The organism is Pseudomonas carassii (genome assembly GCF_036324045.1).
In the GTDB taxonomy this organism is placed as follows: Bacteria; Pseudomonadota; Gammaproteobacteria; order Pseudomonadales; family Pseudomonadaceae; genus Aquipseudomonas; species Aquipseudomonas peradeniyensis.
Genome location: NZ_JAZDCT010000014.1, coordinates 1 through 112077 on the forward strand (window position 1 = coordinate 1; position 112077 = coordinate 112077).

Here is a 112077-nt window from a genome sequence, read left to right on the forward strand (position 1 = left end):
GGACCAAAAAATCCTCGCTCCATTCATCCGGCCCCTACGCTTCGCTCCGGGGTTCCCTCGCTCCGTTCTTGCTCCCGGGAGGACCGCGCTGAACGCCCCATCCTGGGGCGCAGCGCTTGACGGGCATCCATGCCCGTCACCTCCCTTCGCAAGAACTCCGCTCGGCCTCCTGAAGTCGCAATTGGTGCTGCCTGATCTACCGCGCGCTTAGAAGCAAAAGCAAACAGCAACAACAAGAGCGAACAACAAGAGCGAACAACAAGAGCGAACAACAAGAGCGAACAACAAGAGCGAACAACAAGAGCGAACAACAAGAGCAAGTTACTCGTATCTCACTCGTCGGTCTCTCCGGGACTTTCATGAATTGTTAACGATCTTTTCACGCTGCCCCCTTTAGCGTCGCCTGCCAACCATTCCGGCAGGCAACCGCTCTCTGAGGCATACGTGTCCCGTACAACTCCCCCCGCCCGCAAATCCATCGACTGGCCCGGTCTCGGCTGGCTCCTGCTGTTCTTCTGGTACTTCTCCGGCATCACCCAGGCTCTACTGCTGTTCAGCGGCACCACCGGCTTCGCCGGCTTCCGCGACGCCCTGTTCCTCAGCAGCTTGTGGCTGGCACCGGTCCTGCTGCTACCACGCCTGACTCGCCCCCTCGCCGCCCTGATCGGGCTGGTGTTGTGGGCCAGCTCGCTGGTCGGCCTGAGCTATTTCGGCATCTACCGCCAGGAGTTCTCGCAAAGCGTCATCTTCGTGATGTTCGAGTCCAACACCGCCGAGGCCGGGGAATACTTCAGCCAATACTTCAGCGTCTGGCTATGCCTGGGGTTGCTGCTCTACAGCGCGATCGCCGTGCTGCTGTGGCGGCGCATCCGCCCGGTCACCCTGCCGTTGTACAGCCGCCTGCCGGTGGTCGCCGTGCTACTGACAGCAACCCTGGGTTACCCGTTCTACAAGCAGATGGTCTCCCAACAACGCAGCTTCGCCGACGCCCGGGAAAAGGTCGAACAGCGCATGGCGGCCGCGGTGCCTTGGCAACTGGTGGTCGGCTACCGGCAATACCGCCAGCAACTGGACAACATGCAGGCCCTGCTGGAGCAGAACGCCGCCCTGCCGCCACTAAAGAACCTCAAGGACAACAGCGGCGACGCGCCGCGCACCCTGGTGCTGGTACTGGGTGAGTCCACCACCCGCGAACACATGCACCTGTACGGCTACAACCGCGACACCACGCCGAACCTCGACGCCCTGGCCGCCCGCGACAAGGGCCTCACCGTGTTCCGCAACGTCGTCTCGCCACGCCCGTACACCATCGAAGTGATGCAGCAGATCCTCACCTTCGGCGATCAACAACACCCTGACCGTTTCCTCACCGATCCGTCGCTGATCAACCTGATGAAACAGGCCGGCTACAAGACCTTCTGGATCACCAACCAGCAGACGATGACCAAGCGCAACACCATGCTCACCTCCTTCTCACAGCAGACGGATGTGCCGGTCTACCTGAACAACCAGCGCAACCAGAACGCCAGCCAGTACGACAGCGTGGTGCTGGAGCCTTTCGAAAGGGCCCTGCAGGATCCGGCCGACAAGAAGCTGATCATCGTTCATCTGCTCGGCACGCACATGGATTACCGCTACCGCTATCCGGCCGGCTTCGACCACTTCAAAGACAACACCGGCGCGCCAGCGGCGCTGTCCCCCGACCAGCTACGGACCTACAACTTCTATGACAACGCCGTGCGCTACAACGATTTCGTCGTGTCCGACCTGATCAAGCGCTATTCGGCCAGCACACCGAACGGCTTTCTGTTGTACCTCTCCGACCATGGCGAGGATGTCTACAGCTCCGGCAATCATGATCGCCTCGGCCGCAATGAGGCCGACCCGACCCGACCGATGTACACCATCCCCTTCCTGCTCTGGACCTCGCCCAGCTGGCAGGCGGAGCACCCGCGCGACCTGCAGTCGATGGTCAACCGCCCCTATAGCAGTGCACACCTGATCCACACCCTGTCCGACCTGGCGGGCCTTAGCTACGACCGCTACGAGCCGGCCAAGAGCCTGGTCAACGGAGCGTTCACCGCCAGCCCACGCTGGATCGGCGACCCGTACGCGAAAAACGGTCTGCACGAGTTCGACAACCTGCCCGGCACCCGAGTGAAGCAGGAGCAGCGGACCGCCAGCAGCGGCACGGTTCGCCCTGACGAAGGCTGACAGCCCGCGACAAGGCTGCCCCTCATACCAATCCCTCCACTTGAAGGGACACGCCCCCAAAACCGATATCTGGTCTCTCAGATATCGGTTTTTTGTTGCATCAATGATGAATAAATTTCCGCCATATTGTTTCGTACATTTCATGACAAATACAAAACGACAATATTCCACTCCAGAATGACGTCACTGCATCTCAGCAAATACGGGAAACTCAGATGAATGCGTGCGAATACCCGCTTTGGCGCATGAACAAAACGACGAAATTAAACATTCCAAAATGGAATGATGTAGCAACTAATTGTCGTTTGTTGAGAACGCCTTTCAACGCCAATACTGATTTCAATCAATGCAATCGCGAGCGCCGCGGCACTGGAGAAGCCGCCGGCCGACCGGCGCCCAAACCGCGCCCGTCACCTGCAAATGGAAGTGGTCAGATCACAACAAAAACAACAACTCACCCGAATGCAGATCCAATAGGTTGCCCATGACCCATTCGAACAACAACGCAAGTTTGACTGCCGCAACCCCGCCTTCCGGACACCTCAAACGCACGCTCACCAGCCGCCACCTGAACATGATCGCCATCGGCGGCTCCATCGGCACCGGCCTGTTCGTCTCCTCCGGCGCCACCATCGCCCAGTCCGGCCCCGGCGGCGCGCTGCTGGCCTTCGCGGTGATCGGTCTGATGGTCTACTTCTTGATGACCAGCCTCGGCGAAATGGCCGCGTGCATGCCGGTCAGCGGTTCGTTCTCCACCTATGCCTCACGCTACGTGGAAGAAAGTTTTGGTTTCGCCCTGGGCTGGAACTACTGGTACTCCTGGGCCGTGACCATCGCCGTGGACCTGGTGGCCGTGCAGATCATCATGCTCTACTGGTTCCCGGACACGCCCGGGGTGATCTGGAGCGCGGCCTTCCTGGTACTGCTGTTCGCCCTCAACGTCGCCTCGGTACGCTTCTTCGGCGAGGCGGAGTTCTGGTTCGCCCTGATCAAGGTCATCACCATCATCATCTTCATCGCCGTGGGCGTGCTGATGCTCATGGGCATCCTCGAAGGCGGCCAGGACGGCGGCGCCCACCTCTGGCAGATCGGCGACGCCCCCATCGCCGGCGGCCTGCCGGCGCTGATCGGCGTGGCGATGATCGTCGGCTTCTCGTTCCAGGGCACCGAGTTCGTCGGCATCGCCGCCGGCGAAACCGAAAACCCGGGACGCAATATTCCCAAGGCCGTACGCCAGATCTTCTGGCGCATCCTGCTGTTCTACGTGCTGACCATCGTCGTGATCGGCCTGCTGATCCCCTACACCGACCCACGACTGCTCAAGGACGGCCTGTCGGACGTCACCATCAGCCCGTTCACCCTGATCTTCGCCAAGGCCGACATGCTCGCCGCCGCCGCCGTGATGAACGCGGTGATCCTGACCTCGGTGCTGTCTGCCGGCAACTCGGGCATGTACGCCTCGTCGCGCATGCTTTACAGCTTGGCGCTGGAGCGCAAGGCGCCGGCCATCTTCGCCCGGGTAACCCGCAGCGGCACGCCGGTCTGGGCGCTGCTGGCCACCGCCGCAGTCGCCGGCCTGTGCCTGCTGAGCTTCCTGTTCAGCCCCGGCAAGCTCTACCTGTGGCTGCTCAACACCTCCGGCATGCTCGGCTTCATCGCCTGGCTGGGCATCGCGATCAGCCATTATCGCTTCCGTCGCGGCTACCTGTTCCATGGCAACGACCTGGGGAAACTGCCGTATGTGTCGAAGTACTTTCCGTTCGGCCCGCTGTTCGCCTTCGGCCTGTGCATGGTGGTGATGCTCGGGCAGAACTACCAGGCGTTCATCGGCGGACAGATCGACTGGATCGGCGCCTTCGCCACCTACGTCGGCCTGGTGCTGTTCGTGGTGGTCTGGTTCGGCCACAAGCTGGTCACGGGCTCCAGGGTAGTGCGCTACAGGGAAATGGACTTCTCCAGCATCGAGATCCGCAAGGCCGAACGCAGCAAGGCAGAGCCCGCAGGCGATGCGCTCGCGTCCAGCCAGCAGCCCGCCTGATCACTCCATTGGCGGACCCGCCCCGGTCCGCCCATCACTGCTCCGGGACCCTGATGAACAGCACCTTCGACTCCTACTACGAAGCCACCGCCAGCAGAACCTTCTACCCCGCCCAGAGCGGACGCACCGACACCCGCGTGTGCATCCTCGGTGGCGGCCTGGCCGGCCTGTCGACCGCGATAGGGCTGGCCGAGCGCGGGGTGAGCGATGTGACGATCCTTGAATCACATCGTGTCGGCCATGGCGCCTCGGGACGCAACGGCGGCTTCGTTTTTGGCGGCTACAGCCTCGGCAACGCCGACCTGCTGTCGACCTTGGGCGCCAACGAGGCACGCAAGCTGTATCGACTGACCCTCGATGCCGTCGACCTGATCCGCGAACGCACCCGCCGCTACGCCATCGACTGCGACCTGGTCGACCAGGGCGTGATCCTCGCCAACTGGTTCAACGACCCGTCGCGCCTTGAGAAACCGCGTCAGTTGATGAAGCAGGCCTATGGCGTCGACTGGGAATACATCGCCCCTGGCGAGCTGAAGGAACAGCTCAGGACAGAGCGCTATTACGGCGGGTTGCTGGAGCGCAACGCATTCCACTTCCATCCGCTCAAGTACGTCTGCGGCATTGCCCAGGCCGCCACCCAGGCCGGGGTGACGATCTTTGAGCAGTCGCCGGTGACCGGCATCGAGAAGAAGGCCGGGGGCTACATCGTGCGCACCGGCCAGGGTGAAGTCCATGCCGAGGAGGTGGTGTTCAGCGCCGGGGGCTATGCCCGCGGCGTCTACGTCCCGATCGAACGCGCCGTGCTGCCGATCGCCACCTACGTGGTGACCACCCCACCACTGGGCGATCGACTGTCGGATGCCATCAACTGCCAGTCGGCCATCTACGACACACGCTTCGCCTTCGATTATTACCGCCCGCTGAAAGACACCCGGATCCTCTGGGGCGGACGTATCTCCATCCTCGATCGCGGGCCGCAGGCCATCGCCAAGCTGCTCAAGGCCGACCTGGTATGCGTCTACCCGCAACTCGAGGACGTGGAACTGGAATACTCCTGGGGCGGCCTGATGAGCTACGGACGCCACCAGATGGCACAGATCGGCCAGGACGACAACGGCATCTGGCACGCGGTCGGTTTCGGCGGCCACGGCATGGCACCGACCACGGTCGCCGGCGAAGTGCTGGCGGACGCCATCGCCCGTCGCCTGCCGATCCCGAGCGGCTTCAGCCAGTTCGGCCTCGACCGCACCTTCGGCCTGGCCGGACTGGTGGCCGCGCAGGCCACCTACACCGCCTACCAGGCGCGCGATGCCTTCGATGCGCGGCGGCTGAACCGCTGACAGTGGGTCTGGCCACTTTTCGACAGGCATGAAAAAGCCCGCCATAAAGGCGGGCTCTTTCGTACAGCATATGGTGGGTCGTGTAGGATTCGAACCTACGACCAATTGGTTAAAAGCCAACTGCTCTACCAACTGAGCTAACGACCCGTTGGATGGCGCGTATATTACTGATTTCTCAGAGGAAATCAACACCCCATCGCAAAATTTTTCAAAAATACCGGGTGGGGTCCTCTACGCCGGCCGCCTTGAAGCCGTCGGCCCGCAGGCGGCAGCTGTCGCACTTGCCGCAGGCACGTCCGTCGTCGTCGGCCTGGTAGCAGGAAACGGTCAGGCTGTAGTCCACGCCACGGGCAATGCCCGCCTGGACGATCTGCGCCTTGCTCAGGTTCTGCAACGGCGCCTGGATGCGGAAGCCCTGCCCTTCCACGCCGGCCTTGGTGGCCAGGTTGGCCATGCGCTCGAAGGCTTCGACGAATTCCGGGCGGCAGTCCGGATAACCGGAGTAGTCCACGGCGTTGACACCAATGAAGATGTCACGGGCTTCGAGCACCTCCGCCCAGCCTAGGGCCAGGGACAGGAACACGGTGTTGCGAGCCGGCACGTAGGTGACCGGAATCCCCTCGCTCGGCGCCTCGGGCACATCGATGCTGCTGTCGGTCAGGGCCGAGCCACCGATGCCGTCGAGGTTCAGGCCGATCACCTTGTGTTCGACCACGCCCAGGTCACGGGCCACCCGCGCCGCGGCGTTGAGCTCGGCGCGATGGCGCTGGCCGTAGTCGAAACTCATGGTGTAGCACTGGTAGCCGTCGGCCTTGGCCATGGCCACCACGGTGGCCGAGTCCAGGCCACCGGACAGCAGGATTACCGCGCGTTTGTCAGTCATGTCTTGCTCCTCAACGTCCGGGTTCGTCGTTCCACAGCAGCTTGTGCAGCTGCAGCTGGAAACGCACGGGCAGGTTGTCGGCGACTATCCAGTCGGCCAGGTCGGTGGCGCTCACCTGATGGTGGCTGGGCGAGAACAGTACCTCTCCGGCACGCTCGGCCAGGTTGTACTGAATCAGCTTGGAAACCGCCCAATCGTAGTCCTCGCGGGAACAGATGACGAACTTGACCTGGTCATTGCCGGTCAGCAGCTCGATGTTCTCGTAGCGATTGCGATGGGATTCTTCCGAGCCCGGGGTCTTGAGGTCGACCACACGGCTGACCCGGGTGTCGACACCACTGATGTCGAGGGCGCCGCTGGTTTCCAGCGACACGTCATAACCGGCATCGCACAGGCGCTGCAGCAACGGCAGCGCGTTGGGCTGGGCAAGTGGCTCGCCACCAGTCACACAGACGTAGCGCGGCTTGAAGCCGGCGACCTGCTCGAGGATCGAGTCGAGCGTGCGAATGGTGCCGCCACTGAAGGCGTAGGCACTGTCGCAGTACTGGCAGCGCAGGGGGCAACCGGTCAGGCGCACGAAAACCGTGGGCAGCCCGGCCGTTCGCGTTTCACCCTGCAACGAGTAAAACACTTCGGTGATGCGTAATGTGTCTTGCATGATCGCCACGGGCGTGACAGCTAAACAGGCTGTCCGCCTCCGTCAGGCACTGTCGCGGACTCGACATGGCGTTATCCGCGGCAGCGTGTTTACGAAAAAAGGGCCGTGATTCTAACGAAAAAACCCGCGACAGGCGCGGGTTTCTTCATCAACGGGTCGCTCAGAGCTTTTGCAGGTCGCGCTGGGCCAGTTGTGCGGCGGAAGTGCCGGGGTACTGGGTGATGACCTGCTGCAGGATGCCCTTGACCTTGTCGGTGTGGCCCATACGGCGCTCGACATCGGCCAGCTTGTACAGCGAATCTGGCACCTTGCTGTGTTTCGGGTACTTCTGACCGACTTCGGCGAACGCCTGGCTGGCGCCTTGCAGGTCGCCCTTGGCCAGGTTGACCTCGCCAAGCCAGTACTGGGCATTGCCGGCGTACTGGCTGTTGGGGTACTTGCGCAGGAAGGCGTTGAAGGCCTGGCTGGCCTTGTCGAAGTCCTTCTGCTTGATCAGGTCGAAAGCGGCGTCGTAATACAGCTTCTCTTTCGCCGGATCACCCGGCTCGCTGCTGGCGGCCGGTGGCTGCGCGGCGCTGGCGCCGGCGCCCGTGGCTGCGTTGTTCGCGCCACCGGTGGAGGAATTGTCTGGAGTCGCGGCAGGCGCGGCACCGCTGCTGATGCGGCGGTCGAGATCCTGGTAGCGCTCGAGGTTTTCCTGCTTCATGCGCGACACATCGTTCTGCAACTCTTCGATGATGCCTTGCTGGCGGGAAATCTGGTCCTGCATCTGCTGCAGCTGCATGAACAGCTGGCCATTTGCAGAAGCAGGGGCCGAAGCCCCTGCTCCGGCATAGGCGCCGCTCGTGCCATAACCCGCGGGTGGATAGCCACCCGCGTTGTCATCTACTACGGGAACCGCAGCCCACGCCGAAAGGGGCAGGCTGAGTGCGAGGACGGTTACAGCACGACGGCACATACGCATAAGAACTTACTTACGCAGTTCTACGCGACGGTTCTGAGCCCAGGACTGCTCGTCGTTGCCGGTGGCAACTGGACGCTCTTCGCCGTAGGAAACCAGTTCCAGCTGAGCAGGGGAAACGCCCTGCAGAACCAGGTAGCGCTGAACGGCCTTGGCACGACGCTCACCCAGAGCCATGTTGTACTCGCGGGTGCCGCGCTCGTCGGTGTTGCCTTCCAGAACAACGCGGTTGCCGTTGGACTTCAGGTCCTTGGCGTGAACGTCCAGGGAGCGCATGGCTTCTGGCTTCAGGTCCGAGCTGTCGTATTCGAAGTAGAAGGTGGTGATTGCGCGCAGGGCGGCTTCTTCGCTCAGGGAGCCGTCGACAGCGCCAGTGTTGGCACCGTAGCCAGCGTTCGGATCAACAGCGCCTTCACCAGCGTTGTCACCGCCTTTCGAGGAGCAACCTACAGCTACAGCCATGGCCAGAGCCAGCGCAGCGAATTTACCAAACTTCAGCATTTCCATCGTGAAACTCCTAATGAAACCCCAGTGTGTTAAGCAAAACGTGTTACGCCGCAATCAGTTCAGGTAAGGGGACCAGGACGGTTCTCTGACTTCGCCTTGAGCGGTAGGAAGTGGGAGCCTCACGCGGCCGTTAAGCGACACGAGCATCAAGACTCCCCGGCCCTGCTGGCGGGTGGCGTAGATTAGCATGGTGCCGTTTGGCGCAACAGTGGGAGACTCATCAAGACTGGTCTCGGAGAGAATCTTTACACTTCCGCGTTGCAGGTCCTGAGCGGCCACCTTGAAGTTCGTGAAGCCCTGCTGGCGATGGATCATCACCAGGGTCTTTTCGTCCGCCGACAGTTTCGGGTTGGCGTTGTAGTTACCCACGAATGTCACACGCTCTGCGCCACCACCACCGACCGACTGCTTGTAGATCTGCGGCTTGCCGCCACGGTCGGAGGTGAAGTACAGGGTGTTGCCATCCTTGCCCCAGAACGGCTCGGTGTTGATACCCGGGCCTGCGGTTACGCGGGTGATCTGGCGCGAGGCCACATTCATCACGTAGATGTCCGGGTTGCCGTCCTTGGACAGCACGAACGCCAGGCGGGTGCCGTCAGGCGACCAGGCCGGAGCGCCGTTCAGGCCCTCGAAGTTGGTGATCTGCTCGCGGCGACCGGTGTCGATGTGCTGGATGAAGATGCGCGGGCGCTTCTGCTCGAACGAAACATAGGCGATGCGCTTGCCATCCGGCGCGAAACGCGGCGACAGGATCGGTTCACGCGACTGCAACAGGGTCACTGCACGGGCACCGTCGTAGTCCGAACGCTGCAGGGTGTAGCGGGTGTTGTTGGTCGAGAAACGCTCGGCGGTCACGTACAGCATGCGGGTCGAGAACGCACCCTTGATGCCGGTGAGTTTCTCGAACGACTGGTCGGCGATGTAGTGGGCCATGTCGCGCAGCTGGTCGACGCCGCCGGCAACGCTGCCGGTCAGCACTTGCTGCTCGGTGGCGACGTTGAACAGCGCGTAGCTCACCTGCAGGCGGCCACCGGACGGAACGATGCTGCCGACCATCACGTACTGGGCGCCCAGGGCTTTCCAGTCACGGAAGATCACTTCGCTGGCCTGGGTCGGCAGGCTGATCATGTTCTGCCGCGGGATCGGCCCGTAGTAGCCGGAGTTGCGCAGGTCGTTGCTGATGATGTCAGCCATGTCTTCGGGCAGCACGCTGCCGCCCTGCACGCCGAACGGCACTACTGCAATGGGAGTGGCCCGGTCGCTACCGCTGGTGACCAGGATGTTCTTCTCTTCTGCCATGGCCATGCCTGCCACGCAGCAGAGCAAGACCAGGAGTCCTCTCAGACGTTTAATCACAACGCTAGATCCTCAGGTGTAAATGTCATCTTGAATGAACGATACGGATTGAAATCGCTCGGCTTCAAGCCCTGCATCTCGGTCAACCGACCAATGTTCTTCACCGCGGCCACGGCCGAGCTGTCGAACGGACCGTCGCCACTGGACTTGGCCACACTCACGTTGGTGATGGTGCCGTCCGGCAGCATGTTGATCTGCAGAACTACCGTCATGCCCTTGCGCGCAGATGGCGGGCGCGCCCAACCTTCGGCCGCGCGCATACGGATCAGGTCGTCGAAGTCGCCGGCCACCTGGTCACCCTGCTCGTCGGCCAGCGCCTGCTGCCGCTCGGTGGTATCGGACAACAGCTCGGCGAGCGCCTGGGCCTTCTTGTCTTCCGCCGCCTTGCGGGCCGCTTCCTGTGCCTTTTTCTTCTGGGCGTCTGCCGCGGCCTTTTTCTTGGCCTCTTCAGCTGCCTTCTTCTTCGCGTCCTCGGCCGCCGCTTTCTTCTTGGCGTCCTCGGCTGCTTTTTTCTTCGCGTCTTCGGCGGCTTTCTTCTTCGCCTCTTCCGCGGCTTGTTTCTTGGCTTCTTCCTCGGCCTGTTTCTTGGCCTCTTCCTCAGCCTTCTTCTTGGCGATGTCGGCCTGTTGCTTTTCAGCGGCCTTCTTCGCCTCCTCGGCTTTCTTGGCTTCGGCGGCCTTCTTCTGCTCGGTGGCCTTGGCGGCCTCCTCAGCCTTCTTCGCCTCGGCGGCTTCGCGAGCCTCCTCGGCCTTTTGAGCGGCGTCGGCTTTCTTTTGTTCCGCGGCCTTCACGGCCTCCTGCTCGACCTTCTTCTGCTCCAGCTGCTCGACCTCGGTCTGGCGCGAAGCGGTCTTCTTCGCCTCCCCGGCAATCTTCTGATTGGTCTGGGTGGTCGCCTGGCTCTTGGACTTGAGCTGGTAGAGCGTGGCCTGGACGATGGGCTTGGACGGCGGCAGCTCGGGGGTCATGGCAAAGCTGACGAACAGCATGCCGAACACCAGCACATGCAGGCCAATGGCCCAGACACTGGGCCAGAAGTAGCTTTCCGAGGCGGATGGCTCTCGCTGCTGCATCAGGGCGCCTCGGTAATCAGGCCAACGTTACCGACACCGGCCTTCTGCAACCCGCCCATGGCGCCCATGACCGCGCCGTAGTCGACGGCCTTGTCGCCACGGATGAAGACCTGGGTCTGCTTGCCCTGGTCACGGCCGGCGGCGATGATCTTGGTCACCGCACCGGTCATTTCCGGCAAGGTCATGGCCTTGTCCATCTGCTTGTCGGTGTCGACTTCGCTGCCAAGGTTCCAGTAGTAGGTCTTGTCGGCCTTGATCGAGATGGTCAGGACCTGGACGTTGTTGTCCTGCGGCAGGGCTTCACTGGAAACCTTGGGCAGGTCCACCTTCACGCCCTGGTTGAGCATGGGGGCGGTCACCATGAAGATGACCAGCAGCACCAGCATCACGTCGATGTAGGGCACCACGTTCATCTCGGCGACCGGCTTGCGTTTGTGGCGAACTCGGGCCATGGGTTTCTACCTGATCACTCTTCGCTGGTGTGTACTTTGCGGTGCAGGATCGCCTGGAACTCGTCGGCGAAGGTGTAGTAGCGGCCAATCAGCACTTCACTGCGCGCGGCAAAACGGTTGTAGGCGATAACGGCCGGGATCGCGGCGAACAGGCCGATCGCGGTGGCGATCAGGGCCTCGGCGATACCGGGAGCCACGGTGGCCAGGGTCGCCTGTTGGGCGCTGGCCAGGCCGCGGAACGAGTTCATGATGCCCCACACGGTACCGAACAGGCCGATGTACGGGCTGGTGGAACCGACGGTGGCCAGGAACGGCAGGCTCTGCTCGAGCTTTTCTTCCTCGCGGGAAATGGCTACGCGCATGGCACGACCGACACCTTCCATGACCGCGTCCGGGTCGACACCCGGCTGCTGGCGCAGGCGCGAGAACTCCTTGAAGCCGGCACGGAAGACCTGCTCGACACCCGAGTCCGGGTCAGGGTTGCTGCCTGCCTGACGGTACAGCTTGGACAGGTCGATGCCCGACCAGAAGCGCTCTTCGAAAGCGTCCAGTGCACGACGACCGGCGCGCAGCATGGTGCTGCGCTGGAAGATCATGATCCAAGAGGTCACCGAGGCTGCCACGAGGGTCAGCATTACCAGCTGAACCACGACACTGGCATTGGCGACCAGGCTCCACATGGAGGTATGGTCGACGACGTTTGCTTCCACGCTTATTCTCCTGCGTTCGATTGAGTACCCGCGCCGTCCGCCAGGAATGCGTCGCGCAGTTCTGGGGGAATGGCCCGGGGTTTGAAAGTGTCGGCGCGCACGGCGGCCACCAGGAACTGCCCCTCGCAGAGCAGCACTTCATCCTGTGTTCGCCACACCTGCTGCACGAAGCGCAGGCTGGCACGATTCAATTCAAGCACTTGCGCGGTCACCCGCAGCTCATCGTCCAGGCGGGCCGGCGCGTGATAGCGCGCCTCGCTGGAATGGACCACGAACAACAGGTTGTCCTGCGCCAGCTGGGCCTGGGAGAACCCCAGGTGCCGCAGCCGCTCGGTGCGGGCGCGCTCCATGAACTTGAGGTAGTTGACGTAATACACCACGCCACCGGCGTCGGTATCCTCGTAATAGACGCGACAGCGGTGTGCGAACGGTTCCAGCCCATTTTGCGCGCGCATACTCTAGTGGTTACTCCTGAACTTGCCAATCCGCCCCGGCAACTGTTTTTGCATCGATAATGTCGTATTGCCAGCGAGCCTGTGGCATGCCAGCGGTAGGACCACGGAAATCCCGATTCGATCTGTCATTCGTCGTCCTGGGCGGCATATTCACCACCTTCACAGAAACGCCCGGGGATATTCAGGCCGAAATGCAGGTAGGCGTGCCGGGTCACCACGCGGCCCCGCGGGGTGCGCATGATGTAGCCCTGCTGAATCAGATAGGGTTCGAGCACGTCCTCGATGGTGTGACGCTCCTCGCCGATCGCCGCGGCAATGTTGTCGAGCCCCACCGGACCGCCGTCGAACTTCTCGATCATGGTCAGCAGCAGACGCCGGTCGGAGTGATCGAAGCCACGTTCGTCGACATCCAGCAGGTTCAGCGCCATGTCCGCGACGGCCTTGGTGATCTCGCCCTTGCCACGCACCTCGGCAAAGTCGCGCACCCGCCGCAGCAGGCGATTGGCGATCCGCGGCGTGCCCCGCGCCCGACGGGCGATCTCGAAGGCGCCCTTGTCGTCCATCGGCAGCCCGAGAATACCGGCCGAACGGCTGACGATGGTGGCCAGGTCCTTGTTGCTGTAGAACTCCAGGCGCTGGACGATGCCGAAACGGTCGCGCAGCGGGTTGGTCAGCATGCCGGCGCGGGTGGTGGCGCCGACCAGGGTGAACGGCGGCAGGTCGAGCTTGATCGAGCGCGCGGCCGGGCCTTCGCCGATCATGATGTCCAGCTGGAAGTCTTCCATCGCCGGATAGAGCACCTCCTCGACCACTGGTGACAACCGGTGGATCTCGTCGATGAACAGCACGTCATGGGGCTCGAGGTTGGTCAGCATCGCCGCGAGGTCGCCCGGGCGCTCGAGAATCGGGCCCGAGGTACTCTTGACCGACACGCCCATCTCCTGGGCAATGATGTTGGCCAGGGTAGTCTTGCCCAGGCCCGGCGGGCCGAAGATCAGGGTATGGTCGAGGGACTCGTTGCGCCCGCGCGCGGCCTGGATGAACAACGCCATCTGCTCGCGCACCACCGGCTGGCCGATGTACTCGTCCAAGCGCAGCGGGCGGATCGCGCGGTCCTGGACTTCTTCGCGGTCGCGGCCACTGGCGGCGATCAGGCGGTCGGTCTCGATCACTTGGTAATCATCCCTTTAAGGCTGCGACGGATCAGCTCCTCGCTGCTCAGGCCCGCCTTGTCCTTGATCGCGGCAATCGCCTTGCTCGCTTCCTGTGGCTTGTAGCCCAGGGAGACCAGGGCACTGACCGCGTCGGCCTCGGCCGAGGACTCACTGGCCACCGGCAGCGGGCCGTCGGAGACCAGGGTGAACATCGCCGGGGAGGTTTCCCAGGCCTTGAAGCGGTCCTTGAGCTCGACCAGCAGGCGCTCGGCGGTTTTCTTGCCGACGCCGGGCACGCGTACCAGGACCGAGGCGTCCTGGGCCTGCACGCAGCGCACCAGCTCGTCCACTTCCAGCCCTGACATCAGCGCCAGCGCCAACTTTGGCCCCACGCCGTTCAGGCGGATCAGCTCGCGGAACAGCTCGCGCTCGCGCTTTTCGGCGAAGCCATAGAGCAGGTGGGCGTCTTCGCGCACCACCAGGTGGGTGTGCACGGTCACTGGCTCGCCGACCTTGGGCAGGCGATACAGGGTGGTCATCGGCACTTCCAGCTCATAGCCCACGCCGTTGACGTCGATAATCAGGTGCGGCGGCTGTTTTTCCGCCAGGGTGCCACGCAAACGTCCAATCACGTTCCGATCCTTCCTCTCGGGCGCCGGTCGAAAACCGGTCCACCCTATCAGCAAATGCGCCGGGAGCGCGCGTCACCCGGACAAAATGTGTATCAGCGCATGAAGCGGTTACAGACGCAAGCGTCCGCCGCGCCGCCGCGCCGTCGCCAGCCCGTGGGGAATCAGGCTGGAACGGGTATGGGCATGGCACAGGGCGATTGCCAGGGCGTCAGAGGCGTCGATCTGCGGCTTCTGGGTCAGCTTGAGCAGGTGCATGACCATCATCATCACCTGCTCTTTATTGGCCCCGCCGGTGCCGGCCACGGCCTGCTTGACCTGGCTGGCGCTGTACTCGGCGATCTCCAGGCCCGCTTCGGCCGCGGCAACGATGGCCGCGCCCCGGGCCTGGCCCAGCTTGAGCGCCGAATCGGCGTTGCGCGCCATGAACACGCGCTCGATGCCCATGGTCACCGGGCCATGCTCGCGGATGATCTCGCTCACCCCGCGAAAGACGATCTGCAGACGCTCGGGCAGCTCACCTCCACCGGTGCGAATACAGCCCGACGCCACGTACTCGCAGCCACGGGCGGTCTGGCGGACCACACCGAAGCCGGTGATGCGCGAGCCGGGGTCGATACCAAGAATCAGGGTCATAACGTGTGCAGTCAGTCGTGGATGCGTAAGGTTTTTCTGGATGAAATCGCGGGGCAAGCCTACTCCCACGCCAGCATTTGCCGGCCTCGTGGGAGCGGGCTTGCCCCGCGATTACGCCAGTACAGGCGCACGGATAGCCGAAAGCTTATCAGCCCAGCGTTTCCATGATCTCATCCGAGATCTGCGCATTGGAGTAGACGTTCTGCACGTCGTCCAGGTCCTCGAGCATGTCGATCAGCTTGAGCACCTTCTCCGCGCCGTCCTTGTCCAGCTCGGCGCTGGTGGTCGGCTGCATCACGATCTCGGCGTCCGAGGCCTTGAAGCCGGCCTCTTCGAGCGCATTGCGCACGGCGTAGAAGCTGTTGAACGAGGTGAACACCTCGAAGGAGCCGTCGTCGTTGGCCACCACGTCGTCGGCGTCGGCCTCCATCGCGGCTTCCATCAGCGCGTCCTCGTCGACCTTCAGTTCAGCAGCGAAGCTGATCTGCCCCTTGCGCTCGAACAGGTAGGCCACCGAGCCGTCGGTGCCCAGGTTGCCACCGCACTTGGTGAAGGCATGGCGCACGGCTGCGGCGGTACGGTTGCGGTTGTCGGTCATGGCCTCGACCATGATCGCCACGCCGCCCGGGCCGTAGCCCTCGTAGCTCAGCTCTTCGACGTTGTCGCTTTCGTTGGTGCCGGCACCACGGGCCACGGCGCGATCGATGATGTCGCGGCTCATGTTGGCACCCAGGGCCTTGTCCAGCGCCAGACGCAGGCGCGGGTTGGAGGCCGGGTCAGGGCCGCCCTGCTTGGCCGCGACGGTCAGTTCGCGGATCCACTTGGTGAAGACCTTGCCTCTCTTGGCATCCTGGCGCTCTTTGCGGTGCTTGATGTTCGCCCACTTGGAATGACCAGCCATAACGACTCCGAATCCTTGAAACAGAAACAGGTTCCGCCCCGAAGGGCGGAACGTGAAGAATCCTGCGCGTCAAGCGCGGGGGCACCCCGTTACCGGGGCGCCCCGGTCGATCACTCGACCTTGGTCTGCTCGCGCAGACGGATGTGCAGCTCACGCAGGGCCTTGGCGTCGACCAGGCCTGGGGCCTGGGTCATGACGCACGCGGCGCTCTGAGTTTTCGGGAAGGCGATCACTTCACGGATCGACTGGGCGCCGGTCATCAGCATGACCAGGCGGTCCAGGCCGAAGGCCAGGCCACCGTGAGGCGGCGCGCCGAACTTCAGGGCGTCGAGCAGGAAGCCAAACTTCTCTTCCTGTTCCGCCGCTTCGATACCGAGCAGACGGAAGACAGCCTGTTGCATCTCTTTGCGGTGGATACGGATCGATCCGCCACCCAGCTCGGTGCCGTTCAGGACCATGTCGTAGGCACGCGACAGCGCGGTGGCCGGGTTGGCCTCCAGCTCTTCGGGGGTGCACTTCGGCGCGGTGAACGGGTGGTGCAGCGCGGTGAAGCTGCCGTCTTCGTTCTCTTCGAACATCGGGAAGTCGACGACCCACATCGGCGCCCACTCGCAGGTCAGCAGCTCGAAGTCGTGGCCCAGGCGGATACGCAGCGCGCCCAGGGCCTCGCTGACGATCTTGAACTTGTCGGCACCGAAGAACACGATGTCGCCATCAACGGCACCCACGCGATCGAGGATGTTGTTGAGGTTGGCCTCGGGAATGTTCTTGACGATCGGCGACTGCAGACCCTCGACACCCTTGGCGCGCTCGTTGACCTTGATGTAGGCCAGGCCCTTGGCACCGTAGATGCCGACGAACTTGGTGTACTCGTCGATCTTGCTGCGCGGCATGCTGGCGCCGCCCGGCAGGCGCAGGGCGGTAACGCGGCACTTCGGATCGTTGGCGGGACCGGCGAAGACCTTGAAGTCGACATCCTTCAGCTGGTCGGCGACGTCGACCAGTTCCAGCGGAATACGCAGGTCCGGCTTGTCGGAACCGTAGCGGCGCATGGCTTCTTCGAAGGTCATGTGCGGGAATTCACCGAACTCGAGGTCCAGCACTTCCTTGAACAGCTTGCGGATCATGCTTTCGGTCAGGCCCATGATCTCGGATTCGTCGAGGAAGCTGGTCTCGATGTCGATCTGGGTGAATTCCGGCTGGCGGTCGGCGCGCAGGTCTTCGTCACGGAAGCACTTGGCGATCTGGTAGTAGCGGTCGAAGCCGGCGACCATCAGCAGTTGCTTGAACAGCTGCGGCGACTGCGGCAGGGCGAAGAAGCTGCCGGCGTGGGTACGGCTCGGCACCAGGTAGTCGCGCGCGCCTTCAGGGGTGGCGCGGGTCAGGATCGGCGTTTCGACGTCGAGGAAGCCGTTTTCGTCGAGGAAACGACGGATGCTGCTGGTGATGCGCGAACGCAGGCGCAGCTTGTCGGCCATTTCCGGACGGCGCAGGTCGATGAAGCGATAGCGCAGGCGGGTTTCCTCGCCGACGTCGGAGTATTCGTTCAGCGGGAACGGCGGGGTTTCCGCTTCGTTGAGCACGTTCAGCTGGTAGCCAAGGATCTCGATGGCGCCGGACGCCATGTTGGCGTTCACCGCGCCTTCAGGGCGCTTGCGTACCTTGCCGGTGATCTGCACGACATATTCGCTGCGCACGCGGTCGGCGGCGGCGAAGGTTTCGGCGCGATCCGGGTCGAATACGACCTGGGCCATGCCTTCGCGGTCACGGATGTCGAGGAAAATCACCCCGCCGTGGTCGCGGCGACGATGGACCCAGCCGCAAAGGGTGACTTCCTGGCCGTCCAGGGACTCGTTCAGTTGGCCGCAATAATGGCTGCGCATCATGATCGTGGTTTCGCTTCTCGTGATTCGTGTGTTCGGTGGAGGTCTTGGCCGCCCAAGGGGCTAATACTGCAAGACCTGGCGGATGCAATTCAACTCAGTCGGCCTTGTCGCCGCCTGCCAGATTCTTTTTTGCCCCGGTCTTGAAGTCGGTCTCGTACCAGCCGTTGCCACTCAGGCGAAAGCCGGGGACCGACAGCAGCTTCTTCAATGCCGGCGCCTGGCACGCCGGGCAATCGGTCAGCGGCGCGGCACTGATCTTCTGCAACACCTCCATTTGGTGTTCGCAGGATGCACATTGATAGTCATACAGGGGCATGGGTGTCTCTCGTCAACCACATCGCACGCTGCCCAAGGCAGCAAAGAGCGGGATTATATATGGTAAAGGAGAGCAGTGCAGCCCGGCGATCAGTGCGCGTCTCGCGCTTCCTGCAGCCAGGCGACGCAGATCACCCTGACCAGGCCGCTGAAATTCTTCACCCCGCCATGGCGCAGGTGCACCTCACGATCCACATAGGACAACACGGCGCTCACCGAACAGCGGTTGGCCTGAGCAATACGCTCCAGGATGCGCCAATACACCACCTCCAGGCGCAGGCAGGTGGCAAAGCCGTTGAGCCGCACCGAGCGCGACACGGGCCCGGCCTGGGCCATGTCGAAATCCCGCCTGAACGGGTCGAGACGCGGATTACCTCCCCCCTGCCTTGCATTACCGTCGATACCACGTACCGGATCGCCCATCGCACCGCTCCATCGTCACGAGACCACACACCCGTTCGTCGGTCGAACGAGTCCAGGACCGTCATGAAGCGCCACCGATCAGGCCGATAGCAGCGGCAAACCCTTCCCCACAAACGCCCGGGCCCGATACCGCCAGTGGTATCGGGCCCGGTTTCATTGAGCAGAACGACAAGCAACCGGCAATCAGTTCCCGTCGAGCAGGACCCGCAACATCCACGCCGTTTTCTCGTGGACCTGCATGCGCTGGGTCAGCAGGTCGGCGGTCGGCTCGTCACTGACCTTGTCCACCACCGGGAAGATGCTGCGGGCGGTGCGCACCACCGCCTCCTGTCCCTGCACCAGCTGGCGGATCATTTCCTCGGCGGGCGGCACGCCCTCCTCTTCCTTGATCGAGGAGTGGCGGGCATAGAAGGCATAGGAGCCCGGCGCCGGGAAGCCCAGGGCGCGAATGCGCTCGGCGATCGAGTCGACCGCCAGGGCCAGTTCGTTGTATTGCTCCTCGAACATCAGGTGCAGGGTGCGGAACGACGGACCGGTGACGTTCCAATGGAAGTTATGGGTTTTCAGATACAGCACATAGGTATCCGACAACAGGCGGGACAACCCATCGACGATGGACTTGCGATCTTCTTCACTGATACCGATATCGATTGCCATGAAGCTCCCCTTTCCATAAGGCTTGATCATCAAGCGGGCAGCAAACACTCTAACAAGAGTTGCCGCCCGGCGCATGCGGCACAGGGCCGCCCGCGCCAGCCGGTTTGAGAAGCCTGCGTCTTTGCTGTTAAATAGGCAGTGTGCCACCCGTGCGGATTGTCAATGCCGGGTGCATAGGCTGGCCCGCCACGTTTTCGCGCCTACTCGTTCACGCGCACCGTGCGACCAGCTCATCCTGTGATCGGCCTTATCAATGTGAGCCAAACCAATGTTCAAGATCGTCCATCTGGTGACGGGCCTGGCAGCGTTGCTGCTATCGCTCATACCTAGCCTGAAAGCTGACGCAACACCCTTCCTGCAACAACCCGAGGCCGTCTACCTGGCGTTGCTCGGACTCATCAACCTGGTCATCGCCCCGGTACTGCCGCAGTACTACAAAGGCCTGCGCCAGCAACTGCAACACGCTGCCAGCCTGCTGCTGGTGCTGGCCGTGGTGCTGCAGACCGTGACCCTGCTGGCCCGTCCGGAGCTGGGCAACCTGCCAGCCCTGGCCTGCGCTGTCCTGGCCAGCGCCCTGCACCTGATTGCCGGCTTCGTTCGCGGCACGCGAAAGGCCCGCTCCAGCCAAGGCACCTCGCATGACGTCGGCAATCGCGATACCGGCACCGTGAAGTGGTTCAACACGTCCAAGGGCTTCGGTTTCATCTCCCGCGACTCCGGTGACGATATCTTCGTGCACTTTCGCGCCATCCGCGGCGAGGGCCACCGGGTGCTGGTCGAAGGCCAGCGCGTGGAGTTCTCGGTGATGCACCGCGACAAGGGCCTGCAGGCCGAAGACGTGGTCGCCGTCGCGCGCCGCTGACCCTTTGCCGCCGCCGTACTCAATAATGAGGCGGCGGCGCTTCCTCTCCCCCGCCGCCCTGCTGGCCGGCCATCTCCTCGTAGCGCTTGATCAGCTCCGCCATCTGCAATTGCAAGCGCTCGATCGCCCGGCTCTGCTCGACAATCACATCATTGAGCGCCTGCAAGCTGTCATCCTGGAACGCCTGGCGGGTCTCCAGCTCGATCATGCGCATTTCCAGCTCCTGCGACATCCTCAAGCCTCCTTGAAGCTTTCACCCAGCAGCGCGCGCACTTGCTGGCGAATACCATCGACCTGCTCCTGGGTGTAGCCGATGGCCGGTACCTTGCCCCAGACCGGGGCAGGCCAGGCGGCATCGCCCTGGCGACGCACGATCACATGCATGTGCAACTGGCTGACCACATTGCCCAACGCCGCGACATTCATCTTGTCGGCGGCAAAGGCATCCTTCAGCACTTCGGCCAGGGCGGTGGTCTCGACCCACAGCTGCTGCTGGTCCGCCTCATCGAGCTCGAACACTTCGGTGATATCGGCGCGACGCGGCACCAGGATGAACCAAGGGTAGTTGGCATCCTTGCTCAGCAGCAGGCGGCACAGCGGCAGGTCGCCCAGTACCAGGGAATCCTCCTGCAGACGCGAATCAAGGGTGAACACGACAAACCTCCTCACTAGCGATACAGCCCTTCCAATCGGCCGGGCACAGGCGCGCAAGGATACTCCGCTTCGACATTTGCCACACCCGCCGACGTCGACGCGAGCCGCTTGTAGCACGCGAATGACAACACCGATGCCCCGCTTCGGTAACACTGCGCTACTTTTCGCACCAAAATGATGCCGTTCGTCAGGCCTTCGCCACACATCCTTCACATAAAACAGCCAGGATAAACAATCGACGGTAACACCTTGACTTGGAAGGCAGCTTCACACGCAAACGCAAGGGAGGATCGCACCCCGCCGACGAACTGGTCGCGGCCCGTGTTTGCGGAGGTTTCCCAACCCCTTTCAAGGCAAATGTGAAAATTTCATCAAGCGTTCGTGATTTTGAGCACGCTTGTTGCATTCGCTTCACGCCAAGTCGGCACGACCCCTGCATTGCAGGGTGAACGCGACAAATAACAACAGCGGCATCGGATAAACCAGGGAGTTTCACAAGCCGTACTTTGTATTTATACAAATATGACGGTTTCGAGACAGCGCTGGAGTTGTACGCCCTTATATGACAGGCGTGATTTGCGACATGGAGACAACCAACAGCGACATGGCCATAAAGTTACCGAAAGGTTGTTTCTGCCCATATCGCCAAGAATAGTCCGCGTGATATACATTTTCGCCGACATAACAAGAAAGAGCCGGCCCCATAACTAAAATACCCGGGTGCGGCGGTACTCTTCCTAAAAACCAAAGGAGCAAATCACGATGCGCGTGATGAAGTGGAGCATGATCGCCCTGGCCGTAGCGGCAGGGACTTCGCAGCTGGCTATCGCCTCTTCGCAGGACGAGTCCAAGGGCTTCGTCGAAGACAGCAAGCTGAATGTTAAGACCCGGATGCTGTATTTCAGCCGTGACTTCCGTAATGCCCCGGCTGGCGACCAGAGCCGTGCAGAAGAAACAGGCCTGGGCTTCCATGGCACCTTCGAGTCCGGCTTCACCCAAGGCACCGTCGGCGTCGGCGTCGACGCCATCGGCCTGCTGGGCGTCAAGGTTGACAGCGGCAAGGGCCGCGCCGGCACCGGCCTGTTCCCTACCGGCTCTGACGGCCGCTCGGAAGACGATTACTCCAAGGGCTACGGCGCGGTCAAATTCCGTATTTCCGACACCGTCCTGAAATATGGCGGCCAGTACACCGCCATGCCGGTCTTTGCCACCGACGACAGCCGACTGCTGCCTGAAGTTGCCGAAGGCTTCTTGCTGACCAGCAAGGAAATCAAGGGCCTGGAACTGAACGCCGGTCACTTCACCCGTCTCGATGCACAGGCGGCAAGCTATAAGGACAGCATCGGTGGTCTCAACGATGCGCGTGAGAAGCGCCCTGGTCTGACCGAAGCGAACGTCTTCGGTGGCACCTACGCCATCACCGACAGCCTGAGCACCACCCTGTACTACTCCCGCGTCGAAGACCACTTCCGCAAGTGGTACGGCAACGTCAATTGGGCGCTGCCGATCAGCGACAAGCAAGGCCTGGTGTTCGACTTCAACATCTATGACACCAAGTCCATCGGTGAAAACCGCACCGGCGCCTTCGTCAAGAAAGCGGATGGCACCAACGAGCTCGACAACATCGCCGCCAGCCTCTCGGCCGCTTACAACATCGGCGCGCACACCTTCACCCTGGCCTACCAGAAAGTCAGCGGCGACGGTGACTATGCCTATGGCGTCGACGGTGGCGGTACCGTGTTCCTGGCCAACTCCATCGCCCGTTCCGACTTCAACGCCGAAGACGAGAAGTCCTGGCAGGCCCGTTACGACCTGAACTTCGCCGAGTACGGGATCCCTGGCCTGACCTTCATGACCCGTTACGCTCGCGGCACCGGCGCCACCACCCGCACCACCGACGACGGCAAGGAATGGGAACGCGACATCGACGTCAAGTACGTCCTGCAAAGCGGCCCGGCCAAGGACCTGAGCCTGCGCGTGCGTCAAGCTACCTACCGCTCCGCGGACGGCGTGTACTACGGCTCCAACTCCATCGACGAACTGCGCCTGATCGTCGAGTACCCGCTGAGCATCCTGTAAACCCAGGTTTGCGACGCCCCAAGATGAAGAAGCCCGGCGATCGCCGGGCTTTTTCGTGGCTGACAGAAAAGCCTGACTGCTGCATTCTGTACGCTTTCGTTTCGCCCCCGTACAATGCGGGGTCATTTCACATTCAGGCAATCGACACGGCCCACCATGCGCACCAGTCAATATTTGCTCGCCACCCAGAAAGAAACCCCGGCCGATGCAGTGGTCATCAGCCACCAGCTCATGCTGCGCGCCGGCATGATCCGCAAACTGGCCTCCGGTCTGTACACCTGGCTGCCGATGGGCCTGCGGGTAATGCGCAAGGTCGAAGCCGTGGTCCGCGAAGAAATGAACGCCGCCGGTGCCCTCGAAGTGCTGATGCCGAGTATCCAGCCGGCTGAACTGTGGCAGGAATCCGGCCGCTGGGAGCAGTACGGCCCCGAGCTGCTGCGTCTGAAGGACCGCCACCAGCGCGACTTCTGCGTCGGCCCGACCCATGAAGAGGTCATCACCGACCTGGCGCGCAACGAGCTGTCCAGCTACAAGCAGCTGCCGCTGAACATGTACCAGATCCAGACCAAGTTCCGTGACGAGATCCGTCCGCGCTTCGGCCTGATGCGCGGCCGCGAGTTCATCATGAAGGACGCCTACTCCTTCCATGCCGACCAGGCTTCCCTGCAGGAAACCTACGACCGCATGCACCTGGCGTACTCCAACATCTTCACCCGCCTGGGCCTGGATTTCCGTCCGGTGCAGGCCGACACCGGCTCCATCGGTGGCAGCTACTCCCACGAATTCCATGTGCTCGCCTCCTCCGGCGAGGACGACGTGATCTTCAGCGACACCTCCGACTACGCCGCCAACATCGAGAAGGCCGAGGCCATCCCGCGTGAAACCGTGCGCCCGGCCCCGACCGAAGAGCTGCGCCTGGTCGACACCCCGAACGCCAAGACCATCGCCGAACTGGTGGAAAACTTCGGCCTGGCGATCGAGAAGACCGTCAAGACCCTGATCGTCCACGGCGCCGAGGAAGGCAAGCTGGTCGCCCTGATCGTCCGTGGCGACCATGAGCTCAACGAGATCAAGGCCGCCAAGCTGGAGCAGGTCGCCGACCCGCTGGTGATGGCTTCCGACGCCGAGCTGCGCGCCGCCATCGGTGCCGGCGCGGGCTCGCTCGGCCCGCTGAACCTGCCGCTGGAGTGCATCATCGACCGCTCGGTCGCCCTGATGAGCGACTTCGGCATCGGCGCCAACATCGACGACAAGCACTACTTCGGCGTCAACTGGGAGCGCGACCTGCCGGTTCCACAGGTCGCCGACCTGCGCAACGTGGTCGAGGGCGATCCGAGCCCGGACGGCCAAGGCACCCTGGTGATCAAGCGCGGCATCGAAGTCGGCCACATCTTCCAGCTCGGCACCAAGTACAGCGAGGCGCTCAAGTGCCAGGTGCTGGGTGAGAACGGCAAGCCTGTGGTGCTGTCCATGGGCTGCTACGGCATCGGCGTGTCCCGCGTGGTCGCTGCCGCCATCGAGCAGAGCTATGACGAAAAAGGCATCATCTGGAACGACGCCCTGGCACCGTTCCAGATCGCCCTGGTGCCGCTGCGCTACGAGACCGATGTGGTCCGTGAAGCCACCGACAAGCTGTATGCCGAACTGACCGCCGCCGGCTTCGAAGTGCTGCTGGACGACCGTGACAAGAAAACCAGCCCCGGCATCAAGTTCGCCGACATGGAGCTGATCGGCATTCCGCACCGCATCGTCGTCAGCGACCGCGGCCTTGCCGACGGCAACCTGGAATACAAGCACCGCACCGAATCGGAGGCCCAGGCACTGCCGCTCGCGGACGTGCTGACCTTCCTGCAGGCCCGCATCCGCCGCTGATAACCCGTTACGCGAGTGATCATGTCCAAGCGAAGTACCTACACCCTGGGGGGCGCCGCACTGTGCGGTGCCCTGCTCCTCAGCGGCTGCGCCAACCAGATGTCCCAGCGCAGCGACCACGAGGAGCGCGTCGAGCGCAAGCTGCTCGAGCACAGTCTGCAGATCGATGTCGGCGAGCCGAAGGTGATGGAGCTTCCGCAACGACGAGTGCGCGTCCATGAGCTCAAGCGCTTCGAGGTCACCGAGTTCGAGGTGACCCGCCGCTACGACCGCTACACCCCTTATCAACCCTGGCGGGAGCTCTACGAGATCCCGCTGGGCGCGGTGGCGGTGGTGGCCGGTATCGGTGCCAACGTGGTCAACGTGTTCGCCCTGGGCAACCTGCCGGACAGCATCACCCACGACTGGCTCAGCTATGGCGTGGCGGGCGTCAACCCGTTCATGAACGTGCCGTCCAACGGTCGCGCCCAGCAGAACCTGGCCGGCATCGACGAGGTCGAGAAAGGCAAGCGCGAGGAGTCCATCAGCCTGCCGTGGAACGAGCGCCTGGTCGAGGTCAAAGCCGGCAAGATGACCCACGAGCTGACCACCGACAAGAACGGTGTGCTGCGCCTGAACCTGCTCGACAGCCCGTTCTCCGAGCAGAACCTCAACCACATCGGCACCCTGCACCTGCAGGTGGTCGACGAGGACAACCAGGTGCGTGGCGACGCCAGCCTGCTGGTCAGCGGCAACCTGCGCGGCAAGTTGCTCGAGGCCCATGAGCTGATCTTCGACGATCTGGAGGACGATGATGTCGGTCAGTGGGTGCATCGGGTCAAGCGCCTGTCGGAGCTGGGGCTGGAAGAAGAAGCCAGTGAACTGGAACAGAGCCTGATCGAGCTGACCCGCAACGATCCGGAGCTGCAACAGGAGTTCCTGCAGACGCTGACCAAGGCCACCGGGCGCCTGGTGGCCGATCCGGGCGTGCAGTAACACGAAAAGGGGCTGCCTTGCCCCGCGATGGGCCGCAAAGCGGCCCCTCTTCATTTATCCTCGAACAACTCCAACTGCTCATGCGCCCCGCGCAGATCGCGCAGCCTCACCCCAACGCCCAGCAACCGCACCGGCTTGCCACCCCGGGCAAACGCCTGACTGAGCAACTGCCGGTAACTCTCCAGATCCCTACCCGCTCCCGCCTGCTCCAGGGTGGTCTGGCTGAAGTCATGGAACTTGACCTTGACGAAGGGCTTGTCGGGCCGATAGCTGCTGTCCATGCGCGCGATCCGCTCGCTCAGGCTGGCCAACAACTCCGGCAGCTTTTCCAGGCAACTATTCAGGTCGGGCAGGTCATGGTCGTAGGTATTCTCGACGCTGACCGACTGCCGCCGGCTGTCGTTCTGCACCGCCCGCTCGTCGATCCCCCGCGCCAGCCCCCACAGCCGCTCGCCAAAACTGCCAAACTCGCGAACCAGCGCCAGCCGCGACCAGTCGCGCAGCGACAGGCAGGTATCGATCCCCAGCCGCGAGAGCTTGTCCGCCGTCACCTTGCCGACTCCGTGCAAGCGCGCCACCGGCAGGTTCGCAACAAATTCCTCCACCTGGTCCGGAGTGATGACGAACAGGCCGTTGGGCTTGCGCCAGTCACTGGCAATCTTGGCCAGGAACTTGTTCGGCGCCACCCCGGCGGAAACCGTGATGTGCAGCTGCTGGGCCACTCGACGGCGAATATCCTCGGCAATGCGCGTGGCACTGCCGGCAAACCACTGGCTGTCGCTGACATCCAGATAGGCCTCGTCCAGCGACAAGGGCTCGATCAACTCGGTGTAGTCGCGAAAGATCGTATGGATCTCCCGCGACGCCTCGCGGTAGGCCTCGAAGCGCGGCTTGACGATCTCAAGGTCCGGACACAGCTTCAGGGCATGCCCGGACGCCATCGCCGAACGAACCCCGTAGGCACGCGCCTCATAGTTGCAGGTGGCGATCACCCCGCGCTGCCCCGGCTGCCCGCCCACCGCCATGGGGCGACCGACCAGGCGCGGGTCGTCACGCATCTCGATGGCGGCGTAGAAACAGTCACAATCAATGTGGATGATCTTGCGCAGGGACATGGACGACAGCCACTACTGTAAATTCATACAGATAGTATCCCATGCCCCCGCCCCGAAACAGCCTGCGCGGGATGATCGGTCTGCAAGCCCCGTCGCGACTGAGCCGCAGGCCGATCTCGGACGCTAAGGGTTTGAACAAAAAAGGATTTTCTTGAATTAATGCTTGACACCCGAAAGGAAATCCGTAGAATTCGATCTCACAGGCGCGGGATGGAGCAGCCTGGTAGCTCGTCGGGCTCATAACCCGAAGGTCGTCGGTTCAAATCCGGCTCCCGCAACCATATTCAAGAAAAGGCCACTGTTTCGACAGTGGCCTTTTTTATTGCATTTCGATTTTCTATTATTAAAAAACCACGAAAAATCAAGCAGTAACGCTTGACAGCAAACTAGAAATCGGTAGAATTCGGATCCACAGGCGCGGGATGGAGCAGCCTGGTAGCTCGTCGGGCTCATAACCCGAAGGTCGTCGGTTCAAATCCGGCTCCCGCAACCAGATTCAAAAAAAGGCCACTGTTTCGACAGTGGCCTTTTTTATTGTCTGTTGATCAGCCAAGCGACGTTGTACTTAACGTACGCACTTGACAACTCACGACCAATCCGTATAATGCGCCCCTCTGACGCGGGATGGAGCAGCCTGGTAGCTCGTCGGGCTCATAACCCGAAGGTCGTCGGTTCAAATCCGGCTCCCGCAACCATATTCGTCAGAACAAGCCCCGCCTGTCGCAAGACAGTGCGGGGTTTGTTGCATTCAGGCCCCGTATAAAAGCCAATTGCCCCTTCCCCGCTACCTGCCTCCCTTGCCGCGCCCCTGCGGCTGAATGAACTATCTTTAACTATCCTGAAACAGATAAAGACGCCGGCCCGGAGTAATATTCGGATACGTTTTCCAAAGGGACTTTCACTTGGCCGTACCTCGCCTTCACCTCGCGCAGACCGCACGAGGCACCCCATGACCGCCCCCACTCCCGAAACCCAGGCACCGCTGACGGCGGCCTTGCCCACGGCTGCCCAGCGCCTGCCCTGGCTGGAGCGCCTGAGCAAGTACCGCCAACCGCTGGGGCTGGCAGTGACCTTGGTGCTGTTCGCCATGGGCCTGATCGCCTGTCGCCACCTGCTGAGCGAACTGGACATCTATGCCCTGCACGATGCCATGCTCAGCGTGCCGGCCAATGCACTGCTCGGCGCGGTCCTGGCCACCGTGGTCGGTTTCGTCATCCTGCTGGGCTATGAATGGTCGGCCAGCCGCTACGCGGCCGTGCAACTGCCGCCCCGCACCCTGGTGCTGGGCGGCTTCAGTGCCTTCGCCATCGGCAACGCCATTGGCCTGTCGATGCTGTCTGGCGGTTCAGTACGCTATCGCCTCTACGCGCGCCAAGGCCTGGGCGCAGCGGAAGTCGCGCGCATGACGGTCTTTGCCAGTCTCTCGCTGGGCTGCGCCCTCCCGCCCCTTGCGGCACTGGCCACCCTGAGCGATCTGCCGGCGGCGGCAACCGCACTGCGCCTGCCAGCACCGCTGCTGGGCGGTATCGCAGTCGCCGTGCTGGTGGTGGCCGCCGCCCTGGTGATGGGCCTGTATCGTCGTCGCCTGCCCGAACAACCACTGGCCGACAGTCTGCTGGTGCAGTTCGGCCGCCGCACCCTGCGCCTGCCGGGCGCCCGACTGACCGCGCTGCAACTGCTGATCACCGCCCTGGATGTCGCCGCCGCCGCCACCGTGCTCTACCTGCTGCTGCCAGAAGCACCGCCGTTCGGCGCCTTCGTGCTGGTCTACCTGCTCGCCCTCGCCGCTGGCGTGCTCAGCCATGTGCCGGGCGGCGTCGGCGTGTTCGAGGCGATCCTGCTGGCGGCCTTCGCCAACCAGCTGGGGGCCGCGCCGCTGGCCGCCGCGCTGCTGCTGTACCGACTGATCTACGTGGTCCTGCCGCTGCTGGTGGCCTGTGTGCTGTTGCTGGCCAACGAAGCTCGCCGCCTGATGGTCACCCAGCAGGCGATCCGCGCCGCATCGGGCTTGGCCGCACCGGTGCTGGCGATCCTGGTGTTCCTGTCCGGCGTGGTGCTGCTGTTCTCCGGCGCCACCCCGGAAATCGACAGCCGCCTGGAACACATGGGCTTCCTGATCCCGCACCGCCTGATCGATGCCTCGCACTTCGGCGCCAGCCTAATCGGCGTGCTCTGCCTGCTGCTCGCCCAGGGCCTGCGCCGTCGCCTGTCGGCCGCCTGGCTGCTGACCACGGTGCTGCTGCTGGTGGGCGCGGTCTTGTCGTTGCTCAAGGGCTTCGACTGGGAAGAAGCCAGCCTGATGTGCTTCACCGCCGCCCTGCTGGCGCTGTTCCGCCGCTCGTTCTACCGTCCCAGCCGCCTGTTGGAGCTGCCGTTCTCGCCGGTGTACCTGGTGGCCAGCGCCTGCGTGGTCGGCGCCTCGGTGTGGTTGCTGCTGTTCGCCTACCAGGACGTGCCCTACACCCACAAGCTGTGGTGGCAGTTCACCCTCGACGCCGACGCGCCGCGCGGCCTGCGCGCCGCCCTCGGCAGCGCCGTGCTGCTGGTGATCGTCGCCCTGACCTGGCTGCTGCGTACCGCCCGCCCGGTCATCCACCTGCCTACCGACGACGAGTTGCAACGCGCCAACCGCATCCTGCTGGCCTCCGACCAGCCCGACGGCGGCCTGGCCCTGACCGGCGACAAGGCACTGCTGTTCCACCCCAACGACAACGCCTTCCTCATGTACGCCCGCCGCGGCCGCAGCCTGGTGGCCCTGTACGATCCGATCGGCCCTGCCCAGGAGCGCGCCGAGATGATCTGGCAGTTCCGCGACCTGTGCGACCTGCACCATGCCCGCCCGGTGTTCTACCAGGTGCGGGCGGAGAACCTGCCGTTCTACATGGACATCGGCCTGACCGCGATCAAGCTCGGCGAAGAGGCCCGGGTCGACCTGCGGCGCTTCGACATCGAAGCCAAGGGCAAGGAGATGAAGGACCTGCGCTACACCTGGAACCGGGGCGGACGCGACGGCCTGAGCCTGGAGATCCATGAACCCGGCCAGGCGCCGCTGGCCGAACTCAAGGAAATCTCCGACGCCTGGCTCGGCGGCAAGAACGTGCGCGAGAAAGGCTTCTCCCTCGGCCGCTTCAGCCCCGAATACCTGCAGCATTTCCGCATCGCGCTGATCCGCTTCCAGGGTCGCCCGGTGGCCTTCGCCAACCTGCTGGAGACCCACAGCAATGAACTGGCCAGCCTCGACCTGATGCGCGCGCACCCGGAAGCGCCGAAGCTGACCATGGAATTCATGATGGTCGGCCTGATCCTGCACTACAAGAGCCATGACTATGGCCGTTTCAGCCTGGGGATGGTCCCCCTCTCCGGCTTGCAGCCGCGCCGTGGCGCCCCCTTGACCCAGCGCCTGGGCTCGATGGTGTTCCAGCGCGGCGAGCAGCTCTACAACTTCCAGGGCCTGCGGCGCTTCAAGGACAAGTTCCAGCCGGACTGGGAACCCCGCTACATGGCCGTGCCGGCCGGGCTCGACCCGCTGGTGGCACTGGCTGACACCGCTGCCCTGATCGCTGGCGGCCTGACTGGATTGGTGAAACGTTGATGATCCGACGCTATTGGTTGTACGTACTGATTCCCCTGCTGCTGGCCGTGCTGGCCGGCGGCGCGGCCTTCTGGCTGTGGACCCGGCCGGCGCCCGAGGCGCGCCTGGAGCACCTCACCCTCGACGACGGCAGCGCCCTGACCCGCGCCACCCCCGGCGTGCATGCCAAGGCCCGGGTGGCCATCGGCGTGCCCCAGGACCAGGCCCTGACCGACAAGCAATTGCTCGACCTGAGCCAGGCTGGCGAAGCCCAATTGGTGCAGGTGATCCTGCCGCCCGCCGACTGCGCCAAGCAGCAGGCGGCAATGGACCAGGCCCTCACCCGCCTGGCCGACAAGCCGACCCTGGTCGCCGGCATCGGCCCGGGCGCGGCCCAGGCCTGGCGCTGGCTGGCCGCGCAGGGCGACGACAAGGCCCGGGCCATCTCGGTGGACTTCACCCTCGAGCAACCCGGCTGCCAGGCCGCCCTGCCCAAGTCCGCCGCCCACGGCCACTGGAACGTGGCCTGGAACGACAACCCGGATGACGCCAGCGCCGCCTTCGTGCGCGACCAGGCCAACGCCGAGACCAGCATCGCCGACTACGACATTCACCTGCCCCAGGTGCTCAAGGCCCAGCTGACCCAGGCCCTGGTCGGCCACGACGGCAATGCCCTGGCGATCCCGGTGGTGGAAGTTCCGGCCGGGCAGACCACCGACACCGTGACCCTGTTCCTGTCCGGCGACGGCGGCTGGCGCGACCTGGACCGCGACGTGGCCGGCGAGATGGCCAAGCTCGGCTACCCGGTGGTGGGCATCGACACCCTGCGCTACTACTGGCAGCACAAGACCCCGGAACAGAGCGCCGCCGACCTGTCCGAACTGATGCAGCACTACCGCCAGAAATGGGGCACCAAGCGCTTCGTGCTGACCGGTTACTCGTTCGGCGCCGACGTGCTGCCGGCCATCTACAACCGCCTCTCCGAGGAAGACCAGAAGCGCATCGACGCGGTGATCCTGCTGGCCTTCGCCCGCAGCGGCAGCTTCGAGATCGAGGTGGAGGGCTGGCTGGGCAAGGAAGGCCAGGAGGCCCCGACCGGGCCTGAGATGGCCAGGTTGCCGGCAGCGAAGGTGGTATGCATCTACGGCGTGGAAGAGACCGACGAAAGCGGCTGCACCGACAAGACGGCCGTGGGCGAACGCATGAAGCTGCCGGGCGGCCATCACTTCGACGAGAACTACCCGGCGCTGGCCAAGCGCCTGATCGGTGAGATCGAGACCCGCCAGGGAAAGGCCAACGTCGCTGAGAAATGATGGGGAAAGGGGCCGCTTTGCGGCCCATCGCGGGGCAAGCCCGCTCCTACAGGGCCTGTGTAATCCTTGTGGGAGCTGGCTTGCCCCGCGATGTTTGCGCCATCAGATCTCGACCTGCGTCCCCAGCTCGATCACCCGATTGAGCGGCAGGTTGAAGAACCGCAGGTTGCCGTTGGCGTTCTTCAACAGGAACGCGAACAGGTTCCCGCGCCAGCGCGACATGCCCTCGAGGCGTGAGGCAATCACCGTTTCCCGGCTGAGGAAATAGGTGGTGCGCATCGGGCTGAAGTCCAGCTCATCCAGATGGCACAGCTTCAGCGCCGCCGGCACGTCCGGCTCGTCCATGAATCCGAAGTGCAGCAGCACCCGGAAGAACCCGTCGCCATAGGCTTCCACCTCGAACCGCTCCTGCTCCGGCACCCGTGGACGGTCCTCGCTGACCACCGTCAGCAGCACCACCTGGCTGTGCAGTACCTGGTTGTGCAGCATGTTGTGCAACAGCGCATGGGGCACGGCATCGGGCCGGGCGGTGAGGAACACCGCGGTGCCCTCGACCCGGTGCGGCGGCTGCACGCGGATGCTGCCGATGAACACCGGCAACGGCAAACCGCCCTCGTCGATGCGATCTACCAGGATCTGCTTGCCGCGCTTCCAGGTGCTCATCAGCACAAACAACACAATCCCCGCCAGCACCGGGAAGGCACCGCCCTGGACGATCTTCGGCACGTTGGCGGCGAAGAACAGCCCGTCGACGAACAGGAAGCCCACCAACAGCGGGACCGCCAGCACCGGTGGCCACTTCCACAGCAGCAGCATGACCGCCGAGACCAGGATGGTGGTCATCAGCATGGTACCGGTCACCGCCACGCCATAGGCCGCAGCGAGGGCGCCGGACGACTCGAAGCCGATCACCAGCAGCACCACGCCGACCATCAGCGTCCAGTTCACCGCGCCGATGTAGATTTGCCCCTGCTCGTCGCTGGAGGTGTGCTGGATCTGCATGCGCGGCACGTAGCCCAGCTGGATGGCCTGGCGGGTCAGGGAGAAGGCACCCGAGATCACCGCCTGGGAAGCAATCACCGTGGCCATGGTTGCCAGGCCGACCAGCGGCAGCAGCGCCCAACTCGGCGCCAGCAAGTAGAACGGATTGCGCGCGGCCTCGGGGTTCTGCAGCAGTATCGCGCCCTGGCCGAAGTAGTTGAGCACCAGCGCCGGCAGCACCAGGGCGAACCAGGCGCGGGCGATGGGCTTGCGGCCGAAGTGGCCCATGTCGGCGTACAGGGCCTCGGCACCGGTCAACGCAAGCACCACGGCGCCGAGAATGGCCACGCCCATGCCCGGATGAACGATGAAGAAATTCAGCGCCCAGGCCGGGTTGAAGGCCTTGAGCACTTCCGGGCTCTGCGAGATACCGTGTAACCCCAGCGCCCCCAGCACCACGAACCAGGTGACCATGATCGGGCCGAACAGCTTGCCGATCTTCTCGGTACCGTGCTTCTGCACCAGGAACAGCGCCACCAGCACCACAAGCGAGATCGGCACCACCCAGTGGTCGATGCCTTCGAAGGCCAGGCCCATGCCCTCCACCGCCGACAACACCGACACCGCCGGGGTGATCATGCTGTCGCCGTAAAACAGCGAGGCACCGACCAGACCACAGCCGACCATCAGTGCCCGCAGTTTCGGGTATTCAGCCGTGGCGCGCCGCGCCAGCGCGGTGAGCGCCATGGTCCCGCCCTCGCCCTGGTTGTCGGCGCGCAGGATGAACATCACGTACTTGAACGATACCACCCAGAGCAGCGACCAGAGGATCAACGACAGGATGCCCAGCACCCCGTCGTGATTGACCTGCACGCCGTAACCACCGGTGAAGACCTCTTTGAGGGTGTACAGCGGGCTGGTGCCGATATCGCCATAAACCACCCCAACAGCTGCCACGAGCAGCCCCAGCGACTTCGCCGCCCCCTGCTTGCCCTCGTGCCCGCCTTCGGCGTGACTGCTTGCCTGAACCATCGACCACTCCCGCAGAAGGCCAACTAGACCGGTTGAATTCCTACCCGCGCCGGGCCATCCCGGATGCCCCGGCGCAACGGCGCGAAGCATAGCGCAGCGTTCGTCGTATTTCTGCTGGTAAAGCGACCTTGTGCTCGCTAGAATTGCGCACTTTTTGATCAGAGGCGCCAAAAAGCGCCCGTCAAGATCGCCCGCGATTCCAGCCGGGCGAACTGTATTCAATACCGAGGTTAGTCATGTCCACCACGCCCGCCACCCCCAAGGTAGGTTTCGTAAGCCTGGGTTGCCCAAAAGCCCTGGTCGATTCCGAGCGCATCCTCACCCAACTGCGCATGGAAGGCTATGAAGTCGTGCCTACCTACGATGGCGCCGACGTAGTGGTGGTCAACACCTGCGGCTTCATCGACAGCGCCAAGGCCGAGTCGCTGGAAGTGATCGGCGAGGCGATCAAGGAGAACGGGAAGGTCATTGTCACCGGCTGCATGGGCGTCGAGGAAGGCAATATCCGCGACGTGCACCCCAGCGTGCTGTCGGTCAGTGGTCCGCAGCAGTACGAGCAGGTGGTCAACGCCGTGCACGAGGTGGTGCCGCCACGCCAGGACCACAACCCGCTGATCGACCTGGTGCCGCCGCAAGGCATCAAGCTGACCCCGCGCCACTACGCCTACCTGAAGATTTCCGAAGGCTGCAACCACAGCTGCAGCTTCTGCATCATCCCGTCGATGCGCGGCAAGCTGGTCAGCCGTCCGGTCGGTGAAGTGCTGAGCGAGGCCGAGCGCCTGGTCAAGGCCGGCGTCAAGGAGATCCTGGTGATCTCCCAGGACACCAGTGCCTACGGCGTCGATGTCAAGTACAAGACCGACTTCTGGAACGGCCGCCCGGTCAAGACCCGCATGCTCGAGCTGTGCGAGGCACTGAGCAGCCTGGGCGCCTGGGTGCGCCTGCACTATGTCTACCCGTACCCGAACGTCGACGACGTGATCCCGCTGATGGCCGCCGGCAAGATCCTGCCGTACCTGGACATTCCGTTCCAGCACGCCAGCCCCAAGGTGCTCAAGTCGATGAAGCGCCCGGCCTTCGAAGACCGCACCCTGGCGCGCATCAAGAGCTGGCGCGAGCAGTGCCCTGAGCTGGTGATCCGTTCGACCTTCATCGTCGGCTTCCCCGGCGAGACCGAAGAGGACTTCCAGTACCTGCTCGACTGGCTGACCGAAGCCCAGCTCGACCGCGTCGGCTGCTTCCAGTACTCGCCGGTCGAAGGCGCCCCGGCCAATGACCTGGGCCTGGATGAAGTGCCGGACAACGTCAAGCAGGAACGCTGGGACCGCTTCATGGCCCACCAGCAGGCGATCAGCGCCGCGCGCCTGCAACAGCGTATCGGCAAGGAAATCGAAGTACTGATCGACGAGGTCGAGGAACAAGGCTCGGTCGGACGCAGCTTCTTCGACGCGCCGGAAATCGACGGCAACGTGTTCATCGACGGCGACCACGGCTTCAAGCCGGGCGACAAGGTCCGTTGCCGCATCGTCGATGCCGACGAGTACGACATGTGGGCCGAGCCCGTCTGAGCGATGATCGCCTGAAGATACCCCGCCCACTGGCGGGGTATTTTTTTGCATCTATGTTTTCCTCAATGGCCCCGAGGATTACAGGATGTCGCCCACCGTCACGCTGCAAACGCCCCACCTGAGCGACTACCCAGAACTGGTGCGGGTGTGGGAGGCGTCGGTGCGCGCCACCCACGACTTCCTGCCCGACGGCTACATCGTGCTGCTGCGCGAGCATGTACTGCGCAAGTACCTCGACGCCGTAATGCTGGTCTGCTGCAAGGACGCCAGGCGGCGCATCCTCGGTTTCGCCGGCGTGGCCAACGGCCGTGTCGACATGCTTTTCGTCGCGCCGGAGCACCGTGGCCAGGGTATCGGCCAACGCCTGCTGCGGCATGCGGTAAGCGAGCTCAACGCCGAACGCCTGGACGTCAACGAGCAGAACCCCCAGGCCCTGGGCTTCTATCTGCACGAGGGTTTCGAGGTGTACGGGCGCTCTGAAACCGACGGCCTGGGGCAGCCCTATCCCCTGCTGCACATGAGGCTAGTTCGTACAACGTCCTAGGACATGAGCCAAGGAAACCAACACTCAGCTCCGAAATGGCGGAAATGACATCGATTTGCAGCCGCTGCCCCGCGCAGGCAGGTACAATGAAAGCTTTCCCTGCCGCGTGATGCCCGTGTCCATGTCCGAACCCATTCGTCTCTCCAAACGCCTCATCGAACAGCTTGGCTGCTCCCGCCGAGAGGCCGAACTGTACATCGAGGGAGGCTGGGTCACGGTCGACGGCGAGGTGGTCGAGCAGCCACAGTTCAAGGTCGCCGGGCAACGCGTCGAACTGCTCCCGGGTGCCCGCGCCGAAACGCTGGAGCCGGTGACCCTGCTACTCAACCAGCAGGCCGGGCAGGACACCGCCAGCGCCCAGGCGGGCATGAACATGGCCAGCCTCAGCGAAGCGCACCGCGAAGGCGTGCGCCCGCTGCACGGGCATTTCGCCCGCCAGGCCTGCGTCGCCCCACTGCTGCCTGGCGCCAGCGGCCTGCAACTGTTCACCCAGGACTGGCGGGTGACCCGCAAGCTCGATGCCGACCTGCGCCGCATGGAGCAGGAATACATTGTGCAGGTCAGCGGTCAAGCCAAGCCAGGCGCCCTCGAGCGCCTGGCCCGCGGCGTGGAGCGCAAGGGCGTCGAACTACCGAAGGCCAAGGCCAGCTGGCAGAACGAACAGCACCTGCGCATGGTCCTGAAAAACCCGCAACCCGGGCTGATCGAACAGCTGTGCGAGACCGCCGGCCTCAAGGTCCTGGCGATGCGCCGCATTCGCCTGGGTGGCGTGTCGATGGGCAAGCTGCCAGTGGGCCAGTGGCGCTATGTAGCCGCCACCGAACGTTTCTAGGGTCGGTACGAAATGTGTCTGCGCGAAGGCCAGACAAGGCGAAACGGGGGGAGGAAGCGCAGTGTACTGGAGTACATGAGCATTCCGAGCCCCGTTTCAACGCAGTATGGGCGAGTGCAGATACATTTCGTACAGAGCCTAGCATTACCGCCGCGCAATGACTGACACGGCAACAGAACAGGATTCGCTGCAATGAACCACAACGATGTACTGCGCAGCCTGCGCTACATGCTCAAGGCCAACGACCAGAAGCTGGCCGAGATCATCAAGCTCTCGGGCCTGGAAGTTTCCGCCGAGGCCATCGCCGGCTACGTCAAGAAGGAAGAGGAACCCGGCTTCGTGCGCTGCCCTGAGAAAGTCATGGCGCACTTCCTCGACGGCCTGGTGATCCACCGTCGCGGCCGCGACGACAGCCGCCCAGCGCAGCCGATCGAAGTGCCGGTGACCAACAACACCGTGCTCAAGAAGCTGCGGGTGGCCTTCGAGCTGAAGGAAGACGACCTGCACACGGTGCTCAATTCGGTCAACTTCCCGGTGTCCAAGCCCGAACTGAGCGCGCTGTTCCGCAAGGTCGGCCACGACAACTACCGCCCCTGCGGCGACCAGTTGCTGCGCAACTTCCTCAAGGGCCTGACCCTGCGCGTGCGCGGCTGAGCCGTGATGCAGCATACCGTCTCGCCGATCGGCATCGTCCGCTCCTGCTTCAAGGAGAAGTTCGCCATCCCGCGCCAGCCCCAGCTGGCGCCAGCCGCCCGTGGCGTGCTGGAGCTGCTGCCGCCCTTTGACCAGGGCGATGCCGTCGAAGGCCTGCAACAGGTCAGCCATGTGTGGCTGCTGTTCCTGTTCCATCAGGCACTGGAAGACAAGCCACGCCTGAAGGTGCGGCCACCGCGCCTGGGCGGCAACAAGAGCATGGGGGTGTTCGCCACCCGGGCCACCCACCGGCCCAATGGCATCGGTCAGTCGGTGGTGCGCCTGGAAGGCGTCGAGCCGGGGCGTCTGCTGCTGTCTGGGATCGACCTGCTGGACGGTACGCCAGTGCTGGATATCAAGCCTTACGTGCCCTATGCTGACAGCATTGTCGGCGCGAGCAACCTGATGGCCAATGATGCACCAGAGCCGATTGCCGTCGACTGGAGCGAAAGCGCCCTGCCCCAGGCCCGCGACCATGCACTGCGCCTGAATCAGCCACTGGTGGAGCTGATCGAACAGTGTCTTGCGCAGGACCCGCGACCGGCCTACCAGGTGCCGCCTGCGGAGCGGATCTATGGGGTGAAGTTCTGGGATGTGCAGGTACGCTGGCATTATCCCCAGCCGAATCGGATCCGGGTGCTGGAGGTGACACCGGAGTGATTCGGTGTCGTTGCGGGCCCCGCGATAGGACCCACACGGTGAACCTGTTTTGCGAGCATAAAAAAACGCAGACCCAGGTCTGCGTTTTTCATCAGCGCGGCTCGCCTTACTTCTCGACGAACGCACGCTCGATCAGGTAATCACCCGGCTCACGCATGCGCGGGGAGATCTTCAGGCCGAAGCTGTCCAGCACTTCGCTGGTCTCGTCGAGCATGCTCGGGCTGCCGCAGATCATCGCGCGATCGTCCTGCGGGTTGATCGGTGGCAGGCCGATGTCGGTGAACAGCTTGCCGCTGCGCATCAGGTCGGTCAGGCGACCCTGATTCTCGAACGGCTCGCGAGTCACGGTCGGGTAGTAGATCAGCTTGTCGCGCACCGCGTCACCGAAGAACTCGTTCTGCGGCAGGTGCTCGGTAATGAATTCGCGGTAGGCCACTTCGTTGACGTAGCGCACGCCGTGGACCAGGATCACCTTCTCGAAGCGCTCGTAGGTCTCCGGGTCCTGGATGACGCTCATGAACGGCGCCAGACCAGTGCCGGTGCTCAGCAGGTAGAGGTGCTTGCCTGGGTTCAGGTCATCGAGCACCAGGGTACCGGTAGGCTTCTTGCTGATGATGATCTCGTCGCCTTCCTTCAGGTGCTGCAGCTGCGAGGTCAGCGGGCCGTCCGGCACCTTGATGCTGAAGAACTCCAGGTGCTCTTCCCAGTTCGGCGAGGCGATGGAGTAGGCGCGCATGAGCGGACGGCCGCTGTCCTGTTGCAGGCCGATCATCACGAACTGACCGTTCTCGAAGCGCAGGCCCGGGTCACGGGTGCACTTGAAGCTGAACAGGGTGTCGTTCCAGTGGTGCACACTGAGGACACGTTCGTGGTTCATGTTGCTCATCGATGGGGCTCCTGAAGGAAAACGCGGCGCGCGCAAGACGCGCAGTTGCGCGATAGTTTAGGGGCAGCGACAATATCTGTTAACTGAATTATCAAGATATGTGTTATCGGTTATATAGATATGCGATTCACACTCCGTCAGCTCCAGGTCTTCGTCGCCGTCGCCCAGCACCAGAGCGTGTCCCGGGCCGCTGGCGTGCTGGCCTTGTCGCAATCGGCCGCCAGCACCTCGATCACCGAACTGGAACGCCAATCCAGCTGCCAGTTGTTCGACCGCGCCGGCAAGCGCCTGAGCCTCAATGCCCTGGGCCATCAACTGCTGCCCCAGGCCGTGGCCCTGCTCGACCAGGCCAAGGAGATCGAGGACCTGCTCAACGGCAAGTCGGGGTTCGGCTCGCTGGCCGTCGGCGCCACGCTGACCATCGGCAACTACCTGGCCACCCTGCTGATCGGCAGCTTCATGCAGGTGCACCCGGAAAGCCAGGTCAAGCTGCATGTGCAGAACACCGCGCATATCGTGCAACAGGTCGCCCACTATGAAATTGACCTGGGTCTAATCGAAGGTGACTGCAACCACCCCGATCTCGAGGTGCAGCCCTGGGTGGAGGACGAACTGGTGGTGTTCTGCGCGCCCCAGCATCCTCTGGCCAAGGTCGGCCATGCCGGTATCGAGCAGTTGTCCCATGAAGCCTGGATCCTGCGCGAGCAGGGCTCGGGCACGCGCCTGACCTTCGACCAGGCCATGCGCCATCACCGCGCCAACCTCAACATCCGCCTGGAGCTGGAACACACCGAGGCGATCAAGCGCGCGGTGGAGTCGGGCCTTGGCATCGGCTGCATTTCGCGTCTGGCCCTGCGTGACGCCTTCCGCCGCGGCAGCCTGGTGCCGGTGGAAACCCCGACCCTGGACCTGGCGCGGCAGTTCTACTTCATCTGGCACAAGCAGAAGTACCAGACTTCGGCCATGCGCGAGTTCCTCGAGCTGTGCCGCAGCTTCACCGCCGGCGTTCGGCGCAGCGACGAGATCGTGCTGCCACCGATCGCCTGAAGGCTCAACCGAGCAGGATCACGCCCCAGACCACCGCGACCATGCTCATGGCCACCAACTGCGCGGCGCTGCCCATGTCCTTGGCGTTCTTCGACAGCGGGTGGCGATCGAGGGAGATGCGATCGATGGCCGCCTCCACCGCCGAATTGAGCAATTCGACGATCAGCCCCAGCAGGCACACGGCAATGAGGATTGCCCGTTCACCGCGGCTGACCGGCAGCCAGAAGGCCAGCGGCACCAGCACCACGTTGAGCAGCACCAGTTGACGGAAGGCCGCCTCGCCCTTGAAGGCGGTGCGCAGGCCGTCCAGCGAATAGCCGGCGGCGTTGACGATACGTTTGAGGCCGGTCTGGCCTTTGAATGGCGACATGTGTGTCCGTCACTTCACCGGAGAAAGGCCCGCAGGCTAGTCCAGTCGGAGTCAAAAAAGCGTGAATGCACGGGTACTTAGCTGGCAGAAACCGATTCAAGTTGTTGCAGCAGCAACGCCGCCTGGGTCCGAGTGCGCACCCCCAGCTTGCGGAAGATCGCCGTCACGTGGGCCTTGATGGTCGCCTCGGAAACATTCAGCTCATAGGCGATCTGCTTGTTCAGCAGCCCTTCGCAGACCATGGTCAGCACGCGGAACTGCTGCGGTGTGAGGCTGGCCAGGCCTTCGCTGGCGGCCTTGGCCTCGGCCGACACATCGACCTTGTCGAACGCCTGCGGCGGCCACCAGACATCACCGTCGAGCACGTTGCGCACTGCTTCCTGGATCTTGCTCAGTTCGCTGGACTTGGGAATAAAGCCGCTGGCGCCGAATTCGCGGGACTTGACCACGACGGCTGCCTCTTCCTGGGCCGAGACCATCACCACCGGGATCTGCGGGTACTGGCCGCGCAGCAGGACCAGGCCAGAGAATCCGTAGGCACCGGGCATGTTCAGGTCCAGCAGGACCAGGTCCCAGTCGGCTTTCTCGGTGAGGCTGGTTTCCAGTTCGGCGATGCTCGCCACCTCGACCAGGCGCACGTCCGGGCCCAGGCCGAGGGTAACGGCCTGGCGCAGTGCGCTGCGAAACAGCGGGTGGTCATCGGCAATCAGGATTTCGTATGTGGCCATCGATCTAAGGATCCTGTTCTGTGCCAGGCGCAGGGGATACGGGAGACGCCTGGCGGGCAACTCATGGCGCGAACGGCAGGGCCGCCGGCCGGGATGGCACGGCGAAGTCCGGGGTAACAGCAGCTTCGTCGTGCCCGAAGCGGCGCCAAGGATGCCGAGCACGCTCCGGGTGGTCAAGCCAATTGCCCGGTCGAACCCGCCTACCCTGGCTGCCAGCCCCGACAGTATGAACCAATCCGTCGCGCCTGCCCCTTGGACTATAGGAAGGTATGCAAACGCTGGTGGACCTCGTCCTGCTCGTCCAGCGGCAGGCGTCGCTTGCCGCTCAGGTAGTGCAGGCTGAAGACGTCCAGGTAGGCGTCCAGGGCCTGCGAGGCCTGTCCGTCGCCGGCCAGCTCCAGGCACATGGCGGCCACTTCGGCGGTGCAGAAGTGATCATCGCGCTTGGAACGGCGCAGGCGGTAGCGCGACATCTGCTCGGGTTGCAGGCTCAGCACCGGGAAACGGTCGAGGTAAGGGCTCTTGCGGAACATCTTGCGCGCCTCGGTCCAGGTGGCGTCGAGCAGGATGAACAACGGGCGCTTGCCCGGCTCGCGCACGACTTCGCTGACCACCCGCTCTTCCTTGACGAACTCGCCAGGAAATACGATGTAGGGCTGCCAACGGGGATCGTCCAGCAGCGCCAGCAGCCCCTCGTCCACCGACGTGCGCAACCAGCCGAAGGCCGAGGTGTCCTCGATCACGTCGGCGATCAGCCAGCCGGTGTTGGTCGGTTTCAGTGGCTCGGTATCATGCATCAGCAGGCACATGCCGGACTCGGCCGGCACCCGGGGTTTCCAGGCGCACAGGCAGTGCGTGGCGATCACCCGGCAATCCGGGCAGCGCTCGGCGCGCGAGCCTCGGGCGACAAAGGGTTTGATGCTGCGCGCCAGGCGCTCGGCGCGCAAGCGCGCTACCGCGTGACTCATGGCAGCAGGCCTTGGCAGGGAAGTGGGAGGGGCACGGCGACAACTCGATGAAAACAAGGCGCCCAGTCTACCAGAGCCCACGTCATTTGCCGTGCAGCCAGCGGCACCGCTCCTTTATAATCGCAGGTTCTGGCGGCCTGGAAACCCTGCGCTTTCATGGAACGCCGCCCGCCGGCGCTGGTCAAAGCGCCAGTCATCGAACCAGGAGAGATCCATGCTGCGTCTTATCGTCCCGACCCTGAGCCTGCTGCTCGCCCTGCCCCTGGCCGCCCAGGCTGCGTCCAAGCAGGAGTACGAGCTGAACCAGATGCTGCAGAAGGTCGCCAAGGAAAGCAGCGTAGGCACCCCGCGGGCCATCAACGAAGACATCCTCGACCAGGGCTACACCGTCGAAGGCAAGGTACTGGTCAACCACCTGAGCGTGCGCCAGGAGCATGCCCAGCGCATGCAGGCCAATCCCGCGCAGGTTCGCAGCCAGCTGGGTGACAGCGTGTGCCGCAACAACGGCTACCGCCAGCTGATGTCCAAGGGCGCCGTGATGGTCTACCGCTTCACCGTCTACAAGACCAACCAGCCAGTCATGGACCAGGCCTTCGACGCCGCCAGCTGCGCGGCCGGCAACAAGAAGAAGTGATTCAGGCCAGCTGATCGCTGTTTCTGGCGCGCCGCTGCTCATCATCGGCGCGCAATTCGGCCAGCAGGGCCTGCAGGTAACGCGAATGCGCCTCGGCCCCCCTGCAGCCGGCGCAGGCACTCCCCCTCAAGGCTCAAGTGATGAGCCTTGGCCTCGTACTCGAGCAACTGCAACAGTTGCCCATCCACCTCGATCACCAGCCGGTGCATACCGCCACCTCGCTGTATCGCCTTACTGCCCCCAGTTAACCAAAGCCCTGTCATCACTGGCTTTCGCCTGACCGGCGGTAGTGCGCGCCTGTGGCGGCACGAAGCCGCGCCAGCGTCTAGATTGATAACGAGTACCCATAACAACGACAACGCGATGGAATTGCCACTGCAACATGGCCTTGAAGGCCTACTGCAACGCTCGGGGGGCACACTCGAGCCACAGCAGCCAGCGACACACGCAGTGTCGCGGCCGGGACACGCCATCGACCCGGTCAGAGGTTTTGCTGCAGAAGGAGACGTTGAATGCCTTACCAATCGAACGAGCTGCTGTTCAACCATTTCAGGGACAACGGCATCGACCTGAGCAAGATCGACGAACAACTGCAACTGGTCGCGCCGAACAGTCCCAACCTGCCGCTGTACCGCGACATGCTGCTGACCGTGCTGCGCATGGCCCACGACGATCGCAACCGCTGGAACGCCAAGATCACCCTGCAGGCCCTGCGCGAGCTCGACCACTCCTTCCGCACCCTCGAGCACTACAAGGGGCGGCGTAAGGTCACCGTATTCGGTTCGGCGCGCACGCCGCTGGAACACCCCATGTACGCCCTGGCCCGGGAACTGGGCGCAACGCTGGCGCGCTCGGACCTGATGGTCATCACCGGCGCCGGGGGTGGCATCATGGCCGCCGCCCATGAAGGGGCCGGCACCGACCACAGCCTGGGCTTCAACATCACCCTGCCGTTCGAACAGCACGCCAATGCCACGGTCAACGGCACCGACAAGCTGCTGCCGTTCCATTTCTTCTTCATCCGCAAGCTGTTCTTCGTCAAGGAAGCCGACGCGCTGGTGCTCTGCCCTGGGGGCTTCGGCACCCTCGACGAGGCACTGGAGGTACTGACGCTGATCCAGACCGGCAAGAGCCCGTTGGTGCCGGTGGTGCTGCTCGACTCGCCCGGCGGCAGTTTCTGGCAGGACGCCCTGGGCTTCATCAGCCGCCAGCTCGAAGAGAACCGCTATATCCTGCCCAGCGACCTCAAGCTGGTACGCCTGGTGCACAGCGCCGACGAGGCGGTCGAGGAGATCAACCAGTTCTACAGCAACTACCACTCCAGCCGCTGGCTGAAGAGCCAGTTCGTGATCCGCATGCACCACCCCTTGAGCGAGGCGGCCCTGCATGATGTGGAGGAAGGCTTCGCCGACCTGCGCCTGAGCGGCAGGTATCACCAGCAACCGGACAGCGGCGCCGAACACGAGGAAGGCAATTTCAGCCACCTGACACGCCTGACGTTCGCCTTCAACGGCCGCGACCAGGGCCGCCTGCGCGAACTGGTGGACTTCATCAACCTGCCGGAGAACTGGGCCAAACCCCAGCCGATGCACACCACCCAGCGCGCCCGGGAAGCGCTGCGGGTCAGCTGAACGCAAAATGCCCTGTACGGCTGACACGCATGGGCGTCAGCCGTACAGGGCATCAATAATCGTCGAGGTCGCGACCGCTGAGCAGCCGGCCGATCATGTCCATGGGGAAACCACGGTAGGCGAGAAAGCGCGTCTGCTGCGCCCGGCTGCGTGGGTCTTGCGGGCGTTGCCCGGCGAACTTGCGCTGCCAGACATCGCGCAGTTGCGTCGCCCAGTCCACTTCACTGTCGCGCAGGGCCTGGTCGATATCGCCGCGGTTCAAGCCGCGTTGGCCAAGCTCCTCGCGGATTCGCGCGGGGCCGTAGCCGGCACTGGACCGGTAGCGGATGAAACTTTCCAGATAGCGGGCCTCACTGAGCAGCCCTTCTTCGGCCAGCCGATCGAGCGCAGGTTCGATCAGCTCGTCCGGTGCGCCACGCTGACGCAGCTTGCGCGTCAGCTCGACGCGACCATGCTCGCGGCGTGCGAGCAGGTCCATGGCTGTCCGCCGAACGGCGACGGGGGTGTCGAGTACGACGGACATGGGGCCAATCAATAACCGGCGTCGGCGTCAGCCAGGTCGTCGGCATCGGCTTCGGCTGCACCGGCCTTGGCGGCAGCTGCAGCAGCGGCGGCGGCACCAGCGGTCAGCAGCTTGTCGCGAATCTGCTTCTCGATCTCGCTGCCAATGGCCGGGTTCTCTTGCAGGTACTTGGCGGCGTTGGCCTTGCCTTGACCGATCTTGTTGCCCTGGTAGCTGTACCAGGCACCGGATTTTTCCACCAGGCCTTGGGACACACCCAGGTCGATGATTTCGCCGTTGCGGTAGATACCCTTGCCGTAGAGGATCTGGAACTCGGCCTGACGGAACGGTGGCGAAACCTTGTTCTTGACGATCTTGACGCGGGTTTCGCTGCCGACCACTTCGTCGCCTTCCTTGACCGCGCCGGTACGGCGGATGTCCAGGCGCACCGAGGCGTAGAACTTCAGGGCGTTACCACCGGTGGTGGTTTCCGGGCTGCCGAACATCACGCCGATCTTCATGCGGATCTGGTTGATGAAGATAACCAGGCAGTTGGCGTTCTTGATGTTACCGGTGATCTTGCGCAGGGCCTGGGACATCAGGCGGGCCTGCAGGCCGACGTGCATGTCGCCCATCTCGCCTTCGATCTCGGCCTTCGGCACCAGGGCGGCCACGGAGTCGACGATGATCACGTCGACGGCGTTGGAGCGCACCAGCATGTCGGTGATTTCCAGGGCCTGTTCGCCGGTGTCCGGCTGCGAGACCAGCAGGTCGTCGACGTTGACGCCCAGCTTGCCGGCGTATTCAGGGTCGAGGGCGTGCTCGGCGTCGACGAAGGCGCAGGTGGCGCCGTTCTTCTGGGCTTCGGCGATGACCGACAGGGTCAGCGTGGTTTTACCCGAGGATTCCGGGCCGTAGATCTCGACGATACGGCCTTTCGGCAGGCCGCCGATGCCCAGGGCGATGTCCAGGCCCAGGGAACCGGTGGAAATGGCAGGGATGGCCTGGCGCTCGTGGTCGCCCATGCGCATGACCGCGCCCTTGCCAAATTGGCGTTCGATTTGACCCAGGGCCGCAGCCAAGGCGCGCTTCTTGTTGTCGTCCATTGAAATCCTCACGTGTTCGACGTGGCCCTGACGGCCGGAATAACTGTATAAGTAGCCAGTATTATTCCACAGCGATTCGTTTCCGCAAACCCCCGTCGGGCGATTTACTCCGCGCCAAGCTGTAACAAGCCGTCTAACGCGGCGATCACCGTCTGTCGGCGCACCGCTTCGCGGTCACCGTCGAAGTGCCGGCGCTCGCTGCTCACGTGGGTTCCATCGGCCCAGGCCAGCCACACCGTGCCCACCGGCTTGGCCGGCGAGCCGCCGTCGGGACCGGCCACGCCGCTGACCGCCACCGCGAAGCGCGCGCCGCTGGCAGCCTGGGCGCCCCGCACCATGGCCTCGACCACCTCCTGGCTGACCGCCCCCACCTGGGCGAACAACGCCTCGGGGACGCCCAACTGGCGGGTTTTCTGGGCATTGGAATAGGTGACATAGCCGGCCTCGAACCAGGCCGAGCTGCCGGGGATGCGGGTGATCGCCTCGGCGATGCCGCCGCCGGTGCAGGACTCGGCGGTGCTCACCTGGGCATTGAAGCGCCGCAGGTGTTCGCCCAGGCGGGTGGAGAGTACGGTGATCGGGTCCATGACGGGCTCCTTCGAGGAATGGGCTCTACCCTAACATCCTGGAGACTTGTCCAGGCATCGTGCCAGCCATCCGGCCGGGTAATGGACAAAAAGCAGGTAGCTGACAAACAGCAGGTATTCCAATGCCATCAGCATGGTCGCGGCAAAGAACGCAAACAGCGCCGGGTTCACACCGACCCAGCTGAACTTACTGCGGTGATGGGCAAAGTCCACGTAGGTGAAGTAGTTGTAATGGACCATGAACCCAATGAGTGCGGTCCAACCGAGGTACAGCAACAGGTAGCGATGCCAGGCAAGAACGGGCAAGTACGCCGGTAACCCGGAAGCGGGTTGCAGCAGGATCACGGCAAGCCCGGCGGCAAACAGGGGGGCGGCAACCGCGATGTAATTGGCGATGGCCATGGATTCAAGCGGGAAATTCGATGACCAGAGGCCGACACGTCCCAGCAGGTGCTGTTCCAGAAACGGCTCGAGCAGGGTCGGAAACGGGCCTTGCGCCTGGGTTGGCAACCACAGAGCAATGACGAAGATTGGCAACACGCTCACCAGTATGAGCAGCCATTGGCAGAGGTTGAGCAGTCCAGCAGTTTTAGTGGCTTTCATGACGTTCTGTTCATTACGTGCGGTAAACCAGGGAGTGCAACGCACTCCCTGGCAAAAAGCGTCAGGCGCCCACGGCGTCCAGCACCCAGTTGTTGATCTGGTCTACCTTCTCTGGATCGAAGTAGGAGCTTGCCAGACCAACCAGAACACCACCGACGATCAGCGCCGCGCTGCCAGCCAGCGTCACACCCAGCAAACCGAGGGTGATGCCCAACATGGCACCGGCCGCACTGCCGGCGATCTTGCCGACCACAGCGCTTTCCATCTCCAGCAGGAAGGGCTTCCACTCCCCCGTCTGGAATCCGGTGGCCGCAGCGTCCACCAGTCCCTGGGCCTGGATGACCCCGCCGGTGACTCCGAAAGCCTTGCCCAGGCGCGTCATGTTATCGCCCAGGGTCGCCTTGTCCAGTGCACGCAAGGCTTGAGAAACCGCCGCGGCATCTTTGGCGTTGAGCTTCCAGCCGGGGTTGCTCGACATCTTCTCGAAGGTCTTCAGGGCATCCTGGTAGCTGCGTACGCGCTTGCCCGAGATATCCTTCTGAAGGTCCCGTGCCGCCTGTGACACACGCTCGCCGTAACGACTGGAAATTTCCTTGCCTATGTCGCTGGCGTAGGTGGCTGCATCCTTGTAGAACTCCTTTTCCCGGGCATCACGGAGGGCCTTCTCCTGGGCATCAAGTTTCTCGCGCAACTGCTCCTGTGCCTTCAGGTCGACATACAAGGCCAGGGCTGCGGTGTAGAGGGAAAGCTCGACATCCAATGCCGCCGGCACGTCGTACTCGTCCAGCTTGCGCAATTCGTCGATTAGTTCCTTGATATCGCGGTCATCGAAACGACCACCCTGCTCCGTGGCCAATCGCCCGCGGTTGAATGCAATCTGCTGGTCTCGCGCGGCCATCATCGACTTGATGATCCCAATGGAGCGCTCGGCTTTCTTCGAGTCCGGCAGCGCCGCAGTGCTACCCGCGGCGGCTTCGGCCGCAGCCAACTCGGCATTGAGGCTGGCCGGCAGGTTGCGCTCCTTTCTGAGGTAGCTGTCACTCAGTTCATTACGCATCTCGACGATCTGATAGGGCAACATGCCCCACATATCGACGCCCAGGTCATAGTAGGCATCTGGACTTGGCCAGCCCTGCCCCTCCAGTACCGCTTCCAGTACTGCACCGTTCATCAACGCGGCAACGTTGAGCGCATGCTGGGAGGGTTCACCATTGACACCCAAAGGAATAGTGATGCCCCCCGTTGAACTTCCACCGCGTCCCCCTCCACCTGAAGAACCCGAAGGGGGAATGCCACGGTCCACGATGATGTTCTTTTCGCCCATTCTCTACTCCTTGAATTGGCTTGCTTGAAAAATGGCCGGCCCCACGAAAGTGAGGCCGGCCATGAAATGAAAGATAAGAAATGCAGATCAGCGCGACAGTGCACGCACATAGGCCTGGCACGCCCGCAGGGCGATCAGTCCACGGTCGCCGTCGTCGGTGATGGCGACAATTCGTCGAGCATGCGCCGGGTCAAGTCGGGCGCGTACGGGGCCATGATCCACGCCGCTGGCGCCGGCGGCGGCAGGCACTGGGGCACAGGCGGTGTCGCGCTCGACCAGGACCGACAGGCGCAGATCGGCAGTAGCAAGGCGGTCACGCAGGCGAGCCTGAGTCTGTTGGGCATCGGTCAGCTCCTGGAAATGCTTCGTTTCACTGTCGTGCAGGCGTTGTTCGAGACCCTGGCGCTGATCGCGTTCGGCGAGCAGCAGGCCGTGCAGCGCCTCGGCCTGGTCCAGGCGCTGCTGCACCAGCGCCTGTTCCTGCTCGGCCAGTTGACGGCCAAGGCGCCAGCCCTGCAGTTGCCAAGCCAGCGCCGCGGACAACGCCATCAACCCAAGGCACAGCGCCAGTTGCAGGCGGCTCAGCACAGCACCTCCCGCGCCCGCGTCCACAGTTCGAGGCGCTCCGACAAGCCGTTCAGGCCGCCGTTGATATGCCGGGTGATGCGGTTGAACTCGCCCTGGTCGGCCAGGGCGTTGAGCCCGCGCGAGTGCCAGAACCAGGCCGCCGATTCGCAGGCCCAGCGCGGCTGCTCGAGCATCTGCGGTTGCGCCAGCAGGCGTTCGTCGCCGAACAGCGCACGGCTGCAGGCTTGGTAGTTGTTGCGCCCGGTCACCTGGATCAGGCCACGGCCACAATAGCGTTGGCCGTCGCCGTCGGCTTCGGGGGTGTTACCCAGGCGCAGGGCCAGGGTGCCGGTGTCGTAGCGGGCCAGGTAGCGTTCGTTGCCCAGTTCCTTGACGTAGCGCAGCTGGCCGGATTCATGGCCGACCTGGGCCAGGAACGCGGCAATGCGTTTGGGGTGGTCGATTTCCCAGTTGGCCATGGCCGTGTTCAACGCCGGCAGGAAAGCGGCGGCGCGCTGGCCGGCGAGCGGGTAGATCTGCTTGAGTTGCTGTTCGGTGAGCGGCATCGGTGCATTCTCCATTGCGGTCTGATCGAAAGGCGGCCGGTGCCGCCTGTGGCTCGCTCATGGGCGATGGCTCGAAGCGCTTGGCTTTCACAGGGGTCAAGGTGTGGCGTGCGCCGTACCTGATCTGGAGCTCTGAAACAGGGTGATGCGGCCGGCTGACAGCGACTATAGGGAGCGCCACCGCCGGCAGGCATCGGGAAACCCTCACCGCCCTGTCTCAGGCCTTGAGCGAACCCGTCCGCCGAGGTGCGGAACCCTTGGCCTTGGCCTTGCCCTGACGACCGCCGTTGCACTGCACGGTGGTGCGCCAGCCGCTGCTGGTGAACACCTGCTCGACCGACTCGATCAGGTAGTGGCCATCCAGCCCGGCCAGGAAGCCCTGGACATCGATGGCGCGCTCGGCGAACAGGTCGGTGCGCCCGGGCATGTCCAGGCGCACGCTGGCGGTGTCGCGGTTGAAGCTGGCCAAGCGGGCGCGGGCAGCCTGTTCCGCCGCCGCGCGGTTGGGATACAGGTGGCGGTCGGTGTAGACCGGCTGCAAGCCGTCCGGAGCATCGCCATTGACCAGTTCCACCGCCTGCAGACGCCCGCTGTTGCTGTCCTGGTGGCGGGTCCTGACGGCCTTGTGGGTACTCTTGTCAGCCAGACGGAACTGCCACTGGCTGACGTCGCTTCGGGCAATGCCCACCACATCCAGGGGCTTGCCGCTGGCGCTCTGGCCGCCCTGGCGCGGCAGCACCAGCAACTGGCCGTTGGCGAGCTTGGCGGTACAGTCGTGCAGGCGTGCCAGGCGGGTGATGAAGTTGAAGTCCGACTCGCTGTACTGGTCGATCCGCGGCACCTGCACGGCTACCGGGCACACGGCCTGCCAGCCATTGCGGGCGCCGATCTCGGCGACGATGCGCTGCAACGTCGCATTCTCCCAACTGCCACTGCGGGTGGTCTTGCCGCTGCCGCGCAGGTCGCTGGCCTTGCCGCGGATCACCAGGGTGTCCGGCGGGCCGGACAGCTCGACCTCATCCACGGTGTAGCGGCCCAAGCGGTTCAGCGGCTGCCCGGCGTAACCCAGGTGCACCTCGAGCACTGCGCCCCTGGCTGGCAAGGCCAGGGCGCCGTCGCGGGCATCGAGGCGCAGTTCGAACTCGTCGGACTCCATACCTGGTTTATCAGTGGTGCGTAACAGCAACAGGCGGTCGTTAAGCAGCGTGGTGATGTCATGGCCGTCCGCGATGATGCGAAATTGAGGTTGCATGGTTGGGGCTCCGCTGTATTGGTGTAGCGAGGACGGCGTGAGAGCGGGCTTGCCCCGCGACGGCGCCATCGCGGGGCAAGCCCGCGCCCACGGTACTGGGGCGAGTGGTCAATCCCACAGTTGCAGGCTGGTGCTGGTCGTCATCGGCAGTTCCGGCAACAGGATCCTCACCCCGGCACGAAACGGCTGCGCCTCGTCCGCCAGGCCCTGGTTGGCATCCAGCACGGCCTCGACCGTGCCGGCCAGATGGCCGTAATAGTGCTGGCAGAGGGTATCGAGCAGGTCGCCCTCAGACGTTGTGCAGGTCTTGGCCATAGCTCACGAACTCCAGTGAAAACCCTTGTTTGCGCGGAATACCGCCGGCCAGCAGGACGCTCTGCTCCTCCTCGATGCTGGTCAGGCACCAGGTGCCGAGCACCTCGCCGTAGCCGGTGGTTAACGACAGCGGCAGCAGCTGGCGGCCGATGCTGCGCAGCGTCTGCAACTGGCCGAGCCCGCCCTTGAACCCGGGGAAGATCGCGCCACGGATGTTGATGCTCTCCTCGCCCAGGCTGACCGCCTGCTGGGCGCTCTCGCGGCTCAGGCGCTCCTGCCCGGCCCAGCGAAAGCGCGTCTGCCGGCGCAGTTGGTCGAAGGCGGCGGTATCGAGGTTGAAGTAGTACGGCGCCGCGCCCGCCTTGAGCGGTTGCAGCACCAGCAAGTGCGGGAACGGCTTGACCGCTTCGGCGGCCGGCGTCGCGTCGGGCGCGAAGCCCAGCGTCGACAGCACGCCATTGACGGTCGAGCGCACCTCCCCCACCACACGGCGAATCGCCGCACCGGCCTTGACGGCGTGAGCGGCGAAGCCGTCGATGCGATCACGCACCTGACGCACCACCGCCACCGCCTGGTCGTACTTGGCCACCACCTTGGCCACCCGCGCCTGGGCATTGGTGATCGCGCGCATGGTGCGCTGGAGCTTGGCACCAATGATCGGGCCAACCACCGGCAAACCTTCCAGCTCACCCACCGCGCCCTGTATATGGACGATCGCGTCGTTCATCGGATCGAGCATGGCGTCGGCACGCCGACGCCCTGCCTCTCCCGCCTTGACCAGGGCGTGCAGCGTGGCTTGCAGCTGCTCCAGATAGGTCATGGATCCTCCTTAAAGTGCGATATGTGGGGTGTCGGCCAACTGCGCGGAACGGGCCTGACGCATGAGTTCCTCGAGCTGACGACGGGCGATGGCCTCCAGTTGCGCAAGCGTCCCCGGGTCGTCGAGGCTATTGGTGACACTGACGGGCATGTTCGAGGTGAACGTGAACTGCTGGTTGTAGACGGGTGTCGGCGGTGTGGCCGCAGGTGTCGATGCAACGGCGGGCGGCCCCTGTGCAGGTGTCGCCTGACTGCTTATCGAGCGCACCACATCACCGGGTACGGCCTTCTGTTCGAGCGTGTCCTTGGGCGCAGCGGACGTAGCCCCACCGGCCTTGGCTGCAGCATCCCCTTTGACCGGCTGATCCTTGCCGCCAAACCAGGTCTTGCCCAGCCAACCGCCGAGCTGATCGCCCACCATCCCACCCAGTGCGGCACCGAAGGTGGTGCCGACCACCGGCACGACAGAGCCGATGGCCCCGCCGACCAGCGTCCCGACCAACCCACCGACGGCACTGCCGTAGCCTTCGGATTTCTCGCCATCGGGCTTGTCGCTGATGAAGGTTTCCAGCCCTTGCCGAGTCGCTTTCAGCACCGCAGGCTTGGCCAGGACCTTCATCGCCGCGCCAACGCCCCTGGGTTCCGGTGCTGAGGCTGCATCGGGTGTAGGTTGAGCAGTTGGGGAAGCTTGCGCGCCCTCCTTGGCAGGTTCGCTTGCCGCGGCAATCTTGTTGCTTGCGGACATCGCGCCCCCCGGATCCCCCTCGGCAGCAGGCGTTGCGGATGACTCCACGTTTCCGGCGGCCGGTTTGGCAACCTCCTTGTCACCACCGAACCAGGTTTTACCGACCCAGCCACCGACCGCCTCACCCACCATACCGCCGACGGTGGAGCCGACGACAGTCCCCAGGCCCGGTACGACCGAGCCCAAGGCACCGCCAACCAGCGTACCGACCAGACCACCTACAGCATTGCCGTAGCCTTCGGCCTTCTCGCTATCGGACTTGTCACTGGTGAATGTTTCCAGGCCTTTGCCCACGGCGCCAAGCACCGCTGGTTTGCCGAGCGATTTAACGGCACCGCCCATCTTGGCGAGTACTCCCTTGGGAGCGTCGGCTGCCGGCGGGGAAGGCGTGGCTGGCGTGGAAGCAGGTGCTGCTGGTGGCTTATCCGCCACGGCCTTCAGCAAACCGTTAGCGGATGCTTGCATGGGTGCAGCTACTAGAGGGACCTGTGCACCAGACCCGGTTGCATCGCCCAGAGCCAGCAGACGTTGGCCCGCAAGTGTAGCTCCGGCCCCGAGCTCGCCAAGGGCGCTGCCCAAGGCCGGTAGCGTGCCTGCGTCAACCTGTGCCTCGAACAGGCTGACCGAGGGCCCGGCCAACTGGAGCGGCGATGCAGCCGTGGCAGAATTATCCGCAGACGCCTCGGGCTTGCTGCCCTTGTCGTCACTGCTGTCGGTGAAGAAGTCGTACAGCCCCTCGCCAGCGCGACCGCCAAGCTTCTCGCCCAGGTAGGCACCAAACAGGCTGCCGTACTCCTCACCACGCTTGCCGCCGCTCGCACCGCCCTTCGCCGCCCCAAGGGCCGCGCCAAGGAGGTTGCCGGCCAGCTCGCCGATGGCAGCACCGACACCCTTGGACTTCGCCCGGCCATCCTCACCGGTCACCATTGCCTCGGTGCCCTTCAGCAGCGCTGTAGCAGCGCCCATCTGGGTCTTGCTATTGACCGCCTTGACGGCCCGCTGCCGCTCTTCGGGAGACAGACGGCGACTGGCCTTGTATGCCGCAATCCCCCCTGCGGCAAGCCCGCCCATACTTGCCATGACGATTTTTGTTTTCTCGCCGGCAGTACGGGACGTGGAGGTAGGTTTGGCCGGTGTCATCGGCTTGACCGGCGTCTCAGACGTTGTCTTGCCGTTCGCCGCAGGCAGCAGCAAGGGTGGGTGCCAGACGTTGCGAACGGGCAACGGTTTGAGTCGCGGCAACCCCGCGATCACCTGCCCGAGGCGAACGTAAGCCTGCTGTAGATCAGCGACACGATCGCCTTCATCACGCAAGCGCTCGACCTGCGTGTCATGACTTCCTGCCTGTTCACCGGCCAGCCTCCTGCCGACCTGCCCCACCTTGTCCAGCTCCAACCCCAGACGGATCACCTCTGCGATGAGCCGTCCCAGGCGGGTGCCATCCGCCTCCTTGCGCAAGTGTCCGATGCGTTGACGGAGCTTATCGAACGCGGCGCCCAACGGCCTGTCGGCGCTGACGCCGAGCCCGAGGGTAAACACCTGTGTGTTCGCCATGGGTTCCTCCTTGTCATTCCGCCAGCCACCAGACCATGTCGCTGTACGACATGGTCATGATTTCGCTGGCGGAAAAGTTCAGCTCCTTGGCCAGCCGCCTGGCGGCGGCCTTCTGCCGGGCAGGGTCAAAGCTCGTCGTCCTGCACCAGGCGAAAATAGCCAGTCTGCAGACGGCTGTAGTCCTTCAGGGCCAGGCCTTCCAAGTCCTTGACGCCGACTTCGGCGAGCGAGGCGAACAGGTTCAGTTCGCGCTGCTCGTCGTCAGCCACGCCGCCGGCCTGGGCGTTGCGGATGTCACGCACGGTCGGTGCGCGCAGCGACAGGCTGTCGACCTGCACGCCGTTGGCCTCGCTGGGGCGCGACAGGCGCACGGTCACGCGCTCGGCGTCGACGGTCAGCCATTGCTGCAGTTTCTTTGCTTGAGCCATCGAGTGTTCTCCTTAAAGACCCAGGGCGGCGCGCTGGGCGGCCAGTTGGTCGACGCCGTCGATCACCCGCTTCATGCCCAGGGCGTCGATTTCGTAGACCAGGCGGCCATCGACTTCGAGCTTGTAGTAGGTGACGGCGACACTGTGCTTGATCTCGGCCTTGTCACCGGACTTCCAGTCACCCATGTCGATCTCTTTCAGCGAACCGCGCAGGGTGACGATGACCGGGTTGATCTTGCCCTTGAGGCCCTTGAAGGCGCCGCGGAAGGTGCCGTTGAAGGCGGTGCCGTCGGCCAGGCCGAAGAACTTCAGCGACTCGCGGCGCACGCCGGTGGTGGTGAAGGCCGCTTCCTGCTTCTCCATGCCCTGGTCCATCTCGACCGGCATGTCCATGCCACCGGGGCGGTGCTCTTCCATCTTCAGGGTGAGCTTGGGCAGGGTCAGGCTGGGCACGTCGCCCTGGAAGCTGACGCCATCGACGAACAGGTTCAGGTTGGCCAGTGTTTCGGGAATCATTGCCATGTGGATGCGCTCCTTAAGCGGCGGAATCGAGGACTTCGGTCAGCCACTGGTTGGTGACTTCGACGCGGAAATTGGGGTTTTCGGCAGGCGGCACATCGGTGAAGCGGATGTTCCAGTACACCTTGCCCTGCTCCAGCTGGCTGGCAGTGTTCAGCTCCGGATCGGCGAAGACCTCGAAGTTGATGATCGCGCCCTGGTTCTTCAGGTCGCGCATGAAGGCCTGCAGGCCCTCGGTGACGTCCTTGACGTAGGTGGCGGTGATGGAGCGGTCGACGGCCCATTTGTGGCCGTAGAGGATCGCGTCCATGACGATGTCCATGGTCCGCACGCGGGTGACGAAGGCCCATTTCGGGTCGCTCGACAGGGTGCGGTTGCCCCACAGGCGGAAGCCGTCGTCGCGGATGATGGTGGCGATGTTGGCGTTGTTCAGCAGGTTGGCGCGGCAGGTGTCGTCGCCATCGAGGAACTCCACGGCACGGGTGGTACCGGTAATGCCAACGAACTCCTTGTTCGAAGGCGAAGCCCAGAAGCCGTACTCGCGGTCTGTGAAGGCGAACAGGCCGGCGACCCAGGCCGAACCCGGCGCGTCGACGGTGGCCTCTTCGGCGTTGTCCCAGTAGCGTACGCCCGGGTCGACCAGGAAGGCGCGCTTGGCGCCGAAGTTCTTGGCGTAGGCGATGGCCGCTTCATCGGTGGTGTTGGGGCCGTCGATGATGGCGATGGCGCGCAGCTTGTCGGCCAGGGCCACCAGGGCGGTGCCGACGGCCTGGGTGGCGCTGTGCTTGGGGGTGACCAGCAGGCGTGGCTGGGCGTTGAAGCGGCTCTTGCCGTCGAGCAGCGCCTGCAGGCCGGTACGCTTGCCGTCGGCCAGCACGTTGCCGATGATCGCCGAGGTCTGCTCGGCGGCGTCTTCGAGCTTGGCCACGCCGCAGGCGACGATGACCGCCTTGGCGCGACTGTAGATGGCGCGGCAGGCCTTGGTGATCGCCGCATCCTGGCCAAACGCCGCGACCGCTTCGCGCTCGCTGGTGATCAGGATCAGGTCATTGGCCTTGGCGGTGACGCCCGGGCCTTCGGTGAAAGTGTCGACCAGGCCGATGATCGAGGACGATGGCAGTGCGATGCTGCGGGCGCCGGTGTCGACGTTAGTTACGGTGACGCCGTGGAAGAATCCACTCATGTAAGTCTCCAGATACGAAAAGGCCCCGCAGAGCGAGGCCATTGATACAGCGGTTAAGAAAACGCCCCGTCAGTACGAGGCGTCATGGAATGATGCTGGCCATTAAGGCTGGCGTCGGCGGCCGGTGCTCAACCGACGGGAAGTCGCTACCCTGGGGCCAGTCCCGCAATGCCCGACGATAAGCCTGCAGTTCTATGTACTGATCGGTAGTCAGCGTGGTCACCACGCCTTCCTCCAACTCGTCACGGTGTCGCGATACAACACCATCCGTGGCGGCTAGCCGCTCATCACGCCACTGTCGTTCAATAGTGCCCAGCACTCCAAGATCCGGAGGGGGCGGGTCACTCAGAATAGGAGAGCCGTTCATATCCGAAATAATCCGACGACCACCACTTTGTCCAGCCAGCAATGTGTTATGTATTTGATCGCTCACTTTACGTGCGTCAGAAGGAATGAAACTATTGACGTTATCGTCATAGAAAAAGCCAGTCGCTGGGCTGAAAAACGTTGTCATACACGACCTCTCACTTTCCAAAAGAACGACGACGACCCTACAAATAAGTTACGCACCGTAATACTGCCCGGTGTACTATTTCTGGCTTGAAGAACGGGGGAAACTCCGACGTTTTCACCGCCGCTGAAGTTCGCAAATGTGAGTTCTATACAGGTTGGTACCGCCAGCATTGCTACGGGAAGCGTGATCACCGTGTCCGAACCCGAGGGCGCTCCGACGTATACCCCCCACTGCTCAATTGCTCCGTTTGGAAGCTTCTGATACCCGACAGTACCATTGAGCGAGGCCCCAAAGCCGGAGCTTGAACCAAGCAAGGCGCTACCACCAACCAACATCCAACCGCCGAGAGTGGCGATTACCTCAAGCGAGTCAGTGATACCGATGGACATTGTGCCTATCAAGCCCGAACCCACCACCTGAATGGCGCCCGTTCCAAAGTTTATAAACCTGATCTTGGAACCAACAGCAAAGGATGAAATAGACGGTAGCGTAATCGTGTAGCCTCCGCCCGTGAGGCTGAGAACTTTTCCTGAGTCAGCTGGGACCACTGTATAGGCGCCGCTGACACCCTTCTGACCACTGTAATTTCCAATCTCCCGCTGCACAAACTCAGTTGTCGCCAACTGACGACTGCTATCGAACTGCGGCATAGTAGGGCGATCTACATAACCCAGCGCCGCACTTCCTCCTGTCAACGCCCAGTTACCCGCCGCCCGGGTCAGGATAGCAGTATCACCTATATTCAGCGTAAGTGAGGTAACAAGACCGGCCCCAGGATCGATAACATCGTCCCCCTGAACAACCACACTTTGAGTTCCTGAGGTGCCCGAATGCTGAATCGCAAAAGTTGTGCCTTCAACCAAGCTGGAAATCAGCGGAAGTTTCACAGTATAGCCTGTTCCGGCCATTCTGATGATTTTGCCAGCATCAGACTTGGTTAGCGTGATGCTTGCGCCATAGCTCACCGCACCTGAAAAGCTGCCCAACGCACGCTGCACAAACTCTGTAGTTGCAAGGCGCTGGGAAGAATTGAACTGAGCCTGGGTAACGAAGCCTTCCTCACTCAGGACCTGTGAGTAGCGCAGCATGCTGCTACCGCCAGACAAGCGCCACTGCCCGGCCAGCTTGATGAACTCAGCTGAATCCCCTAAACCAAGCACAATTGGTCCAACGACTCCGCTAGCAGTATAAATAAGATCGCCGGCCGCAGCCTTCACAGTGACACTACCAGAGCCAGCGCTTACGACAGTAGTGGTTGCCCCCTGTGCAACACCCAGCGTTGGGGGCAATGTAATGCTGATAGGCGTTGAACTTGAGGCGCTGATTAGGCCTCCAACATGAATAGCTGTTAATACTGTGTTGACCGCAACCGAACCAAAGCTCGAGTATTCCAGCCCCACACGCTTGACGAAATCAGTGGTGGCAAGCTTTGAACTACTGTCGTATTGTGCTGGCGTAGGTGCTGTGGGTGCTCCCACAAAGGCTGGGGATAACAGGCGCGCAAAACCATCGGTGATATTCTGAAAAACCAACGAGGTGAGGCCAAGGGTAATAGGTGCATCTGTAGTCAATTGCCAGATGGTATCTGCGAGCACCTCACCCAGTTCGACAACTACGATCAGCCCCGACGTTACTTTTGTGCTTGTATCGGCATCTGAGGCTCTGGGCCAAGTGCCGACAGCCGCGACATACAAGCCGTTCTCCTTCGCCGCCGTCTGACTTTTCACTAGGACTCGGTCACCCGCAACAAGCGCTACACCGTCGACGGTCTGAAGTCCCGCAAGGGAGAGATTGACCGAGGTTGCAACCCGTACCGACTGCTTTATATCTAACTTGCTGAGCTCTTCGGTAATGCGGCTATCGACATAATCCCGAGTAGCCAGTACCACCGCCGGATCGATCTTCAACTGCACGTTGCTCGCGCTGCTGACGATCAGGTTCATACGCACCACCTGGGTGCGCCCCGAGCCCTGGCTGAGCAACGGCTTATAGGTCGGCGCGCAGTTGGCCACCGCGACCATATCGCCATCGGCGTCGTACAGCGCGATCTCGCGGATCCACTTGCCGCCGACATCCGCCGGGATGACTTGCTCGGCGACGATGATCGCGCTGTTCTTGTCGTCCACCTTCAGCTGGTTCAGCGGCGCCCGGCGCCATTCGTTGATCAGGCTGGTCTGGGTGGCGTTGGGGGTGGGGTCGGTGCCGTTGGCGTCGCCTACGCCCATCTGGGTGATTTTCCACGGGATGCCCAAGGCATCCGCGTTGGCCTGTTTCGCCGCGCCCACGTTGGTGAGAATGGCGTAGAACTGGGAATTCTGGTCAACCATGTGCAATGTCCAAGGTATCGATTGTGTGTTCCCGGCCGCCGCGACCAATGGCGCCACTGACGATCAGGTCAGGAGGTGCCGGCGGGTAGACGTCGAGTTCATCGCCGTCCTGCAGCGCGCAGCCGAAATAGAGACCGCCACGGCTTTCGAGACTGATCGCCAGACCGGTCATGTGGCGGCTGACCGGCCGGGCGTCGTCGATAAGCGACGACAGTTCGTTGTAGGTTTCCTCGCTGATGCCGGTGTCGGTCACCCCTACCTTCAGGGCAAACGTCCCCGGCACCCCGGCAGGCTGTGTCTGCCACCATTCCTGCACCTCGATCAGGTAGCCGAATGGCTCGACCACCCGCCTGAGGGCGCCGAGGGTGCCCTTGTGGGCATGGACGAAGAACGCCGAGCGGATTACCGAACGCTTGATCGCCTCGCTCCAGCTGTCGTCCCAGCGGTCCACCGACCAGGCCCAGGCCAGCTGGTAGAGCAGGTGCGTCGGGCAGGTGTCGGGGTTGTAGAGGCTGCGCAACGTGACCTTGAGGTCCTCGTCGGCCGCCACCTCGATGGCCCGCTCCAGCGGCGTGCGGTTGAGCGGCAGAAGGCTGTGCATGTCAGCCACCCCGCCGCAGTTCGATGCCGGTGCACCAGGCCGCCTGGGCCTTGCTCGGGCGAATGTCACTCCAGCCGACCAGCTCGACACGGCTCACGCCATCGATGTGCAACTGAGCGTCAATCCCGGAGCGGGCGACCTCGACGCCAAGGCGTCGGCGTGGATTGACCCAGGCCTGGAGGCGACGCCGGCATTCGCTGAGGATCGCCTCGAACTCCGGGCCGTTGTCGGCCATGTGCAGCACTGCCTCGACGCGGTATGGCAACACCTCGGCGCTGCGCACATTGACCCGGTCGGCGACCGGGCGGATATCGTCGTCGTTGAGGTAGGCGTTTACCTGCGCCAGCAGCTCGGGGCTGGCCACGCCGTCGTTGTCCAGGCTAAGCACAGTGACGTCCACCACCGCCGGCGACGGGCTTTCGGCGGTCGCGTCGGCAACCCGCCCAGAAGCGTTGCGGGCATGGAGGATGTAGCTGTTGCGCGGGCCGGCGGTGGTCAGGCCTTCGTAGACCAGTTGCACCCGTTCGCGCAGGGCGTCGTCGGATTCGAGCACCGCCTCGGTCGGTGGAATCGTGCCCGGGTCCGCCGCCTGGATCACCAGGCGCTGCAGGCTGACATTGGCCGCCAGCTGGTCGATATCGCTGCCCTGGGCATAGGCCAGTAGCAGCGCCTTGGCCGCGTCATTGATCCGTGCCCGGTTGAGCAATTTGCGGTAGGCACCGACCTCGAGCAGCTTGGTCACCGGGCCGCTTTCCAGGTTGGCGGTCCAGCCGTCGCCCAGCTGGGCGCGGAAGCTGGCCAGGTCTTCCTGGTACAACACCTCGAAATCGAGGTCCTCAAGCAATTGCGGGGCAGGCAGTTTCGACAGGTCGACCTGGCTCATACCGTCACCTCTACCAGGGCGTCATCCCCCAGGTAACGACCGCTCAGGGCCAGGCTGACCTGGCCGTCGAGCACGGCGACGACCTTGACCCGCTCCAGCTTAAGACGCGGCTCCCAACGCCCCAGGGCGCGGGCCACCTCGGCCTGCACCGCACTCTTCCAGCCTTCGTTGACCGGCAGGTCGACGTAGCGGCGCAGCTGGCTGCCGTACTCCGGACGCATGCGCCGGCTGCCCAAGGGCGTGGTGAGGATGTCCTCGATGGATTGACGCAGGTGGGCCACGCCCGACAGGGGCTGGCCGGTGCGGCGGTCCATGCCGATCATGGGGCACCTCCTGGAATTGAGGCTCCAGGCTGCCTGTTCACATAGCACATGGTAATCACCCGGCATGAAAAAGCCCGCTTGAGCGGGCCAGGGAGATACGCCTCGGAAGATCTGGCGCGCAGGGATGTCATCGAGCGATCAAATGTCGAGAGGCATGCTCGGGAAAGAAACCAAGGCCTTGTCGGCAATGCTCTGAACCTCTACATGACTGTCGGCCTTGAACACGGCCTGCTTGGCCAGTAGCCGTGTCTCGCGGATGACGTGCAGTGCAGTAATCCAGGCACTGGCCTTTTCCAGGATGGCCTGAGCGGCCTGCTGATCAGAGATGCCCGAGGCCATGGCCCAGGCACGGACCGCCCGAGGGGCCTCGCCTTGATAGGACTGTTCGGTGAAACGCCGAGCCTCGGTTTCCGCCAGTTGGTATTCGAATGCTCGCAAGGGGTCTCCCACCACGGCCACCCGCGCCTGATTGGCCGCCGCATCGATTTGCACAACAGCGGCCTGTCGTGCGGCATCCAGCGGCAGCTCGATGAAGGTGAAACCGACGTAGTGTTCGCCGGCATGGGAAATATTGAGGTTTTCCAATTGCATGGCGGTTCTCACAAAGAAGCGAAGTTGGTGAATACATAGGGGACCGTGCGCGGATCGGTACCTTTGGCCACACCGAATACAATCGCCCCCGCCATTTCCGCCGGGAACGTCGTTCCCGCCCCGGACAGCACCACCAGGGTCGACCCTGCGCCGACCAATTTATCCAGCAACGCGCCGCGGAGTTCGAACTTGACCTTGTAGAGGCGCAAAGTCAGGGCCACGGGAATCGCATAGCCTCCGGCATAGATGAGCGCCGAGTACCCCGCATGGGTATTGGGCGTGGGCTTGCCTTCGGGTAACACCACGGTCAAGTCCGTCAGTTCCAGCGTCGAGTTGCCTATTTGCTGAAACCCAGCCATGTAGCGCAGGTCATCGCCCGGATTGATGAAGTCTTCGAGAATCAGTTTCTTGTCATTCCCGCGGATCCTCAGTTGCCGGCTGACAAGGGCGATCTGGTGGGTGTGTACATAGTCACGCAGCAACGTGACATCGCAGATTCCCCCTACCGGGGTTGCTGCCAGGGCCCGAGCCAGTGACTTGAACGGCGCGGCCTTTGTGCCGACCGCAGCATCATCCCCGGCCACACAGTCGACAAAGAAGTTCCGGGCAATGGCAGGAGCTGCAGCGACCGCCGCACTGAGTGCCGCCTCGATGCCGGTCTTTTTGCTGTTGAAGTAATCGATCAACGCCGTGGTCTTCGACGTCAGGTTGGCAATTTCCGTTTCAAGGCTCATGTGCCTCATTCTCCATGAATGTGTTTCACGACAAGGGTCTGCAGGCTGACCAGCGAGGCCGCATTGGCCGCCACGACGGTCAACAGCCGTTGATGAACATCGACCTGCCGCTGCTCCATCTCAATCGTGCAAGCCCGCAGAGCCTGCAACTGTGCAGTTGCTATACCCCCTGCCTGCTGTTGGCTGTCCAGCCGGTCCTGTTGCAGCAGGTTGCGCAGTTGCTCGGCTATCAGTGCCGAAGCCTGAGCGGCCAGGGGCGCCGCCAGGGTCAGGCTGAGCCCGGCACCGTTGCTGACGATGGTCACGCTATCGGCCGGCAAGGCCGACAATGACAAGTCATAGGCCAGCAACAGATCGGTGCCGGCGGGCTTGTAAGCCAGCGCTTCGCTGGGGTGGGACCAGACCGCAAACAACGTGCCGTCCTCGAGCACAAAGCCGACCTCGCGAACCCAGAAGGCATGTGCGCCATCGGCAATCGCAGTCAGGTGCAACTGATTGTTGCCAAGACGCTCACCGCCAGCGATGACATGACGCGCAGCTTCCGTGCGCAATGCCTTCTGTTCGGTGCTCGGGCTGTAGCCTGCCGTGCCCAGGGCAATGTGGGTGATTTTCACGGCCAGGCCGCTATTGTCGGCCCGCCACACAGCGGCCAAGCCGGCCTTGGTGATAACGGGCTGCAAGACAGTACTCATATGACGGCCTCCATCCTGCCGCGCACGACGATACAAGGCCGGCTGAGGTTGGCGATCAGCAGGCCCTGTCCGGGGGTCAGTGGGACGCCCTGTAGCGTGGCCACGTGCCTCGCCACACAGCGATTGAAGTTGGCATTGGCCAGGCGCAGGCCGCTCGTGAAGCCGGCGCCAAGGCGAAAGTCATAGTGGCTGCGCTCGTTCTTGACCGCGTTCACCAGGTTTCGCAACCGGGTATAGAGCTGCGGGGACAGGATCGCCCCTTCACCCATCCGGTTGTCATTGGCCCAGGCGGTCAACTGGAAGGTATAGGGCGCAGCACCAGGTACCTGCCACCACTCCTTGAGTTCCGAATGAACCTGAACTGCCTGCAAGGCACGACGTACAGCCGCCACGCTGCCCTTGCTGCGGTGCACAGGGATGGCCTCACGGATCAACGCGCGCTGCTGGCTCTCGCTGGTCGCGGCCTCCCAGCCATCGACCTTCATCGCCCAGGCCAACCAGGGCAACAGGGCTGGTGGACACCGTGTAGAGTCGGCGACACCTCGAATCAGCCCTGGGTCGAGACGCGGGTCGCAAACGTGCTCCAGTTGCCGCTCCAGGGGGCTGGCGTTGTGCGCAAGCAAACTCATGAAGCCACCTGTGTCAGCTCGATACCCGCGCAACTGGGATAATGGCGCTGGTCGCAAACCACATCGGCAGCCGGTTGTCGCAGTCGTACCCGGCGTACGCCGGGCACGTGCAGCGCTGCGTATACGGCAGATACAGGTAGCTCACCCTGCAGTCGGCGCGCCTCGGCCACGGCGATTCGCAGCTGGGCATGGGCGGCAGCCGTGACCACTTCCGGGTCAGGCCCCTCTTCCACCTCGATGCTCGCCTCTACCCGGTAAAGGCTTGGCTGACCCAGCTGGATACGCGGCCGGTCGGTCAAAGGACGCACGGACTCCGCCGAGAGCACGCTACGCACGGCCTCGACCAGAGAGCTTCCGCAGCTCGTACTCTCTAGCCTGGGCAGTAGGGTCAGAGACACATCACCCGGCAGGGGATCGACCAGGCCAGCCGGGTAGTCACATACCAGCACCATGGCACCCGCAGGCAAGCAAGCACGTAGTTCATCATTCAGTGGAACGCCCCGAAACGTCGGCGAGTCCACCGAAACATCGGCAATCTCAGCGGATGCGGTGCGCGCATGGAACTCATAGGCCCCTCGGCTACCAGCCACGGACAGCGCCTCCAGTGACAGACGGGTGCGATAGCGCAAGTCTTCGTCGCTTTCCATGACTGCCGCCACTGGCGGCAGCGCGTCAGGATCCGCTTCACTCAGGCGCAACCGCTGTACACCGTAATCCGCGGCGCGGTTGTCCAGGTCGGCACCCGCAGCATGCGAAAGCAGGCTCGCCTTCGCGGCGTCATTGATCCGTGCCCGCCCCAATAGCTTTTGATAGGCAGCCACTTCCAACAGATGGATCACCGGGTCCGACTCAAGCTGCGCCGTCCAGCGCTCTCCCATGTGCTGACGAAAATCCTCAAGCAACCCCTGGTAAAGGGCCTCGTACTCGAGGCTCTCCAGCACATCGGGTGGAGGCAACTGCGATAGATCGATCATCGCTGGTCTCCTTGCTCGTCAAGGCCCGCATCAGCGAGCCAGCCCCAACAAGTTGCCCGGCACTGCCGGGCAACCGGCCTCAGGACACGAAGTCGTAGGTCAGGGCGACGGCCGCCGTGGCGTTGTTGGCGACGGTCCACAGGCCGTAACCCGCCGGGATGAACAGCTGATAAGGCAGGGTGTACTGCGAATCGATGCCGCCGTTGATCCCGCCCATGATGGCGTGGACGCTCATGTCACCGAGGTAGGCCGGCGCCTTCGGGCCGGTGTACAGGTTGAGGATGCCGCCGCCGGTGCACAGGGTGGCGGTGCGCAGGTACACGCCATCCTTGTTGTCCGCGGCGCTGAAGACCTGGCTGACGGCGGTTGGGTGGGCGTTGAAGAAATGCTTGCCTACTTTTACTGCTTCCATGTTGCTTTACCTTTTGAGTCGAAATGATGGGTCGCGGCACACGCCGCGTTCATGTCGCTCAATGGCGATCTTGCTGGGCTCAAGGCCGTAGTTCAGTGCTTGTGGTTGGCGGTGTTGCCGGCCGTATCGATGATCCGGCCACCGCCGTTGATGTCGCCGCTGACCGTCAGCGGGCCGTTGATGGCAACCTTGCCGGTCAGGGTGATCGACGCGGCGTCGAGGGTGATGGCGTTGTCGCTGACCACCAGGGTGCTGGCGCCGACCTTGACCGTGGCCTGGCCGCTGGGCAGTTGGATGTCATAGCGCTTGGCCTGCCAGTCATAGGCCAGCGAGCCGCCGTCGTCGAAGCGCCAGACCTCGACATGGTCGCGATTGTCCGGCGCCGTCCCGGCATTGCCGTACAACCCCGGGACGAAGGTGCCCAGGGCCGGTTCGCCGCTGGGGCTGATCAGCACGCCCTGCTCGTCCAGGCTCGGTACCCGCCAGTGGCGGACCTTGCCGGCGGCCTGGGCATGCCAGCGCACCCAGGCGCTGGTCCAGCCGCCGCCGTCGGACACCCGCACCCGGGCTGCGGCCAGGTCCACCGCGACCACCCGACAGGGGATCACCAGGCTGGCCAGCATGCGATCGTGCATGGCACTGGCGTAGCTCATGCCAGGTCCTCCGGTGACAGGTACTTGTCCTGGTTGCCGGGCCCGGTGTCCGGGGCGAAGCCCAGCATCAGGCTGCCCGGGGGCTGGTCGGGCCATGGCCAGTGGACATTCCCCAGCAGGACCGGTTGTTCCCATTGCACCCGCCAGGTGGTGCCCTCGGCTTCGGCAAGGATGTCCCGTGCGCCCTCGACGTAATCAAGCCCCCAGGACTGCTGGCGCAGCACATCGATCAGCTGCGCCGCCAGCACGCCGGCCTGCGTCCGTGCCTGCGCGGGGGCGCCCAGGGCAGTGACGCGGGCCTCGAAGGTCGCCATCAGCAATGAGCGACCGTCACGCAGCGCCTCGTCGCCACGCATGCGCAACACGCCATGCACCAAGGCCGGCAGGGCTGGCTCAAGCGTGGTGTCGCCCTCCGTGGCGACTGTGGCAAAGGCCGGCAACGCCGCCCGCAGGGTGGAGGTGACGGCCGCGTACAACTGGGCCAGTTCGCTCATGCTTGTGCTCCTTGAACGCTCGGTTCGGCGAAGGCCGGGCCCGAGAAGGCCCGGCGCCCGGCTCAGAAGTGCCAGGTCCAGATGTCGATTGGCTTCTGGTCAGGGTTGATCTTGCGGATATGGCGATAGGTCGGCTGGAAGCCGAAGCGCGCCCATACCGGTTTCTCGTCGAGGATGGCGATGCTGCCGTTGGCCTGCAGACGCAGCACCGCGCTGGCATGGCCGCCGGTGTGCGAATGCCACAACACCGCGTTGCCGGCACCGTAGACCACCAGGTTGCCATCGCCCTGGAACACGGCGCGCACGGCGCCCTTGCCTTGAGTGCCGGCGTTCCAGGTGGCCACGCCGTTCGGGCCATAAGCCACGACATTACCGTCGCCCTGGAACACCAGCTTGCTGACTCCCGCGCCGTACTCCACGCCCTGTACCAGTTCGGTGCCTGGCGCCAGCAGCAGCGAGTCGACCGCGCCGGGCACCAGCGGGATGGCCGGCGTGCCGTTCCACAGCGCCAGGGAATCGACCAGCACGATGTTGCCGTCGTCCTGCAACACCAGATGGGTACGGTTCCACTGGTCGTTGCTGGTAAAGGTGCTGTTGTTGGTCAGCCACACCCGGCGCCGCGAGTAATCGTCGAGGAACGCGCCGTACTGCACGTAGAAGGCCAGCGGGGCCTTCTTGTTGCGCAAGGGAATGGTCGAGCTGAAGGGTTGCTGTTCATTGGCGACCCAGACGGTGGCGCCATTGTCCTGGATCACCAGGTTGCCATCGCCCTGCAACAGCAGCTTGAAACGCTGGTTGGGCGACAGCAGGTACTGGCCCGCCGACAGGGTCTGGTAAGCGGGCAGCACCGAAGTGCCGACGCCGTTGAAAGGAATGCGGGTACGACCTGCCATGGTATTTCTCCTACTGGATCGATTGAACGGGAGCCGGGCTCTGCGGCCCGTCCTTATCGCTCGTCGGCACGTTGTCGAGGCCCGTGGCCTTCATGTGGTTCAAGGTCGCGCAACGCGAGCACTTGATCTGGACCAGCGCCGACCCGCCGATGCGGGCCAGCAAGCGGTTGCATTTACCGCAGCGAAACTCGTTGAACATCCGCCTCTCTTCCTTGTTACCGCGTTCATTCTTCGTCCTGGCGCACAGCCGCGGGCTGCTCGCCCAATCCCAGCCGCCGAGCGGCCCAGCGCTCATAAAGGCCGATGGCCACGTCGGCGCCGGCCATGGCGGTAAGGCAACCGAAGGCGCTGGCACTCCAGATCGACATGCCGCTGGCGTACAGCAGCATGACCGTCGACACCCCGCAGACCATGCAGGCCCCGGAGCGCAGCGCCAGCCGCCTGAGCAGCCCCCAGCCGCGGGCACCGGCCTTGTCGGCGCGCCACATCTCGCCGGAAAGTCCGCCCAGCAATGCCAGGAGGATCACCAGCCAGAGCGGCATCTCCAGCAACGTCTGTTGCTCGTTCGTCACGTTCCTGTCTCCTGTGTGTTGCCCGCCAGCGATAGGCCGGCGGATCGTGATTGGCTTGACTCGGCATTCCAAAAAGCCCGCTCTGCAGGCTTTTCAGTAATGCGCGGTGTAACCGCCGGCCACGACTGGTGACGCCGTGCGGTTGCGCTTCAAATTGGTGACTCCGACCGCGGCTGCCTGCCCGCCGGATAACTGATCGTGGTGCTTTACGCTGCACACCCGGGCCAGTTGCCAACCCTCTGAACAGTCGAGGCCTGTTCATCGCTGCCTGTATCTCAACCGGTTTGCGTCCGGCTTGGGGTACATTTTATGCATTCATGCATATGCAGTCAATGCACAAATTCATTTTTTTATGCATCAGCTTTTGCTCCTATGCATGGAGGCCTGATCTGACGTGGGTGTAGGGGATTTCTGAGGACGAAAAAAAACCCGCCGGAGCGGGTTTTTATCGAGGGCTTGGGATCAACGGGCGTACATGCCCCACCAGAAGACGTGGCCGAGAAGGCTGATCTGTTCTTCCTGCATCTGCTGGAAGCTGTAGTCCTCGTCGGGGTGCTCGTCGCGGTTGAAGCTGCGCAGGCGAATGCCGGTAGGCAGGCGGTACACCTGTTTCACTCGCAGCTGGCCATTGTGGTTGATGGCGTAAAGGTCACCGTCGATGATGTCGCCGATGGTGCTTTTACCGGTATTGACCCCGACCGTGGCGCCATCGCGCAGCACCGGCAGCATGCTGTTGCCGCGCACCGTCACGCACTTGGCGTTGTCGAACTGCACGCCATTGTGGCGCAGGCTGCGTTTGCCGAAGCGCAAGCGAGCGTTCTCGCTTTCCTCGATGACGAATCTTCCTGATCCTGCTGCCAACTCGACCTCACGAAGAAAAGGAACGGACACCTCGTCGTCCTCGACGGGGGTTTCATCGTCCCACAGGCTGATATCGCTCAGCGCCGCATGGCCCTGGGCGAGCGGGGCCGCGTCGCGGGACTCGCCCAGTTCGACACGGCCGCGCAACTGGTCGGTGCTCACGCCGAAGTACTCGGCGATCTTCGAGACGTGCTTGTCCGAAGGATCGACGATCTTCTCGCTGAGAATCCGCGACAGGGTGGATTGAGGCACGCCCGTGCGCCGATGCAGCTCTGTTGGGGACAGATCGTGGCGGGCGAGCAGTTCTCTGAGTACGGAGGCTACGTTGCGTTTTTGCATAATGCGCATAATGCAACCGCGAAAGCGCAAATGCAATGCCCCCCTGCAACGAGAAATGAATATTTGCCCCGCTCCCCGGCCATCGCTATCGTCGCGGTTCCCTCGACAAGGATCGGAAAACGGCATGGACCTCTCGCCCCGACGCCGCTGGCCCGCGCAACTGCTCACCTGGCTGATCATGGCGATCATGTTCGCGCTGAACATCCAGCATTGGCCTTCCTTTGAACAGCCCCGACGCGTCTTCAGCCGGGGCTTCGTGATGTTCTGTGTGCTGGTCGCGGTTCTGGAGCTGATTATTCTGAACCAGCTCTTCGGCCACCGGGATTGACACCCGCCACAGTCAACCTGCGCAGATTTGCCCCACCCATCCGGCCTGCGTCGACCGGAAAAAGCCTGTACCATTAGCGGTTTCGAAATTTGCCACCAGACCACCCGCTGTAAGGCCCTGAATGTCTGATCTCTCCGCACACACCCCGATGATGCAGCAGTACTGGAAGCTGAAGAACCAGCATCCGGACCAACTGATGTTCTACCGCATGGGCGATTTCTACGAGATCTTCTACGAAGATGCGAAGAAAGCCGCGAAACTGCTGGATATCACCCTGACCGCCCGCGGGCAGTCGGCGGGCCAGTCGATTCCCATGTGCGGGATTCCGTTCCACTCGCTGGAAGGCTACCTGGCCAAGCTGGTCAAGCTCGGCGAATCGGTGGTGATCTGCGAGCAGATCGGCGACCCGGCCACCAGCAAGGGCCCGGTGGAGCGCCAGGTGGTGCGCATCATCACCCCGGGCACGATCAGCGACGAGGCCTTGCTCGACGAGCGCCGCGACAACCTGATCGCCGCCCTGCTCGGTGACGAGCGCCTGTTCGGCCTGGCGGTGCTGGACATCACCAGCGGCAACTTCAGCGTGCAGGAGATCAAGGGCTGGGAGAACCTGCTGGCCGAGCTCGAGCGCATCAACCCGGTGGAACTGCTGATCCCCGACGACTGGCCACAGGGCCTGCCGGCCGAGAAGCGCCCCGGCGCCCGCCGCCGCGCCCCGTGGGACTTCGACCGCGACACGGCGCGCAAGAGCCTCTGCCAACAGTTCGCCACCCAGGACCTCAAGGGCTTTGGCTGCGACAAGCTGACCCTGGCCATCGGCGCCGCCGGCTGCCTGCTGACCTACGCCAAGGAAACCCAGCGCACCGCCCTGCCGCACCTGCGCAGCCTGCGCCACGAGCGCATGGACGACACGGTCATCCTCGATGCCGCCAGCCGCCGCAACCTGGAGCTGGACATCAACCTGGGCGGTGGCCGCGACAACACCCTGCAATCGGTTATCGACCGTTGCCAGACCGCCATGGCCAGCCGCCTGCTGACCCGCTGGCTGAACCGCCCGCTGCGCGACCTGAAGGTGCTCAAGGCCCGCCAGGATTCGATCCGCTGCCTGCTCGACGGCTACCGCTTCGAGAAGCTGCAGCCGCAACTCAAGGAAATCGGCGACATCGAGCGGATCCTCGCGCGGATCGGCCTGCGCAACGCCCGTCCCCGTGACCTGGCGCGCCTGCGCGACGCCCTCGGCGCCCTGCCCGAGCTACAGAACGCCATGGCCGAGCTGGAGGCGCCGCACCTGGCGCGCCTGGCCGCGATCACCGGCACCTACCCGGAACTGGCTGGCCTGCTGGAGCGGGCGATCATCGACAACCCGCCGGCGGTGATCCGCGACGGTGGCGTGCTCAAGACCGGCTACGACAGCGAGCTGGACGAACTGCTGGCGATCAGCGAGAACGCCGGCCAGTTCCTCATCGACCTGGAAGCCCGCGAGAAGGCCCGCACGGGCCTGGCCAACCTCAAGGTCGGCTACAACCGCGTGCACGGCTACTTCATCGAGCTGCCGACCAAGCAGGCCGAGCAAGCGCCGGTCGACTACATCCGCCGGCAGACGCTCAAAGGGGCCGAACGCTTCATCACCCCCGAGCTCAAGGCGTTCGAGGACAAGGCACTGTCGGCCAAGAGCCGCGCCCTGGCCCGCGAGAAGATGCTCTACGACGCCCTGCTCGAAACCCTGATCGAGCACCTGGCGCCGCTGCAGGACAGCGCCGCCGCCCTGGCCGAGCTGGATGTGCTGAGCAACCTGGCCGAGCGCGCCCTGAACCTAGACCTGAACTGCCCAAGCTTCGTCGAAGAGCCGTGCCTGCGCATCGACCAAGGCCGTCACCCGGTGGTCGAGCAGGTGCTGACCACGCCGTTCGTGGCCAACGACCTGGGCCTGGACAACAGCACGCGGATGCTGATCATCACCGGCCCGAACATGGGCGGTAAGTCCACCTACATGCGCCAGACCGCGCTGATCGTGCTGATGGCCCATATCGGCAGCTTCGTCCCGGCCGCCGCCTGCGAACTGTCGCCGGTCGACCGCATCTTCACCCGTATCGGTTCCAGCGACGATCTCGCCGGCGGGCGTTCGACCTTCATGGTCGAGATGAGCGAGACCGCCAACATCCTGCACAACGCCACCGACCGCAGCCTGGTGCTGATGGACGAAGTCGGCCGCGGCACCAGTACCTTCGATGGCCTGTCGCTGGCCTGGGCCGCCGCCGAGCGCCTGGCCCAGCTGCGCGCCTACACGCTGTTCGCCACCCACTACTTCGAACTGACCGTGCTGCCGGACAGCGAACCGCTGGTGGCCAACGTGCACCTGAACGCCACCGAGCACAACGAACGCATCGTGTTCCTGCACCACGTCCTGCCGGGCCCGGCGAGCCAGAGCTACGGTCTGGCCGTGGCGCAGCTGGCGGGCGTGCCGGCGGCGGTGATCCAGCGCGCCCGCGAGCATCTGGGCCGGCTGGAGACCGCCAGCCTGCCCCATGAGGCGCCGATCACGCCAACCCGCGACAACATGCCTCACGTGCCGCACCAGAGCGACCTGTTCGCCAGCCTGCCACACCCAGCCATCGAGAAGCTGGGCAAGCTGGACCTTGACGACATGACGCCACGCCAAGCTATCGAAATGCTATATCAACTGAAAAACCTGTTATAACGGCCCACCGCGCAAGCTGGTAGAATCCGGCGCGGTTTGCGAGCACTGCAGGTTATTAGCCTGGCCTGCAGCCAGCACCGTGAACCGCGCTGCCCTGGTAAGGAAGGGCAAGCTGCCGTCGCCTGAGGAGAGAATTAGAAATGACCTTCGTCGTCACCGACAACTGCATCAAATGCAAGTACACCGACTGCGTGGAAGTCTGTCCGGTGGACTGCTTCTACGAAGGCCCGAACTTCCTGGTGATTCACCCGGACGAGTGCATCGACTGTGCGCTGTGCGAGCCGGAGTGCCCGGCCCAGGCGATTTTCTCGGAAGACGAAGTGCCGTCCGGCATGGAGAACTTCATCGAGCTGAACGCCGAGCTGGCGGAGATCTGGCCGAACATCACCGAGAAGAAAGACGCCCTGCCGGACGCCGAAGAGTGGGACGGCAAGACAGGCAAGATTGCCGACCTGGAGCGCTGATAGCGCCCAGTTGCGAAAAAGGCCCGAAAGGGCCTTTTTTCATTTCCGACGGGCAAAAAAAGGGGCGGTTTGACCCGCCCACATTTTTTCCGTAGTCCCTGTATGTCCCAATCATCATCCTGATGAATCGCGTCCCGCGATGTCCCTGGCCGTCATCCTTGAAAGCCTGTGTCTGTCCCTTGACACAGTTCGAATACTAGCGATTCCTCGGTACGGAACAAGCGGCGAATATCTCAGGATGATTCAGGCGACACATCTTTTGATATTTAGAAAATTCATATATTTCATATGGTTAGAAAAAGTACGCCACTGAAAACGACATTGATTTACTGATCCCTACAGCGATCGCTTACATGACGAGTAAGCGAATGCTTACATGCGATGCTACGAGGGTGGAGAAATAAATACTTCGCAGGGGACCAGAGCAGGCTATGGGGTTGGGGCTAAGGGCCAGACCTTTCAAGGAGGTGTTGATGATTAGCATCTGGCTTGGACTTGCCGGGGTCGCTTCGCGACCCTTTCGCGACACAAGGCCGCTCCTACAGGGTACACGGTCGCCTGTAGGAGCGGCCTTGCCGAGGCGTCGGACCGGAAGGACGAATTCGCAGGGCAAGCAGGTTTTGCGTCCAGCCCCGAAAAGCAGCGTGGGAGCGGGCTTGCCCCGCGATGGCGTCAGATCGGCCAATGAAATTGGCTTCTGCGCTAAAAACGCAAACGCCCCGAACACGTCGGGGCGTTTGCCTGGTGCACGTCAGTGACTACTGGAACAGCGACTCGCTGGACAGGCCATTCTTCTCGAGGATCTCGCGCAGACGCTTGAGGCCTTCGACCTGGATCTGCCGTACGCGCTCGCGGGTCAGGCCGATCTCCAGGCCGACATCCTCGAGGGTGCTGCTTTCATGCCCACGCAGGCCGAAACGCCGCACCACCACCTCGCGCTGCTTGTCGGTCAGCTCGCCCAGCCACTGGTCGATGCTCTGCGACAGGTCGTCATCCTGCAGCAGCTCGCATGGATCGGTGGGGCGATCGTCGGTGAGCGTGTCGAGCAGCGTCTTGTCGGAGTCAGGGCCGAGCGAGACATCCACCGAGGATACCCGCTCGTTCAGGCCGAGCATACGCTTGACCTCGGCCACCGGTTTCTCCAGCAGGCTGGCGATTTCTTCCGGCGACGGCTCGTGGTCGAGCTTCTGCGTCAGCTCGCGGGCAGCGCGCAGGTAGACGTTGAGCTCCTTGACCACGTGGATGGGCAGGCGAATGGTGCGGGTCTGGTTCATGATCGCCCGCTCGATGGTCTGGCGGATCCACCAGGTCGCGTAGGTCGAGAAGCGGAAGCCCCGCTCAGGGTCGAATTTCTCCACCGCACGGATCAGGCCCAGGTTGCCTTCCTCGATCAGGTCGAGCAACGACAGGCCACGATTGACGTAACGGCGGGCGATCTTGACCACCAGGCGCAGGTTGCTTTCGATCATGCGCTTGCGACCAGCCGGGTCGCCTTTTTGCGACAGGCGCGCGAAATGCACTTCTTCCTCTGGCGAAAGCAGGGGCGAGAAGCCGATTTCATTGAGATACAGTTGAGTGGCATCAAGTGCGCGACTGTAGTCGATGTACTTGTGCTGCTTTAGCGACGCGCCCTGTTTCGACTTGGTCCGAACCGAAGGTACAGCAGGTTCGTCTGACACCACATCCGTTTCCAAAACGATGCCAGTCTCCATGAGAAGGAGGTCATCGTCGATGTCAAACTCCGGCACTTCTTTACTGAGAGCCATTGTTATAGTCCTTTGCTGAGTTCGAACTCAGACTCGAGCGTCACCCTTCCATGGCAGCGCTGGAGCCTGTCCCCTCTACATCCAAGGAACAGGCCGGGACAATGATCAACGGCGTGGCAGGAACTGGAGAGGATCGACGGGTTTGCCCTGGCGGCGAATCTCGAAATGCAGCTTCACCCGATCAGTGCCCGTGGACCCCATTTCTGCGATCGTCTGCCCTGCCTTGACCTGCTGCCCCTCCCGAACCAAAAGCCTGCGGTTGTGACCGTAGGCACTGACGTAGGTATCGCTGTGTTTGATGATGATGAGCTCGCCATAGCCCCTCAAGCCACTGCCGGCGTAGACCACCGCTCCATCAGACGCAGCAAAAACAGGCTGTCCCAAATCACCGGCGATATCAATGCCTTTATTCAAACTACCGTTTGAAGCGAATTTACCAATCAACACGCCGTTCGCCGGCCACGTCCAACCGCCGACGGCGCGCTCTGCGGCGGGCACCTGGGCAACCGTTTGCGAGGTGGTGGAAGAGGCAGTAGTGGCACTTTTGCCATTACTGGTCGCCGGCGCGGTGGTCGCGACCGGTCGGCGGATGACGGTGGTCTTGCTCGACGAAGAAGGGCTGCTGACAACCGTGGTGCTGCCCCCCGCGCCGCTGCTGAAACGAATAGGCTGGCCCGGACGAATGGTGTAGGGGGCGGGAATGTTGTTGCGCGCCGCCAGCTCCTTGTAGTCCCAACCATAGCGGAAGGCGATAGAGAACAGCGTGTCACCGGGCTTTACGATGTATTGCCCCGAAGTGACGGTCGGGCGCTTGGGCGCGGCGTTGTTGCGATCGACCACGCGGGCGCCATTTGAGCTGGTGCTGGAACAGCCAGCCAGCAGGGTCCCCATGGCCAGCGCAATCACCAGAAGCTTCAATACCGACCGTTCCTTGCGCTGCCGCATGCCTGTGTGACCCACCCGCGCTCCCCTCATGCTGTCAAATAATGACGATACAAAATGCAATATTGTTTCAATTATAACCGAGCCACCCCGCCAGGGGTGACTCGCAATTGGCCTGATCGGTGTACGAAAAACGCCACGCCAGATAGACAGGGGCCAGGCGCAAGAATTCGTCGCCGGCGCAAATATTCCGTTGTGCCGCTCAGGCCAGCGGGCCGTTGAGCAGGGGCACGAAGCGCACGGCCCCGAGCACCCGGCGCGAGAAGCCATGTTCTTCACGCACGATCAGCATCAGTTGCTGGGTCTCCCCCGCCGGACCGACCGGGATCACCATGCGCCCGCCCGGCGCCAGCTGGTCGAGCAGTGCCTGGGGCACTTCGGGTGCAACCGCAGTGACGATGATGCCGTTGTACGGCGCCAGCGCCGGCCAACCTTCGCAGCCGTCGCCCCAGCGGAACACCACGTTGCGCAGGTTGAGCTCGACCAGGCGCTCCTTGGCCCGGTCCTGCAGGACCTTGATCCGCTCAACCGAAAACACCCGTTCCACCAGTTGGGCCAGGATCGCCGTCTGGTAACCCGAGCCGGTGCCGACCTCCAGCACCTTGTCCAGGGGCCCGGCCTCCAGCAACAGCTCGCTCATGTGGGCGACCATGAACGGCTGGGAGATCGTCTGGTTGTGGCCGATCGGCAGCGCCGTGTCCTCGTAGGCTCGATGGGCCAGGGCTTCATCGACGAACAGATGGCGCGGGGTACGGCGAATGGCCTCGAGCACCTTGGCGTTCGACACGCCTTCTTCGCAGAGGCGCTGGATCAGCCGCTCCCGGGTACGCTGGGAGGTCATGCCGATGCCGCGACGCTGCAGATCGTCCTGTTCGCGCATCAGAGCACGCCCTCCAGCCAGCCGTCGAGGCGCTCGAAGGCATCGTTGAAGGTGCGGTCCAGCTGCAACGGCGTGATCGACACGTAGCCTTGCATCACCGCATGGAAATCGGTGCCCGGCCCGCCATCCTCGGCATCGCCGGCCACGGCGATCCAGTAGCCTTCCTTGCCGCGCGGGTTGACCACCTTGGTCGGCGCCGCGGCACGCGCCCGGTGCCCCAGGCGGGTAAGCTGGATGCCACGTATGTGCTCCAGCGGCAGGTTGGGGATGTTGACGTTGAGCACGGTGCGCGGCGGCAGCTCCAGGCGCGATTGCGCCTCGACCAGGCGCCGGGCGATGTAGGCAGCGGTCGGCAGGTTGTCGGGCAGGCGCGACAAGAGCGAAAAGGCCAGCGAGGTGCCGCCGAGGAAACGCCCTTCCAGCGCGGCGGCGACCGTGCCGGAATACAGCACGTCATCCCCCAGGTTGGCGCCCAGGTTGATGCCGGACACCACCATGTCGGGGGTTTCCGGCAACAGGCCATTGAGCCCCAGGTGCACGCAGTCGGTGGGCGTGCCGTTGAGGCTGATGAAACCGTTGGCCAGGGTCTGCGGGTGCAGCGGCCGGTCGAGCGTCAGCGAACTGCCGGCGCCGCTCTTGTCTTGATCCGGGGCAATCACCACGCACTCGGCGTAATCAACCAACGCTTCATGCAGCGCGGCGATGCCGGGTGCGGTAACACCGTCGTCATTCGAAATCAGAATACGCATGGGCTGTCCGTCTGCCCTGCCGGCACCAGATCGACGAGTTCGCGCACCACCACGGTGGCGAAGCATCCGGCCGGAAGGACGAATTCCAGTTGCAGGATATCAGGCTCGGGATAATGCCACGACAGACGCCCAATAGGGAGCCGCAGGATGCGCCGTTCGTGATCCATGCCCGCTCGCGCCAGCCATTGGCACAATGCCGGATGGCGGGCGGCGACTTCGCTCTCGAGCGCCTGGGTCGCGCCGGCGCAGGGCGATTGCCCCTCGCCCCACAGCGGACCGGTGGGGTGCAGGTCGAGAATGGCCAGGCGCGGATCGCTGCACTCGGCCTCCCCCGCCGGGAAGAAACTGCGGCTGTCGGTGAACGCCAGCAAGTCGCCGACCTGGGCGCGCTGCCAGCTGCCATCGGCCACCCGAGCCGCCAGCACCTGGTTGAACAGGTAGCTGCGCCCGGCCGACAGCAGCCGCGAGCGCACGTTGCGCTGCTCGGGCAGCGCCTGGCGGGCGGCCCAGTCCTGGGCGTCGTGCACGTTGCCGCCGCCATGGCCGAAGCGCTGGCTGCCGAAGTAGTTGGGCACGCCCTGCTGCTTGAGTTGTTTCAAGCGGGCATCGAGGGCCTGATGATCGGCCTGCAGCGCGGTCAAGCGCAAGGTGAAGCCATTGGCCGAATGCGCGCCACGCTGAAGCTTGCGCTGGTGGCGCACCTGCTTGAGCACCCGCAGGGTGTCGTCCTCGGCGCGGGACAGGTCGGGGTCGGCCTTGCCCGGCAGGTGCAGGCTGAACCACTGACGGGTCAGGGCCTGGCGGTCCTTGAGACCGGCATAGCTGATGGCGCGCACCGGCACGCCGGCGGCGCGGGCCAGGCGGCGGGCCGCCTCCTCGGTGTTGAGGTCACGCTTCTCGCCCCACAGCCACAGGTGCTCGCCCTGGCCGGACAGCGGGATATCGAGGACTTCATCGACCTGGAAGTCTTCGGCCACCGCCTTGAGCACCGCAGTGCCCAAGGCTTCGCCCGAGGCCCGTGGGCCCAGCAGTTCGAGTTCGGTCATGCTGGCAGCAGCAGGGCGACCGCGTGCACGGCGATGCCCTCCTCGCGGCCGGTGAAGCCCAGCTTTTCTTCGGTGGTGGCCTTGACGTTGACCTGGTCGAGTTCGACCTGCAGGTCTGCGGCGATCTGCTGGCGCATGGTCTCGATATGCGGGGCCATTTTCGGTGCCTGGGCGACGATGGTGGCGTCGACGTTGCCAACCTTCCAGCCCTTGTCGCGCACGACGGCGACCACGTGGCGCAGCAGAACACGGCTATCGGCGCCCTTGAACTGTGGGTCGGTGTCGGGGAAATGCTTGCCGATGTCGCCCAGCGCCGCAGCGCCGAGCAGGGCATCGCTCAGGGCGTGCAGCAGCACATCACCGTCGGAGTGGGCCAGCAGGCCGAACTTGTGGGGGATACGCACCCCGCCCAAGGTAATGAAATCACCGTCGCAGAAACGGTGGACATCGTAGCCGTGGCCAATACGCATAGAAAAACGCCCTGATTGAGTCAGGGCGTGATTCTACCTGCTTTCATGCAGTATTGGGCCGCTCAGCCATCGACCTTTAAACCCTGCCCAGCGCCACCGCATGATGACGCAGGTGTTCCTCGATGAAGCTGGCGATGAAGTAGTAGCTGTGGTCATAGCCCGGCTGCAGGCGCAGGGTCAGCGCGTGGCCACCCTTGCGCGCTGCCTGCTCCAAGGCTTGCGGCTTGAGCTGCTTGTCGAGGAAGTCATCGCGATCGCCCTGGTCCACCAGCAACGCCGGGCACTGCCCGGCCTCGGCCAGCAACGCGCTGGCGTCCCACTCGCGCCAGCGCGCACGGTCCTCGCCCAGGTAGCGGGAAAACGCCTTCTCGCCCCAGGGGCAATCCATCGGGTTGCTGATCGGCGAGAACGCCGACACCGAACGATAGCGCCCGGGGTTGCGCAGGGCGCAGACCAGCGCGCCGTGTCCGCCCATCGAGTGACCACTGATGCTGCGCTGGTCGGACGCCGGGAAGTGCGCCTCGATCAGGGCCGGCAACTCCTCCACCACGTAGTCGTGCATCCGGTAATGCTGGGCCCAGGGCTGCTGGGTGGCGTTGAGGTAGAACCCCGCGCCCAGGCCGAAGTCCCAGGCGCCATCCGGATCGCCTGGCACCTGCTCGCCACGCGGGCTGGTATCCGGAGCGACGATGATCAGCCCGAGCTCCGCGGCCAGGCGCTGGGCGCCGGCCTTCTGCATGAAGTTCTCGTCGGTGCAGGTCAGGCCGCTGAGCCAGTACAGCACCGGCAGCTTCTCGCCCTGCTCGGCCTGGGGCGGCAGGTAGACGGCGAACACCATGTCGCAGCCGAGCACCTTGGAGCTGTGCCGGTAACGCTTGTGCCAGCCGCCAAAGCTCTTCTGGATGGAAATGTTTTCCAGCGTCATGGCCGCGCCCTCAGAAGTGGATCACGCTGCGGATGCTCTTGCCTTCGTGCATCAGGTCGAAGGCCTTGTTGATGTCCTCCAGACCCATGGTGTGGGTGATGAAGGTATCCAGCGGAATCTCGCCCTTCTCGGACATCTCGACGTAGCTCGGCAGCTCGCTGCGACCTCGCACGCCACCGAAGGCCGAACCGCGCCAGACGCGACCGGTGACCAGCTGGAACGGACGGGTGGCGATTTCCTGGCCGGCACCGGCGACGCCGATGATCACCGACTCGCCCCAGCCCTTGTGGCAGCACTCCAGCGCCGCGCGCATCAGTTGCACGTTGCCGATGCACTCGAAGGAGAAATCGACGCCGCCGTCGGTGAGGTCGACGATCACTTCCTGGATCGGGCGGTCGTAGTCTTTCGGGTTGATGCAGTCGGTGGCACCCAGCTGGCGGGCGATCTCGAATTTGGCCGGGTTGATGTCGATGGCGATGATGCGCGAAGCCTTGGCCTTGACCGCACCAATCACTGCCGACAGGCCGATGCCGCCGAGGCCGAAGATGGCCACGGTGTCACCCGCCTTGACCTTCGCGGTGTTGAGTACCGCGCCGATACCGGTGGTCACGCCGCAACCGAGCAGGCAGACCTTCTCCAGCGGGGCTTCCTTCTGGATCTTGGCCACGGAGATTTCCGGCAGCACGGTGTACTCGGAGAAGGTCGAGGTGCCCATGTAGTGGAACAGCTGCTGGCCCTTGTAGCTGAAGCGAGTAGTGCCGTCGGGCATCAGGCCTTTGCCCTGGGTGGCGCGAATGGCCTGGCACAGGTTGGTCTTGCCCGACAGGCAGAATTTGCACTTGCCGCATTCCGGGGTGTACAGCGGGATCACGTGGTCGCCGACCGCCACCGAGGTGACGCCCTCGCCTACTGCTTCGACAATCGCACCACCCTCATGGCCGAGGATCGACGGGAAAATGCCTTCCGGGTCGGCGCCGGACAGGGTGTAGGCATCGGTGTGGCAGACCCCCGAGGCGACGACGCGCAGCAGCACTTCGCCGGCCTTGGGCATGGCCACGTCCACCTCGACGATTTCCAGGGGTTTCTTGGCCTCGAAGGCGACGGCGGCGCGGGACTTGATCATCAAAGGTCTCCAGAAAAGGGGGCGGTTACTGGCTGCCAGTGTAATTCACCGCCTTTTGATGAATAATCCAGGCGTTCACAAAACATTATTGCCATGCAGGGATAATCAATGAGCAGTCGCTGGGAGGGCATCGACGAGTTCGTCGCGGTGGCCGAATCGGGCCAGTTCACCGCCGCCGCCGAACGCCTGGGGGTGTCGTCCTCGCACATCAGCCGGCAGATCGCCCGCCTGGAGGAACGCCTGCAGACTCGCCTGTTGTACCGCAGCACGCGGCGGGTGACCCTGAGCGAAGCCGGGCAGACCTTTCTCCAGCACTGCCAGCGCCTGCAGGATGGCCGTGAGGAGGCGCTGCGCGCCATGGGCGACCTGGCCAGCGAACCCAAGGGCCTGCTGCGCATGACCTGCGCGGTGGCCTATGGCGAACGCTTCATCGTACCGCTGGTGACGCGCTTCATGGCGCAGTACCCGCAGTTGCGGGTCGAAGTGGAGCTGAGCAACCGCACCCTCGACCTGTTGCACGAAGGCATGGACCTGGCGATTCGCCTGGGGCGTTTGCAGGACTCGCGGCTAGTGGCCACGCGCCTGGCGCCACGGCGCATGTACTTGTGCGCGTCGCCAGCCTACCTGGAGCGCTATGGGCGGCCGCACAGCCTGTCGGAGCTGGCGCGGCACAACTGCCTGGTGGGCAGTTCGGACCTGTGGGCGCTGCAGCAGGAGGGCCGCGAGATCAGCCAGCGGGTGCAGGGCAACTGGCGCTGCAACAGCGGCCAGGCGGTGCTGGATGCGGCGCTGCAAGGCATGGGGTTGTGCCAGTTACCGGACTACTACGTGCTCGAGCATTTGCACAGCGGGGCGCTGGTGTCGTTGCTGGAAGGGCATCAGCCGCCGAATACGGCAGTGTGGGCGTTGTATCCGCAGCAACGGCATCTGTCGCCGAAGGTGCGCAGGTTGGTGGATTACCTGAAGGAAGGGTTGGCAAAGTTACCGGAGTATCGCAGCACTCCCCTGTAGGAGCGGGCTTGTCCCGCGAAGCAGCCAGTGCGTGGCATGGCACCGGCATTGTCGGTGTTCGCGGGGCAAGCCCGCTCCTACAGAGGTAGTGCCAGGTCGGCACTCAGCGGCGGCCGGCCCACCGCTGGCGCAGCCACTCCAGGTCTTCCGGCCGGGTCACCTTGATATTATCGCTGCGCCCTTCGACCAGGCGCGGCGCATAACCGGCCCATTCGATGGCCGACGACTCGTCGGTGACCGCCACATCGGACACCAGGCACTCGGCCAGCGCCCGATGCAGCATGCCGAGGCGGAACATCTGCGGGGTATAGGCCTGCCAGACGGTGCTGCGATCGACCGTGGCCGTCACCCTGCCCTCGCCGTCGGCACGCTTGAGCGTGTCCCGGGCGGGAACGGCGAGCAATCCACCGACGGGATCTTCAGCCAGGGCTGACAGCAACTTGTCCAGATCGCTGCGCGCCAGGTTCGGCCGCGCAGCATCGTGCACCAGCACCCAGTCGTCATCCGATGCGCCTTGGGCGTGCAGCAGCAACAGCGCGTTGAGCACCGAATCGGCGCGCTCGCAACCGCCCGGGGCGCGCTGGATGCGCGGATCGCTGGCGCAGCGCAGGCCGGGCCAGTAAGGGTCTTGTTCGGCAATACTGACCACCACGCCCTTGAGCATGGGATGGTCGAGGAAACAGTCGAGGCTGTGCTCGAGAATCGTCTGCCCGCCCAGTTGCAGGTACTGCTTGGGCCGATCGGCAGCCATGCGGGCACCGACGCCCGCGGCGGGAATCACGGCCCAGAAGGCCGGCAGTTCATTTGTCATTTCTGCGGCAGCTGGTAGAGGGTTTCGCCCTCCTTGACCATCCCCAGTTCATGACGAGCCCGTTCTTCCACGGTCTCCATACCTTTCTTCAACTCCAGGACTTCAGCGTCGAGCACGCGATTGCGCTCCAGCAGGCGCTCGTTTTCCGCATGCTGGTCGGCGATCTGCTGCTTGAGTTCGGTCACTTGCGCCAGGCTGCCATTGCCTACCCAAAGGCGATATTGCAGGCCGCCGAGCAGCAGGAGCAGGACGAGGAACAACCAATAGGGACTGCGCATGAAGATATCCAGGGTAAAAAAGGCCGCCGCAGCGAGCTTCCGATAGCACGAAGCCTGGCCGAGGCCAGGCTTCGTCGACAGAAACCCGTGGAAACGACCGAACGATCAGTGCGAACGTTCAGCCGGCCCCGGCTGCTGCCTTTTTACCATCTCTTGCTCAGCCGCGAAACTCGGCACGGCCGCGATATACAGCCTTGGCGCCCAGTTGCTCTTCGATGCGCAGCAGTTGGTTGTACTTGCTGACGCGGTCAGAACGGCACAGAGAACCGGTCTTGATCTGGCCGGCGGCGGTACCCACGGCCAGATCGGCGATGGTCGAGTCTTCGGTTTCACCGGAACGGTGCGAGATCACCGCGGTGTAGCCGGCGGCCTTGGCCATCTGGATGGCTTCCAGGGTCTCGGTCAGCGAGCCGATCTGGTTGAACTTGATCAGGATCGAGTTGCCGATGCCCTTCTCGATGCCTTCCTTGAGGATCTTGGTGTTGGTCACGAACAGGTCGTCGCCGACCAGTTGCACCTTGGCACCGATCTTGTCGGTCAGGATCTTCCAGCCGGCCCAGTCGGACTCGTCCAGGCCATCTTCGATCGAGATGATCGGGAAGCGCTCGGTCAGGCCCTTCAGGTAGTCGGCGAAGCCTTCGGCGTCGAACGACTTGCCTTCACCGGACAGGTTGTACTTGCCGTCTTCATAGAATTCGGAAGCCGCGCAGTCCAGGGCCAGGGTCACGTCGGTGCCCAGCTTGTAGCCGGCCTTCTCGACGGCTTCGGCAATGGCTGCCAGGGCGTCTTCGTTGGAAGCCAGGTTCGGCGCGAAGCCGCCTTCGTCACCAACGGCGGTGTTCAGGCCACGGGCCTTCAGCACAGCCTTGAGGTGGTGGAAGATCTCGGTGCCCATGCGCAGGCCGTCGGAGAAGGTCTTGGCGCCAACCGGCTGCACCATGAACTCCTGGATGTCGACGTTGTTGTCGGCGTGCTCGCCGCCGTTGATGATGTTCATCATCGGCACCGGCATGGAGTACTGACCCGGGGTGCCATTGAGGTTGGCGATGTGGGCGTACAGTGGCAGGTCCAGGTCCTGGGCAGCGGCCTTGGCGGCGGCCAGGGACACGGCGAGGATGGCGTTGGCGCCCAGCTTGGCCTTGTTCTCGGTACCGTCCAGCTCGATCATGGCGCGGTCCAGGGCTTTCTGGTCGGCCGGGTCCTTGCCCAGCAGCAGGTCGCGGATCGGGCCGTTGATGTTGCCGACGGCCTTCAGCACGCCCTTGCCCAGGTAACGGCTCTTGTCGCCATCACGCAGCTCCAGCGCTTCGCGCGAGCCAGTGGAGGCACCCGACGGCGCGCAGGCGCTGCCGATGATGCCGTTGTCGAGCAGTACATCGGCTTCCACGGTGGGGTTGCCACGCGAATCGAGAACTTCACGACCTTTGATGTCGACGATCTTTGCCATTGTTGTAAGCACTCCAGAATTGACGAAAACAACGCAGCTTTTGGGAATTCTTGCCGTTCACCAGGCGACATGGCACGGGCAGGCCTGGCGAAGGGAGCCCCTGACCGACAGGTCAGGGGTGGAACGGGCGGTACTTTACCCGAGAAACGAGCTTTACGCGGTTTCTACCGTCGGAAAACTTTTCACCAGGTCGTCCAGTTGCTTGAGCTGGGCCAGGAACGGCTCCAGCTTGTCCAGGCGCAGGGCGCACGGACCATCGCACTTGGCGTTGTCCGGATCCGGATGGGCCTCGAGGAACAGGCCCGCCAGGCCCTGGCTCATGCCAGCCTTGGCCAGGTCGGTGACCTGGGCGCGGCGACCACCGGCGGAATCGGCGCGACCACCCGGCGTCTGCAGCGAGTGGGTCACGTCGAAGAACACCGGATACTCGAACTGCTTCATGATGCCGAAGCCGAGCATGTCCACGACCAGGTTGTTGTAGCCGAAGCTCGAACCTCGCTCACAGAGGATGAGCTGGTCGTTGCCGGCCTCGACGCATTTGGCGAGGATGTGCTTCATCTCGTGGGGCGCCAGGAACTGCGCCTTCTTGATGTTGATCACGGCACCGGTCTTGGCCATGGCCACGACCAGGTCGGTCTGGCGCGACAGGAAGGCCGGCAACTGGATGATGTCGCAGACCTTGGCCACCGGCTCGCACTGGTAGGGTTCGTGCACGTCGGTGATCACCGGCACGTTGAAGGTCTGCTTGATCTCCTCGAAGATCTTCAGGCCTTCTTCCATGCCGGGGCCGCGGTACGAGTTGACCGACGAACGGTTGGCCTTGTCGAAGCTGGCCTTGAACACGTACGGGATGCCGAGTTTCTCGGTCACCCGCACGTACTCCTCGCAGACCTTCAGGGCCAGATCACGGGACTCCAGGACGTTCATGCCGCCGAACAGGACGAATGGCTTGTCGTTGGCGATCTCGATGTTACCGACGCGAATGATCTTCTGAGTCATGGATCAGGCCTTGTTCTTCTGTGCCAGGGCAGCCTTGACGAAGCCGCTGAACAGCGGGTGGCCGTCACGCGGGGTCGAGGTGAATTCCGGGTGGAACTGGCAAGCGACGAACCATGGGTGGTCCTTGGACTCGACCACTTCGACCAGCGCGCCGTCTTCGGAACGGCCGGAAACCACCAGCCCAGCGTCGACCAGCTGCGGCAGCAGGTTGTTGTTGACCTCGTAGCGGTGACGGTGACGCTCGGTGATCACGTCCTTGCCGTAGCAGTCGTGAACCTTGGAGCCGGCCGCCAGCTGGCAGTCCTGGGCGCCCAGGCGCATGGTGCCGCCCAGGTCGGAGGCTTCGGTACGGGTCTCGACCGCGCCGGTGGCATCGGCCCACTCGGTGATCAGGCCGACGACCGGGTGGCCGCTGTTGCGGTCGAACTCGGTGGAATTGGCGTCTTTCCAGCCCATCACGTTGCGGGCGAACTCGATCACGGCCACCTGCATGCCGAGGCAGATGCCCAGGTACGGGACCTTGTTCTCACGGGCGTACTGCACCGCGGTGATCTTGCCTTCCACGCCGCGCAGGCCGAAACCGCCCGGGACCAGGATGGCATCAGCGCCTTCGAGCAGGCTGGTGCCCTGGTTCTCGATGTCTTCGGAGTCGATGTAGCGCAGGTTGACCTTGGTACGGTTGGTGATGCCAGCGTGGCTCATCGCTTCGATCAGCGACTTGTACGCGTCCAGCAGCTCCATGTACTTGCCGACCATGGCGATGGTCACTTCCTGCTCAGGGTTGAGCTTGGCGTCGACGACCTTGTCCCACTCGGACAGGTCGGCGCTGTTGCACTGCAGGCCGAAGCGCTCGACGACGAAGTCGTCCAGGCCCTGGGCGTGCAGTACGCCTGGGATCTTGTAGATGGTGTCGACGTCTTCCAGCGAGATCACCGCACGTTCTTCGACGTTGGTGAACAGCGCGATCTTGCGACGCGACGAGGCATCGACCGGGTGGTCGGAGCGGCAGATCAGCACGTCTGGCTGCAGGCCGATGGAGCGCAGCTCCTTGACCGAGTGCTGGGTCGGCTTGGTCTTGGTCTCGCCGGCGGTGGCGATGTACGGGACCAGGGTCAGGTGCATCAGCATGGCGCGCTTGGAGCCCACTTCGACGCGCAGCTGGCGGATCGCTTCGAGGAACGGTTGCGACTCGATGTCGCCCACGGTGCCGCCGATCTCGACCAGCGCGACGTCGGCATCGCCGGCGCCCTTGATGATGCGACGCTTGATCTCGTCGGTGATGTGCGGGATGACCTGGATGGTCGCGCCCAGGTAATCACCACGGCGCTCCTTGCGCAGCACGTGCTCGTAGATACGACCGGTGGTGAAGTTGTTGTTCTGGGTCATCGTGGTGCGGATGAACCGCTCGTAGTGGCCCAGGTCGAGGTCGGTCTCGGCGCCGTCGTGGGTGACGAACACTTCACCGTGCTGGAACGGGCTCATGGTGCCCGGGTCGACGTTGATGTACGGGTCCAGCTTGAGCATGGTGACCTTCAGGCCCCGCGCTTCCAGGATGGCCGCCAGGGAAGCCGAGGCAATGCCTTTCCCCAATGAAGAAACAACACCGCCCGTGACGAATATGTAGCGCGTCATGAAAAACCCTAGAAGTCTGCGTTAAGGCGGCATGCGCCGCCGGAGAAAGCGAAGGAAGGCCGAAGCCCCCGATCACCTGCGTCAATCACAGTGCATCTCGAAAAACTGCCGCGTCTGTACAGACCAGGGGTATCCCCGGCATGGAGCTCGCTCGTCATTTTAAGAAATCAGCCCAGCAAAAAACTGCTTGGTAATCGGCAACTCCTGTGTTTTTGCGCAACCCACAGAAGTTGTATCAAGAAGGGAGGGTAGTCTACCCGAATGTACCCTTCAGCTCAAACCTTGCACGCTCGTCGGCGGCTGCCAGTGCAACTGGCAATCCGCCAGCTCCAGCTCGGGCAGGTTGGCCACCGCCAGCAACTGCTCGCCGCGATACAGCAGCGGCAGGCGCGGACGCACGAAGTGCGGGACCTGCAGTTCATTGAGCAGACGCTTGAGATCGCGCCGACCGCGGCCGGGCAATAGCATGATCTCGCCGCCCTGGCGGTAGCGGATGTGCAGGCCTTCACCCGGCAGACCTGATGTAAGGCGCACGCAGCCATTGCCCGGTAGGTGCAAGGGTTGCGCGGTGTCCAGCCAGGGGTAATCACCCGACACCTCAGCCAGCCAATCGCCACTCAGCCACCAGATACGCCCATGGCTGCGGTGCAGCTCGCCATCGGTCAGGCGCCAGATCGGGCTGGCATCGGCCGCCGCGTCGCGCAGATCGTTCCAGCCGGCCCAGTGGCGGCTGTCGGGCAAGCGGGTACGCTGGCTGAGCCAGAACTGTAAGGCATTGCGCTGGCGCGCCGGGGTTAGCGCGGTGAGTGCCGCAAGGCTCAGAGAATCCAATCCAGACCAGGGCAGCGGCGCGTTGTCGCAGGCGTGTGCCAGGTCGCTGGCGGCCAGTTCGTCCAGCAGCCCCAGCGCCTCGCCCAGGTGTTCCGCGCTGCGCGCCAGATTGGCTTCGGCCTGGGGCCAGCGCTGGCGCAGCATCGGGAAAACCTCGCCACGGAGGAAGTTGCGAGCGAAGGTGGTGTCGCTGTTGGAAGGGTCGTCGACCCATACCAGCCCGTGCCTGTCGGCGTAAGCCTGCAACTGCTGGCGCGACAGCCCCAGCAACGGGCGCACCAGGCTGCCCTGCCCTAGCGGCCGCTGTTGCGGCATGGCGGACAACCCACGCAGGCCGGCGCCGCGCAGCAGGCGAAACAGTAGGGTTTCGGCCTGATCGTTACGGTGCTGGCCGGTGAACAGCACCTCGCCTGCGCCCAGCCGTTTTTCGAAGGCGCCGTAGCGGGCATTGCGGGCCGCCTGTTCGAGGCTGGCACCGGGGGCGACCTGAACGGGGACCACATCGAGTTCGACACCCAGGGTGGCACACACCGCTCGGCAGTGATCGGGCCAGGTATCGGCGGCGGCTTGCAGGCCGTGATGGACATGGATCGCGCGCAGGGGCGGCGTTGAATGGTGGCGGGCGTATCCGGCGAGCTGGTGCAGGAGGACGGTGGAGTCCAGGCCGCCGGAGAAGGCGACGTACCAGGCGGGGGCATTGAGCCAGGGGGTGAGGTTGAGCATCAGGGCCTCACAGGACTTGAGATCGCCGGGGGCGCTTTGCGCCCCTTTCGCGACACAAGGCCGCTCCTACAGGATGGCGCCAGTTTCGAATACTGCGCAATCCTGTAAGAGCGGCCTTGTGTCGCGAAAGGGCCGCGAAGCGGCCCCCGGAATCCATCAGAGGCCGTAGCTCATCAGGCGATCGTAACGGCGCTTGAGCAGCGCGTCGTTGTCGAGCTTGCCGAGCATGTCCAGCTGTTCGATCAGGTCGGCGCGAACGCTTGCCGCCATCTTCGCCGGATCACGGTGGGCGCCGCCCAGCGGCTCCGGGATGACCTTGTCGACGATGTTCAGGCTCTTCAGGCGCTCGGCGGTGACACCCATGGCCTCGGCGGCATCAGCCGCGCGGTCGGCGGTCTTCCACAGGATCGAGGCGCAACCTTCCGGCGAAATCACCGAGTAGGTGGAGTACTGCAACATGTTCAGCTGGTCGCACACGCCGATGGCCAGTGCGCCGCCGGAACCACCCTCACCAATCACGGTGGCGATGATCGGCGTCTTCAGGCGCGCCATCACACGCAGGTTCCAGGCGATGGCCTCGCTCTGGTTGCGCTCTTCGGCGTCGATGCCCGGGTAGGCGCCCGGGGTATCGATGAAGGTCAGGATCGGCATCTTGAAGCGCTCGGCCATTTCCATCAGGCGGCAGGCCTTGCGGTAGCCTTCAGGACGCGGCATGCCGAAGTTGCGGCGTACCTTCTCGCGTACTTCACGGCCCTTCTGGTGACCGATGACCATGACCGGCTTGTCGTTCAGGCGCGCGGTGCCACCGACAATCGCGGCGTCGTCGGCAAAGTGACGGTCGCCGTGCAGCTCCTCGAACTCGGTGAAGATGTGGTCGATGTAGTCGAGGGTGTACGGACGGCGCGGGTGACGGGCCAGGCGGGCGATCTGCCAGCTGGTCAGGTTGCCGAAGATGCTCTCGGTCAGGGTGCTGCTCTTGTCCTGCAGACGGGCAATTTCATCGCTGATGTTCAGCGAGTTGTCGTTGCCCACCAGGCGCAGCTCTTCGATCTTGGCTTGCAGGTCGGCAATCGGCTGTTCGAAATCGAGGAAATTCGGGTTCATAGGCTTCCGTCTTGGGTCTACGGCCAGGCGGCCGGCCGGTTGATCCGTTTGGCGCCCTACCTTAAGGGATCAGGCGCATAAAGGTCGAGATTAAAATTCGTCGTTTCAACGGTATTGCAGGAAGACGTTCTCACGCCCGAACTGGTCACGCAGTGCCTGAATCAACCCATCGGCCGGGTCGATCGACCATTGGTCGCCAAACTGCAGCATGGCCTTGGCGTCGCTGCCGGTGTACTCCAGGGTGATCGGACAACCTCCGCGGTGACGGGTGATCAGCTCGCCCAGCCACTTCAGCCGATCGCCCTTGAGGGCGTCGTGGCAGACCTTCAGGCGCAGGCTCTCGGCCAGCTTGGTCCGGGCGTCCTCCATGGTCATCACGGTGTTGACCCGCAGGCGCAGGCCGCCGGAGAAGTCGTCGTTGCTCACCTCCCCTTCCACCACCACCATGGCGTCGGTCTGCAGCAGGGCCTGGGCGCCCATGAAGGCATCGGCGAACAGCGAGGCCTCGATACGCCCGGAACGGTCATCCAGGGTGACGAAGCCCATCTTGTCACCCTTCTTGTTCTTCATCACCCGCAGGGCAATGATCATGCCGGCGATGGTCTGGGTGCCCCGCGCCGGCTTGAGGTCGACGATGCGCTGGCGGGCGAAGCGGCGGATCTCGGTCTCGTATTCGTCGATAGGATGACCGGTCAGGTACAGGCCGAGGGTGTCTTTCTCACCCTTGAGGCGCTCCTTGAGGGTCAGCTCGCGCACCTTGCGATGGTTGGCGTAGACATCGACATCCGCCTCGTCGAACATGCCGCCGAACAGGTCGACGTGGCCACTGTCCGCGGTATGGGCGGCCTGCTCGGCAGCCTTGACCGCCTCGCCCAGCGCCGACAGCAAGGTCGCACGGTTGATGTCGATATTGGCCTGATAGGCCTTGATCTCGTCATGGAAATGCGGCCCCAGGCGGTCCAGCGCACCACTGCGGATCAGCGCGTCGAGGGTCCGCTTGTTGACCCGTTTGAGATCGATGCGCTCGCAGAAGTCGAACAGGTCCTTGAACGGACCGCCCTGGGCGCGTGCCTCGACGATCGCCTCCACCGGCCCCTCGCCGACGCCCTTGATCGCGCCCAGGCCATAAACAATGCGCCCGTCATTGTTGACGGTGAACTTGAAGTCCGAGAAGTTCACGTCCGGCGCATCGAGGCGCAGCTTCATGCTGCGCACTTCCTCGACCAGCACCACCACCTTGTCGGTGTTGTGCATATCCGCCGACAGCACCGCGGCCATGAACGGCGCCGGGTGGTGGGTCTTCAGCCAGGCGGTCTGGTACGACACCAGGCCATAGGCGGCGGAGTGGGATTTGTTGAAGCCGTAGCCGGCGAATTTCTCTACCAGGTCGAAGATGTTACCGGCCAGGTCCGCATCGATGTTGTTGGCTACGCAGCCTTCGATGAAACCGCCGCGCTGCTTGGCCATCTCCTCGGGCTTTTTCTTACCCATGGCCCGACGCAGCATGTCGGCGCCACCGAGGGTGTAGCCGGCCATCACCTGGGCGATCTGCATCACCTGTTCCTGGTACAGGATGATGCCGTAGGTGGGCGCGAGTACCGGCTTGAGGCCTTCGTACTGGTAGTCGGAGTGCGGGTAGGCCAGCTCTGCCCGGCCGTGCTTGCGGTTGATGAAGTCGTCGACCATGCCCGATTGCAGCGGGCCCGGACGGAACAGCGCCACCAGTGCGATGAGGTCTTCCAGGCAGTCGGGCTTGAGCTTCTTGATCAGCTCCTTCATGCCACGGGATTCGAGCTGGAACACTGCCGTGGTCTCGGCTTTCTGCAGCAGCTCGTAGGTCTTGCGGTCGTCTAGCGGGATGAAGTCGATGTTGACGTCGGGCAGGTTCTTCTTGGCCTGCTCGCGGTTGATGATCTCCATCGCCCACTTGATGATGGTCAGGGTCCGCAGGCCGAGGAAGTCGAACTTCACCAGGCCCGCGGCCTCGACGTCATCCTTGTCGAACTGGGTCACCAGGCCGCCGCCCTCTTCGTCACAGGCGATCGGCGAAAAATCGGTGAGCTTGGTCGGCGCGATCACCACGCCACCGGCGTGCTTGCCGGTACCGCGGGTGACCCCCTCGAGCTTGAGGGCCATATCCCAGATCTCGCGGCCGTCCTCGTCACTCTTGAGGAAGTCGCGCAGGATCTCTTCCTGCTCGTAGGCCTTCTCCAGGGTCATGCCCACTTCGAACGGGATCATCTTCGACAGGCGGTCGGCCAGGCCGTAGGACTTGCCTTGCACCCGCGCCACGTCGCGCACCACCGCCTTGGCGGCCATGGTGCCGAAGGTGATGATCTGGCTCACCGCGTTGCGACCATAGGCCTCGGCCACGTAGTCGATCACCCGGTCGCGGCCATCCATGCAGAAGTCGACGTCGAAGTCGGGCATGGAAATACGTTCAGGGTTGAGGAAGCGCTCGAACAGCAGGTCATAGGCCAGCGGGTCGAGGTCGGTGATCTTCAGGACATAGGCCACCAGGGAACCGGCACCCGATCCCCGGCCCGGACCAACCGGCACGTCGTTGTTCTTCGCCCACTTGATGAAGTCCATAACGATGAGGAAGTAGCCGGGGAAGCCCATCTGGATGATGATGTCCAGCTCGAACTTCAGGCGGTCCAGGTAGACCTGGCGCTTCTCTTCGTAGTTGGGCGTGGTCTCCTTCGGCCAGAGCACCGCCAGGCGCTCCTCCAGGCCTTCGTGGGAGACATGGCGCAGGTAGTCGTCGATACCCATGCCGTTGGGCGTTGGGAAATCGGGGAGGAAGTACTTGCCCAGCTGCACGGTGATGTTGCAGCGCTTGGCGATCTCCACGGTGTTGGCGATGGCGTCCGGCAGGTCGCTGAACAGCTCGGCCATCTCTTCCGGCGACTTGAGATACTGCTGATCGCTGTAGCCACGTGGGCGGCGCGGGTCGTCGAGGGTCCAGCCCTCGCCGATACACACGCGGGTCTCATGGGCATCGAAGTCCGACTGCTTGATAAAGCGCACGTCGTTGGTCGCCACCAGCGGCGCGCCGAGCTTGTCGGCCAGGGCCACGGCGGCGTGCACGTACTCTTCGTCACCGGCGCGGTTGGTGCGCTGCAGCTCGACGTAGAAACGATCGGGGAACATGCCCATCCAGTCGCCGAGCAGGGCCTCGGCCTCGTCCTGGCGCCCGGCCATCAGGGCCACGCCGATATCGCCTTCCTTGCCTGCGGACAGGGCGATCAGCCCCTCGCTGGCCGGGGCGATCCAGTCGCGCTGGATGATGACCAGGCCGTTGCGCTGGCCGTCGGTCCAGCCACGGGAGATCAGCTCGGTGAGGTTGCGATAGCCCTTGGGGTTCATGGCCAGGAAGCAGATGCGCGACAGCGGTGCCTCGGGATCGGCCCCGGCCAGCCACAGGTCGGCGCCGCAGATCGGCTTGATGCCGGCGCCCATGGCGGTCTTGTAGAACTTCACCAGCGAGCACATGTTGCTCTGATCGGTGATCGCCACCGCCGGCATGTTCATCCCGGCCAGGGCCTTGGCCAGCGGCTTGATCCGCACCAGGCCGTCGACCAGGGAGAATTCGGAGTGCACGCGAAGGTGAACGAAGGAGACCGGCATGGAGGATCCTGTAGCAGTGCTGAACGACAAGGGCGGGATTGTAGCGTATTGCTCTTCGCTTGCCTCGCCTGGAGGTCAGCGGTTGGTTGCAGAATGCATCGCGGGGCAAGCCCGCCCCCACACAGCTCGGCGTGGGAGCGGGCTTGCCCCGCGATGAATGGCGCCGATCAGATCAGCGAGGTGGAAAAACCTTCACGGGCTTCCCATGCGGCCCGCACCGGCGCGAACGAACGCCGATGAATGGGCGTCGGCCCAAGACGGGCCAGGGCCTCGAGGTGCACCGGGGTCGGATAGCCTTTGTGCCCGCCGATCCCGTAACCCGGGTAGATCAGCTCGAACTCGCTCATCTCGCGGTCACGGGTGACCTTGGCCAGGATCGAGGCCGCCGCGATCGCCGGCACCTGGGAGTCGCCCTTGACCACCGGCGCCGCCGGCACGGCCAGCTTCGGGCAACGGTTGCCGTCGATCAGCGCCAGTTTCGGCGTGATGTGCAGCCCTTCGACCGCGCGCTGCATGGCCAGCATGGTGGCCTGGAGGATGTTCAGGCGGTCGATCTCCTCGACCTCGGCCCGGGCGATGCAGAAGCTCAGGGCCTTTTCGCGGATCTCGTCGAACAGCGCGTCGCGCTTGGCCTCGGTGAGCTTCTTCGAGTCGTTCAGGCCGAGGATCGGTCGGCGCGGGTCGAGAATCACCGCCGCGGTGACCACCGCGCCGCACAGAGGGCCACGGCCCACCTCATCAACGCCGGCCACCAGTTCTTCAACCAGGTTGAAATCCAGTCCCATCTGCATGTCAGCGGTCCTTCAACAGGGCGAGCACCGCGTCGGCCGCCTGGTTCGAGGCGTCGCGGCGCAGGGTGCGGTGGATCTGGTCGAAGCTGTCGGTCTGCTGCGAGCCGTCCTTGACCAGCGGTGCCAAGGTCTGCGCCAGGGCTTCGCTGGTGGCGGCGTCCTGCAGCAGCTCCGGTACCAGCAGGCGCTGGGCCAGCAGGTTGGGCAGCGACACGTACGGGCTCTTGACCATGCGCTTGAGGATCCAGTACGTCAGCGGCGCCAGGCGGTAGGCCACCACCATCGGTCGCTTGTACAGCATCGCTTCCAGGGTGGCAGTGCCGGAGGCGATCAGCACCGCGTCACAGGCAGCCAGCGCCTGGTGCGAGCGGCCATCCAGCAGGGTCAGCGGCAGCTCGCGCCCTTCGAGCATCTGCTCGACCTGGGCGCGCCGGGCGGCATTGGCGCACGGCAGCACGAAGCGCACGCCGGGCACCAGCTCGCGCAGGCGCTGGGCGGCATCGAGGAACAAGGCACCCAGGCGCCCCACCTCCCCCCCCCGGCTGCCGGGCATCAGCGCGATCACCGGCCCTTCGCCCAGGCCCAGCTCGGCACGCGCCGCGCCACGGTCGGCCTCCAGGGGAATCGTGTCAGCCAGCGGATGGCCGACGAAACGCACCGGCACACCCTGCTCTTCATAAAAGCGCGCCTCGAACGGCAGCAAGGTGAGCATCAGGTCGCAGCCCTCGCGAATCTTCAGCACGCGCTTCTGCCGCCAGGCCCAGACCGACGGGCTGACGTAATGCACCGTCTTGATCCCGGCCTGGCGCAGCTTGAGTTCGATATTGAGGGTGAAATCGGGGGCGTCGATGCCAATGAACACGTCGGGCTTTTCGCCGATCAGTGTCTGGATCAGCTCCTTGCGCCGCTTGAGCAGCTCGCGCAGGCGCCCGAGCACCTCGACCAGGCCCATGACGGCCAGACGTTCCATCGGAAAGTAGGAGGTCATGCCCTCGGCTTCCATCAAGGGACCGCCAACACCGATGAACCGTACATCGGGATGACGTGCCCTGATGGCGCGCATCAGGCCGGAACCGAGAATATCGCCGCTGGCCTCACCCGCGACCAGCGCCACGCAGAGCTGGGCCATGTCAGCGGGTGATGCCGCGTGCGGAATTGGCGATCGATTGGCGGAACAGGTCGACTTCGGGGAACTGCGTGACCAGCTCATCCAGTTCCTTGAGCGCTTCTTCGACGGTCAGGCCCTGGCGGTAGACGATCTTGTAGGCGCGACGCAGAGCGTGCAGCACTTCGTCACTGAAACCGCGACGGCGCAGGCCTTCGAAGTTCATGCTGCGCGCCTCGGCCGGGCTACCGAACACGGTGACGTAGGCCGGTACGTCCTTGCCGATCGCGGTGCCCATGCCGGAAAACGCGTGGGCGCCGATATGGCAGTACTGGTGAACCAGGGTGTAGCCGGACAGGATCGCCCAGTCGCCGACATGCACATGGCCCGCCAGCGCGGTGTTGTTGACCAGGATGCAGTGGTTGCCGATGACGCTGTCGTGGCCGATGTGGGCATAGGCCATGATCAGGTTGTGATCGCCCAGGGTGGTTTCCGAACGGTCCTGCACGGTGCCGCGGTGGATGGTGACACCCTCGCGGATCACGTTGTGGTCACCGATCACCAGGCGCGTCGGCTCACCCTTGTACTTCAAGTCAGGGGTGTCTTCGCCGATCGAGGAAAACTGGTAGATGCGGTTGTGCTTGCCGATGCGGGTCGGCCCCTTGAGCACCACGTGCGGACCGATGACGGTGCCCTCCCCGATTTCTACATCGGGGCCTACGATCGACCAGGGGCCGACCTCGACGCCCTCGGCCAACTTGGCCGAGGGGTCGATGATCGCCCGTGGGTCAATCGAACTCATAGGGAGCGTTCCGCGCAGGTGATCTCGGCCGAGCAGACCGGCTTGCCGTCCACCAGGGCGCGGCACTCGAACTTCCAGATCATGCTCTTGCGGCTGAGGAACTTGGCTTCCAGCACCAACTGGTCACCCGGCAGTACCGGCTGGCGGAAGCGCAGCTTGTCGGAGCCGACGAAGTAGTAAAGGGTGCCGTCCGCCGGCTTGGCGTCGAGCATCTTGAATCCGAGAATCCCGGCCGCCTGGGCCATCGCCTCGATGATCAGCACGCCCGGCATGATCGGATGCGCCGGGAAGTGGCCATTGAAGAACGGCTCATTGATGCTGACATTCTTGTAGGCACGAATGCTTTGGGCCTCGAAGTCCAGGTCCGTCACACGGTCCACGAGCAGGAACGGGTAACGGTGAGGCAGGTATTCGCGAATCTCGTTGATGTCCATCATTTCGGGGGGAAGCCTGTATAAGAATAGGGAGCGCAGGTGCTGACCACACGCTCCTTTTGCAGATCCAAAGAGGAGCCAGCTAGCGACTGTAACGCTTGCTCAGTAAATGGTATCAGCCTTCTGATGCCGGCTGGCCACCTGAGGTCACGGTGTCGACACGCTTTTCCAGCTGCTGGAGACGCTTGGACATCTCGTCCAGCTGGCGAATGCGAGCGGCGCTCTTGCGCCACTCGGCCAAGGGTTGCATGGCCGTACCGGAAGAATAGCCACCCGGCTCGGTAATCGAACGGGTCACCATGGTCATGCCGGAAACGAAGACATTGTCGCAGACGTCGATGTGGCCGACCATCCCGACGCCGCCGGCAATCATGCAATGCTTGCCGATGCGGGTGCTGCCGGAAATCCCGACGCAGGCCGCCATCGCCGTGTGGTCGCCGACCTGCACGTTGTGGGCGATCTGGATCTGGTTGTCGAGCTTGACACCATCGCCGATGCGGGTGTCCGACAGCGCGCCGCGGTCTACCGCGGTGTTCACGCCGATCTCCACGTCATCACCCAGGGTGACGCCGCCGATCTGCGCGATCTTGCGCCAGATACCCTTCTCGTTGGCGAAGCCGAAGCCCTCGCCACCGATCACCGCGCCGGACTGGATGACCACGCGCTTGCCGATAGTCACGTCGTGATACAGCGTGACCCGCGGAGCCAGCCAGCCACCCTCGCCGATGACGCAGCGGGCACCGACGAAGCAGTGCGCGCCGACCGTCACGTTGGCGCCAATGCGCGCGCCGCTCTCGATCACCGCGAACGGGCCGATGCTGGCGCTGGCATCCACCTGGGCATCCTCGGCAACCACGGCGCTGGGATGGATTCCCGCCACAGCCTTGGGCTTCGGATCGAACAGGTGCGAAATGCGTGCATAGGCCAGGTAAGGATCGGGAACGATCAGGGCGTTGCCGGCAAAACCTTCGGCGTCCTCGGCCTTGAGCAATACCGCGCTGGCCGAGGAGTCGTCCAGAAACTTGCGGTACTGCTTGTTGGCCAGGAAGCTCAACTGCCCGGAACCGGCCTCCTGCAAGGTGGCCAGCCCGGTGATCTGCAGCGCCTCGGGGCCTTTGAGTTCGGCCCCGAGGGCCTCGGCCAGCTGGCCGAGCGTCATGGTCACGGTCATATCAACGGGCTTGGTTCATGCGCTCGATGACCTGGCGGGTGATGTCGTACTGCGGCTTGACATCGATGACCGCGCCACGCTCCAGAACCAGGTCGAAACCGCCCTTCTTGATCACTTCCTCAACAGCGCCGTCGAGTTTCGGCTTGAGCTGCTTGAGCATATCGCGATCGGCCACGGCCTTGGCTTCGTTGAGTTCCTTGGACTGGAACTGGAAGTCGCGGGCTTTTTGCTTGAACTCGAGCTCCAGGCGTTCACGCTCAGGCTGAGGCATCTTGTCGCCGCCCTTGATCAGGCGGTCCTGGATACCCTTGGCGCTGCTTTCCAGGCCCTTGAGCTTGGTCAGTTGCGGGCCGAACTTCTTCTCGGCGTCAACGGCGTACTTCTTGGCCGCGTCGGATTCCAGCAGGGCCATCTGATAGTTCAGCACGGCAACTTTCATTTCGGCGAAAGCCGGGGTGGCGACCAGCGCCGCGGCCACGAGGGCCAGTTGGGTCAACTTACGCACGATGCACTCCTGGATAATCCGTTGTCGTTATGCAAGGGCCGACCTCAGAAGGTCTGGCCCAGAGAGAATTGGAACACTTGCGTGTCGGCGTCGTCCGGCTTCTTGATCGGCATCGCCAGGCTGAAGCTCAGCGGGCCCAGCGCGGTGATCCAGGTCACGCCCAGACCGACCGAACTGGCCATGTCCGAGAAACCGACCTTGGTGCAATCGGGCTTCGAGCCGCAGTTGGTGTCGAACACGTTACCCACGTCCCAGAACACGGACGTGCGCAGCGAACGCTGATCCTTGACGAACGGCAGCGGGAACAGCAGCTCCACGCCACCCTGGACGAGGACGTTACCACCGAACGGCAGCGGATCCTGGTCCGGGTCGGCGATGGTGCCCTGGTTGCCGGTTACCGCGGCGCCACGGCTCGGGGTGCTGCGTGGGCCCAGGGTGCTGTCCTTGAAGCCGCGCACGGAGTTGAAGCCGCCCGCGTAGTAGTTTTCATAGAACGGCAGACCGGAGGTCGAGCCGAAACCATCACCATAGCCCAGTTCGGTGTGCAGGCGCAGGGTGTAGTCGTTGTTGATTGGCTTGAACAGCTGGCCACGGTAGTCGAGCTTGTAGAACGACAGGTCGCTGCCCGGCACGGTGGTTTCCAGGGTCAGGCTCTGGGAGTGACCGCGGGTAGCCAGCACGCCTTTGTTCAGGGTCGACTCGGACCAGCCGATCGAGGCCTTGAAGTTCAGGAAGTTGTCGCCCTCGTCCTGGAGGAACTTGAAGATCTCGTCAACGGTGTAGCGGCCGGTCTTGATCTTGTCCTGCTGCACGGTCAGGCCGTAGGTCAGGCGCGAGGTCTCGCTGATCGGGTAGCCGAGGCTGACACCGGCACCGAGGCTGTCCACCGCATAGCTGGCCACGTCGACGTCGAGGTCGTCGTAGTCGGTGCTGCGGTAGAAGGCGTTGTAGCCCAGGCTCACGCCATCGGCGGTGAAGTAGGGATCGACGTAGCCGAAGTTGTAGCGGGTCTGGTACTCGGAACGGGTCAGGCCGATGGAGACCTTGTTACCGGTACCGAGGAAGTTGTTCTGGCTGATCGAGCCACCCAGGATAAGACCGGCGCTCTGGGCGAAACCGACGCTGGCGGTAATCGAGCCGGAGGCCTGCTCTTCGACGCTGTAGTTGACGTCGACCTGGTCGTCGGTGCCCGGCACCGGCGGCGTCTCGACGTTGACTTCCTTGAAGAAGCCCAGGCGCTCGAGGCGGGTCTTGGACTGGTCGATCAGGTAGGTCGAGGCCCAGCCACCTTCCATCTGACGCATTTCGCGACGCAGCACTTCGTCTTCGGTCTTGGTGTTGCCGCGGTAGTTGATGCGGTTGACGTAGGCACGCTTGCCCGGATCGACGACGAACATGATGTCGACGGTGTGATCCTGGTCGTTCGGCTGTGGCACGCCGTTGACGTTGGCGAAGGTGTAGCCTTCGTTACCCAGACGACGGGTGATCAGGTCGGAAGTGGTGGTCATCACCTTGCGCGAGAATACCTGGCCCGGCTGCACCAGCAGCAGCGACTTGACCTGGTCTTCCGGCACTTTCAGGTCACCGGACAGCTTCACGTCGCGGACGGTGTACTTCTCGCCCTCGTTGATGTTGACGGTGATGTAGACGTGCTTCTTGTCTGGGGTGATCGACACCTGGGTGGACGCGATGTCCATGTTGATGTAGCCGCGGTCCAGGTAATAGGAACGCAGGCGCTCCAGGTCACCGGAGAGCTTTTCCCGGGCGTACTTGTCGTCGTTCTTGAAGAACGACAGCCAGTTGGTGGTCTTGAGCTCGAACAGCTGGCCGAGGGTCTCGTCGTCGAAGACCGTGTTGCCCACCACGTTGATGTGCTGGATCGCGGCCACGGTGCCTTCGTTGATCTTGATCTTCAAGCCGACGCGGTTGCGCGGCTGCGGCACGACCTCGGCGTCGACCTCGGCGGAGTAGCGGCCCTGGGCCACGTACTGGCGCTGCAGTTCGTTGCGCACGCCTTCCAGCGTCGCGCGCTGGAAGATCTCGCCTTCGGCCAGGCCCGACTGTTTCAGGCCCTTCATCAGGTCTTCGGTGCTGATCGCCTTGTTGCCTTCGATCTCGATGCTCGACACCGAGGGGCGCTCGACCACGTTGATGATCAGGACATTGCCGTCGCGGTTCAGCTGGATGTCCTGGAAGAAGCCGGTCTTGAACAGCGAGCGAGTCGAGTCGACCAGACGGCGGTCGTCGACCTGGTCACCGACGTTCAGCGGCAACGCGCCGAACACGCTGCCGGCGGACACCCGCTGCAGGCCGTTGACACGAATATCGGAGATGGTGAAGGACTCGGCGTGAACTTCAGCGATCATCAGTGCGGAGAGCACCGCAGTTAGCAGCAGACGTTTCATGAAGTCCTTTTATTCCAACTGGCAATAAACAACCTGCCGCGACAAGGCGGCAGGTTTCGCGATTGAGCGAAGCTTTTATAGTCGACCCAGATCGTTGATCAGGGCGAGCAACATCACCCCGACGACCAAACTGATACCGATCTGGACCCCCCAACCTTGCACCCGATCCGAGAGCGGACGACCGCGCGCCCACTCGATCAGGTAGAACAGCAAATGCCCCCCATCCAGTACCGGGATGGGCAGCAGGTTCAGAACCCCCAGGCTTATGCTCAGGTAGGCCAGGAAATTCAGGAAATCCCCAACGCCCGACTGGGCTGAAGCGCCCGCCACTTTAGCAATGGTTATCGGTCCGCTCAAGTTTTTTACCGAGAGCTCTCCGAACAGCATTTTCTTCAGCGATTCGAGGGTCAGGACGCTCATGCTCCAGGTGCGGGAAAGCCCCTCGCCGACCGCCTCGAGCGGCCCGTAGCTGACCTCGCGGAGCATCTTCGCCGGCCATTCGGCGGCCTTGACCCCAGCACCGAGGTAGCCGCCGGAAGCCTGGCCCTCACCCTTGCGCGCCAGGGTGACTGCAACCTCGAGCGGTACGCCGTCGCGCTCGACGCGCAGGCTGACCTTTTTCTCGGGACGGGCACGGACTGCGTCGACCACTTGTTGCCAGTCGGCCAGCTCAACACCGTCGAGCGCCAACAGCTTGTCACCGGTCTTGAGGCCGGCTGCGGCGGCCGGCCCCTTCGGATCGATTTCCGCCAGCACCGGCACCATCGCCGGGCGCCAGGGGCGCAGGCCAAGGGACTGGATCGGCTCAGGCTCGTCGACGCCCTTGAGCCACTGATTCAGGGAAACATCGAGCTGGCGTTCGACCGTCGCGCCCTCGTCGAGCACTCCAACCCGCAGCGTGCCGCTCTCGCCGAGGCGGCGCACCAACTGCAGATTGACCGCCGACCAACCATTGGTCGGCTCGCCATCAATGGAAACGATTTCCTGGCCGACGCTCAGCCCGGCGCTGGCCGCCAGGCTGCCGGCTTCGACGCCACCAATGACCGGACGCACCTGCTGCGAACCCAGCATGGCCACCACCCAGAAGAACAGGATGGCGAGCAGGAAGTTGGCGATGGGACCAGCGGCCACGATGGCAATGCGCTGACGGACCGACTTGCGGTTGAACGACTGCTCGACCAGCGCCGACGGAACCTCGCCCTCGCGCTCGTCGAGCATCTTGACGTAGCCGCCCAGGGGGATCGCGGCGACGACGAACTCGGTGCCGTGGCGGTCATGCCAGCGCACCAGCGGCGTGCCAAAGCCCACCGAGAAACGCAGGACCTTGACCCCGCAACGCCGCGCCACCCAGAAGTGGCCGAACTCGTGGAAGGTAACCAGCACACCCAGTGCAATCAGGGTGCCGACAATCATGTAGAGCGCAGTCATGTCCAATCTCCGGGTGACATTCGGCGGAGTCGGCCGCAGGCTTCAGCGGCCGTGGCGTCGCAGCCACTCCCGGGACAGCTCCCGGGCACGCTGGTCGGCGGCGAACACCGCCTCGAGGGTGGGCAAGGCCACCACGGGCTCCTGGTCGAGCACCTGTTCGATCATACCCGCGATCTCCGGGAAGCGGATACGCCGCTGGAGAAACGCCTCGACGGCCACTTCGTTGGCGGCATTGAGCACCGCCGGCGCGCTGTTGCCCGCCTCGGCAGCCTGACGCGCCAGGCGCAGGCATGGGAAGCGCTGTTCGTCGGGCGCCTGGAAATCCAGACGGGCGATGGCGAACAGGTCCAGCGGGGCGACGCCCGAATCGATCCGCTCCGGCCAGGCCAGGGCGTTGGAGATCGGCGTGCGCATGTCCGGGTTGCCCAGCTGAGCAAGCACCGAGCCATCGACGTAGTCCACCAGCGAGTGAATGACACTCTGCGGGTGCACCACCACTTCAATCTGCGACGGCTTGGCATCGAACAGCCAGCAGGCCTCGATCAGCTCCAGGCCTTTGTTCAGCATGCTGGCCGAATCGACCGAGATCTTGCGCCCCATGGACCAGTTCGGATGCGCGCAGGCCTGCTCCGGCGTTACATCCAGCAATACTTCAGCAGGGGTTTCGCGGAACGGCCCGCCGGAGGCGGTCAGCAGGATCCGGCGCACGCCGACAGCGCCCAGGCCACGGGCGTAATCGCCGGGCATGCACTGGAAGATCGCGTTGTGTTCGCTGTCGATCGGCAGCAATACCGAACCACTGCGGTGCACCGCCTCCATGAACAGGGCCCCGGACATCACCAGGGCCTCTTTGTTGGCCAGCAGCACCTTCTTGCCCGCCTCGACAGCGGCCAAGGTCGGGCGCAGGCCGGCCGCGCCGACGATGGCCGCCATCACGGTATCCACCTCGGACGCAGCGGCCACCTGACACAACCCGGCCTCACCCTCGAGCACCTCGGTGGCGCAGCCCGCCGCGGCCAGCCCCTGGCGCAGGCGCAGGGCCGCCTCGGCGCTCGGCACCACGGCGAAGGCCGGACGATGACGCTCGCACAGGGCCAGCAGTTCGTCGATGCGCGAATAACCGCTCAGGGCGAACACCTGGTAACGGTCAGGGTGTCGGGCAATGACGTCCAGCGTGCTCAAGCCGATGGAGCCAGTGGCCCCCAGCACGGTTATGCGTTGCACGGCACTCACATCACACCCCACTCAGCCGCCCACAGCAGCACGGCAAACATCGGAATCGCCGCGGTCAGGCTGTCGATGCGATCAAGCACGCCGCCATGACCCGGCAGCAGGTTGCTGCTGTCCTTGATGCCTTCACGGCGCTTGAACATGCTCTCGGTCAGGTCGCCGACCACCGAGGACATCACTACAACGACAGCCCCGAGCAGACCCAGCAGCACCTGGCCAATACTCCAGTCGCGGGCGAAACCCACGGCCAGGGTGATCAGCAGGCTGACCGCGAGACCGCCATAGACGCCCTCCCAGCTCTTGCCCGGACTGACCTGCGGCGCCAGCTTGCGCTTGCCGAAGGCCCGACCGGAGAAGTACGCGCCAATGTCGGCAGCCCAGACCAGCACCATCACCGACAGGATCAGCCAGTTGCCCAGCGGCCAGTGCTTGAGCAGCACCAGGCCCTGCCAGGCAGGCAGCAGCACCAGAAGACCGATCAGCAGGCGACAGGCGGCGCTGCTCCACAGCTCGCCGCTACGCGGGTAGGTCAGCACCAGCCAGGTGGCCAGGGCCCACCAGATCACCGAGGCGCCCAGCACCCAGGGCGCAAGGTCGGGCATCAGGTAGAGCAGCATCAGGCCGCCCGCCACCACGGCGGCGTAGGCGATGCGCAGCGGCTGCGCCACCAGGCCAGCCAGGCGCGCCCACTCCCAGGCGCCGAGCGTCACCACGAAACCGATGAAGAGGGCGAAATCCCCACCGTTGAGCAGGAAGAAACCACCCAACGCGATCGGCAGCAGGATCAGCGCGGTAATGATGCGTTGTTTAAGCATTAAGCACGGGCTCCGGCTTCGACCTGCTCGCTGGTCTTACCGAAGCGGCGCTGGCGCGAAGCGAAATCGGCCAGCGCGTTACGCATGGCCTCGTGTTTGAAGTCCGGCCAATAAAGGTCGGAGAAGTACAGCTCGGCGTAGGCCAGCTGCCACAGCAGGAAGTTGCTGATGCGGTGCTCGCCGCCGGTACGGATGCACAGGTCGGGCAATGGCAGGTCGCCGGTGGCCAGGCAGGTCTGCAGCAGGTCCGGGGTGATGTCCTCGGGGCGCAGGTGGCCGGCCTGGACTTCCCGCGCCAGGCGCTGCGCGGCCTGGGCGATGTCCCACTGGCCGCCGTAATTGGCGGCGATCTGCAGGATGAAGCGGTTGCTGCCCACCGTCGCCGCTTCGGCTTCGCGCATCGCCGCCTGAAGCTCAGGATGGAAGCGCGAGCGATCACCGATGATGCGCAGGCTGATGTTGTTGTCGTTCAGGCGCTTGGCCTCGCGACGCAATGCCGAGAAGAACAGCTCCATCAGCGCGCCGACCTCCTCGGCCGGACGCTGCCAGTTCTCGCTGGAGAAGGCGAAGAGCGTGAGCACCTCGACCTTGGCCTCGGCACAGACTTCGATCACCGCGCGAACGGCATCCACGCCGGCCTTGTGGCCGGCGACGCCGGGCAGAAGACGTTTCTTCGCCCAGCGGTTGTTGCCATCCATGATGATCGCGACATGACGCGGCACCGAGCCCGGTGCCGCCGACTTGGTCTTTTCCATTAAGAGAGCAACCCTGGCCTCAAACGGCCATCAGGTCCTTTTCCTTGGCCTTGAAGGCGGCATCGACTTCAGCGACGAACTTGTCGGTCAGCTTCTGGATCTCGTCAGCCGCGCGACGCTCTTCGTCTTCGCTGATTTCCTTGTCCTTGGTCAGCTTCTTCAGGTCGGCCAGGGCATCGCGACGCACGTTGCGCACAGCGACCTTGGCGTCTTCGGCAACGCCGCTGGCCTGCTTGGTGTAACCCTTGCGGGTTTCCTCGGTCAGGGCCGGCATCGGCACGCGGATGGTGGTGCCGGCGCTGGACGGGTTCAGGCCCAGGTCGGAGGTCAGGATGGCCTTCTCGATGGCGGCGCTGAGGTTCTTGTCGTGGGCGACGATCTTCAGGGTACGGGCGTCCTCGACGGTGATCGCGGCCACCTGGTTCAGCGGCATGTCGCTGCCCCAGGCCGGCACCTTGACACTGTCCAGGATGCTTGGGTGGGCGCGACCGGTACGGATCGCCGCCAGGTTGCGGGCCAGGGCCTCGAGGGACTTGCCCATGCGCTCCTGGGCGTCTTTCTTGATGTCGTTGATCATTTTTGAACTTCCTCGATCAGAGTTCCTTCCGCACCACCATGCACAATGTTGAGCAGGGCGCCGGGCTTGTTCATGTTGAAGACGCGCAGCGGCATCTTGTGATCGCGGCAAAGGCAGATTGCCGTGAGGTCCATTACGCCCAGCTTGCGATCCAGCACTTCATCGTAGGACAGATGATCGAACTTCTCGGCATGCGGGTCCTTGAATGGATCTGCAGTGTATACACCATCGACCTTGGTTGCCTTCAATACCACGTCGGCATCGATTTCGATGGCGCGCAGGCAAGCGGCGGAGTCGGTGGTGAAGAACGGGTTGCCGGTACCGGCAGCGAAGATCACGACTTCCTTGGAATTCAGGTGGCGCATGGCCTTGCGGCGATCGTAGTGATCGGTCACGCCCACCATGGAGATGGCCGACATGACGATGGCGGTGATGTTCGCCCGCTCCAGCGCGTCGCGCATGGCCAGGCCGTTCATCACGGTAGCCAGCATGCCCATGTGGTCACCGGTAACGCGGTCCATGCCGGCTGCACTGAGCGCCGCGCCACGGAACAGGTTGCCGCCACCAATCACCAGGCCGACCTGAACGCCGATGCCGACCAGCTGGCCGACTTCCAGCGCCATGCGATCCAGGACCTTGGGGTCGATCCCGAACTCTTCCGAGCCCATCAGGGCCTCGCCGCTAAGTTTGAGTAGAATGCGTTTATAGCGAGCCTGATGACCACTGCCCTGCTGAGCCATTGCGAATCTCTCCTGCGGCGTTTGTAAAAATCTGGCGGGCTGTTTCAGCCTGCGCGTAACTCTAGCGTGACGCACTTCATGCGTCAGCGAGCAACGGTCTCGTGAACCGCTCCCGCTTTGACAAAGAGGCTGCGCGCGTAAGCGGGCAGCCTCTTCGGGGCGACAGACGAATCCGTCTTACTGCTTGGCGGCAGCTACCTGGGCGGCAACTTCGGCAGCGAAGTCGTCAACCGGCTTCTCGATGCCTTCGCCGACCTTGAAGTAGGTGAAGGAAACGATTTCAGCACCGGCTTTCTTGGCCAGCGCGCCGACTTTGACTTCCGGATCCATGACGAAGGCTTGCTCTTTCAGCGAGGCTTCGGCTTTGAACTTGGAGATACGACCGTTGATCATGTTCTCAACGATGTTTTCCGGCTTGCCGGCGATCTTGTCGGCGTTCAGCTGCAGGAAGACGTTCTTCTCGCGCTCGATGGCCTCGGCGGAGATTTCCGACGCGTCCAGGAACTCTGGGTTCGAGGCTGCAACGTGCATGGCGATGTTCTTGGCCAGATCGACGTCGCCGCCTTTCAGGACAACAACGGCACCGATCTTGTTGCCGTGCAGGTAGGCGCCGACAACGTCGCCCTCTACGCGCACCAGGCGACGGATGTTGACGTTCTCGCCGCACTTGGCAACCAGGGCTTCACGAGCGGCTTCACGCGAGGCGATCAGCGGAGCGGCGTCGGTCAGCTTCTGGGCGAAGGCTTCTTCGATGCTTTCGGAAACGAAGTTCTTGAAGTCGTCTTGCAGGGCCAGGAAGTCAGTCTGCGAGTTCACTTCCAGCAGAACGGCGGATTTACCGTCGGTCTTGACGGCGATAGCGCCTTCAGCAGCGACGTTGCCAGCCTTCTTGGCGGCCTTGATGGCGCCCGAGGCACGCATGTCGTCAATGGCTTTCTCGATGTCGCCGCCGGCCTTTTCCAGGGCCTTTTTGCAATCCATCATGCCTTCGCCGGTACGCTCGCGCAGTTCTTTGACCAGCGCCGCAGTAATTGCTGCCATTTCAAAATCCTCTTGGAAAGTTTTTCAACCATTCCACCCGCTCGTCACGGGCGTTAAATTCTGCAAATCGCTGCTTTTATATCAGCTCGCCCATGATGCGGGGTCGTTGCTGACAGCAGGATTTCAAGGTGGCAAAAAGGGGGCCAAGCCCCCTTTTTGCGTGCCAAGTAGACGCCAGGCGTCAATTACTCAGCAGCAGGTGCAGCCGCTTCTTCAGCGTAGACTTCAGTGCCGCCGGCAACGTTGTTGCGACCGCGGATGACGGCGTCAGCCATCGAAGTCATGTACAGCTCGATGGCGCGGATGGCGTCATCGTTACCTGGGATGATGTAGTCAACACCTTCCGGGCTGCTGTTGGTATCGACAACGCCGATGACCGGGATGCCCAGCTTGTTGGCTTCGGTGATGGCAATGCGCTCGTGGTCGACGTCGATCACGAACAGGGCATCAGGCAGGCCGCCCATGTCCTTGATACCACCCAGGCTGCGGTCCAGTTTTTCCAGATCGCGCGAACGCATCAGGGCTTCTTTCTTGGTCAGCTTGGCGAAGGTGCCGTCTTCGGCCTGGGTTTCCAGGTCGCGCAGACGCTTGATCGAGGCGCGGATGGTCTTGTAGTTGGTCAGCATGCCGCCCAACCAACGGTGATCAACGTATGGCGAACCGCAACGAGCAGCTTGCTCGGCGACGATCTTGCCGGCGGAACGCTTGGTGCCGACGAACATGATCTTGTTCTTGCCCTGGGCCAGGCGCTCTACGAAGGACAGAGCCTCGTTGAACATCGGCAGGGTTTTTTCCAGGTTGATGATGTGGATCTTGTTACGCGCGCCGAAAATGTACTTGCCCATTTTCGGGTTCCAGTAACGGGTCTGGTGGCCGAAGTGCACACCGGCCTTCAGCATATCGCGCATGTTGACTTGGGACATGATAGTTCCTTGATAAGTCGGGTTGGGCCTCCACGTATCCCAATGACCAACCCGTGTTTCCAGGGAAACCGGGCACCCAGGCCATCGTGTCGACACGTGTGTGGGTTTGAGCTGACGGAGGACATCCCCCGAAAGCGGCGCATTTTATACCACAGGCCGAGCGCGAACGGAACCCGGATGATGCTTCGTCCGTCAGTGGCTTTTGCAGCACCCGTGCTTTGCGGCCAGAATGCCTTCAATAGACCACCGGATCAGTAGGACTATCCCGACAGATCGCCGTCGCGCTCTGGTAGAATCCGGCCTTTCCCGTTTGTTAGCGCCCTACAGGGCGCCGTAGAGAGCCTGTTCATGACCGTCACCATCAAGACCGCAGAAGACATCGAGAAGATGCGCATCGCTGGCCGCCTGGCCGCCGAAGTGCTGGAAATGATCGAGGAGCACGTCAAGCCCGGCGTCACCACCGAGGAGCTCGACCGCCTGTGCCACGACTACATCGTCAACGTCCAGCAGGCGATCCCCGCCCCCCTCAACTACAAGGGCTTCCCCAAGTCGATCTGCACCTCGATCAACCATGTGGTCTGCCACGGCATTCCCAATGACAAGGCGCTCAAGGACGGCGACACCATCAACATCGACGTGACCGTGATCAAGGACGGCTACCACGGCGACACCAGCCGCATGTTCCATGTCGGCACCGTCGCGCCATGGGCCGAGCGCCTGTCCAAGGTCACCCAGGAGTGCCTGTACAAGGCCATCGAGCTGGTCAAGCCCGGCTGCCGCCTGGGCGACATCGGCGAAGTGATCCAGAAACACGCCGAGAAGAACGGTTTCTCGGTGGTCCGCGAGTTCTGCGGCCACGGCATCGGCAAGGTGTTCCACGAAGAGCCGCAGATCCTCCACTACGGCCGCGCCGGCACCGGCATGGAACTCAAGGAAGGCATGACCTTCACCATCGAGCCGATGATCAACCAGGGCAAGGCCGACACCAAGGTGCTGGGCGACGGCTGGACCGCCATCACCAAGGACCGCAAGCTCTCGGCCCAGTGGGAACACACCCTGGTGGTGACCGCCAACGGCTACGAGATCTTCACCCTGCGCAAGGACGACACCATCCCGCGCACCTCGGCCTGATACTGACTAACAGGAACGCGACTCGATGCCCCAGGTGGATCCCGAGCTGTTCGACCGCGGCCAGTTCCAGGCGGAACTGGCCCTCAAGGCAAGCCCCATCGCCGCTTTCAAGAAGGCCATCCGCATGGCCGGCGAGGTGCTCGACAAGCGTTTCCGTGAAGGCCGCGAGATCCGCCGGCTGATCGAGGACCGCGCCTGGTTCGTCGACAACATCCTGCAACAGGCCTGGCACCAGTTCAGCTGGGGCGCGCCGGACGGCATCGCCCTGGTGGCGGTGGGCGGCTATGGCCGCGGCGAGCTGCACCCATTCTCGGACATCGACCTGCTGATCCTGCTCGACGCCGCCGAGCACGAGCAGTACCGCGACGCCATTGAGCGCTTCCTCACGCTGCTGTGGGACATCGGCCTGGAAGTCGGCCAGAGCGTGCGCACCGTCGACGAATGCGCCGAGCAGGCCCGGGCCGACCTCACGGTCATCACCAACCTGATGGAAAGCCGCACCATCGCCGGCCCCGAATCGCTGCGCCGACGCATGCTCGACGCCACCAGCACCGCGCACATGTGGCCGAGCAAGGAGTTCTTCCTGGCCAAGCGCGCCGAGCTCAAGGCCCGCCACCACAAGTACAACGACACCGAGTACAACCTCGAGCCCAACGTCAAGGGCGGGCCGGGCGGCCTGCGCGATATCCAGACGGTGCTTTGGGTGGCCCGGCGCCAGTACGGCACCCTGAATTTGCACGCCCTGGCCGGCGAGGACTTCCTGCTGGAAAGCGAGAACGAACTGCTGGCCTCGTCCCAGGCCTTCCTCTGGCGCGTGCGCTATGCCCTGCACATGCTCGCCGGACGCGCCGAGGACCGCCTGCTGTTCGACCACCAGCGCAGCATCGCCGCGCTGCTGGGCTACACCGACGACAACCCCAAGCGCGCCATCGAACAGTTCATGCAGCAGTACTACCGGGTGGTGATGAGCATCAGCCAGCTGTGCGACCTGATCATCCAGCACTTCGAGGAGGTGATCCTCGCCGATGACGACAGCGGCGCTACCCAGCCGCTGAACGCGCGCTTCCGCCTGCACGACGGCTATATAGAAGCGGTCAACCCGAACGTGTTCCGGCGCACCCCGTTCGCCATGCTGGAGATCTTCGTGCTGATGGCCCAGCACCCCGAGATCAAGGGCGTGCGCGCCGACACCGTGCGCCTGCTGCGCGAGCATCGCCACCTGATCGACGACAAGTTCCGCAACGATATCCGCAACACCAGCCTGTTCATCGAGCTGTTCAAGTGCGAGATCGGCATCCACCGCAACCTGCGGCGGATGAACCGCTATGGCATCCTCGGCCGCTACCTGCCGGAGTTCGGCTTGATCGTCGGGCAGATGCAGCACGACCTGTTCCACATCTATACGGTCGATGCGCACACCCTCAACCTGATCAAGCACCTGCGCAAGCTGCAGTACACCCCGGTTTCCGAGAAGTTCCCGCTGGCCAGCAAGCTCATGGGGCGCCTGCCCAAGCCGGAGCTGATCTACCTGGCCGGCCTCTACCACGACATCGGCAAGGGTCGCCAGGGCGACCACTCCGAGCTGGGCGCAGTGGATGCACAGGCCTTCTGCGCACGCCACCAGTTACCAGCGTGGGACAGTCGGCTGATCGTCTGGCTGGTGCAGAACCACCTGGTGATGTCCACCACTGCCCAGCGCAAGGACCTCTCCGACCCGCAGGTGATCAACGACTTCGCCCTGCACGTGGGCGACGAAACACGCCTGGACTACCTCTACGTGCTGACCGTGGCCGACATCAACGCCACCAACCCCAGCCTATGGAACTCCTGGCGGGCGAGCCTGCTGCGCCAGCTCTACACCGAGACCAAGCGCGCCCTGCGCCGGGGCCTGGAGAACCCGCTGGACCGCGAGGAGCAGATCCGCCAGACCCAGAGCGCCGCGCTCGACATCCTGGTGCGCGAGGGCACCGACCCGGACGACGTCGAGCAGCTCTGGTCGCAACTGGGTGACGACTACTTCCTCAAGCACACCGCCGCCGACGTGGCCTGGCACAGCGACGCGATCCTCCAGCAGCCGGCCGACGGCGGGCCGCTGGTGCTGATCAAGGAAACCACCCAGCGCGAATTCGAGGGTGGCACGCAGATCTTCATCTACGCCCCCGACCAGCACGACTTCTTCGCCGTGACCGTGGCCGCCATGGCCCAGCTCAACCTGAACATCCACGACGCCCGCATCATCACCTCGAGCAGCCAGTTCACCCTCGACACCTACATCGTGCTCGACAACGACGGCGGCTCGATCGGCGACAACCCGCAGCGGGTCAGGCAGATCCGCGACGGCCTGACCGAAGCGCTGCGCACCCCCGAGGACTACCCGACAATCATCCAGCGACGGGTGCCACGCCAGCTCAAGCACTTCGACTTCCCGCCGCAGGTGACCATCCTCAACGACGCCCAGCGCCCGGTGACCATCCTCGAGATCACCGCGCCTGACCGCCCCGGCCTGCTGGCGCGGATCGGGCGGATCTTCCTGGAGTTCGACATCTCGCTGCAGAACGCCAAGATCGCCACCCTCGGCGAGCGTGTGGAGGACGTGTTCTTCATCACCGACGCCGACAACCAGCCGCTGTCCGACCCGCAGCTGTGCAGCCGCCTGCAGGAGGCCATCGTCCAGCAGCTGCAGGCCGGCCAGGCCAGCGATGCCAGCCCCACCCGCATGACCTTTTGACGATAACGAGACCTTGCGCCAATGAACCCAGCACTGACCCAGCTCCAGCCCTACCCGTTCGAGAAACTGCGTGCCCTGCTGGGGAGCGTGAAGCCGGCGGCGGACAAACGCCCGATCGCCCTGTCGATCGGCGAGCCGAAGCACGAATCGCCGGCCTTTGTCGCCAAGGCCATGGCCGACAACCTCGACAAGCTGGCGGTCTACCCCAGCACCCTGGGCCTTCCGGCCCTGCGCCAGGCCATCGGCCAGTGGTGCGAGCGGCGCTTCGGCGTGCCGGCCGGCTGGCTGGACGCCGACCACCATATCCTGCCGGTCAACGGCACCCGCGAGGCGCTGTTCGCCTTCACCCAGGCCGTGGTCGATCGCACGGCGAACGGCCTGGTGGTCAGCCCCAACCCGTTCTATCAGATCTACGAAGGCGCAGCCTTGCTGGCCGGCGCCACCCCGCACTACCTGCCCTGCCTGGAAAACAACGGTTTCAACCCCGACTTCGACGCCGTGCCGACCGACGTCTGGAAACGTTGCCAGATCCTGTTCCTGTGCTCCCCGGGCAACCCCACCGGCGCCCTGGTGCCAATGGACACCCTGAAGAAGCTGATCGCCCTGGCCGACGAGCACGACTTCGTGATCGCCGCCGACGAGTGCTACAGCGAGCTGTACTTCGACGAGGACGCGCCGCCACCGGGCCTGCTCAGCGCCTGCGCGGAACTGGGCCGAAATGACTTCAAGCGCTGCGTGGTGTTCCACAGCCTGTCCAAGCGCTCCAACTTGCCGGGCTTGCGCTCGGGCTTCGTCGCCGGCGACGCCGAAATCATCA

General features: G+C 63.6%; 111 protein-coding genes, 4 tRNA genes and 1 pseudogene (1 of these 116 only partly in view). 27 read left to right on the forward strand and 89 right to left on the reverse strand.

The window, feature by feature from the left end; translation table 11 throughout:
• Nucleotides 1–444 precede the first annotated feature (444 nt).
• The 3 genes from V0R62_RS12285 to V0R62_RS12295 all read left to right on the forward strand — a co-directional run bounded on the left by V0R62_RS12285 (nucleotide 445) and on the right by V0R62_RS12295 (nucleotide 5592).
• Nucleotides 445–2214, forward strand: coding sequence for a phosphoethanolamine transferase CptA (locus V0R62_RS12285; RefSeq protein ID WP_330103908.1), 1770 nt, complete (start codon nucleotides 445–447; stop codon nucleotides 2212–2214).
• Between the two features lie 484 nt (nucleotides 2215–2698).
• On the forward strand, nucleotides 2699–4252 hold the full coding sequence (locus V0R62_RS12290) for an amino acid permease (protein ID WP_330103909.1): 1554 nt from the start codon (nucleotides 2699–2701) through the stop codon (nucleotides 4250–4252).
• Nucleotides 4253–4305: 53 nt separating this feature from the next.
• Nucleotides 4306–5592: an NAD(P)/FAD-dependent oxidoreductase gene (locus V0R62_RS12295; protein WP_330103910.1), complete on the forward strand. Its 1287-nt coding sequence runs from the start codon at nucleotides 4306–4308 to the stop codon at nucleotides 5590–5592.
• Between the two features lie 71 nt (nucleotides 5593–5663).
• Here V0R62_RS12295 and V0R62_RS12300 read toward each other — a convergent pair.
• From V0R62_RS12300 to V0R62_RS12385, 18 genes are all read right to left on the reverse strand, one after another.
• Nucleotides 5664–5739 (reverse strand) — tRNA-Lys (locus V0R62_RS12300).
• 61 nt (nucleotides 5740–5800) lie between these two features.
• Nucleotides 5801–6475 carry a 7-cyano-7-deazaguanine synthase QueC gene (gene queC, locus V0R62_RS12305; RefSeq protein WP_050704481.1) on the reverse strand — a complete coding sequence of 225 codons (675 nt, stop codon included), beginning with the start codon at nucleotides 6473–6475 and terminating at the stop codon, nucleotides 5801–5803.
• A 10-nt stretch (nucleotides 6476–6485) separates the two neighbouring features.
• Nucleotides 6486–7133: a 7-carboxy-7-deazaguanine synthase QueE gene (gene queE, locus V0R62_RS12310; RefSeq protein WP_050704519.1), complete on the reverse strand. Its 648-nt coding sequence runs from the start codon at nucleotides 7131–7133 to the stop codon at nucleotides 6486–6488.
• A gap of 160 nt (nucleotides 7134–7293) precedes the next feature.
• On the reverse strand, nucleotides 7294–8097 hold the full coding sequence (ybgF, locus tag V0R62_RS12315) for a tol-pal system protein YbgF (RefSeq protein ID WP_186597171.1): 804 nt from the start codon (nucleotides 8095–8097) through the stop codon (nucleotides 7294–7296).
• A gap of 6 nt (nucleotides 8098–8103) precedes the next feature.
• Nucleotides 8104–8601, reverse strand: coding sequence for a peptidoglycan-associated lipoprotein Pal (pal, locus tag V0R62_RS12320; RefSeq protein WP_011535152.1), 498 nt, complete (start codon nucleotides 8599–8601; stop codon nucleotides 8104–8106).
• A 54-nt stretch (nucleotides 8602–8655) separates the two neighbouring features.
• Nucleotides 8656–9906, reverse strand: coding sequence for a Tol-Pal system beta propeller repeat protein TolB (gene tolB, locus V0R62_RS12325; RefSeq protein ID WP_330103911.1), 1251 nt, complete (start codon nucleotides 9904–9906; stop codon nucleotides 8656–8658).
• 47 nt (nucleotides 9907–9953) lie between these two features.
• Complete coding sequence (gene tolA / locus V0R62_RS12330) at nucleotides 9954–11030, reverse strand: cell envelope integrity protein TolA (RefSeq protein WP_330103912.1); 1077 nt, start codon at nucleotides 11028–11030, stop codon at nucleotides 9954–9956.
• On the reverse strand, nucleotides 11030–11482 hold the full coding sequence (gene tolR / locus V0R62_RS12335; protein ID WP_011535155.1) for a protein TolR: 453 nt from the start codon (nucleotides 11480–11482) through the stop codon (nucleotides 11030–11032). Before tolR ends, tolA begins: the two co-directional genes overlap by 1 nt.
• A gap of 14 nt (nucleotides 11483–11496) precedes the next feature.
• Nucleotides 11497–12192 carry a protein TolQ gene (gene tolQ / locus V0R62_RS12340; protein ID WP_023628695.1) on the reverse strand — a complete coding sequence of 232 codons (696 nt, stop codon included), beginning with the start codon at nucleotides 12190–12192 and terminating at the stop codon, nucleotides 11497–11499.
• Nucleotides 12193–12194: 2 nt separating this feature from the next.
• On the reverse strand, nucleotides 12195–12647 hold the full coding sequence (gene ybgC / locus V0R62_RS12345) for a tol-pal system-associated acyl-CoA thioesterase (RefSeq protein ID WP_186733987.1): 453 nt from the start codon (nucleotides 12645–12647) through the stop codon (nucleotides 12195–12197).
• A gap of 125 nt (nucleotides 12648–12772) precedes the next feature.
• The gene (gene ruvB / locus V0R62_RS12350; protein WP_011535158.1) at nucleotides 12773–13819 is read right to left on the reverse strand and encodes a Holliday junction branch migration DNA helicase RuvB; all 1047 of its coding nucleotides are present in this window, start codon (nucleotides 13817–13819) and stop codon (nucleotides 12773–12775) included.
• Nucleotides 13816–14433 carry a Holliday junction branch migration protein RuvA gene (gene ruvA, locus V0R62_RS12355; RefSeq protein ID WP_027919956.1) on the reverse strand — a complete coding sequence of 206 codons (618 nt, stop codon included), beginning with the start codon at nucleotides 14431–14433 and terminating at the stop codon, nucleotides 13816–13818. Before ruvA ends, ruvB begins: the two co-directional genes overlap by 4 nt.
• Before the next feature lie 108 nt (nucleotides 14434–14541).
• Nucleotides 14542–15066: a crossover junction endodeoxyribonuclease RuvC gene (gene ruvC, locus V0R62_RS12360; RefSeq protein ID WP_050704476.1), complete on the reverse strand. Its 525-nt coding sequence runs from the start codon at nucleotides 15064–15066 to the stop codon at nucleotides 14542–14544.
• Between the two features lie 148 nt (nucleotides 15067–15214).
• Entirely contained in the window at nucleotides 15215–15967 is a 753-nt protein-coding gene (locus tag V0R62_RS12365) for a YebC/PmpR family DNA-binding transcriptional regulator (RefSeq protein WP_330103913.1), read from the reverse strand.
• A 110-nt stretch (nucleotides 15968–16077) separates the two neighbouring features.
• A complete protein-coding gene (aspS, locus tag V0R62_RS12370; protein ID WP_186716297.1) occupies nucleotides 16078–17853 on the reverse strand; it encodes an aspartate--tRNA ligase in 1776 nt (591 codons plus the stop codon).
• Nucleotides 17854–17947: 94 nt separating this feature from the next.
• Entirely contained in the window at nucleotides 17948–18169 is a 222-nt protein-coding gene (locus V0R62_RS12375; RefSeq protein WP_050704473.1) for an FmdB family zinc ribbon protein, read from the reverse strand.
• Between the two features lie 89 nt (nucleotides 18170–18258).
• Nucleotides 18259–18591 carry a ribbon-helix-helix domain-containing protein gene (locus tag V0R62_RS12380; protein ID WP_330103914.1) on the reverse strand — a complete coding sequence of 111 codons (333 nt, stop codon included), beginning with the start codon at nucleotides 18589–18591 and terminating at the stop codon, nucleotides 18259–18261.
• Nucleotides 18592–18774: 183 nt separating this feature from the next.
• Nucleotides 18775–19248: a Dps family protein gene (locus V0R62_RS12385; RefSeq protein ID WP_028690591.1), complete on the reverse strand. Its 474-nt coding sequence runs from the start codon at nucleotides 19246–19248 to the stop codon at nucleotides 18775–18777.
• A 268-nt stretch (nucleotides 19249–19516) separates the two neighbouring features.
• Between V0R62_RS12385 and V0R62_RS12390 the strand changes: the two genes are divergently transcribed.
• Complete coding sequence (locus V0R62_RS12390) at nucleotides 19517–20110, forward strand: cold-shock protein (protein ID WP_330103915.1); 594 nt, start codon at nucleotides 19517–19519, stop codon at nucleotides 20108–20110.
• 19 nt (nucleotides 20111–20129) lie between these two features.
• Here the strand turns inward: V0R62_RS12390 and V0R62_RS12395 are convergent, their stop codons facing one another.
• Both V0R62_RS12395 and V0R62_RS12400 read right to left on the reverse strand, forming a co-directional pair.
• Nucleotides 20130–20342 carry a SlyX family protein gene (locus V0R62_RS12395; RefSeq protein WP_232857160.1) on the reverse strand — a complete coding sequence of 71 codons (213 nt, stop codon included), beginning with the start codon at nucleotides 20340–20342 and terminating at the stop codon, nucleotides 20130–20132.
• A gap of 2 nt (nucleotides 20343–20344) precedes the next feature.
• Nucleotides 20345–20764 (reverse strand): HIT family protein, encoded by a 420-nt coding sequence (locus V0R62_RS12400; RefSeq protein ID WP_330103916.1) that lies wholly within the window; start codon nucleotides 20762–20764, stop codon nucleotides 20345–20347.
• Nucleotides 20765–21526: 762 nt separating this feature from the next.
• Between V0R62_RS12400 and V0R62_RS12405 the strand changes: the two genes are divergently transcribed.
• From V0R62_RS12405 to V0R62_RS12415, 3 genes are all read left to right on the forward strand, one after another.
• A complete protein-coding gene (locus V0R62_RS12405; protein ID WP_330103917.1) occupies nucleotides 21527–22843 on the forward strand; it encodes an OprD family porin in 1317 nt (438 codons plus the stop codon).
• A gap of 156 nt (nucleotides 22844–22999) precedes the next feature.
• Nucleotides 23000–24715, forward strand: a complete 1716-nt coding sequence (locus V0R62_RS12410) for a proline--tRNA ligase (RefSeq protein ID WP_186733990.1) — start codon at nucleotides 23000–23002, stop codon at nucleotides 24713–24715.
• A gap of 21 nt (nucleotides 24716–24736) precedes the next feature.
• Complete coding sequence (locus tag V0R62_RS12415) at nucleotides 24737–25690, forward strand: hypothetical protein (protein ID WP_330103918.1); 954 nt, start codon at nucleotides 24737–24739, stop codon at nucleotides 25688–25690.
• Between the two features lie 50 nt (nucleotides 25691–25740).
• On the opposite strand, the gene dinB is transcribed toward V0R62_RS12415, so the two are convergent.
• On the reverse strand, nucleotides 25741–26799 hold the full coding sequence (gene dinB, locus V0R62_RS12420) for a DNA polymerase IV (protein ID WP_330103974.1): 1059 nt from the start codon (nucleotides 26797–26799) through the stop codon (nucleotides 25741–25743).
• A 210-nt stretch (nucleotides 26800–27009) separates the two neighbouring features.
• On the opposite strand from dinB, the gene V0R62_RS12425 reads away from it, so the two are divergent.
• From V0R62_RS12425 to V0R62_RS12445, 5 genes are all read left to right on the forward strand, one after another.
• A tRNA-Met gene (locus V0R62_RS12425) sits at nucleotides 27010–27086 on the forward strand.
• 135 nt (nucleotides 27087–27221) lie between these two features.
• A tRNA-Met gene (locus tag V0R62_RS12430) sits at nucleotides 27222–27298 on the forward strand.
• Between the two features lie 125 nt (nucleotides 27299–27423).
• Nucleotides 27424–27500, forward strand: a tRNA-Met gene (locus V0R62_RS12435).
• Nucleotides 27501–27754: 254 nt separating this feature from the next.
• Nucleotides 27755–30397: a bifunctional lysylphosphatidylglycerol flippase/synthetase MprF gene (mprF, locus tag V0R62_RS12440; RefSeq protein ID WP_330103919.1), complete on the forward strand. Its 2643-nt coding sequence runs from the start codon at nucleotides 27755–27757 to the stop codon at nucleotides 30395–30397.
• Nucleotides 30397–31689, forward strand: a complete 1293-nt coding sequence (locus tag V0R62_RS12445) for a virulence factor family protein (protein WP_186714639.1) — start codon at nucleotides 30397–30399, stop codon at nucleotides 31687–31689. Before mprF ends, V0R62_RS12445 begins: the two co-directional genes overlap by 1 nt.
• A gap of 102 nt (nucleotides 31690–31791) precedes the next feature.
• On the opposite strand, the gene V0R62_RS12450 is transcribed toward V0R62_RS12445, so the two are convergent.
• Nucleotides 31792–33702, reverse strand: a complete 1911-nt coding sequence (locus tag V0R62_RS12450) for a potassium transporter Kup (protein WP_330103920.1) — start codon at nucleotides 33700–33702, stop codon at nucleotides 31792–31794.
• A gap of 236 nt (nucleotides 33703–33938) precedes the next feature.
• Here V0R62_RS12450 and rimO point away from each other — a divergent pair, with 236 nt between their 5' ends.
• The 5 genes from rimO to tsaA all read left to right on the forward strand — a co-directional run bounded on the left by rimO (nucleotide 33939) and on the right by tsaA (nucleotide 37999).
• The gene (gene rimO, locus V0R62_RS12455; protein ID WP_330103921.1) at nucleotides 33939–35270 is read left to right on the forward strand and encodes a 30S ribosomal protein S12 methylthiotransferase RimO; all 1332 of its coding nucleotides are present in this window, start codon (nucleotides 33939–33941) and stop codon (nucleotides 35268–35270) included.
• An 85-nt stretch (nucleotides 35271–35355) separates the two neighbouring features.
• Complete coding sequence (locus tag V0R62_RS12460; RefSeq protein ID WP_186714641.1) at nucleotides 35356–35814, forward strand: GNAT family N-acetyltransferase; 459 nt, start codon at nucleotides 35356–35358, stop codon at nucleotides 35812–35814.
• Nucleotides 35815–35935: 121 nt separating this feature from the next.
• Nucleotides 35936–36646 carry an rRNA pseudouridine synthase gene (locus tag V0R62_RS12465; RefSeq protein ID WP_330103922.1) on the forward strand — a complete coding sequence of 237 codons (711 nt, stop codon included), beginning with the start codon at nucleotides 35936–35938 and terminating at the stop codon, nucleotides 36644–36646.
• A gap of 192 nt (nucleotides 36647–36838) precedes the next feature.
• The gene (locus V0R62_RS12470) at nucleotides 36839–37300 is read left to right on the forward strand and encodes a YehS family protein (protein WP_330103923.1); all 462 of its coding nucleotides are present in this window, start codon (nucleotides 36839–36841) and stop codon (nucleotides 37298–37300) included.
• Nucleotides 37301–37306: 6 nt separating this feature from the next.
• Nucleotides 37307–37999, forward strand: a complete 693-nt coding sequence (tsaA, locus tag V0R62_RS12475; protein WP_330103924.1) for a tRNA (N6-threonylcarbamoyladenosine(37)-N6)-methyltransferase TrmO — start codon at nucleotides 37307–37309, stop codon at nucleotides 37997–37999.
• A 106-nt stretch (nucleotides 38000–38105) separates the two neighbouring features.
• On the opposite strand, the gene fpr is transcribed toward tsaA, so the two are convergent.
• Nucleotides 38106–38885, reverse strand: coding sequence for a ferredoxin-NADP reductase (gene fpr, locus V0R62_RS12480; RefSeq protein WP_330103925.1), 780 nt, complete (start codon nucleotides 38883–38885; stop codon nucleotides 38106–38108).
• A gap of 120 nt (nucleotides 38886–39005) precedes the next feature.
• Between fpr and finR the strand changes: the two genes are divergently transcribed.
• Nucleotides 39006–39932, forward strand: coding sequence for a LysR family transcriptional regulator FinR (gene finR / locus V0R62_RS12485; RefSeq protein WP_028690608.1), 927 nt, complete (start codon nucleotides 39006–39008; stop codon nucleotides 39930–39932).
• Between the two features lie 4 nt (nucleotides 39933–39936).
• Here finR and V0R62_RS12490 read toward each other — a convergent pair whose 3' ends face one another.
• The 3 genes from V0R62_RS12490 to V0R62_RS12500 all read right to left on the reverse strand — a co-directional run bounded on the left by V0R62_RS12490 (nucleotide 39937) and on the right by V0R62_RS12500 (nucleotide 41998).
• Nucleotides 39937–40302 carry a diacylglycerol kinase gene (locus V0R62_RS12490; RefSeq protein ID WP_050704455.1) on the reverse strand — a complete coding sequence of 122 codons (366 nt, stop codon included), beginning with the start codon at nucleotides 40300–40302 and terminating at the stop codon, nucleotides 39937–39939.
• A gap of 77 nt (nucleotides 40303–40379) precedes the next feature.
• Nucleotides 40380–41030: a response regulator transcription factor ErdR gene (gene erdR, locus V0R62_RS12495; RefSeq protein WP_028690610.1), complete on the reverse strand. Its 651-nt coding sequence runs from the start codon at nucleotides 41028–41030 to the stop codon at nucleotides 40380–40382.
• 257 nt (nucleotides 41031–41287) lie between these two features.
• Entirely contained in the window at nucleotides 41288–41998 is a 711-nt protein-coding gene (locus V0R62_RS12500) for a tRNA-uridine aminocarboxypropyltransferase (RefSeq protein WP_186714646.1), read from the reverse strand.
• A gap of 214 nt (nucleotides 41999–42212) precedes the next feature.
• On the opposite strand from V0R62_RS12500, the gene V0R62_RS12505 reads away from it, so the two are divergent.
• A complete protein-coding gene (locus V0R62_RS12505) occupies nucleotides 42213–42632 on the forward strand; it encodes a quorum-sensing-regulated virulence factor family protein (RefSeq protein WP_330103926.1) in 420 nt (139 codons plus the stop codon).
• A 1-nt stretch (nucleotide 42633) separates the two neighbouring features.
• Here V0R62_RS12505 and V0R62_RS12510 read toward each other — a convergent pair.
• Nucleotides 42634–42820 (reverse strand): annotated as a pseudogene (locus V0R62_RS12510) (hypothetical protein).
• Between the two features lie 324 nt (nucleotides 42821–43144).
• On the opposite strand from V0R62_RS12510, the gene V0R62_RS12515 reads away from it, so the two are divergent.
• Nucleotides 43145–44263 (forward strand): LOG family protein, encoded by a 1119-nt coding sequence (locus tag V0R62_RS12515; RefSeq protein ID WP_186714649.1) that lies wholly within the window; start codon nucleotides 43145–43147, stop codon nucleotides 44261–44263.
• A 52-nt stretch (nucleotides 44264–44315) separates the two neighbouring features.
• Here the strand turns inward: V0R62_RS12515 and recX are convergent, their stop codons facing one another.
• The 31 genes from recX to V0R62_RS12670 form a co-directional block, all read right to left on the reverse strand.
• A complete protein-coding gene (recX, locus tag V0R62_RS12520; RefSeq protein WP_028690615.1) occupies nucleotides 44316–44786 on the reverse strand; it encodes a recombination regulator RecX in 471 nt (156 codons plus the stop codon).
• Between the two features lie 8 nt (nucleotides 44787–44794).
• The gene (gene recA, locus V0R62_RS12525; RefSeq protein ID WP_028690616.1) at nucleotides 44795–45871 is read right to left on the reverse strand and encodes a recombinase RecA; all 1077 of its coding nucleotides are present in this window, start codon (nucleotides 45869–45871) and stop codon (nucleotides 44795–44797) included.
• A 104-nt stretch (nucleotides 45872–45975) separates the two neighbouring features.
• Entirely contained in the window at nucleotides 45976–46458 is a 483-nt protein-coding gene (locus V0R62_RS12530) for a CinA family protein (protein WP_028690617.1), read from the reverse strand.
• A gap of 30 nt (nucleotides 46459–46488) precedes the next feature.
• Nucleotides 46489–47061 (reverse strand): hypothetical protein, encoded by a 573-nt coding sequence (locus V0R62_RS12535; protein ID WP_330103927.1) that lies wholly within the window; start codon nucleotides 47059–47061, stop codon nucleotides 46489–46491.
• Nucleotides 47062–47122: 61 nt separating this feature from the next.
• A complete protein-coding gene (locus V0R62_RS12540; protein ID WP_330103928.1) occupies nucleotides 47123–48385 on the reverse strand; it encodes a colicin-like pore-forming protein in 1263 nt (420 codons plus the stop codon).
• 87 nt (nucleotides 48386–48472) lie between these two features.
• On the reverse strand, nucleotides 48473–48934 hold the full coding sequence (locus V0R62_RS12545) for a lysis system i-spanin subunit Rz (protein WP_330103975.1): 462 nt from the start codon (nucleotides 48932–48934) through the stop codon (nucleotides 48473–48475).
• 32 nt (nucleotides 48935–48966) lie between these two features.
• Nucleotides 48967–49518, reverse strand: coding sequence for a glycoside hydrolase family 19 protein (locus tag V0R62_RS12550; protein WP_330103929.1), 552 nt, complete (start codon nucleotides 49516–49518; stop codon nucleotides 48967–48969).
• A 217-nt stretch (nucleotides 49519–49735) separates the two neighbouring features.
• The gene (locus tag V0R62_RS12555; protein WP_330103930.1) at nucleotides 49736–50770 is read right to left on the reverse strand and encodes a phage late control D family protein; all 1035 of its coding nucleotides are present in this window, start codon (nucleotides 50768–50770) and stop codon (nucleotides 49736–49738) included.
• Nucleotides 50771–50878: 108 nt separating this feature from the next.
• Nucleotides 50879–51085 (reverse strand): tail protein X, encoded by a 207-nt coding sequence (locus V0R62_RS12560; RefSeq protein WP_050704448.1) that lies wholly within the window; start codon nucleotides 51083–51085, stop codon nucleotides 50879–50881.
• Nucleotides 51060–51905, reverse strand: coding sequence for a phage tail protein (locus tag V0R62_RS12565; protein WP_330103931.1), 846 nt, complete (start codon nucleotides 51903–51905; stop codon nucleotides 51060–51062). The genes V0R62_RS12560 and V0R62_RS12565 overlap by 26 nt, the downstream gene beginning before the upstream one ends.
• Before the next feature lie 9 nt (nucleotides 51906–51914).
• Nucleotides 51915–54203 (reverse strand): hypothetical protein, encoded by a 2289-nt coding sequence (locus V0R62_RS12570; protein ID WP_330103932.1) that lies wholly within the window; start codon nucleotides 54201–54203, stop codon nucleotides 51915–51917.
• A 125-nt stretch (nucleotides 54204–54328) separates the two neighbouring features.
• Entirely contained in the window at nucleotides 54329–54631 is a 303-nt protein-coding gene (locus tag V0R62_RS12575) for a phage tail assembly protein (protein WP_330103933.1), read from the reverse strand.
• Nucleotides 54632–54643: 12 nt separating this feature from the next.
• Nucleotides 54644–55153, reverse strand: a complete 510-nt coding sequence (locus tag V0R62_RS12580; RefSeq protein WP_023628885.1) for a phage major tail tube protein — start codon at nucleotides 55151–55153, stop codon at nucleotides 54644–54646.
• 13 nt (nucleotides 55154–55166) lie between these two features.
• Entirely contained in the window at nucleotides 55167–56333 is a 1167-nt protein-coding gene (locus V0R62_RS12585; protein ID WP_069016700.1) for a phage tail sheath subtilisin-like domain-containing protein, read from the reverse strand.
• 82 nt (nucleotides 56334–56415) lie between these two features.
• Complete coding sequence (locus V0R62_RS12590; RefSeq protein WP_280070501.1) at nucleotides 56416–56847, reverse strand: phage tail assembly chaperone; 432 nt, start codon at nucleotides 56845–56847, stop codon at nucleotides 56416–56418.
• On the reverse strand, nucleotides 56844–59174 hold the full coding sequence (locus tag V0R62_RS12595; RefSeq protein WP_330103934.1) for a phage tail protein: 2331 nt from the start codon (nucleotides 59172–59174) through the stop codon (nucleotides 56844–56846). The genes V0R62_RS12590 and V0R62_RS12595 overlap by 4 nt, the downstream gene beginning before the upstream one ends.
• Complete coding sequence (locus V0R62_RS12600) at nucleotides 59167–59775, reverse strand: phage tail protein I (protein ID WP_330103935.1); 609 nt, start codon at nucleotides 59773–59775, stop codon at nucleotides 59167–59169. The genes V0R62_RS12595 and V0R62_RS12600 overlap by 8 nt, the downstream gene beginning before the upstream one ends.
• Before the next feature lies 1 nt (nucleotide 59776).
• Nucleotides 59777–60658 (reverse strand): baseplate assembly protein, encoded by an 882-nt coding sequence (locus V0R62_RS12605; protein ID WP_330103936.1) that lies wholly within the window; start codon nucleotides 60656–60658, stop codon nucleotides 59777–59779.
• Nucleotides 60655–60981 (reverse strand): GPW/gp25 family protein, encoded by a 327-nt coding sequence (locus tag V0R62_RS12610; RefSeq protein ID WP_028690641.1) that lies wholly within the window; start codon nucleotides 60979–60981, stop codon nucleotides 60655–60657. Before V0R62_RS12610 ends, V0R62_RS12605 begins: the two co-directional genes overlap by 4 nt.
• A gap of 138 nt (nucleotides 60982–61119) precedes the next feature.
• On the reverse strand, nucleotides 61120–61572 hold the full coding sequence (locus V0R62_RS12615) for a hypothetical protein (protein WP_330103937.1): 453 nt from the start codon (nucleotides 61570–61572) through the stop codon (nucleotides 61120–61122).
• Between the two features lie 8 nt (nucleotides 61573–61580).
• Nucleotides 61581–62306, reverse strand: a complete 726-nt coding sequence (locus V0R62_RS12620) for a hypothetical protein (RefSeq protein ID WP_330103938.1) — start codon at nucleotides 62304–62306, stop codon at nucleotides 61581–61583.
• 5 nt (nucleotides 62307–62311) lie between these two features.
• Nucleotides 62312–62998 carry a phage tail-collar fiber domain-containing protein gene (locus V0R62_RS12625; protein WP_330103939.1) on the reverse strand — a complete coding sequence of 229 codons (687 nt, stop codon included), beginning with the start codon at nucleotides 62996–62998 and terminating at the stop codon, nucleotides 62312–62314.
• A complete protein-coding gene (locus V0R62_RS12630; protein ID WP_330103940.1) occupies nucleotides 62995–63627 on the reverse strand; it encodes a phage tail protein I in 633 nt (210 codons plus the stop codon). The genes V0R62_RS12625 and V0R62_RS12630 overlap by 4 nt, the downstream gene beginning before the upstream one ends.
• Nucleotides 63624–64601, reverse strand: a complete 978-nt coding sequence (locus V0R62_RS12635) for a baseplate assembly protein (RefSeq protein WP_330103941.1) — start codon at nucleotides 64599–64601, stop codon at nucleotides 63624–63626. The genes V0R62_RS12630 and V0R62_RS12635 overlap by 4 nt, the downstream gene beginning before the upstream one ends.
• Before the next feature lie 79 nt (nucleotides 64602–64680).
• Nucleotides 64681–65013, reverse strand: coding sequence for a hypothetical protein (locus V0R62_RS12640; protein WP_050704437.1), 333 nt, complete (start codon nucleotides 65011–65013; stop codon nucleotides 64681–64683).
• A gap of 92 nt (nucleotides 65014–65105) precedes the next feature.
• On the reverse strand, nucleotides 65106–65666 hold the full coding sequence (locus tag V0R62_RS12645) for a phage baseplate assembly protein V (RefSeq protein ID WP_330103942.1): 561 nt from the start codon (nucleotides 65664–65666) through the stop codon (nucleotides 65106–65108).
• A complete protein-coding gene (locus tag V0R62_RS12650; RefSeq protein WP_330103943.1) occupies nucleotides 65663–66160 on the reverse strand; it encodes a hypothetical protein in 498 nt (165 codons plus the stop codon). Before V0R62_RS12650 ends, V0R62_RS12645 begins: the two co-directional genes overlap by 4 nt.
• A gap of 62 nt (nucleotides 66161–66222) precedes the next feature.
• Nucleotides 66223–67053, reverse strand: a complete 831-nt coding sequence (locus V0R62_RS12655) for a putidacin L1 family lectin-like bacteriocin (protein WP_330103944.1) — start codon at nucleotides 67051–67053, stop codon at nucleotides 66223–66225.
• 10 nt (nucleotides 67054–67063) lie between these two features.
• Entirely contained in the window at nucleotides 67064–67252 is a 189-nt protein-coding gene (locus V0R62_RS12660) for a Com family DNA-binding transcriptional regulator (protein WP_330103945.1), read from the reverse strand.
• 25 nt (nucleotides 67253–67277) lie between these two features.
• Nucleotides 67278–67625 (reverse strand): phage holin family protein, encoded by a 348-nt coding sequence (locus tag V0R62_RS12665; protein WP_186714660.1) that lies wholly within the window; start codon nucleotides 67623–67625, stop codon nucleotides 67278–67280.
• A 462-nt stretch (nucleotides 67626–68087) separates the two neighbouring features.
• Nucleotides 68088–68834: a LexA family transcriptional regulator gene (locus V0R62_RS12670; protein ID WP_186714661.1), complete on the reverse strand. Its 747-nt coding sequence runs from the start codon at nucleotides 68832–68834 to the stop codon at nucleotides 68088–68090.
• Nucleotides 68835–68949: 115 nt separating this feature from the next.
• On the opposite strand from V0R62_RS12670, the gene V0R62_RS12675 reads away from it, so the two are divergent.
• From V0R62_RS12675 to fdxA, 3 genes are all read left to right on the forward strand, one after another.
• Complete coding sequence (locus V0R62_RS12675; RefSeq protein ID WP_330103946.1) at nucleotides 68950–69153, forward strand: hypothetical protein; 204 nt, start codon at nucleotides 68950–68952, stop codon at nucleotides 69151–69153.
• Between the two features lie 121 nt (nucleotides 69154–69274).
• Nucleotides 69275–71848: a DNA mismatch repair protein MutS gene (mutS, locus tag V0R62_RS12680; RefSeq protein WP_330103947.1), complete on the forward strand. Its 2574-nt coding sequence runs from the start codon at nucleotides 69275–69277 to the stop codon at nucleotides 71846–71848.
• Nucleotides 71849–71988: 140 nt separating this feature from the next.
• Nucleotides 71989–72312 (forward strand): ferredoxin FdxA, encoded by a 324-nt coding sequence (gene fdxA / locus V0R62_RS12685; RefSeq protein WP_050704429.1) that lies wholly within the window; start codon nucleotides 71989–71991, stop codon nucleotides 72310–72312.
• A 758-nt stretch (nucleotides 72313–73070) separates the two neighbouring features.
• Here the strand turns inward: fdxA and rpoS are convergent.
• The 8 genes from rpoS to V0R62_RS12725 all read right to left on the reverse strand — a co-directional run bounded on the left by rpoS (nucleotide 73071) and on the right by V0R62_RS12725 (nucleotide 80213).
• Entirely contained in the window at nucleotides 73071–74078 is a 1008-nt protein-coding gene (gene rpoS / locus V0R62_RS12690) for an RNA polymerase sigma factor RpoS (protein ID WP_011535249.1), read from the reverse strand.
• A 105-nt stretch (nucleotides 74079–74183) separates the two neighbouring features.
• Nucleotides 74184–75038: a peptidoglycan DD-metalloendopeptidase family protein gene (locus V0R62_RS12695; RefSeq protein WP_050704428.1), complete on the reverse strand. Its 855-nt coding sequence runs from the start codon at nucleotides 75036–75038 to the stop codon at nucleotides 74184–74186.
• 184 nt (nucleotides 75039–75222) lie between these two features.
• Entirely contained in the window at nucleotides 75223–75861 is a 639-nt protein-coding gene (locus tag V0R62_RS12700) for a protein-L-isoaspartate(D-aspartate) O-methyltransferase (protein WP_330103976.1), read from the reverse strand.
• A gap of 38 nt (nucleotides 75862–75899) precedes the next feature.
• Nucleotides 75900–76649: a 5'/3'-nucleotidase SurE gene (gene surE, locus V0R62_RS12705; RefSeq protein WP_050704427.1), complete on the reverse strand. Its 750-nt coding sequence runs from the start codon at nucleotides 76647–76649 to the stop codon at nucleotides 75900–75902.
• Complete coding sequence (gene truD, locus V0R62_RS12710; RefSeq protein WP_330103948.1) at nucleotides 76637–77695, reverse strand: tRNA pseudouridine(13) synthase TruD; 1059 nt, start codon at nucleotides 77693–77695, stop codon at nucleotides 76637–76639. Before truD ends, surE begins: the two co-directional genes overlap by 13 nt.
• Nucleotides 77692–78165, reverse strand: coding sequence for a 2-C-methyl-D-erythritol 2,4-cyclodiphosphate synthase (gene ispF, locus V0R62_RS12715; RefSeq protein ID WP_028690655.1), 474 nt, complete (start codon nucleotides 78163–78165; stop codon nucleotides 77692–77694). Before ispF ends, truD begins: the two co-directional genes overlap by 4 nt.
• Before the next feature lie 76 nt (nucleotides 78166–78241).
• The gene (gene fghA / locus V0R62_RS12720; protein ID WP_330103949.1) at nucleotides 78242–79090 is read right to left on the reverse strand and encodes an S-formylglutathione hydrolase; all 849 of its coding nucleotides are present in this window, start codon (nucleotides 79088–79090) and stop codon (nucleotides 78242–78244) included.
• A gap of 10 nt (nucleotides 79091–79100) precedes the next feature.
• Nucleotides 79101–80213, reverse strand: coding sequence for an S-(hydroxymethyl)glutathione dehydrogenase/class III alcohol dehydrogenase (locus V0R62_RS12725; RefSeq protein WP_013971270.1), 1113 nt, complete (start codon nucleotides 80211–80213; stop codon nucleotides 79101–79103).
• Nucleotides 80214–80321: 108 nt separating this feature from the next.
• On the opposite strand from V0R62_RS12725, the gene V0R62_RS12730 reads away from it, so the two are divergent.
• Nucleotides 80322–81224 (forward strand): LysR substrate-binding domain-containing protein, encoded by a 903-nt coding sequence (locus V0R62_RS12730; protein ID WP_330103950.1) that lies wholly within the window; start codon nucleotides 80322–80324, stop codon nucleotides 81222–81224.
• 103 nt (nucleotides 81225–81327) lie between these two features.
• Here the strand turns inward: V0R62_RS12730 and ispD are convergent, their stop codons facing one another.
• From ispD to rpsB, 23 genes are all read right to left on the reverse strand, one after another.
• Complete coding sequence (gene ispD / locus V0R62_RS12735; protein ID WP_330103951.1) at nucleotides 81328–82035, reverse strand: 2-C-methyl-D-erythritol 4-phosphate cytidylyltransferase; 708 nt, start codon at nucleotides 82033–82035, stop codon at nucleotides 81328–81330.
• On the reverse strand, nucleotides 82032–82313 hold the full coding sequence (gene ftsB, locus V0R62_RS12740; protein ID WP_011535259.1) for a cell division protein FtsB: 282 nt from the start codon (nucleotides 82311–82313) through the stop codon (nucleotides 82032–82034). Before ftsB ends, ispD begins: the two co-directional genes overlap by 4 nt.
• A 157-nt stretch (nucleotides 82314–82470) precedes the next feature.
• On the reverse strand, nucleotides 82471–83760 hold the full coding sequence (eno, locus tag V0R62_RS12745; protein WP_050704422.1) for a phosphopyruvate hydratase: 1290 nt from the start codon (nucleotides 83758–83760) through the stop codon (nucleotides 82471–82473).
• 153 nt (nucleotides 83761–83913) lie between these two features.
• Entirely contained in the window at nucleotides 83914–84759 is an 846-nt protein-coding gene (kdsA, locus tag V0R62_RS12750; RefSeq protein WP_028690660.1) for a 3-deoxy-8-phosphooctulonate synthase, read from the reverse strand.
• A gap of 3 nt (nucleotides 84760–84762) precedes the next feature.
• Nucleotides 84763–86391, reverse strand: a complete 1629-nt coding sequence (locus V0R62_RS12755) for a CTP synthase (RefSeq protein ID WP_050704421.1) — start codon at nucleotides 86389–86391, stop codon at nucleotides 84763–84765.
• A 270-nt stretch (nucleotides 86392–86661) separates the two neighbouring features.
• Nucleotides 86662–87945 carry a tRNA lysidine(34) synthetase TilS gene (gene tilS, locus V0R62_RS12760; RefSeq protein WP_330103952.1) on the reverse strand — a complete coding sequence of 428 codons (1284 nt, stop codon included), beginning with the start codon at nucleotides 87943–87945 and terminating at the stop codon, nucleotides 86662–86664.
• A gap of 156 nt (nucleotides 87946–88101) precedes the next feature.
• Complete coding sequence (locus V0R62_RS12765) at nucleotides 88102–89049, reverse strand: acetyl-CoA carboxylase carboxyltransferase subunit alpha (RefSeq protein WP_186714672.1); 948 nt, start codon at nucleotides 89047–89049, stop codon at nucleotides 88102–88104.
• 105 nt (nucleotides 89050–89154) lie between these two features.
• A complete protein-coding gene (gene dnaE, locus V0R62_RS12770) occupies nucleotides 89155–92679 on the reverse strand; it encodes a DNA polymerase III subunit alpha (RefSeq protein WP_330103953.1) in 3525 nt (1174 codons plus the stop codon).
• Nucleotides 92680–92846: 167 nt separating this feature from the next.
• Nucleotides 92847–93470, reverse strand: a complete 624-nt coding sequence (gene rnhB / locus V0R62_RS12775; protein ID WP_330103954.1) for a ribonuclease HII — start codon at nucleotides 93468–93470, stop codon at nucleotides 92847–92849.
• A gap of 1 nt (nucleotide 93471) precedes the next feature.
• Nucleotides 93472–94599, reverse strand: a complete 1128-nt coding sequence (gene lpxB, locus V0R62_RS12780) for a lipid-A-disaccharide synthase (RefSeq protein WP_330103955.1) — start codon at nucleotides 94597–94599, stop codon at nucleotides 93472–93474.
• A 1-nt stretch (nucleotide 94600) separates the two neighbouring features.
• Nucleotides 94601–95377 (reverse strand): acyl-ACP--UDP-N-acetylglucosamine O-acyltransferase, encoded by a 777-nt coding sequence (gene lpxA / locus V0R62_RS12785; protein ID WP_028690667.1) that lies wholly within the window; start codon nucleotides 95375–95377, stop codon nucleotides 94601–94603.
• The gene (fabZ, locus tag V0R62_RS12790; RefSeq protein WP_003252314.1) at nucleotides 95374–95814 is read right to left on the reverse strand and encodes a 3-hydroxyacyl-ACP dehydratase FabZ; all 441 of its coding nucleotides are present in this window, start codon (nucleotides 95812–95814) and stop codon (nucleotides 95374–95376) included. The genes lpxA and fabZ overlap by 4 nt, the downstream gene beginning before the upstream one ends.
• A 112-nt stretch (nucleotides 95815–95926) precedes the next feature.
• Complete coding sequence (gene lpxD, locus V0R62_RS12795; protein WP_330103956.1) at nucleotides 95927–96982, reverse strand: UDP-3-O-(3-hydroxymyristoyl)glucosamine N-acyltransferase; 1056 nt, start codon at nucleotides 96980–96982, stop codon at nucleotides 95927–95929.
• Between the two features lies 1 nt (nucleotide 96983).
• A complete protein-coding gene (locus V0R62_RS12800) occupies nucleotides 96984–97487 on the reverse strand; it encodes an OmpH family outer membrane protein (RefSeq protein WP_023629834.1) in 504 nt (167 codons plus the stop codon).
• 44 nt (nucleotides 97488–97531) lie between these two features.
• On the reverse strand, nucleotides 97532–99892 hold the full coding sequence (gene bamA, locus V0R62_RS12805) for an outer membrane protein assembly factor BamA (protein ID WP_110738402.1): 2361 nt from the start codon (nucleotides 99890–99892) through the stop codon (nucleotides 97532–97534).
• 75 nt (nucleotides 99893–99967) lie between these two features.
• Complete coding sequence (gene rseP / locus V0R62_RS12810; RefSeq protein ID WP_186714677.1) at nucleotides 99968–101320, reverse strand: RIP metalloprotease RseP; 1353 nt, start codon at nucleotides 101318–101320, stop codon at nucleotides 99968–99970.
• Between the two features lie 42 nt (nucleotides 101321–101362).
• Nucleotides 101363–102553: a 1-deoxy-D-xylulose-5-phosphate reductoisomerase gene (gene ispC / locus V0R62_RS12815; protein WP_050704412.1), complete on the reverse strand. Its 1191-nt coding sequence runs from the start codon at nucleotides 102551–102553 to the stop codon at nucleotides 101363–101365.
• Entirely contained in the window at nucleotides 102550–103365 is an 816-nt protein-coding gene (locus tag V0R62_RS12820) for a phosphatidate cytidylyltransferase (protein WP_050704411.1), read from the reverse strand. Before V0R62_RS12820 ends, ispC begins: the two co-directional genes overlap by 4 nt.
• Nucleotides 103365–104120, reverse strand: a complete 756-nt coding sequence (uppS, locus tag V0R62_RS12825) for a polyprenyl diphosphate synthase (protein ID WP_028690674.1) — start codon at nucleotides 104118–104120, stop codon at nucleotides 103365–103367. The genes V0R62_RS12820 and uppS overlap by 1 nt, the downstream gene beginning before the upstream one ends.
• Before the next feature lie 19 nt (nucleotides 104121–104139).
• Nucleotides 104140–104697, reverse strand: a complete 558-nt coding sequence (gene frr, locus V0R62_RS12830) for a ribosome recycling factor (protein WP_028690675.1) — start codon at nucleotides 104695–104697, stop codon at nucleotides 104140–104142.
• The gene (gene pyrH, locus V0R62_RS12835) at nucleotides 104694–105437 is read right to left on the reverse strand and encodes a UMP kinase (RefSeq protein ID WP_028690676.1); all 744 of its coding nucleotides are present in this window, start codon (nucleotides 105435–105437) and stop codon (nucleotides 104694–104696) included. Before pyrH ends, frr begins: the two co-directional genes overlap by 4 nt.
• 177 nt (nucleotides 105438–105614) lie before the next feature.
• Nucleotides 105615–106478: a translation elongation factor Ts gene (gene tsf, locus V0R62_RS12840; RefSeq protein WP_330103957.1), complete on the reverse strand. Its 864-nt coding sequence runs from the start codon at nucleotides 106476–106478 to the stop codon at nucleotides 105615–105617.
• Nucleotides 106479–106663: 185 nt separating this feature from the next.
• Nucleotides 106664–107401, reverse strand: coding sequence for a 30S ribosomal protein S2 (rpsB, locus tag V0R62_RS12845; RefSeq protein WP_028690678.1), 738 nt, complete (start codon nucleotides 107399–107401; stop codon nucleotides 106664–106666).
• Between the two features lie 348 nt (nucleotides 107402–107749).
• On the opposite strand from rpsB, the gene map reads away from it, so the two are divergent.
• The 3 genes in view from map to dapC are tightly spaced (at most 25 nt apart) and all read left to right on the forward strand, a layout consistent with a single transcriptional unit that may run on beyond the window.
• Nucleotides 107750–108532 carry a type I methionyl aminopeptidase gene (gene map / locus V0R62_RS12850; protein ID WP_330103958.1) on the forward strand — a complete coding sequence of 261 codons (783 nt, stop codon included), beginning with the start codon at nucleotides 107750–107752 and terminating at the stop codon, nucleotides 108530–108532.
• A 25-nt stretch (nucleotides 108533–108557) separates the two neighbouring features.
• Entirely contained in the window at nucleotides 108558–111260 is a 2703-nt protein-coding gene (locus tag V0R62_RS12855; protein WP_330103959.1) for a [protein-PII] uridylyltransferase, read from the forward strand.
• Between the two features lie 21 nt (nucleotides 111261–111281).
• On the forward strand, nucleotides 111282–112077 hold the 5' portion of the coding sequence (gene dapC, locus V0R62_RS12860; RefSeq protein ID WP_330103960.1) for a succinyldiaminopimelate transaminase. The gene runs 398 nt beyond the window's last position; only the first 796 of its 1194 coding nucleotides appear in the window; the start codon lies at nucleotides 111282–111284; its stop codon lies beyond the right edge, outside the window.

What these genes read in the sequence shown, in the direction of transcription:
- V0R62_RS12290 (WP_330103909.1), top strand. Translation starts at nt 2,699, where the DNA reads ATGACCCATTCGAACAACAACGCAAGTTTGACTGCCGCAACCCCGCCT.
- V0R62_RS12295 (WP_330103910.1), top strand. Translation starts at nt 4,306, where the DNA reads ATGAACAGCACCTTCGACTCCTACTACGAAGCCACCGCCAGCAGAACC.
- queC (WP_050704481.1), bottom strand. Translation starts at nt 6,475, where the DNA reads ATGACTGACAAACGCGCGGTAATCCTGCTGTCCGGTGGCCTGGACTCG.
- queE (WP_050704519.1), bottom strand. Translation starts at nt 7,133, where the DNA reads ATGCAAGACACATTACGCATCACCGAAGTGTTTTACTCGTTGCAGGGT.
- ybgF (WP_186597171.1), bottom strand. Translation starts at nt 8,097, where the DNA reads ATGCGTATGTGCCGTCGTGCTGTAACCGTCCTCGCACTCAGCCTGCCC.
- pal (WP_011535152.1), bottom strand. Translation starts at nt 8,601, where the DNA reads ATGGAAATGCTGAAGTTTGGTAAATTCGCTGCGCTGGCTCTGGCCATG.
- tolB (WP_330103911.1), bottom strand. Translation starts at nt 9,906, where the DNA reads ATGGCCATGGCAGAAGAGAAGAACATCCTGGTCACCAGCGGTAGCGAC.
- tolA (WP_330103912.1), bottom strand. Translation starts at nt 11,030, where the DNA reads ATGCAGCAGCGAGAGCCATCCGCCTCGGAAAGCTACTTCTGGCCCAGT.
- tolR (WP_011535155.1), bottom strand. Translation starts at nt 11,482, where the DNA reads ATGGCCCGAGTTCGCCACAAACGCAAGCCGGTCGCCGAGATGAACGTG.
- ybgC (WP_186733987.1), bottom strand. Translation starts at nt 12,647, where the DNA reads ATGCGCGCGCAAAATGGGCTGGAACCGTTCGCACACCGCTGTCGCGTC.
- ruvC (WP_050704476.1), bottom strand. Translation starts at nt 15,066, where the DNA reads ATGACCCTGATTCTTGGTATCGACCCCGGCTCGCGCATCACCGGCTTC.
- V0R62_RS12365 (WP_330103913.1), bottom strand. Translation starts at nt 15,967, where the DNA reads ATGGCTGGTCATTCCAAGTGGGCGAACATCAAGCACCGCAAAGAGCGC.
- aspS (WP_186716297.1), bottom strand. Translation starts at nt 17,853, where the DNA reads ATGATGCGCAGCCATTATTGCGGCCAACTGAACGAGTCCCTGGACGGC.
- V0R62_RS12375 (WP_050704473.1), bottom strand. Translation starts at nt 18,169, where the DNA reads ATGCCCCTGTATGACTATCAATGTGCATCCTGCGAACACCAAATGGAG.
- V0R62_RS12380 (WP_330103914.1), bottom strand. Translation starts at nt 18,591, where the DNA reads ATGGGCGATCCGGTACGTGGTATCGACGGTAATGCAAGGCAGGGGGGA.
- V0R62_RS12385 (WP_028690591.1), bottom strand. Translation starts at nt 19,248, where the DNA reads ATGGCAATCGATATCGGTATCAGTGAAGAAGATCGCAAGTCCATCGTC.
- V0R62_RS12390 (WP_330103915.1), top strand. Translation starts at nt 19,517, where the DNA reads ATGTTCAAGATCGTCCATCTGGTGACGGGCCTGGCAGCGTTGCTGCTA.
- V0R62_RS12395 (WP_232857160.1), bottom strand. Translation starts at nt 20,342, where the DNA reads ATGTCGCAGGAGCTGGAAATGCGCATGATCGAGCTGGAGACCCGCCAG.
- V0R62_RS12405 (WP_330103917.1), top strand. Translation starts at nt 21,527, where the DNA reads ATGCGCGTGATGAAGTGGAGCATGATCGCCCTGGCCGTAGCGGCAGGG.
- V0R62_RS12410 (WP_186733990.1), top strand. Translation starts at nt 23,000, where the DNA reads ATGCGCACCAGTCAATATTTGCTCGCCACCCAGAAAGAAACCCCGGCC.
- V0R62_RS12415 (WP_330103918.1), top strand. Translation starts at nt 24,737, where the DNA reads ATGTCCAAGCGAAGTACCTACACCCTGGGGGGCGCCGCACTGTGCGGT.
- mprF (WP_330103919.1), top strand. Translation starts at nt 27,755, where the DNA reads ATGACCGCCCCCACTCCCGAAACCCAGGCACCGCTGACGGCGGCCTTG.
- V0R62_RS12445 (WP_186714639.1), top strand. Translation starts at nt 30,397, where the DNA reads ATGATCCGACGCTATTGGTTGTACGTACTGATTCCCCTGCTGCTGGCC.
- V0R62_RS12450 (WP_330103920.1), bottom strand. Translation starts at nt 33,702, where the DNA reads ATGGTTCAGGCAAGCAGTCACGCCGAAGGCGGGCACGAGGGCAAGCAG.
- rimO (WP_330103921.1), top strand. Translation starts at nt 33,939, where the DNA reads ATGTCCACCACGCCCGCCACCCCCAAGGTAGGTTTCGTAAGCCTGGGT.
- V0R62_RS12460 (WP_186714641.1), top strand. Translation starts at nt 35,356, where the DNA reads ATGTCGCCCACCGTCACGCTGCAAACGCCCCACCTGAGCGACTACCCA.
- V0R62_RS12465 (WP_330103922.1), top strand. Translation starts at nt 35,936, where the DNA reads ATGTCCGAACCCATTCGTCTCTCCAAACGCCTCATCGAACAGCTTGGC.
- V0R62_RS12470 (WP_330103923.1), top strand. Translation starts at nt 36,839, where the DNA reads ATGAACCACAACGATGTACTGCGCAGCCTGCGCTACATGCTCAAGGCC.
- tsaA (WP_330103924.1), top strand. Translation starts at nt 37,307, where the DNA reads ATGCAGCATACCGTCTCGCCGATCGGCATCGTCCGCTCCTGCTTCAAG.
- fpr (WP_330103925.1), bottom strand. Translation starts at nt 38,885, where the DNA reads ATGAGCAACATGAACCACGAACGTGTCCTCAGTGTGCACCACTGGAAC.
- finR (WP_028690608.1), top strand. Translation starts at nt 39,006, where the DNA reads ATGCGATTCACACTCCGTCAGCTCCAGGTCTTCGTCGCCGTCGCCCAG.
- V0R62_RS12490 (WP_050704455.1), bottom strand. Translation starts at nt 40,302, where the DNA reads ATGTCGCCATTCAAAGGCCAGACCGGCCTCAAACGTATCGTCAACGCC.
- erdR (WP_028690610.1), bottom strand. Translation starts at nt 41,030, where the DNA reads ATGGCCACATACGAAATCCTGATTGCCGATGACCACCCGCTGTTTCGC.
- V0R62_RS12500 (WP_186714646.1), bottom strand. Translation starts at nt 41,998, where the DNA reads ATGAGTCACGCGGTAGCGCGCTTGCGCGCCGAGCGCCTGGCGCGCAGC.
- V0R62_RS12505 (WP_330103926.1), top strand. Translation starts at nt 42,213, where the DNA reads ATGCTGCGTCTTATCGTCCCGACCCTGAGCCTGCTGCTCGCCCTGCCC.
- V0R62_RS12515 (WP_186714649.1), top strand. Translation starts at nt 43,145, where the DNA reads ATGCCTTACCAATCGAACGAGCTGCTGTTCAACCATTTCAGGGACAAC.
- recX (WP_028690615.1), bottom strand. Translation starts at nt 44,786, where the DNA reads ATGTCCGTCGTACTCGACACCCCCGTCGCCGTTCGGCGGACAGCCATG.
- recA (WP_028690616.1), bottom strand. Translation starts at nt 45,871, where the DNA reads ATGGACGACAACAAGAAGCGCGCCTTGGCTGCGGCCCTGGGTCAAATC.
- V0R62_RS12530 (WP_028690617.1), bottom strand. Translation starts at nt 46,458, where the DNA reads ATGGACCCGATCACCGTACTCTCCACCCGCCTGGGCGAACACCTGCGG.
- V0R62_RS12535 (WP_330103927.1), bottom strand. Translation starts at nt 47,061, where the DNA reads ATGAAAGCCACTAAAACTGCTGGACTGCTCAACCTCTGCCAATGGCTG.
- V0R62_RS12540 (WP_330103928.1), bottom strand. Translation starts at nt 48,385, where the DNA reads ATGGGCGAAAAGAACATCATCGTGGACCGTGGCATTCCCCCTTCGGGT.
- V0R62_RS12545 (WP_330103975.1), bottom strand. Translation starts at nt 48,934, where the DNA reads ATGGCGTTGTCCGCGGCGCTGGCTTGGCAACTGCAGGGCTGGCGCCTT.
- V0R62_RS12550 (WP_330103929.1), bottom strand. Translation starts at nt 49,518, where the DNA reads ATGCCGCTCACCGAACAGCAACTCAAGCAGATCTACCCGCTCGCCGGC.
- V0R62_RS12555 (WP_330103930.1), bottom strand. Translation starts at nt 50,770, where the DNA reads ATGCAACCTCAATTTCGCATCATCGCGGACGGCCATGACATCACCACG.
- V0R62_RS12560 (WP_050704448.1), bottom strand. Translation starts at nt 51,085, where the DNA reads ATGGCCAAGACCTGCACAACGTCTGAGGGCGACCTGCTCGATACCCTC.
- V0R62_RS12565 (WP_330103931.1), bottom strand. Translation starts at nt 51,905, where the DNA reads ATGACCTATCTGGAGCAGCTGCAAGCCACGCTGCACGCCCTGGTCAAG.
- V0R62_RS12570 (WP_330103932.1), bottom strand. Translation starts at nt 54,203, where the DNA reads ATGGCGAACACACAGGTGTTTACCCTCGGGCTCGGCGTCAGCGCCGAC.
- V0R62_RS12575 (WP_330103933.1), bottom strand. Translation starts at nt 54,631, where the DNA reads ATGGCTCAAGCAAAGAAACTGCAGCAATGGCTGACCGTCGACGCCGAG.
- V0R62_RS12580 (WP_023628885.1), bottom strand. Translation starts at nt 55,153, where the DNA reads ATGGCAATGATTCCCGAAACACTGGCCAACCTGAACCTGTTCGTCGAT.
- V0R62_RS12585 (WP_069016700.1), bottom strand. Translation starts at nt 56,333, where the DNA reads ATGAGTGGATTCTTCCACGGCGTCACCGTAACTAACGTCGACACCGGC.
- V0R62_RS12590 (WP_280070501.1), bottom strand. Translation starts at nt 56,847, where the DNA reads ATGACAACGTTTTTCAGCCCAGCGACTGGCTTTTTCTATGACGATAAC.
- V0R62_RS12595 (WP_330103934.1), bottom strand. Translation starts at nt 59,174, where the DNA reads ATGGTTGACCAGAATTCCCAGTTCTACGCCATTCTCACCAACGTGGGC.
- V0R62_RS12600 (WP_330103935.1), bottom strand. Translation starts at nt 59,775, where the DNA reads ATGCACAGCCTTCTGCCGCTCAACCGCACGCCGCTGGAGCGGGCCATC.
- V0R62_RS12605 (WP_330103936.1), bottom strand. Translation starts at nt 60,658, where the DNA reads ATGAGCCAGGTCGACCTGTCGAAACTGCCTGCCCCGCAATTGCTTGAG.
- V0R62_RS12610 (WP_028690641.1), bottom strand. Translation starts at nt 60,981, where the DNA reads ATGATCGGCATGGACCGCCGCACCGGCCAGCCCCTGTCGGGCGTGGCC.
- V0R62_RS12615 (WP_330103937.1), bottom strand. Translation starts at nt 61,572, where the DNA reads ATGCAATTGGAAAACCTCAATATTTCCCATGCCGGCGAACACTACGTC.
- V0R62_RS12620 (WP_330103938.1), bottom strand. Translation starts at nt 62,306, where the DNA reads ATGAGCCTTGAAACGGAAATTGCCAACCTGACGTCGAAGACCACGGCG.
- V0R62_RS12625 (WP_330103939.1), bottom strand. Translation starts at nt 62,998, where the DNA reads ATGAGTACTGTCTTGCAGCCCGTTATCACCAAGGCCGGCTTGGCCGCT.
- V0R62_RS12630 (WP_330103940.1), bottom strand. Translation starts at nt 63,627, where the DNA reads ATGAGTTTGCTTGCGCACAACGCCAGCCCCCTGGAGCGGCAACTGGAG.
- V0R62_RS12635 (WP_330103941.1), bottom strand. Translation starts at nt 64,601, where the DNA reads ATGATCGATCTATCGCAGTTGCCTCCACCCGATGTGCTGGAGAGCCTC.
- V0R62_RS12640 (WP_050704437.1), bottom strand. Translation starts at nt 65,013, where the DNA reads ATGGAAGCAGTAAAAGTAGGCAAGCATTTCTTCAACGCCCACCCAACC.
- V0R62_RS12645 (WP_330103942.1), bottom strand. Translation starts at nt 65,666, where the DNA reads ATGAGCTACGCCAGTGCCATGCACGATCGCATGCTGGCCAGCCTGGTG.
- V0R62_RS12650 (WP_330103943.1), bottom strand. Translation starts at nt 66,160, where the DNA reads ATGAGCGAACTGGCCCAGTTGTACGCGGCCGTCACCTCCACCCTGCGG.
- V0R62_RS12655 (WP_330103944.1), bottom strand. Translation starts at nt 67,053, where the DNA reads ATGGCAGGTCGTACCCGCATTCCTTTCAACGGCGTCGGCACTTCGGTG.
- V0R62_RS12660 (WP_330103945.1), bottom strand. Translation starts at nt 67,252, where the DNA reads ATGTTCAACGAGTTTCGCTGCGGTAAATGCAACCGCTTGCTGGCCCGC.
- V0R62_RS12670 (WP_186714661.1), bottom strand. Translation starts at nt 68,834, where the DNA reads ATGCGCATTATGCAAAAACGCAACGTAGCCTCCGTACTCAGAGAACTG.
- V0R62_RS12675 (WP_330103946.1), top strand. Translation starts at nt 68,950, where the DNA reads ATGGACCTCTCGCCCCGACGCCGCTGGCCCGCGCAACTGCTCACCTGG.
- mutS (WP_330103947.1), top strand. Translation starts at nt 69,275, where the DNA reads ATGTCTGATCTCTCCGCACACACCCCGATGATGCAGCAGTACTGGAAG.
- fdxA (WP_050704429.1), top strand. Translation starts at nt 71,989, where the DNA reads ATGACCTTCGTCGTCACCGACAACTGCATCAAATGCAAGTACACCGAC.
- rpoS (WP_011535249.1), bottom strand. Translation starts at nt 74,078, where the DNA reads ATGGCTCTCAGTAAAGAAGTGCCGGAGTTTGACATCGACGATGACCTC.
- V0R62_RS12700 (WP_330103976.1), bottom strand. Translation starts at nt 75,861, where the DNA reads ATGACCTCCCAGCGTACCCGGGAGCGGCTGATCCAGCGCCTCTGCGAA.
- surE (WP_050704427.1), bottom strand. Translation starts at nt 76,649, where the DNA reads ATGCGTATTCTGATTTCGAATGACGACGGTGTTACCGCACCCGGCATC.
- truD (WP_330103948.1), bottom strand. Translation starts at nt 77,695, where the DNA reads ATGACCGAACTCGAACTGCTGGGCCCACGGGCCTCGGGCGAAGCCTTG.
- ispF (WP_028690655.1), bottom strand. Translation starts at nt 78,165, where the DNA reads ATGCGTATTGGCCACGGCTACGATGTCCACCGTTTCTGCGACGGTGAT.
- fghA (WP_330103949.1), bottom strand. Translation starts at nt 79,090, where the DNA reads ATGACGCTGGAAAACATTTCCATCCAGAAGAGCTTTGGCGGCTGGCAC.
- V0R62_RS12725 (WP_013971270.1), bottom strand. Translation starts at nt 80,213, where the DNA reads ATGATCAAGTCCCGCGCCGCCGTCGCCTTCGAGGCCAAGAAACCCCTG.
- V0R62_RS12730 (WP_330103950.1), top strand. Translation starts at nt 80,322, where the DNA reads ATGAGCAGTCGCTGGGAGGGCATCGACGAGTTCGTCGCGGTGGCCGAA.
- ispD (WP_330103951.1), bottom strand. Translation starts at nt 82,035, where the DNA reads ATGACAAATGAACTGCCGGCCTTCTGGGCCGTGATTCCCGCCGCGGGC.
- ftsB (WP_011535259.1), bottom strand. Translation starts at nt 82,313, where the DNA reads ATGCGCAGTCCCTATTGGTTGTTCCTCGTCCTGCTCCTGCTGCTCGGC.
- eno (WP_050704422.1), bottom strand. Translation starts at nt 83,760, where the DNA reads ATGGCAAAGATCGTCGACATCAAAGGTCGTGAAGTTCTCGATTCGCGT.
- kdsA (WP_028690660.1), bottom strand. Translation starts at nt 84,759, where the DNA reads ATGACTCAGAAGATCATTCGCGTCGGTAACATCGAGATCGCCAACGAC.
- V0R62_RS12755 (WP_050704421.1), bottom strand. Translation starts at nt 86,391, where the DNA reads ATGACGCGCTACATATTCGTCACGGGCGGTGTTGTTTCTTCATTGGGG.
- tilS (WP_330103952.1), bottom strand. Translation starts at nt 87,945, where the DNA reads ATGCTCAACCTCACCCCCTGGCTCAATGCCCCCGCCTGGTACGTCGCC.
- V0R62_RS12765 (WP_186714672.1), bottom strand. Translation starts at nt 89,049, where the DNA reads ATGAACCCGAATTTCCTCGATTTCGAACAGCCGATTGCCGACCTGCAA.
- dnaE (WP_330103953.1), bottom strand. Translation starts at nt 92,679, where the DNA reads ATGCCGGTCTCCTTCGTTCACCTTCGCGTGCACTCCGAATTCTCCCTG.
- rnhB (WP_330103954.1), bottom strand. Translation starts at nt 93,470, where the DNA reads ATGCAGATGGGACTGGATTTCAACCTGGTTGAAGAACTGGTGGCCGGC.
- lpxB (WP_330103955.1), bottom strand. Translation starts at nt 94,599, where the DNA reads ATGGCCCAGCTCTGCGTGGCGCTGGTCGCGGGTGAGGCCAGCGGCGAT.
- lpxA (WP_028690667.1), bottom strand. Translation starts at nt 95,377, where the DNA reads ATGAGTTCGATTGACCCACGGGCGATCATCGACCCCTCGGCCAAGTTG.
- fabZ (WP_003252314.1), bottom strand. Translation starts at nt 95,814, where the DNA reads ATGATGGACATCAACGAGATTCGCGAATACCTGCCTCACCGTTACCCG.
- lpxD (WP_330103956.1), bottom strand. Translation starts at nt 96,982, where the DNA reads ATGACCGTGACCATGACGCTCGGCCAGCTGGCCGAGGCCCTCGGGGCC.
- bamA (WP_110738402.1), bottom strand. Translation starts at nt 99,892, where the DNA reads ATGAAACGTCTGCTGCTAACTGCGGTGCTCTCCGCACTGATGATCGCT.
- rseP (WP_186714677.1), bottom strand. Translation starts at nt 101,320, where the DNA reads ATGACTGCGCTCTACATGATTGTCGGCACCCTGATTGCACTGGGTGTG.
- V0R62_RS12820 (WP_050704411.1), bottom strand. Translation starts at nt 103,365, where the DNA reads ATGCTTAAACAACGCATCATTACCGCGCTGATCCTGCTGCCGATCGCG.
- uppS (WP_028690674.1), bottom strand. Translation starts at nt 104,120, where the DNA reads ATGGAAAAGACCAAGTCGGCGGCACCGGGCTCGGTGCCGCGTCATGTC.
- frr (WP_028690675.1), bottom strand. Translation starts at nt 104,697, where the DNA reads ATGATCAACGACATCAAGAAAGACGCCCAGGAGCGCATGGGCAAGTCC.
- pyrH (WP_028690676.1), bottom strand. Translation starts at nt 105,437, where the DNA reads ATGGCTCAGCAGGGCAGTGGTCATCAGGCTCGCTATAAACGCATTCTA.
- tsf (WP_330103957.1), bottom strand. Translation starts at nt 106,478, where the DNA reads ATGGCAGCAATTACTGCGGCGCTGGTCAAAGAACTGCGCGAGCGTACC.
- rpsB (WP_028690678.1), bottom strand. Translation starts at nt 107,401, where the DNA reads ATGTCCCAAGTCAACATGCGCGATATGCTGAAGGCCGGTGTGCACTTC.
- map (WP_330103958.1), top strand. Translation starts at nt 107,750, where the DNA reads ATGACCGTCACCATCAAGACCGCAGAAGACATCGAGAAGATGCGCATC.
- V0R62_RS12855 (WP_330103959.1), top strand. Translation starts at nt 108,558, where the DNA reads ATGCCCCAGGTGGATCCCGAGCTGTTCGACCGCGGCCAGTTCCAGGCG.